The 114,481-nt window shown below is 67.8% G+C and carries 101 protein-coding genes, 2 tRNA genes, 1 pseudogene and 2 riboswitches (1 of these 106 cut by a window edge); of the genes and pseudogenes, 53 read left to right on the forward strand and 51 right to left on the reverse strand.

The window, feature by feature from the left end; translation table 11 throughout:
- Positions 1-706: 706 nt before the first annotated feature.
- The 9 genes from rpsI to IT41_RS05810 form a co-directional block, all read right to left on the reverse strand.
- Positions 707-1,198, reverse strand: coding sequence for a 30S ribosomal protein S9 (gene rpsI, locus IT41_RS05770; protein WP_036739397.1), 492 nt, complete (start codon positions 1,196-1,198; stop codon positions 707-709).
- Between the two features lie 3 nt (positions 1,199-1,201).
- The gene (rplM, locus tag IT41_RS05775) at positions 1,202-1,666 is read right to left on the reverse strand and encodes a 50S ribosomal protein L13 (RefSeq protein ID WP_036739399.1); all 465 of its coding nucleotides are present in this window, start codon (positions 1,664-1,666) and stop codon (positions 1,202-1,204) included.
- 146 nt (positions 1,667-1,812) lie between these two features.
- Complete coding sequence (locus tag IT41_RS05780) at positions 1,813-2,238, reverse strand: PaaI family thioesterase (protein WP_036739627.1); 426 nt, start codon at positions 2,236-2,238, stop codon at positions 1,813-1,815.
- A gap of 87 nt (positions 2,239-2,325) precedes the next feature.
- Positions 2,326-3,069 carry a cytochrome c biogenesis CcdA family protein gene (locus IT41_RS05785; RefSeq protein WP_036739400.1) on the reverse strand — a complete coding sequence of 248 codons (744 nt, stop codon included), beginning with the start codon at positions 3,067-3,069 and terminating at the stop codon, positions 2,326-2,328.
- A 75-nt stretch (positions 3,070-3,144) separates the two neighbouring features.
- The gene (locus IT41_RS05790) at positions 3,145-5,841 is read right to left on the reverse strand and encodes an Rne/Rng family ribonuclease (RefSeq protein WP_036739402.1); all 2,697 of its coding nucleotides are present in this window, start codon (positions 5,839-5,841) and stop codon (positions 3,145-3,147) included.
- A gap of 484 nt (positions 5,842-6,325) precedes the next feature.
- Complete coding sequence (locus IT41_RS05795; protein WP_036739403.1) at positions 6,326-7,651, reverse strand: sigma-54-dependent transcriptional regulator; 1,326 nt, start codon at positions 7,649-7,651, stop codon at positions 6,326-6,328.
- A 17-nt stretch (positions 7,652-7,668) separates the two neighbouring features.
- Positions 7,669-9,462, reverse strand: a complete 1,794-nt coding sequence (locus IT41_RS05800; RefSeq protein ID WP_036739404.1) for a sensor histidine kinase — start codon at positions 9,460-9,462, stop codon at positions 7,669-7,671.
- Positions 9,463-9,528: 66 nt separating this feature from the next.
- Entirely contained in the window at positions 9,529-10,197 is a 669-nt protein-coding gene (gene purQ, locus IT41_RS05805; RefSeq protein WP_036739405.1) for a phosphoribosylformylglycinamidine synthase subunit PurQ, read from the reverse strand.
- Between the two features lie 158 nt (positions 10,198-10,355).
- Positions 10,356-11,570 (reverse strand): NADP-dependent isocitrate dehydrogenase, encoded by a 1,215-nt coding sequence (locus tag IT41_RS05810; RefSeq protein ID WP_036739408.1) that lies wholly within the window; start codon positions 11,568-11,570, stop codon positions 10,356-10,358.
- Positions 11,571-11,837: 267 nt separating this feature from the next.
- Here IT41_RS05810 and IT41_RS05815 point away from each other — a divergent pair, with 267 nt between their 5' ends.
- Positions 11,838-12,941, forward strand: a complete 1,104-nt coding sequence (locus IT41_RS05815) for a Hint domain-containing protein (protein WP_139221628.1) — start codon at positions 11,838-11,840, stop codon at positions 12,939-12,941.
- Between the two features lie 54 nt (positions 12,942-12,995).
- Here the strand turns inward: IT41_RS05815 and IT41_RS05820 are convergent, their stop codons facing one another.
- Together IT41_RS05820 and IT41_RS05825 are read right to left on the reverse strand one after the other, a co-directional pair.
- Positions 12,996-14,123, reverse strand: a complete 1,128-nt coding sequence (locus IT41_RS05820) for an HD domain-containing protein (protein WP_036739410.1) — start codon at positions 14,121-14,123, stop codon at positions 12,996-12,998.
- A gap of 37 nt (positions 14,124-14,160) precedes the next feature.
- Complete coding sequence (locus IT41_RS05825; RefSeq protein WP_036739411.1) at positions 14,161-14,820, reverse strand: alpha/beta hydrolase; 660 nt, start codon at positions 14,818-14,820, stop codon at positions 14,161-14,163.
- A 164-nt stretch (positions 14,821-14,984) separates the two neighbouring features.
- Between IT41_RS05825 and iscR the strand changes: the two genes are divergently transcribed.
- The 11 genes from iscR (at position 14,985) to IT41_RS05880 (ending at position 25,283) form a co-directional block, all read left to right on the forward strand.
- Positions 14,985-15,443 carry a Fe-S cluster assembly transcriptional regulator IscR gene (iscR, locus tag IT41_RS05830; protein ID WP_036739412.1) on the forward strand — a complete coding sequence of 153 codons (459 nt, stop codon included), beginning with the start codon at positions 14,985-14,987 and terminating at the stop codon, positions 15,441-15,443.
- A 131-nt stretch (positions 15,444-15,574) separates the two neighbouring features.
- Complete coding sequence (gene nspC, locus IT41_RS05835) at positions 15,575-16,681, forward strand: carboxynorspermidine decarboxylase (RefSeq protein WP_036739414.1); 1,107 nt, start codon at positions 15,575-15,577, stop codon at positions 16,679-16,681.
- A 59-nt stretch (positions 16,682-16,740) separates the two neighbouring features.
- A complete protein-coding gene (locus IT41_RS05840) occupies positions 16,741-17,964 on the forward strand; it encodes a saccharopine dehydrogenase family protein (RefSeq protein WP_036739416.1) in 1,224 nt (407 codons plus the stop codon).
- A gap of 97 nt (positions 17,965-18,061) precedes the next feature.
- Positions 18,062-19,336 carry an AI-2E family transporter gene (locus IT41_RS05845; protein ID WP_052081294.1) on the forward strand — a complete coding sequence of 425 codons (1,275 nt, stop codon included), beginning with the start codon at positions 18,062-18,064 and terminating at the stop codon, positions 19,334-19,336.
- Between the two features lie 70 nt (positions 19,337-19,406).
- Positions 19,407-20,423, forward strand: coding sequence for a GlxA family transcriptional regulator (locus tag IT41_RS05850; protein ID WP_036739418.1), 1,017 nt, complete (start codon positions 19,407-19,409; stop codon positions 20,421-20,423).
- Positions 20,424-20,653: 230 nt separating this feature from the next.
- Positions 20,654-21,022 (forward strand): hypothetical protein, encoded by a 369-nt coding sequence (locus IT41_RS05855; RefSeq protein ID WP_036739420.1) that lies wholly within the window; start codon positions 20,654-20,656, stop codon positions 21,020-21,022.
- A complete protein-coding gene (locus IT41_RS05860) occupies positions 21,019-21,216 on the forward strand; it encodes a helix-turn-helix transcriptional regulator (protein ID WP_036739422.1) in 198 nt (65 codons plus the stop codon). The genes IT41_RS05855 and IT41_RS05860 overlap by 4 nt, the downstream gene beginning before the upstream one ends.
- A 106-nt stretch (positions 21,217-21,322) precedes the next feature.
- Positions 21,323-21,622 (forward strand): hypothetical protein, encoded by a 300-nt coding sequence (locus IT41_RS21955; protein WP_197055979.1) that lies wholly within the window; start codon positions 21,323-21,325, stop codon positions 21,620-21,622.
- Positions 21,623-21,788: 166 nt separating this feature from the next.
- On the forward strand, positions 21,789-23,948 hold the full coding sequence (locus tag IT41_RS05870; protein ID WP_036739427.1) for an FUSC family protein: 2,160 nt from the start codon (positions 21,789-21,791) through the stop codon (positions 23,946-23,948).
- A gap of 1 nt (position 23,949) precedes the next feature.
- Entirely contained in the window at positions 23,950-24,156 is a 207-nt protein-coding gene (locus IT41_RS05875) for a DUF1656 domain-containing protein (RefSeq protein WP_036739430.1), read from the forward strand.
- 5 nt (positions 24,157-24,161) lie between these two features.
- Positions 24,162-25,283 carry an HlyD family secretion protein gene (locus IT41_RS05880; protein ID WP_036739431.1) on the forward strand — a complete coding sequence of 374 codons (1,122 nt, stop codon included), beginning with the start codon at positions 24,162-24,164 and terminating at the stop codon, positions 25,281-25,283.
- Positions 25,284-25,335: 52 nt separating this feature from the next.
- Here the strand turns inward: IT41_RS05880 and IT41_RS05885 are convergent, their stop codons facing one another.
- The 4 genes from IT41_RS05885 to IT41_RS05900 all read right to left on the reverse strand — a co-directional run bounded on the left by IT41_RS05885 (position 25,336) and on the right by IT41_RS05900 (position 28,510).
- Positions 25,336-25,755, reverse strand: a complete 420-nt coding sequence (locus IT41_RS05885) for a hypothetical protein (protein WP_036739433.1) — start codon at positions 25,753-25,755, stop codon at positions 25,336-25,338.
- 9 nt (positions 25,756-25,764) lie between these two features.
- Positions 25,765-27,057, reverse strand: a complete 1,293-nt coding sequence (locus IT41_RS05890; RefSeq protein ID WP_036739640.1) for a sulfite oxidase — start codon at positions 27,055-27,057, stop codon at positions 25,765-25,767.
- A gap of 134 nt (positions 27,058-27,191) precedes the next feature.
- Positions 27,192-28,211 carry a YeiH family protein gene (locus IT41_RS05895; protein WP_036739435.1) on the reverse strand — a complete coding sequence of 340 codons (1,020 nt, stop codon included), beginning with the start codon at positions 28,209-28,211 and terminating at the stop codon, positions 27,192-27,194.
- Between the two features lie 89 nt (positions 28,212-28,300).
- A complete protein-coding gene (locus tag IT41_RS05900) occupies positions 28,301-28,510 on the reverse strand; it encodes a hypothetical protein (RefSeq protein WP_036739437.1) in 210 nt (69 codons plus the stop codon).
- A 475-nt stretch (positions 28,511-28,985) separates the two neighbouring features.
- Here IT41_RS05900 and IT41_RS05905 point away from each other — a divergent pair, with 475 nt between their 5' ends.
- From IT41_RS05905 to IT41_RS05915, 3 genes are read left to right on the forward strand one after another with little or no spacing between them, the layout of a single operon-like run.
- Positions 28,986-30,830, forward strand: coding sequence for an ATP-binding cassette domain-containing protein (locus tag IT41_RS05905; RefSeq protein WP_081967474.1), 1,845 nt, complete (start codon positions 28,986-28,988; stop codon positions 30,828-30,830).
- Positions 30,831-30,854: 24 nt separating this feature from the next.
- Positions 30,855-33,098, forward strand: coding sequence for a glycoside hydrolase family 3 N-terminal domain-containing protein (locus IT41_RS05910; protein WP_036739643.1), 2,244 nt, complete (start codon positions 30,855-30,857; stop codon positions 33,096-33,098).
- Positions 33,086-34,342: a glucoamylase family protein gene (locus IT41_RS05915; protein WP_036739439.1), complete on the forward strand. Its 1,257-nt coding sequence runs from the start codon at positions 33,086-33,088 to the stop codon at positions 34,340-34,342. The genes IT41_RS05910 and IT41_RS05915 overlap by 13 nt, the downstream gene beginning before the upstream one ends.
- On the opposite strand, the gene IT41_RS05920 is transcribed toward IT41_RS05915, so the two are convergent.
- The 8 genes from IT41_RS05920 to IT41_RS05955 form a co-directional block, all read right to left on the reverse strand.
- Positions 34,318-35,619: a glycoside hydrolase family 15 protein gene (locus tag IT41_RS05920; protein WP_036739442.1), complete on the reverse strand. Its 1,302-nt coding sequence runs from the start codon at positions 35,617-35,619 to the stop codon at positions 34,318-34,320. The genes IT41_RS05915 and IT41_RS05920 overlap by 25 nt on opposite strands.
- Positions 35,620-35,621: 2 nt before the next feature.
- Positions 35,622-36,371, reverse strand: coding sequence for an alpha/beta hydrolase (locus IT41_RS05925; RefSeq protein WP_036739445.1), 750 nt, complete (start codon positions 36,369-36,371; stop codon positions 35,622-35,624).
- A gap of 77 nt (positions 36,372-36,448) precedes the next feature.
- On the reverse strand, positions 36,449-36,757 hold the full coding sequence (locus IT41_RS05930) for a putative quinol monooxygenase (protein ID WP_036739447.1): 309 nt from the start codon (positions 36,755-36,757) through the stop codon (positions 36,449-36,451).
- 90 nt (positions 36,758-36,847) lie between these two features.
- Positions 36,848-37,183 carry a DUF779 domain-containing protein gene (locus IT41_RS05935; protein WP_036739450.1) on the reverse strand — a complete coding sequence of 112 codons (336 nt, stop codon included), beginning with the start codon at positions 37,181-37,183 and terminating at the stop codon, positions 36,848-36,850.
- A gap of 2 nt (positions 37,184-37,185) precedes the next feature.
- A complete protein-coding gene (gene adhP / locus IT41_RS05940) occupies positions 37,186-38,220 on the reverse strand; it encodes an alcohol dehydrogenase AdhP (protein ID WP_036739452.1) in 1,035 nt (344 codons plus the stop codon).
- 82 nt (positions 38,221-38,302) lie between these two features.
- Positions 38,303-39,829: an aldehyde dehydrogenase gene (adh, locus tag IT41_RS05945; protein WP_036739454.1), complete on the reverse strand. Its 1,527-nt coding sequence runs from the start codon at positions 39,827-39,829 to the stop codon at positions 38,303-38,305.
- A 108-nt stretch (positions 39,830-39,937) separates the two neighbouring features.
- Positions 39,938-40,924, reverse strand: a complete 987-nt coding sequence (locus IT41_RS05950) for a helix-turn-helix domain-containing protein (protein ID WP_036739456.1) — start codon at positions 40,922-40,924, stop codon at positions 39,938-39,940.
- Between the two features lie 134 nt (positions 40,925-41,058).
- Positions 41,059-46,569: an alpha-2-macroglobulin family protein gene (locus IT41_RS05955; RefSeq protein ID WP_036739645.1), complete on the reverse strand. Its 5,511-nt coding sequence runs from the start codon at positions 46,567-46,569 to the stop codon at positions 41,059-41,061.
- A 291-nt stretch (positions 46,570-46,860) separates the two neighbouring features.
- Between IT41_RS05955 and IT41_RS05960 the strand changes: the two genes are divergently transcribed.
- From IT41_RS05960 to IT41_RS21270, 8 genes are all read left to right on the forward strand, one after another.
- Positions 46,861-47,571, forward strand: a complete 711-nt coding sequence (locus IT41_RS05960) for a response regulator transcription factor (protein WP_036739458.1) — start codon at positions 46,861-46,863, stop codon at positions 47,569-47,571.
- Positions 47,568-48,758, forward strand: a complete 1,191-nt coding sequence (locus IT41_RS05965; protein ID WP_036739460.1) for an FIST N-terminal domain-containing protein — start codon at positions 47,568-47,570, stop codon at positions 48,756-48,758. The genes IT41_RS05960 and IT41_RS05965 overlap by 4 nt, the downstream gene beginning before the upstream one ends.
- A complete protein-coding gene (locus IT41_RS05970; RefSeq protein WP_081967475.1) occupies positions 48,755-50,083 on the forward strand; it encodes an ATP-binding response regulator in 1,329 nt (442 codons plus the stop codon). The genes IT41_RS05965 and IT41_RS05970 overlap by 4 nt, the downstream gene beginning before the upstream one ends.
- A 91-nt stretch (positions 50,084-50,174) precedes the next feature.
- On the forward strand, positions 50,175-50,957 hold the full coding sequence (locus IT41_RS05975) for an SDR family oxidoreductase (RefSeq protein WP_036739463.1): 783 nt from the start codon (positions 50,175-50,177) through the stop codon (positions 50,955-50,957).
- Positions 50,958-51,017: 60 nt separating this feature from the next.
- Positions 51,018-51,107: riboswitch (glycine riboswitch) on the forward strand.
- A 137-nt stretch (positions 51,108-51,244) separates the two neighbouring features.
- Positions 51,245-52,357: a glycine cleavage system aminomethyltransferase GcvT gene (gene gcvT, locus IT41_RS05980; protein WP_036739465.1), complete on the forward strand. Its 1,113-nt coding sequence runs from the start codon at positions 51,245-51,247 to the stop codon at positions 52,355-52,357.
- Between the two features lie 11 nt (positions 52,358-52,368).
- Positions 52,369-52,725, forward strand: coding sequence for a glycine cleavage system protein GcvH (gene gcvH, locus IT41_RS05985; RefSeq protein WP_036739468.1), 357 nt, complete (start codon positions 52,369-52,371; stop codon positions 52,723-52,725).
- 117 nt (positions 52,726-52,842) lie between these two features.
- Positions 52,843-55,677, forward strand: coding sequence for an aminomethyl-transferring glycine dehydrogenase (gcvP, locus tag IT41_RS05990; protein WP_036739649.1), 2,835 nt, complete (start codon positions 52,843-52,845; stop codon positions 55,675-55,677).
- A 174-nt stretch (positions 55,678-55,851) separates the two neighbouring features.
- Entirely contained in the window at positions 55,852-56,127 is a 276-nt protein-coding gene (locus IT41_RS21270; RefSeq protein WP_036739469.1) for a hypothetical protein, read from the forward strand.
- A 408-nt stretch (positions 56,128-56,535) separates the two neighbouring features.
- Here IT41_RS21270 and IT41_RS06000 read toward each other — a convergent pair whose 3' ends face one another.
- The 5 genes from IT41_RS06000 to IT41_RS06020 form a co-directional block, all read right to left on the reverse strand.
- Positions 56,536-56,775, reverse strand: a complete 240-nt coding sequence (locus IT41_RS06000; protein WP_036739471.1) for a Trm112 family protein — start codon at positions 56,773-56,775, stop codon at positions 56,536-56,538.
- Positions 56,772-57,410, reverse strand: coding sequence for an LON peptidase substrate-binding domain-containing protein (locus IT41_RS06005; protein ID WP_036739472.1), 639 nt, complete (start codon positions 57,408-57,410; stop codon positions 56,772-56,774). Before IT41_RS06005 ends, IT41_RS06000 begins: the two co-directional genes overlap by 4 nt.
- A gap of 1 nt (position 57,411) precedes the next feature.
- Complete coding sequence (gene trxA / locus IT41_RS06010) at positions 57,412-58,323, reverse strand: thioredoxin (RefSeq protein WP_036739474.1); 912 nt, start codon at positions 58,321-58,323, stop codon at positions 57,412-57,414.
- A gap of 99 nt (positions 58,324-58,422) precedes the next feature.
- The gene (locus tag IT41_RS06015) at positions 58,423-59,208 is read right to left on the reverse strand and encodes an exodeoxyribonuclease III (RefSeq protein ID WP_036739475.1); all 786 of its coding nucleotides are present in this window, start codon (positions 59,206-59,208) and stop codon (positions 58,423-58,425) included.
- An 85-nt stretch (positions 59,209-59,293) separates the two neighbouring features.
- On the reverse strand, positions 59,294-60,043 hold the full coding sequence (locus IT41_RS06020) for a hypothetical protein (RefSeq protein WP_036739477.1): 750 nt from the start codon (positions 60,041-60,043) through the stop codon (positions 59,294-59,296).
- A gap of 89 nt (positions 60,044-60,132) precedes the next feature.
- On the opposite strand from IT41_RS06020, the gene IT41_RS06025 reads away from it, so the two are divergent.
- Positions 60,133-60,678: a MarR family winged helix-turn-helix transcriptional regulator gene (locus IT41_RS06025; protein WP_036739478.1), complete on the forward strand. Its 546-nt coding sequence runs from the start codon at positions 60,133-60,135 to the stop codon at positions 60,676-60,678.
- Positions 60,679-60,829: 151 nt separating this feature from the next.
- On the opposite strand, the gene IT41_RS06030 is transcribed toward IT41_RS06025, so the two are convergent.
- Positions 60,830-61,516: a response regulator transcription factor gene (locus tag IT41_RS06030; protein WP_036739479.1), complete on the reverse strand. Its 687-nt coding sequence runs from the start codon at positions 61,514-61,516 to the stop codon at positions 60,830-60,832.
- A gap of 133 nt (positions 61,517-61,649) precedes the next feature.
- Between IT41_RS06030 and ribA the strand changes: the two genes are divergently transcribed.
- Together ribA and IT41_RS06040 are read left to right on the forward strand one after the other, a co-directional pair.
- Entirely contained in the window at positions 61,650-62,711 is a 1,062-nt protein-coding gene (ribA, locus tag IT41_RS06035; protein WP_036739481.1) for a GTP cyclohydrolase II, read from the forward strand.
- Between the two features lie 17 nt (positions 62,712-62,728).
- A complete protein-coding gene (locus IT41_RS06040; protein ID WP_175496398.1) occupies positions 62,729-63,244 on the forward strand; it encodes a L,D-transpeptidase family protein in 516 nt (171 codons plus the stop codon).
- On the opposite strand, the gene IT41_RS06045 is transcribed toward IT41_RS06040, so the two are convergent.
- The 3 genes from IT41_RS06045 to IT41_RS06055 form a co-directional block, all read right to left on the reverse strand.
- Positions 63,241-64,434 (reverse strand): THUMP domain-containing class I SAM-dependent RNA methyltransferase, encoded by a 1,194-nt coding sequence (locus IT41_RS06045; protein ID WP_081967476.1) that lies wholly within the window; start codon positions 64,432-64,434, stop codon positions 63,241-63,243. The two genes, IT41_RS06040 and IT41_RS06045, sit on opposite strands and share 4 nt — an antisense overlap.
- Positions 64,435-64,512: 78 nt before the next feature.
- Positions 64,513-65,301 (reverse strand): metallophosphoesterase family protein, encoded by a 789-nt coding sequence (locus IT41_RS06050; protein WP_036739482.1) that lies wholly within the window; start codon positions 65,299-65,301, stop codon positions 64,513-64,515.
- Positions 65,298-66,260, reverse strand: coding sequence for a diacylglycerol/lipid kinase family protein (locus IT41_RS06055; RefSeq protein WP_052081296.1), 963 nt, complete (start codon positions 66,258-66,260; stop codon positions 65,298-65,300). Before IT41_RS06055 ends, IT41_RS06050 begins: the two co-directional genes overlap by 4 nt.
- A 247-nt stretch (positions 66,261-66,507) precedes the next feature.
- On the opposite strand from IT41_RS06055, the gene IT41_RS06060 reads away from it, so the two are divergent.
- The 3 genes from IT41_RS06060 to IT41_RS06070 are packed head-to-tail and all read left to right on the forward strand — an operon-like array spanning position 66,508 to position 69,151.
- Complete coding sequence (locus tag IT41_RS06060) at positions 66,508-67,731, forward strand: isochorismate synthase (RefSeq protein WP_036739483.1); 1,224 nt, start codon at positions 66,508-66,510, stop codon at positions 67,729-67,731.
- A complete protein-coding gene (locus tag IT41_RS06065) occupies positions 67,731-68,378 on the forward strand; it encodes an isochorismatase family protein (protein ID WP_036739484.1) in 648 nt (215 codons plus the stop codon). The genes IT41_RS06060 and IT41_RS06065 overlap by 1 nt, the downstream gene beginning before the upstream one ends.
- Entirely contained in the window at positions 68,378-69,151 is a 774-nt protein-coding gene (locus IT41_RS06070; RefSeq protein ID WP_036739485.1) for a 2,3-dihydro-2,3-dihydroxybenzoate dehydrogenase, read from the forward strand. Before IT41_RS06065 ends, IT41_RS06070 begins: the two co-directional genes overlap by 1 nt.
- 2 nt (positions 69,152-69,153) lie before the next feature.
- On the opposite strand, the gene IT41_RS06075 is transcribed toward IT41_RS06070, so the two are convergent.
- The 4 genes from IT41_RS06075 to IT41_RS06090 all read right to left on the reverse strand — a co-directional run bounded on the left by IT41_RS06075 (position 69,154) and on the right by IT41_RS06090 (position 72,208).
- Entirely contained in the window at positions 69,154-69,396 is a 243-nt protein-coding gene (locus IT41_RS06075; protein ID WP_036739486.1) for a phosphopantetheine-binding protein, read from the reverse strand.
- 10 nt (positions 69,397-69,406) lie between these two features.
- Positions 69,407-71,026, reverse strand: a complete 1,620-nt coding sequence (locus IT41_RS06080) for a (2,3-dihydroxybenzoyl)adenylate synthase (RefSeq protein ID WP_036739489.1) — start codon at positions 71,024-71,026, stop codon at positions 69,407-69,409.
- Between the two features lie 143 nt (positions 71,027-71,169).
- Positions 71,170-71,604 (reverse strand): hypothetical protein, encoded by a 435-nt coding sequence (locus IT41_RS06085; RefSeq protein ID WP_052081297.1) that lies wholly within the window; start codon positions 71,602-71,604, stop codon positions 71,170-71,172.
- Entirely contained in the window at positions 71,597-72,208 is a 612-nt protein-coding gene (locus IT41_RS06090; RefSeq protein WP_036739656.1) for a DUF5671 domain-containing protein, read from the reverse strand. The genes IT41_RS06085 and IT41_RS06090 overlap by 8 nt, the downstream gene beginning before the upstream one ends.
- Positions 72,209-72,390: 182 nt before the next feature.
- Between IT41_RS06090 and IT41_RS06095 the strand changes: the two genes are divergently transcribed.
- Both IT41_RS06095 and IT41_RS20605 read left to right on the forward strand, forming a co-directional pair.
- Positions 72,391-72,465, forward strand: a tRNA-Gly gene (locus tag IT41_RS06095).
- Between the two features lie 212 nt (positions 72,466-72,677).
- Positions 72,678-73,106 carry a hypothetical protein gene (locus IT41_RS20605; RefSeq protein WP_052081317.1) on the forward strand — a complete coding sequence of 143 codons (429 nt, stop codon included), beginning with the start codon at positions 72,678-72,680 and terminating at the stop codon, positions 73,104-73,106.
- Between the two features lie 46 nt (positions 73,107-73,152).
- Here IT41_RS20605 and ychF read toward each other — a convergent pair whose 3' ends face one another.
- A complete protein-coding gene (gene ychF / locus IT41_RS06105) occupies positions 73,153-74,250 on the reverse strand; it encodes a redox-regulated ATPase YchF (protein WP_036739491.1) in 1,098 nt (365 codons plus the stop codon).
- A 218-nt stretch (positions 74,251-74,468) separates the two neighbouring features.
- On the opposite strand from ychF, the gene IT41_RS06110 reads away from it, so the two are divergent.
- The 6 genes from IT41_RS06110 to mprF all read left to right on the forward strand — a co-directional run bounded on the left by IT41_RS06110 (position 74,469) and on the right by mprF (position 81,100).
- Positions 74,469-74,963, forward strand: a complete 495-nt coding sequence (locus IT41_RS06110) for an acyloxyacyl hydrolase (RefSeq protein WP_139221630.1) — start codon at positions 74,469-74,471, stop codon at positions 74,961-74,963.
- A 64-nt stretch (positions 74,964-75,027) separates the two neighbouring features.
- Entirely contained in the window at positions 75,028-75,825 is a 798-nt protein-coding gene (gene trpA / locus IT41_RS06115; protein ID WP_036739493.1) for a tryptophan synthase subunit alpha, read from the forward strand.
- 104 nt (positions 75,826-75,929) lie between these two features.
- Positions 75,930-76,556, forward strand: coding sequence for a glutathione S-transferase family protein (locus IT41_RS06120; RefSeq protein ID WP_036739494.1), 627 nt, complete (start codon positions 75,930-75,932; stop codon positions 76,554-76,556).
- A 3-nt stretch (positions 76,557-76,559) separates the two neighbouring features.
- Positions 76,560-78,086, forward strand: a complete 1,527-nt coding sequence (locus IT41_RS06125) for a VOC family protein (protein WP_036739495.1) — start codon at positions 76,560-76,562, stop codon at positions 78,084-78,086.
- 123 nt (positions 78,087-78,209) lie between these two features.
- A tRNA-Cys gene (locus IT41_RS06130) sits at positions 78,210-78,283 on the forward strand.
- A gap of 168 nt (positions 78,284-78,451) precedes the next feature.
- A complete protein-coding gene (mprF, locus tag IT41_RS06135) occupies positions 78,452-81,100 on the forward strand; it encodes a bifunctional lysylphosphatidylglycerol flippase/synthetase MprF (protein WP_081967478.1) in 2,649 nt (882 codons plus the stop codon).
- On the opposite strand, the gene IT41_RS06140 is transcribed toward mprF, so the two are convergent.
- Genes IT41_RS06140 through IT41_RS06155 form a run of 4 tightly spaced genes read right to left on the reverse strand, consistent with a single transcriptional unit; the run spans position 81,097 to position 84,684 of the window.
- A complete protein-coding gene (locus IT41_RS06140; protein ID WP_036739496.1) occupies positions 81,097-82,218 on the reverse strand; it encodes an ABC transporter permease in 1,122 nt (373 codons plus the stop codon). The genes mprF and IT41_RS06140 overlap by 4 nt on opposite strands.
- Complete coding sequence (locus IT41_RS06145; protein WP_036739497.1) at positions 82,215-83,114, reverse strand: ABC transporter ATP-binding protein; 900 nt, start codon at positions 83,112-83,114, stop codon at positions 82,215-82,217. The genes IT41_RS06140 and IT41_RS06145 overlap by 4 nt, the downstream gene beginning before the upstream one ends.
- Positions 83,111-84,052, reverse strand: a complete 942-nt coding sequence (locus IT41_RS06150) for an HlyD family secretion protein (RefSeq protein ID WP_036739498.1) — start codon at positions 84,050-84,052, stop codon at positions 83,111-83,113. The genes IT41_RS06145 and IT41_RS06150 overlap by 4 nt, the downstream gene beginning before the upstream one ends.
- Positions 84,049-84,684 carry a CerR family C-terminal domain-containing protein gene (locus IT41_RS06155; RefSeq protein WP_036739499.1) on the reverse strand — a complete coding sequence of 212 codons (636 nt, stop codon included), beginning with the start codon at positions 84,682-84,684 and terminating at the stop codon, positions 84,049-84,051. Before IT41_RS06155 ends, IT41_RS06150 begins: the two co-directional genes overlap by 4 nt.
- Before the next feature lie 161 nt (positions 84,685-84,845).
- Here IT41_RS06155 and IT41_RS06160 point away from each other — a divergent pair, with 161 nt between their 5' ends.
- Positions 84,846-86,486: an FMN-binding glutamate synthase family protein gene (locus IT41_RS06160; RefSeq protein ID WP_036739664.1), complete on the forward strand. Its 1,641-nt coding sequence runs from the start codon at positions 84,846-84,848 to the stop codon at positions 86,484-86,486.
- Between the two features lie 10 nt (positions 86,487-86,496).
- Here the strand turns inward: IT41_RS06160 and IT41_RS06165 are convergent, their stop codons facing one another.
- The 6 genes from IT41_RS06165 to IT41_RS06190 all read right to left on the reverse strand — a co-directional run bounded on the left by IT41_RS06165 (position 86,497) and on the right by IT41_RS06190 (position 93,435).
- The gene (locus tag IT41_RS06165; protein WP_139221631.1) at positions 86,497-88,128 is read right to left on the reverse strand and encodes an ABC transporter permease; all 1,632 of its coding nucleotides are present in this window, start codon (positions 88,126-88,128) and stop codon (positions 86,497-86,499) included.
- 70 nt (positions 88,129-88,198) lie between these two features.
- Entirely contained in the window at positions 88,199-89,179 is a 981-nt protein-coding gene (locus tag IT41_RS06170; RefSeq protein WP_036739502.1) for an ABC transporter substrate-binding protein, read from the reverse strand.
- 34 nt (positions 89,180-89,213) lie between these two features.
- The gene (locus tag IT41_RS06175) at positions 89,214-89,762 is read right to left on the reverse strand and encodes a histidine phosphatase family protein (protein ID WP_052081299.1); all 549 of its coding nucleotides are present in this window, start codon (positions 89,760-89,762) and stop codon (positions 89,214-89,216) included.
- The gene (locus IT41_RS06180; protein WP_036739503.1) at positions 89,756-90,832 is read right to left on the reverse strand and encodes an MBL fold metallo-hydrolase; all 1,077 of its coding nucleotides are present in this window, start codon (positions 90,830-90,832) and stop codon (positions 89,756-89,758) included. The genes IT41_RS06175 and IT41_RS06180 overlap by 7 nt, the downstream gene beginning before the upstream one ends.
- On the reverse strand, positions 90,829-91,944 hold the full coding sequence (locus IT41_RS06185) for an ABC transporter ATP-binding protein (protein ID WP_074948054.1): 1,116 nt from the start codon (positions 91,942-91,944) through the stop codon (positions 90,829-90,831). Before IT41_RS06185 ends, IT41_RS06180 begins: the two co-directional genes overlap by 4 nt.
- A gap of 456 nt (positions 91,945-92,400) precedes the next feature.
- A complete protein-coding gene (locus tag IT41_RS06190) occupies positions 92,401-93,435 on the reverse strand; it encodes a LacI family DNA-binding transcriptional regulator (RefSeq protein WP_139221632.1) in 1,035 nt (344 codons plus the stop codon).
- Between the two features lie 141 nt (positions 93,436-93,576).
- Here IT41_RS06190 and IT41_RS06195 point away from each other — a divergent pair, with 141 nt between their 5' ends.
- The 3 genes from IT41_RS06195 to IT41_RS06205 all read left to right on the forward strand — a co-directional run bounded on the left by IT41_RS06195 (position 93,577) and on the right by IT41_RS06205 (position 97,573).
- The gene (locus IT41_RS06195; protein WP_036739504.1) at positions 93,577-94,524 is read left to right on the forward strand and encodes a dihydrodipicolinate synthase family protein; all 948 of its coding nucleotides are present in this window, start codon (positions 93,577-93,579) and stop codon (positions 94,522-94,524) included.
- Positions 94,525-94,584: 60 nt separating this feature from the next.
- On the forward strand, positions 94,585-95,583 hold the full coding sequence (locus tag IT41_RS06200) for a TAXI family TRAP transporter solute-binding subunit (protein WP_036739505.1): 999 nt from the start codon (positions 94,585-94,587) through the stop codon (positions 95,581-95,583).
- 88 nt (positions 95,584-95,671) lie between these two features.
- Complete coding sequence (locus IT41_RS06205) at positions 95,672-97,573, forward strand: TRAP transporter permease (protein ID WP_036739507.1); 1,902 nt, start codon at positions 95,672-95,674, stop codon at positions 97,571-97,573.
- A gap of 249 nt (positions 97,574-97,822) precedes the next feature.
- Here the strand turns inward: IT41_RS06205 and chrA are convergent, their stop codons facing one another.
- The gene (chrA, locus tag IT41_RS06210; RefSeq protein ID WP_036739509.1) at positions 97,823-99,028 is read right to left on the reverse strand and encodes a chromate efflux transporter; all 1,206 of its coding nucleotides are present in this window, start codon (positions 99,026-99,028) and stop codon (positions 97,823-97,825) included.
- Positions 99,029-99,150: 122 nt separating this feature from the next.
- A complete protein-coding gene (locus IT41_RS06215; RefSeq protein ID WP_036739511.1) occupies positions 99,151-101,073 on the reverse strand; it encodes an FAD-binding monooxygenase in 1,923 nt (640 codons plus the stop codon).
- Between the two features lie 163 nt (positions 101,074-101,236).
- Between IT41_RS06215 and IT41_RS06220 the strand changes: the two genes are divergently transcribed.
- The gene (locus tag IT41_RS06220) at positions 101,237-101,686 is read left to right on the forward strand and encodes a MarR family winged helix-turn-helix transcriptional regulator (protein ID WP_036739512.1); all 450 of its coding nucleotides are present in this window, start codon (positions 101,237-101,239) and stop codon (positions 101,684-101,686) included.
- Between the two features lie 15 nt (positions 101,687-101,701).
- Here the strand turns inward: IT41_RS06220 and cobO are convergent, their stop codons facing one another.
- On the reverse strand, positions 101,702-102,313 hold the full coding sequence (gene cobO / locus IT41_RS06225; protein ID WP_036739513.1) for a cob(I)yrinic acid a,c-diamide adenosyltransferase: 612 nt from the start codon (positions 102,311-102,313) through the stop codon (positions 101,702-101,704).
- A 37-nt stretch (positions 102,314-102,350) separates the two neighbouring features.
- Positions 102,351-102,563, forward strand: a riboswitch (cobalamin riboswitch).
- A 75-nt stretch (positions 102,564-102,638) separates the two neighbouring features.
- Between cobO and IT41_RS06230 the strand changes: the two genes are divergently transcribed.
- From IT41_RS06230 to cobJ, 7 genes and pseudogenes are all read left to right on the forward strand, one after another.
- A complete protein-coding gene (locus tag IT41_RS06230; protein WP_036739514.1) occupies positions 102,639-102,992 on the forward strand; it encodes a DUF1636 family protein in 354 nt (117 codons plus the stop codon).
- A 3-nt stretch (positions 102,993-102,995) separates the two neighbouring features.
- Entirely contained in the window at positions 102,996-104,042 is a 1,047-nt protein-coding gene (gene cobW, locus IT41_RS06235) for a cobalamin biosynthesis protein CobW (RefSeq protein WP_036739516.1), read from the forward strand.
- Positions 104,042-107,227 (forward strand): cobaltochelatase subunit CobN, encoded by a 3,186-nt coding sequence (gene cobN / locus IT41_RS06240; protein WP_036739518.1) that lies wholly within the window; start codon positions 104,042-104,044, stop codon positions 107,225-107,227. The genes cobW and cobN overlap by 1 nt, the downstream gene beginning before the upstream one ends.
- A gap of 44 nt (positions 107,228-107,271) precedes the next feature.
- Positions 107,272-107,421, forward strand: a pseudogene (locus tag IT41_RS21500) (precorrin-3B synthase); the annotation flags it as partial.
- 966 nt (positions 107,422-108,387) lie between these two features.
- A complete protein-coding gene (locus IT41_RS06250) occupies positions 108,388-109,014 on the forward strand; it encodes a precorrin-8X methylmutase (RefSeq protein ID WP_414811547.1) in 627 nt (208 codons plus the stop codon).
- A gap of 2 nt (positions 109,015-109,016) precedes the next feature.
- Entirely contained in the window at positions 109,017-109,754 is a 738-nt protein-coding gene (gene cobI / locus IT41_RS06255) for a precorrin-2 C(20)-methyltransferase (protein WP_036739521.1), read from the forward strand.
- Positions 109,751-110,482 carry a precorrin-3B C(17)-methyltransferase gene (cobJ, locus tag IT41_RS06260; protein ID WP_036739523.1) on the forward strand — a complete coding sequence of 244 codons (732 nt, stop codon included), beginning with the start codon at positions 109,751-109,753 and terminating at the stop codon, positions 110,480-110,482. The genes cobI and cobJ overlap by 4 nt, the downstream gene beginning before the upstream one ends.
- Here the strand turns inward: cobJ and IT41_RS06265 are convergent.
- A complete protein-coding gene (locus tag IT41_RS06265; RefSeq protein WP_052081300.1) occupies positions 110,458-111,195 on the reverse strand; it encodes a cobalt-precorrin-6A reductase in 738 nt (245 codons plus the stop codon). The genes cobJ and IT41_RS06265 overlap by 25 nt on opposite strands.
- Between IT41_RS06265 and cbiE the strand changes: the two genes are divergently transcribed.
- The 4 genes in view from cbiE to IT41_RS06285 are tightly spaced (each overlapping or abutting the next) and all read left to right on the forward strand, a layout consistent with a single transcriptional unit that may run on beyond the window.
- Positions 111,194-112,372 carry a precorrin-6y C5,15-methyltransferase (decarboxylating) subunit CbiE gene (cbiE, locus tag IT41_RS06270; RefSeq protein WP_036739681.1) on the forward strand — a complete coding sequence of 393 codons (1,179 nt, stop codon included), beginning with the start codon at positions 111,194-111,196 and terminating at the stop codon, positions 112,370-112,372. The two genes, IT41_RS06265 and cbiE, sit on opposite strands and share 2 nt — an antisense overlap.
- The gene (locus IT41_RS06275) at positions 112,369-112,719 is read left to right on the forward strand and encodes a cobalamin biosynthesis protein (RefSeq protein WP_036739525.1); all 351 of its coding nucleotides are present in this window, start codon (positions 112,369-112,371) and stop codon (positions 112,717-112,719) included. The genes cbiE and IT41_RS06275 overlap by 4 nt, the downstream gene beginning before the upstream one ends.
- On the forward strand, positions 112,716-113,489 hold the full coding sequence (gene cobM, locus IT41_RS06280) for a precorrin-4 C(11)-methyltransferase (protein WP_036739527.1): 774 nt from the start codon (positions 112,716-112,718) through the stop codon (positions 113,487-113,489). The genes IT41_RS06275 and cobM overlap by 4 nt, the downstream gene beginning before the upstream one ends.
- A protein-coding gene (locus IT41_RS06285) for a cobyrinate a,c-diamide synthase (RefSeq protein WP_036739528.1) crosses the window boundary here: on the forward strand, positions 113,486-114,481 show its 5' portion. 345 nt of this gene lie beyond the right edge of the window; 996 of the gene's 1,341 nt are visible here — the first part of the coding sequence; it begins with the start codon at positions 113,486-113,488; the stop codon falls past the right edge of the window. Before cobM ends, IT41_RS06285 begins: the two co-directional genes overlap by 4 nt.

Raw genomic sequence — 114,481 nt, forward strand, 5'->3', positions numbered from 1 at the left:
TATAACGACCAGACCGCCCGCATATCCCTTCAGATATCTCGCAATGTCAAAAAGCACAGAAACAAAAACAACCAAACCGCGCCAATAACAAAAGGCGCCGTCAAGCCATCCTGTCCCAGATTGTTACCCCGTTTCCGAGGCAGAAGCCCTATCTATGCCGTACCTCCGAGAGTGTCAAGAGCGTTTCTCGACTTTCCCGGCGACCCGGCTGGGCCCCGTCCGATCCGGCCTCGCCGTTTCGGTGAGGCGGTATCTAGGCGCAGCGCCCGGAAGGCGCAAGCGGAAAAAACACGAAAAACCCGGAAATCTTGCAAGCGCATGATATTCCAGAGAATTTCGAGGCCATGACAGCGAAGCAACCGCTGCGGGCGATGTCCGGGAAAGGGTTAGCACAGAATCACGACGGCCGGGTGACAGATTCTGGAAGACGTGATTGCCGGATGCCGCGCGGCTTTCCCCGATGTGCGGCGATGGCGCCCCCCTTCGCGCAGCGCCCGCGGAGGGGCGCGCGGGTCAGGGGAAATGACCCTGGATCCTTGGTGATTGCCGGGCCGGGCCGAATCGACGGGCGGGAAAGCCTGATCGCAAGCTGTTCCACCGGAGCCAATCCGGCGGTTCGTGGCGTGGGGGCAGATAAAAAGAAAGCGCGGCCCGAGGGCCGCGCTTTTTTCGCCGGGCATCCCTGCCCGGCATATCCTGCCGAAAATCAGCGCTTCGAGAACTGGAAGCTGCGGCGGGCCTTGGCCTTGCCGTATTTCTTGCGCTCGACCACGCGGCTGTCGCGGGTCAGGAAGCCCGCCGCCTTCAGCGCCGCGCGCAGGCCGGGCTCGTGCAGTTGCAGCGCCTTCGAGATGCCGTGCTTGACCGCGCCGGCCTGGCCCGAAAGGCCGCCGCCCGCGACGGTGGCATAGACGTCATACTGACCGGCCACGCCGGCCACGTCGAAGGGCTGGCGCAGGATCATCTGCAGCACGGGACGGGCGAAATATTCGGCCATTTCCTTGCCGTTGACGGTGATCTTGCCGGAACCGGGCTTGACCCAGACGCGGGCGACCGCGTCCTTGCGCTTGCCGGTAGCATAGGAACGGCCCAGATTGTCGCGCTGCGCCTCGCGCACGGGCGCCGAGGCGGTGGCGACGGCTTCGACGCCGGTGGTGACCGATTTCAGGTCGTCCAGGGTTTTGATGTCTTCGGCCATGTCTTACGCGCTCCGGGTGTTCTTGGCGTTCATGGACCTGACGTCCAGAACTTCGGGCTGCTGCGCCTCATGCGGGTGCTCGGCGCCGGCATAGACGCGCAGATTGGTCATCTGCTGCTTGCCCAGCTTGTTGCGCGAGATCATGCGCTCAACGGCCTTGATCACCACGCGCTCGGGATGCGCGCCTTCCAGGATCTGGCGCGCGGTGCGGTGCTTGATGCCGCCCGGATGGCCGGTATGCCAGTAGTATTTCTTGGCGTCGCGCTTGTCGCCGGTCATCTGCACCTTGTCGGCGTTGATGATGATGACATTGTCGCCCATGTCCATGTGCGGGGTGAAGGTCGGCTTGTGCTTGCCACGCAGGCGCATGGCAACGATCGAGGCAAGACGGCCCAGAACCACGCCCTCGGCGTCGATCAGGATCCACTTCTTCTCGATATCCGCCGGTTTCGCGGTATAGGTTTTCATCAGTCGTCCCTTTGGGGATGTGAATTCGAGATGCGGGTATATCGGCGAAAGCCGCGCATAAATCAAGCGCGCCGGGCGATGATTTTCGACGCGAAATCAAGCTGATACAAAATAGGTATTATAATACCCGTGCATAACAGGCGGTTTTAGCGGTCGCGCGGCGGAATCGAATATGTCATCGAACAGCGCGCCACCGGATCGCGCATCCCGTCCGAGCGGATCAGCGCATCGCCCACGGCCAGCACCCGGCCCAGCTTGAGGATGCGGCATTCCGCCAGCAGGTCGCGCCCGGCCTCGGGCTTGCGCATGAAATCGATCGAGGCATTGGTGGTCACCGCCAGCGGCACCTCGCCGATTCTGGACAGGATCGCCAGATAGATGCCGACATCGGCCAGCGCGAACATGGCCGGGCCGCTGACGGTGCCGCCGGGGCGCAGATGCTGGTCATCGACTGCCAGCCGCGCGACCAATTGCCCCTCATCCGCGGAATCGACCCGCACCTGATCCGCGATCTGCAAGAATGCCCGCCGCAGGAACGCATTCAGTTCCGCGCAACCCATTGCCAAAGCCATGCTTTCCCCCCGGTCCGTCCCGCGTCCAGACTGGTCCGCAAGCGTGACGGAAAGCAAGCCGTTCGTCGCGTCAGGCAAAGGCCGGAATCAGCCGACCAGCGCCAGCGCCGGGAATGTCTCCAGCAGCCAATAGGCGAAACGGGCGAACTGGCCAGTATAAAGCGCCACGCCGACGATCACCAGCAGCGCCCCCATCACCCGCTCGATCAGCTTCAGATGCGGCTTGATGCGGTTCATCACGCCCATGGCGCGGTTGATGAAGATCGCCGACAGCAGGAAGGGCACGCCCAGGCCCAGAGCATAGACGGCGAGCAGCGTCATGCCCCGCTCGACCGCCGCACCGCCGGCGGCAAGCGACAGGATCATGCCCAGCTGCGGGCCGATGCAGGGCGTCCAGCCAAAGGCGAAGGCCAGCCCCAGCACATAGGCGCCCATGGCGCTGCCGCCCCGGTCGCCGACATCCATCCGCGCCTCGGTATCCAGAAAGGGAATGCGGAAAAGACGCAGGAAGTGCAGGCCCATGATGACGATCACCACGCCCGAGGCCTTGACCAGATATTCCTGATATTGCAGGAAAACCCGCCCAAAGGCAGAGGCCGCCATGCCCATCAGCAGGAAGACCGTGGACAGGCCCATGACGAAGAACAGCGCCGGCACCACGGCGCTGCGTTCGCCGGTTTTCAGCCCGCCGACGCCGACCCCGGTCATATAGGCCAGATAGGGCGGCACGATCGGCAAGACGCAGGGGGACAGGAAAGACAGGATACCGGCCAGCAGCGCGACCATCGCGGCGGGCAGAAAGGCGGCATCCACAAGCTCGATTCCAAACATGCCCGCACCTTGCGCCAAGGAAAAGGCGCGGGGAAGCCCCGCGCCCGTCAATCTTTTGTCATTTCCGCCAGAGCGTTAACCCAGCGACCACCAGCCGCGACGCTTGGGGCGCGACGGCTCGGCCTCTGCCTGGGCCTCGACCTCGGCCGGTTGCGGCTGGGCTTCGGGCTCGGCGGCCGGCTCGGGTTCCGCCTGGGCCGCTGCCTCGGCGGCTTCGGCCGCAGGTTCTTCGGCAGGTTCGGCCGCGACAGGCTCATCGGCGGGGACATCCGCGGCGGCCGCAACCTCTTCCTCGGCGGCCTCCTCGGCGGGCGGAGCTTCCTCGGCCGCAACCTCGCCGGGCGCGGGCGTCGGCCCGGTCACCGGCTGGCCGGTCAGGTCCACCACCTCGGCGCTGGCCGGTTCGGCCACGGCCTCGGTCCCGGCTCCGGGGGCAACGGCAACCATGTCCCCGGCAGCACCGGCTGCCACGGCGGCGGCCTCATCGGGCTTGTCCTCATCCGCCTTGCGGCGACGCGAGCGGGTGCGGCGGCGCGGCTTGGCCTCGTCCTCATCGGCGGAAGCCTCCTCGGCAGGCTTGGCCTCGTCCTCGCCCGTCTCGGCGGGGGCGGCCGCCTCCACGACCCCGGCCGCGCTGTCGTCGCGCGCCTCATCGCCATTGCCGCCATCGGCATCACCATTGCCGCCATCGGCATCGCCGTTGCGGCCGCCGCGACGGCGGCGGCGGCGGCGGCGGCGCTTGCCATTGCCGTCGCCCTGATCGCCGTTTTCGCCGCGCGCCTCATCGGCATCGTCGTCGCGATCCTCGTCCTCGGCACTGTCCTCGTCATCGATCTGCGCCATCAGGCTGGCATCGACCGACACCACGGGCGAGGCCACCTCGGGCACGTTCCGGGTCGCGGTCTTGAACTTCTCGACCGCGAAATCGGGCGAGATCAGCGCCGGATCGGCCTCGACCCGCACGGACATGCCATAGCGCGCCTCGATATTGGCGATATGTTCGCGCTTGGCGTTCATCAGGAAATTCGCCACCGCGATCGGCGCCTTGACCAGCACCTCGCGACTGCGCTTGCGGGTGCCCTCTTCCTCGATGGCGCGCAGGATGGTCAGCGCCAGGCTGTCATCCGAGCGGATCAGCCCGGTGCCATGGCAATGGGCGCAGGGCTGGGTGGTCGATTCCAGCATGCCCGGACGCAGGCGCTGGCGCGACATCTCCATCAGGCCGAAGCCCGAGATGCGGCCGACCTGAATCCGCGCCCGGTCGGTTTTCAGCCGGTCCTTGAAGCGCTTTTCGACGGCGGCATTGTTCTTGCGCTCTTCCATGTCGATGAAGTCGATCACGATCAGCCCGGCCAGGTCGCGCAGACGCAGCTGGCGGGCGACCTCATCGGCGGCCTCGAGATTGGTTTTCAGCGCCGTGTCCTCGATCGAGCCTTCCTTGGTGGCGCGGCCCGAGTTCACGTCAATCGCGACCAGCGCCTCGGTCACGCCGATGACGATATAGCCGCCGGATTTCAGCTGCACGACCGGGTTGAACATGCCGGCCAGATAGCTTTCCACCTGATAGCGCGCATAAAGCGGCATCGCATCGGTGTAATGCTTCACGTTCTTGGCGTGGGACGGCATGATCATCTTCATGAAGTCCTTGGCGGTGCGATAGCCGCGCTCGCCCTCGACCAGCACCTCGTCGATTTCCTTGGAATAGATATCGCGGATGGTGCGCTTGATCAGGTCGCCCTCTTCATAGACCGGCGCCGGCGCGGTCGATTTGAAGGTCAGTTCGCGGATCTGTTCCCACAGCCGCATCAGATATTCGTAATCGCGGCGAATCTCGGTGCGGGTGCGCTGGCTGCCGGCGGTGCGGATGATCAGCCCGGCCCCTTCGGGCACCGAAAGCTCGCCGGCGATTTCCTTGAGCTTCTTGCGGTCGGCGGCATTGGTGATCTTGCGGCTGATGCCGCCGCCGCGTGCGGTATTGGGCATCAGCACGCAATAGCGACCGGCAAGCGACAGATAGGTGGTCAGCGCCGCGCCCTTGTTGCCGCGCTCTTCCTTGACCACCTGGACCAGCATGATCTGGCGGACCTTGATGACCTCCTGGATCTTGTAGCGCCGCGCGCGGTGCTTTTTCGGGCGCTGGATTTCCTCGGTGACATCCTCGTCGGCCACCGATTCGATCTCATCGTCGCCATTGCTGTCGTCGCCGTTGCCGTCATCATCGGCCGTCTCTTCGGCGGCAGCGTCGGCCTCCCCGGCCACGCCCTCCGCGACAGGCGCATCCGCAGAGGCGCTCGCGTCGGCCGGATCCGCGCCCGAGCCGTCGGATTCGTCCCCGGCATCGGCCTGGGGATCGACGATGGTCATGCCCGGGATCTCGTCCGAGACGGCCACCGCATCGCCATTATCGGCCGATGCGGCCTTGGCGGGCCTGCGGCGGCGGGAATTGCGCCTGGGCTTTTCGACCTCTTCGCCGTCATCCTGGGCGGCGGCGCGCTCTTCCTCGAGCAGGGCCTGACGGTCGGCTGCGGGGATCTGGTAGTAATCGGGATGGATCTCGGCAAAGGCCAGGAAACCGTGGCGATTGCCGCCATAATCCACGAATGCGGCCTGCAGCGAGGGTTCGACCCGCGTCACCTTGGCCAGATAGATATTGCCAGCAAGCTGCCGCTTGTTGACTGTCTCGAAATCAAATTCCTCGACTTTGGTTCCGTCGACCACGACCACCCGAGTCTCCTCGGCATGGGTGGCGTCGATCAGCATTTTCTTTGACATGTTTCCGTCTTTCGGGCAGCCGCACCGGCCCGCCCGAAGGCGTGGCAGGGATCCGGCTGTCATATGAGAGAACGACGACGGGCATGCAGCCAGCAGCAATCGCGGCGTTCAGGCTGTGCCCCCGAAGCCGTTCCCGATCAAGCTGCGCTGCGCGATCCATCGCGTCTGTTTACCTTTCTTGGCCCGTCACGCTGCAAGGCGGTCGGGGCTGCGATAACGTCTGCCCAGAGGCCCCGGGGGGCATGGGCGATATTTTCCGCGCATCTGGCCACCGGCCCCTGTCCGGGATGCGGCTGGCCTACGCGCTGCGAAACTGTTAAGGATGCGGCCGTCGATTGTGACAACGGCACCCTGCCGGGGCAAGATAGCGGGTAAGACCGCGCCGTTACAATCGCTTTTTCGACTGAACCCATTTTTTGGCCGCAAAAAACGACCACCGCCCGGCACCGGAATGCGCGGCCCGGCGGGCGGGCAGGCGCGGGCGCTAAAGATAGTCGCCCCGGCTCAGCCCGTATTTCGCCATCTTCTCGTTCAGCGTCCGACGCGGCAGGCACAGCTCGTCCATGACCGCGGCGATGCTGCCCTTGTGGCGCCGCATGGTGTTGTCGATCAGCATCTTTTCGAAGCTTTCGACATATTCCTTGAGCGGCTTGCCCTCGGTCGTGGTGGCCTGCTGGGTTTCCTCGCCATCCGCCATCAGGAGCGAGGCGATCGAGCCCGAGCCGCGGCGGTTCTGCAACACCGCGCGTTCGGCCACGTTGATCAGCTGGCGGACATTGCCCGGCCAGGGCGCCTGCAGAAGCTGCGCGGCCTCCTGCGCCGTGACCTGGGGCGGTTCGCAGCCATATTCCTCGGCGAATTGTTCGGTCATGCGGTTGAACAGCGACAGGATATCCTCGCCGCGCGAGCGCAGCGGCGGCAGGGTGATCTTCAGCGCGGTCAGGCGATAGAACAGGTCGGGGCGCAGCGAATCCTCGGCCTTGCGCCCTTCGCCGCGCGCGTTCGAGATCGCGATGATCCGCGTCTCGGCCGGCGTCCCCTGGTCCGAGATAAAGGCCAGAAGCCGCGCCTGCAACGGATCGGACAGCGCCTCGATATCCTCAAGGCACAGCGTGCCGCCGCGGGCTTCCTCGACCGCCGGCAGACCGTTCTCGACCGGGCCGAAAATCTTGCCGGCCAGAACCTCGTCATTATAGGCGGCGCAGGAGATCGGCACGAATTTCTTGCTTGCGCGCGGCCCCACCGCATGCAGCGCATGGGCGACCAGCGTCTTGCCGGTGCCGGTTTCGCCGTCGATCAGCACATGGCCGTCGGCCTGGCCAAGGTCCAGGATATCCTCGCGCAGCCGGTCCATGACCGGGCTGGCGCCGATCAGCTTGGACATGACCTGCTGGCCCTCGGAGAGGTCGCGGCGCAGGGCGCGGTTGTCCAGCGTCATGCGGCGCGCCTGGGTGGCCTTCTTGACCAGTTCGGTCAGACGCTCGGGGTTGAAGGGTTTTTCCATGAAATCCATGGCGCCGATGCGCATCGCCTCGACCGCCATGGGCACGTCGCCATGGCCGGTGATCATGATGACCGGCAGGCCGGAATCGATCCCCATCAAGCGCTTGAGGAACGCCATCCCGTCCATGCCGGGCATCCGCATGTCTGAAATGACCACGCCCGGCCAGTCATTGCCGATCACCTTCAGCGCGTCATCGGCGCTGGCATAGGTTTCGGCATCGAATCCCGACAGCGCCAGCCACTGGCTGATCGATTCGCGCATGTCCGGCTCATCATCGACAACGGCAATTTTCAACGTGCGGCTCATCGCCCTACCTCATCAAGTTATTCTGCGGCCATGCCGGACCCGGTCCTGCGTTCGGGGTCGTATAGCGGCAGTTCCAATTCGAACACGGCGCCCCTGCCGCCTTCGTCAGACGCATTATGCGCGGTCAGGCGACCACCGAAATCCGCCGCGATACCGGAGGAGATGGCCAGTCCGAGCCCGGTCCCCTCGCCCGGCTTCTTGGTGGTGAAAAAGGGTTCAAACAGATTTTCCAGATCGGATACACCCGGCCCGTTGTCGCGAACGGACAAGAAAGCGTGAGAGCCCGAGCCGACGGTGATCTCGATCGCCGGGTCGCGGCTTTGCTTGATCGCGTCGATGGCGTTGCGCAGCAGGTTGATGATGATCTGCTCCAGCCGGATCCGGTCGCACAGGACCATGACCGGATAGCGCGGGATATTGCGTTGCAGGCGGATGGTATTGGATCGCAGCTGCGGCTCCATCATCACCAGGGCGCTGGACAGCGCGGTTCGCAGATCGACCGGCTCGAAAGCCTCGCCGCCCTTGCGGGCATAGGATTTCAGCTGCCGGGTGATGGCGCCCATGCGCTCGACCAGATCGTCGATGCGCTGAAAGCTCGACAGCGCCTCTTCGTCGCGGCCGCGTTGCAGCAAAAGCCGCGCCCCGGCCAGATAGGTCTTCATTGCGGCCAGCGGCTGGTTCAGCTCGTGGCTGACCCCGGCCGACATCTCGCCCAGGGCGGCCAGCTTGCTGGATTGCTGCACGGTCTGTTCGGCCACGCGCAATTCCTTCTGCATCCGCTCGCGCTCGGCGATCTCGCGCGTCAGGCGCATGTTCAGCGCCCGCAGATCGGCGGATTCCCGCATATAGGCGGCCGATTCGACCCGCGCCCGGCGCGACAGCAGATAAAACACCGCCGCCAGCAGGATGGCGAAACCCATGATCACCAGCGCCAGCACCGCGTTCACCCGCTCGCGCACCGAATCGTAAGCGGTGAACGAGGTCATGGTCCAGCCGCGGAACGGGATGCGGGTCTCGGTCTGCATCACCGCCTTGCCCTCGACATAGGCATCGACCGGCGCCGAGGCCCAGTCGGCCGTCACCTGGAAGGCGCGCGAAATGGCCGAGGGCGCCGAGCGCACGGAAAGTGCCTCGGGCAGGGTGAGCCCGCGCCAGCGCGGTTCGGTGGACAGGATGATGTTTCCTTCGCTGTCGCTGACCGCGATCGCGTCGGAAATCCCCGCCCAGGACCGGACCAGCGGCGTCAGGTCGGCGGCCACGATCACCACGCCCAGCGTGCGCCCCTCGGCGACGATGGCGCGCGAATAGGTGAATTCGTAGGCGCCCTGCGGATTGCTTGACACACTGAACACCGTATCCTTCGAGCGCAGCGGCTCGACGAAGAACGGCTCCTGCACGTAATTCCGGCCCAGCAGGTTGCGGTCGGTCGAGCCGACCAGACGCCCCGAGGCGTCCAGAAGCCGGATCGAGGCGGCGCCGATTTCCTTCTGGGCGGAAATCAGCCGCGCCGAACTGTTCGAGAAATTGTTGCCCGACAGGGCCGCGATCAGCGTCGGATCGCGCGCCAGCAGCAGCGGCACCACCGAGGTGCGCTGCAATTCCGACAGCAGGTTGCCGGTATAGAGGACCGAGCGCAGTTCGGACCGCATCCGCGTGGATTCGGAAAACCGCGCCGTCAGCCAGGCATTGGTGAACCAGACCGTGCCCGCGGCAACGGCCAGCAGCGCCAGGATGGCACCGCGCAACCCCCAGCGGCCGGAAGGGCCGGTCCTGGCATCGGTATTCCCGGTTGCTTTGTCGTCGTTTCGCATGGGCCTCCGGCACCGTCCCTTGCGGGCGATCGATGCAGTCTAGTGCGCGACGGGCCCGCGCTCAAGTCAGGCCGGAACGAACCCGCTCATCAGCGAGGCGAACAGCCCGATCCCGTCGGTGCCGCCATGCGCCGCATCCACGGCGCGCTCGGGATGCGGCATCATGCCCAGAACCCGGCGGTTTTCCGACAGGATGCCGGCGATATCCTCGACCGAGCCGTTGATCGCCGGCGCATAGGTAAAGGCGATGCGGTCCTGATCGCGCAGCGCGGCCAGCCCTTCGGCATCGATCTGGTAATTGCCGTCGTGATGCGCGACCGGCACGCGGATCACTTCGCCCGCCGCATAGGCCGAGGTGAAGGGGCTGGCCGAGGTCGCCACCCGCAACCCCGTCTCGCGGCTGATGAAGGTCAGCCCGGCATTGCGCATCAGCGCGCCGGGCAGCAGGCCCAGCTCGGTCAGCACCTGAAACCCGTTGCAGACACCCAGCACATAGCCGCCCCGCATGGCATGGGCCCTGATCGACCGCGCGACGGGCGAATGCGCGGCGATGGCGCCGCAACGCAGGTAATCGCCAAAGGAAAAGCCGCCAGGCACGGCGACCAGATCGACGCCCTGCGGCAGGGCCTCGTCCTTGTGCCAGACGCGGGTCACATCCGCGCCGGCCTGCCGCAGCGCCACGGCAAGGTCGCGATCGCAATTCGACCCGGGAAAGGTGATGACGGCTGCTTTCATGGCGCGACTCCGATATTGGGGATACCGCCCCTTTAGCCCGGAACGGCGCCACTGTTAAGCGGCTTCGCGCCGTTCCATGAGCGATTTCCCCTGAACCGCGCATAAACGCGAAAAGGGCCGGGTTTGCCCGGCCCCTTGCAATCCTGCCCGGCGGTTCCTCAGCCGATCAGCGCGTTGTTCAGATATTCGTCGACCTTTTCCAGATAGGCCATGGTGGTCAGCCATTTCTGGTCCGGCCCGACCAGCAGCGCCAGGTCCTTGGTCATGAAACCATCCTCGACCGTCTGCACGGTGACCTTTTCCAGTGTCTCGACGAAATTCAGCAGCGCCGCGTTGTCGTCCAGCTTGGCGCGGTGCTTCAGCCCGCCGGTCCAGGCAAAGATCGAGGCGATCGAGTTGGTCGAGGTCGCGTTGCCCTTCTGGTGCTCGCGGTAATGGCGGGTCACGGTGCCGTGCGCGGCCTCGGATTCGACGATCTTTCCGTCCGGCGTCATCAGGACCGAGGTCATCAGCCCGAGGCTGCCGAAGCCCTGCGCCACGATATCCGACTGCACGTCGCCATCGTAGTTCTTGCAGGCCCAGACATAGCCGCCCGACCATTTCAGCGCGCTGGCCACCATGTCGTCGATCAGGCGATGCTCGTAATGGATGCCCTTGTTCTTGAACTGGCTCTCGAACTCTTCCTCATAGACCTTCTGGAACAGGTCCTTGAAGCGACCGTCATAGGCCTTGAGGATGGTGTTCTTGGTCGACAGATAGACCGGATAGCCGCGCATCAGCCCATAGTTGAACGAGGCGCGGGCGAAATCGATGATCGACTGGTCAAGGTTGTACATCGCCATGGCGACGCCCGCGCCCGGCGACTGGAACACCTCGTGCTCGATGGTCTCGCCATCCTCGCCGACGAATTTGATGGTCAGCGTGCCCTTGCCCGGGAACCGGAAATCGGTAGCGCGGTACTGGTCGCCAAAGGCGTGGCGGCCGACGACGATGGGCTGGGTCCAGCCCGGCACCAGACGCGGCACGTTCTTGCAGATGATCGGCTCGCGGAAGATGACGCCGCCCAGGATGTTGCGGATCGTGCCATTGGGGCTGCGCCACATCTTTTTCAGGCCGAATTCCTCGACGCGGGCTTCGTCGGGGGTGATGGTGGCGCATTTCACGCCGACGCCGTGCTTCTTGATCGCCTCGGCCGCGTCGACGGTGATCTGGTCGTCGGTGCGGTCGCGCTCCTCGATGCCCAGATCGTAATATTTCAGGTCGATATCCAGATAGGGCAAGATCAGCTTTTGCTTGATGAAATCCCAGATGATCCGGGTCATTTCATCGCCGTCTAGCTCGACGACCGGGTTGGCTACCTTGATCTTCGACATGAAGTTTCCCTTGGCGTTGAATTTCCGTTGGCCGGGCTATAGCGGGATTCGCCGCAGATTGAAAGTCGGCATGCAATTGTATGCGGAAAACGGCGCCATGGGCATATGGATATGTGCCGCGATCCCATGGGCAGATGTGCCCATACCCCGGAAAAACCGTCATTATTATGCCGCATATCGGCAAAATAACGGATTGCCAAAACCGCGATCCGTGATATCCACGCGAGCAAATTGGATTTATTCAGCGTTGCGTGACAGGAGGCTTCCATGCCTAACACCGTAAACCTGCTCTGGTTCGGCAATCTCGAACAGATCAACTCGACCCCTGGCTCGAACGCAACCGATGCCGAGGCGGACCAGCTTAACGGTCATCATGCGGTCGGCCCCGATCAGATCATCGCGACCAGCGTGACCGGCGACACCAACCGCGACAATTTCGGGACCACCTATCAACGGCAAACAACCGAGATGGAGTACGTGTCTCCTGGAACAGGCTCAACGGTCCAGGCGGAAATCACCGGTTTCTACTCGACACGGTTCTTGCTGACCTTTCCCGATGGCAGCACGGTCGAACAAACCGGGGTCGTGATTCAGATGGACACGGGCGACATCTTCTTCCGCCCGGCCGCGAGTACTCTCGATCAGTGGGATGGCATCGACTCGTTGCGGGCCGTAACGATCATCGACGCCAACCTCTACCCCGACGGCACCCGTGTGGCGGATGTCAGCTTCTCGCCCGATATTTTCGATCTCGAGATCGTCTGCTTCGCCGCGGGCACGATGATCCTGACCGAGACCGGCGAGCGCCGGGTCGAGGATCTTGCCCCCGGCGATATGATCTGGACCCGTGACAACGGCTTCCAGCCGCTGCGCTGGCACGGGCAACGCAGCCTCTCGGCCGATGAGTTGACGGCCAATCCCCGGCTGCGCCCCATCCGCATCACGGCCGGCGCCCTGGGCCCGAACCGCCCGGAACGTGACCTGACCGTCTCGCCCCAGCACCGCGTCCTTGTGCGCTCGCAGATCGCGCAGCGCATGTTCTGCGCCCCCGAACTGCTGGTTCCGGCACGCCAGCTGACCGAGATCCCCGGCATCGAGGAACTGGCCGACGCCCGGCAGGTGACCTATGTCCATCTGCTGTTCGACCGCCACGAGGTGGTGATGTCGGACGGGGCCGAGACGGAATCGCTTTACCCCGGCCCGCAGGCGATCAATGCCCTGGGTGCCGTGGCCGAGGAAATCTATACGCTGTTTCCGGAACTGCGCGGCGCGTCCGTGACGATCGCGGGCGCGCGGCCCTTTGTCACCGGCCGCCGCGCGCGGCAGATGGCGCGACGCCATGTCGCCAATCAGCGCGCGCTGGCAAGCTGATCGGGCAGAATCACGGCGGCCGGGCGGGATGACGTGCGAATCCCGCCCGGCCGTTCAGTTTCGCGGCAGGACAGCGGCGATCTCGTGGCGCAGCCAGTCCCATAGCGCCGGCGCGCCAAGGGCGACGTTGACCCCGACACGGCGCTCCATATCGGCGAATGTGACGCCATAGTCGCGCCAGGACTGCCCGCCCGAACGCAGGTTCTGCAAAACCGGCTGGCAGCGATCCAGCGCCTTGGCAAAGACCGCATCGGGCGTGCGCGCCTCCTCGAACTCGTGCCAGAGGGCGGTGAACGCGCCTGCCTGCGCGGCCGGCAGCAATCCGAAGATGCGCCGCGCCGCCGCCGCCTCGGCCGCCTTCACGCTAGCCGAGCCATGCGCCTGCCCGCTCTGGGAATGCAGCGGCACGTCGCCCACATCGATCTCGACCAGATCATGCAGGATCAGCATGCGGATGACGCGGTCGATATCGACCCCGGGCGCGGCAAAGGGCGCCAGGACCGCCGCATAAAGCGCCAGGTGCCAGCTGTGTTCGGCGCTGTTCTCGGGCCGCGAGCCATCGCAAAGCGGGTTGGCGCGCAGGACAGATTTCAGCATGTCGGCCTCGGCCAGAAAGGCCAGCCGACGGGCCAGATCTCCGGCGACGGCGCGCCCCTCGGCCAGCGCCTGCGCGGCCGCCATCGCCTCGGGCCATTCATGTAGCAGCCTTGCCGCGCGGCCCTGCGTCATATTGGCACGGACGATATCCATGTGATCGGGCAGCGGGCGCGGCGCGGCAAGGACCTGAAACAGCGGCTGGACGTGATCCATGCGCCGGGCCATGCGCGCGTCGGCGCTGTCGCCGGTCTCAAACTCGGACCACAGCGCCATCTGCGCCGCGCCATCGGGCAGCAGGCCGAACAGGCGCCGGGCGGCGGCCTGCTCGGCCCGGCGCACCGCCTCGGCATCATGGGCCAGGTGGATCGGGTGGTCGCCCACGTCGATCTCGACCAGATCATGCAGCAGGATCATCCGGATCGCCCGGTCCGAGGCCCCGAAGACCAGCCCGTAAAGCGCCACATGCCAGCTGTGCTCGGCGCTGTTTTCGGGCCGCGACAGATCCATCAGCACATTGGCGCGATCGACGGCCTTCAGCCGGTCGGCCTCGGCCAGGAACTCGAAATGCCGGCTCGGATCGGTCACGGGTGCCTCGCGGGAAACAAAGGGCCGGCCCCGCGCCTTATCGCGTGGTCTCGGTCAGCCGGCGGCGGACATAGGCCTGAACCGTTTCGATCATCGGCTTCATATGCGTCTCATCGTCGCGGAAAAAGTGGTCCGCCCCCTCGACCTCTTCGTGTGAGATGGTGATGCCCTTCTGCTCGCGCAGCTTGCCGACCAGCGAATGGGTATCCTTGGGCGGCGCCACGCGGTCGGCGGTGCCGTTGATGATCAGCCCCGAGGACGGGCAAGGCGCGAGAAAGCTGAAATCATACATGTTGGCGGGCGGCGACACGCTGATAAAGCCGGTGATCTCGGGCCGGCGCATCAGCAGTTGCATGCCGATCCAGGCGCCGAAGCTGAAGCCCGCGACCCAGCAATGCTTGGAGTTGGGGTTCATCGCCTGCAGGTAATCCAGCGCCGAGGCGGCGTCCGACAGCTCGCCGATGCCCTGGTCGAATTCGCCCTGGCTGCGGCCGACGCCGCGGAAATTGAACCGCATGACGGTGAAACCCATACGGTGGAACGCATAGTGCAGGTTGTAGACGACCCGGTTGTTCATCGTCCCGCCATATTGCGGATGCGGATGCAGGATGATGGCGATCGGCGCGTCCGGAATGGCTTGCGCGTGATAGCGCCCCTCAAGACGACCTTCGGGACCGGGGAAAATCAGTTCGGGCATGGGTTTCCTTTGAAACTCGGGTTTCTTGACCCTTTGGCGGCGCGGCTCTAGATCGTCAATCTGGGAAGCGCGACCGGCCGGGGCAAGACGCAGTCAAGGGCGGCGCAAGGGAATTAGCCTTAGGCAGGCGTTTCGTCAATGCGCTGCCAGCAAGGAGGGGCGATATGAAACTGTCTACCAAGGGGCGTTACGCCATGGTGGCGCTGGTCGATCTGGCCATCGCCAAGGGCGACGACCTGACCTCGCTGGCCGAGATATCGAAGCGGCAGGACATCTCGCTGCCCTATCTGGAACAGCTTTTCGTCCGCCTGCGCCGTGCCGGGCTGGTCGATTCGGTGCGCGGGCCCGGCGGCGGCTATCGCCTGGCCAAGCCGCCGGAAACCATCCGCGTGGCCGAGGTGCTGGAAGCGGTCGATGAAACCGTCAGCGCGCTGCATGTCGGCGCGGGCGCCTCGGGCGGGGTGTCGGGGTCGCGGGCGCAGACGCTGTCGAACCGGCTGTGGGAAAGCCTGTCGGCGCATGTCTATGTGTTCCTGCACAATCACACGCTGGCCGATGTGGCGCGCAACCAGCTTCTGCCCTGCCCCGCCCTGCCGCAGATCCTGTCGATCGTCGACGACTGAGCCCGAACCGCAAGCGGCCCGGAGGCCGCCGCGACGTCACACCGCCGTCACCTTTCCTTGCGAAACGGCTCGCATGGCCCTAAATCAGCCATTCCTTTGACCTTCGACGGGTTTTCGACCGGGGGACGCCGATGACCGACCTGCAGACGCCCTATTACCTGATCGACCTCGCCAAGCTGCGCGTGAACATGGAGCGTATCCAGCACCTGCGCGAGGCCTCGGGCGTGAAATGCCTGCTGGCGCTGAAATGCTTTGCCACCTGGTCGGCCTTTGACTTCATGCGGCCCTTCATGGACGGCACCACCTCGTCCTCGCTGTTCGAGCTGCGTCTGGGGCACGAGGAATTCGGCAAGGAAACCCACGCCTATTCCGTCGCCTGGGCCGATCACGAGATCGACGAGGCCCTGGGCTACGCCGACAAGATCATCTTCAACAGCCTGGGCCAGCTGGACCGTTTCGGCGCCCGCGCGGCGGATCGCGGCATCAATATCGGGCTGCGGCTGAACCCGCGTTTCTCGACCTCGGGCTTTGATCTGGCCGACCCGGCGCGGCCGTTCTCGCGGCTGGGCGAATGGGACCTGAACCGGCTGGAACAGGCGCTTGAGCGAATCTCCGGGGTGATGATCCATTACAATTGCGAAAACGGCGATTTCGACCTGTTCGACGCGCAATTGTCGCGGATCGAGGCCGAATTCGGCGGTTTCCTGAAGAAACTGGACTGGGTCAGCCTGGGCGGCGGCATCCATTTCACCGGCGACGGCTATCCGCTGGACCGTCTGGCCGAGCGGCTGAAGGCATTCCAGGAAAAATTCGGCGTCCAGCTTTTCCTTGAACCGGGCGAGGCCAGCATCACCAAGGCCGCCTCGCTCGAGGTCACGGTGCTGGACCTGATCCATAACGGCAAGGACGTGGCCATCGTGGACAGCAGCATCGAGGCGCATATGCTGGATCTGCTGATCTATCGCGAAACCGCCAAGCTGCCGCAGGACGGCGCGCATGAATACCAGATCGCGGGCAAGACCTGCCTTGCCGGCGATATTTTCGGCGAGGGACGCTTTGCCGCGCCCCTCAAGGTCGGCGACCGGATCAGCATCGCGGATGCCGCCGGCTATACCATGGTCAAGAAGAACTGGTTCAACGGCGTCGCCATGCCGGCCATCGTCATCCGCGACGAGGACGGCACGCTGCGCGAGCAGCGCCGGTTCTCATATGGCGATTACAAGGCTAGTCTGTCCTGAGCCCTCTGGCACGGGACGACCGCCCATCCCTGTCCTCTGACCCTGAAAAGGAGAACGAATTGGCCAAGAACGTGCTCATCATCGGCGCCGGTGGCGTCGCCCAGGTGGTCGCGCACAAGGTGGCGCAGAACGCCGGGGAATTCGGGACGCTGCATATCGCCAGCCGAACCGTCTCCAAGGCGGAAAGGATCATCGCGAGCGTTCGGGACAAGGGCCATGAGGTCGAATTCAGCGCCCATGCGCTGGACGCGATGGACAGCAAGGCGGTGGCCGATCTGATCCGCCGGATCGGCGCCGATATCGTGATCAACGTGGGCTCGGCCTTCATCAATATGACCGTGCTGCAGGGCTGCATCGACACCGGCGCCGCCTATCTGGACACCGCCATCCACGAAGAGCCCGACAAGGTCTGCGAAACCCCGCCCTGGTACGCCAACCACGAATGGAAGCGGCGCGAGGACGTCGAAAAGGCCGGCATGACCGCGATTCTGGGCGTCGGCTTCGACCCCGGCGTTGTCAATGCCTATGCCCGCCTGGCCGAGGACGAATATTTCGACAGGATCGAATCCATCGATATCGTGGACATCAACGCCGGCAGCCACGGCCGCTGGTTCGCGACGAATTTCGACCCGGAGATCAATTTCCGCGAATTCACCGGCACGGTCTATAGCTGGCAGGGCGGCGAATGGCGCTCGAACAAGATGTTCGAGGTCGGCCGCGAATGGGATCTGCCGGTCGTGGGCAAGCGCACCGCCTACCTGTCGGGACATGACGAGGTGCACAGCCTGTCGGCGCGCTACAAGGACGCCGATGTGCGGTTCTGGATGGGCTTTGGCGAACATTACATCAATGTCTTCACCGTATTGCAGAACCTGGGCCTGCTCAGCGAACAGCCGGTGAAAACCGCCGAGGGGCTGGAGGTCGTGCCCCTGAAAGTGGTCAAGGCGGTGCTGCCCGACCCCGCCAGCCTCGCCCCCGATTACGAGGGCAAGACCTGCATCGGCGATCTGGTCAAGGGCACGCTGGACGGCAAGCCGGGCGAGGTGTTCATCTATAACGTCGCCGATCACAAGGACGCCTATAACGAGGTCGGCAGCCAGGGCATCAGCTACACCGCCGGCGTGCCGCCGGTCGCGGCCGCCATTCTGGTCGCGCGCGGCGAATGGGACGTGAAGCGCATGGTCAATGTCGAGGACCTGCCCGCCCGCCCCTTCCTGGAACTGCTGGGCAAGCTGGGCCTGCCCACCCGCGTCATCGACGCGACCGGCGACCATCCGATCTGATCCGGCCGCCAAGCCGTGACAGGCGCGTGACAGGCCCGCGACGGGGAACCCCGGCGCGGGCTTTGCGTTTCGGTCCAGCCAGCCGGGAACACAAGACATGACGCCTGACGACCAAAGCCGCAATCACATGTTTCCGGCCCGCCATCGCGACGCCAAGCCCGGCGTCAATATCGTCGCCAACTGGGCGGTCATCGGCATCTTCCTGATCCTGCTGTTCAGCTTTTTCGCCCAGGCGCGCGATTTCCTGATGCCCGTCACGCTGGCGGTGCTGCTGTTCTTTGTCTTCAGCCCGTTTCGCCGCCTGATGCAGCGACTGGGCCTTGGCGCGTCGGCCGCGGCGGCCATCGTATCGCTGGCCCTGGTGGTGGCAGTGGCCGGGATCGGCGTCGTCGTCTCGGGCCCGGTGAACCGGCTGATCGAGGACGCGCCGCAGATCTCGACCCGGCTGGAGCAGCGGTTTACCGATCTGCGCAGCAATTTCCGCGGGCTTGAACGCGCCGCCGAAAAGCTGGACGAGATCACCGGCGCGGGCACCGACGACGGTGAGGATACCGCCACTGCCGTCGCGCCCGCCGCGACGCTGACCGGCACGCTCAGCAATCCCGCGGCGCAGGACCAGCCCGACCAGCAGATCAATGTCCAGGTGACGACCGCGCCCGAGACCTCGGCCCTTGTCAGCCTGATGAACCTGGGCCCGGCCCTGCTGAGCCAGATCGTCTTTACCCTGTTCCTGCTGTTCTTCCTGATCTCGTCGGGCGATCTGCTTTACCTCAAGATCGTGCAAAGCTTCGACACCATGCGCGACAAGCGCGCGGCCTATATGGCCCTGCGCGAAATCGAGGACCGGCTGGGCACCTATCTTGGCGCCATCACCCTGATCAACGCCTGCCTCGGCCTGTCGGTGGGGCTGACCATGTGGGCCTGGGGCATGCCCAGCCCGATACTGTTCGGACTGGCCGCGTTTCTGCTGAACTATATCCCCTATCTGGGCTCGGTCGGCGGCGTGGTGATCGCGACGCTGGTGGCGCTGTTCGTCTTTGACGATCTGGTCACGCCGCTGATGGTCGGCGGCAGCTACCTGTTCCTGACCGCGTTCGAAGGGCAGCTGATCACCCCCTATTTCGTCTCGCGCCGGTTGCAGCTGAACACGGTGGTGGTGTTCCTGACCGTGGCGCTCTGGGCCTGGCTGTGGTCGGCGCTCGGCATGATCATCGCGGTGCCTCTGCTGGTCGTGATCCGTGTGCTGGCCGAGCATATCCCCGGCCTGAACAAGTTCGGCAACCTGCTTGCCGGCGAGACGCCGCCCGCGCTGGAGGACGACGATGAAGAAACCGCGCCGGCGCCGGCCGCGCCGGCTGCGACCAAAGGCTGATGCGGCTGCACTGGATATATGACGCAAATATGGCATGATCGCGACATGAACCATCGACGGATCGCGACGCATGCCTGAGCCTGCCCCCGTTTCCCAGCCGGCCCCGCCACGGCTGCGGATCGGCATCCTGCTGACCCCGCGCTTCACCCTGTCGGCATTCGCGACCTTTGTCGATGTGCTGCGGCTGGCCGCCGATGACGGCGACGGCTCGCGGCCGATCCGCTGCCAGTGGAAGGTGCTGTCGGCCGATATGGCGCCGGTGCAATCCTCTTGCGGGATCAGGGTCGAGCCGGACGAGCGGCTGGGCGATCCGTCGCGCTTCGACTATATCTTTACCGTCGGCGGCCTGATCGAATCCGGGCGGCTGTCGCCCGAGCAGTCGGCCTTTCTGCGCCGCGCCGCCACCGCCCGCGTGGCCCTGGGGGGGCTCTGCACCGGCGTCTTCGCCATGGCGCGGATCGGGCTGATGGATGGCTATCGCTGCTGCGTCAGCTGGTTTCACCACCAGGATTTCCTGGCCGAATTCGAAAGGATGCGCCCCGTCTCGGACCAGATCTTCGTCGTGGACCGCGATCGGCTGTCCTGCTCGGGCGGGGTCAGCGCGGCACATCTGTCGGCCTTTCTGGTCGACCGCCACCTTGGCCGCGCCGCCGCCCGCAAGAGCCTGTCGATCCTGATGATCGACGAGCCGATGGAGGGTGACCGTCCGCAGCCCGGCCTGCCGCTGGAACTGAACGCACATGACCCGCTGGTGCGCCGCGCCCTTCTGGCCATGCAGCAGAACCTGCAGGCGCCGCTCTCGATTGCCCGCATCGCCCGCGATCTGGGCGTCGGCCGCCGCAAGCTCGAGCGGCATTTCAACGCCGATCTGGGCATTCCGCCGGCCGATGCCTCGATCCGCATCCGGCTGGCGCAGGCAAGGATGCTGCTGTCGCGCAGCGACCGCACGGTGACGCGGATCGCCGAGGAAACCGGCTTTTGCGACGCCTCGCACCTGATCCGCGTCTTTCGCGAGACCGAGGGCATCACCCCCGACCTGTGGCGTCAGCAAAGCCAGACGCCCGGCGAGGCCCGGACGCCGGAATGACAAGGAGCCTCTGGCACAGATCCGTGATGCAATAGCCATCGCCAGAACCATCGGCTCCTGGGGTTTTCGCAGCCGGCACATCAGGGAAAACCACGCCGGACGCCGTGCAATCCCGACCCGAAGCCGAGCTTCTGCGCTTGCCGCTGAAACTCGCCGTGTAAAGCAGACTTGACACCACCGGTTTGGCGCGCCATGTGTAAAGCAAACTTTACATATGCGCGGAGACGGCAATGCGGGGACTTCTTCTTATATTCGTCGGATTGGCCGCGTATGCGGCAATGCTGTTTGCTTCTCAACGCCTTCTCGCGGCCGGCATCGAGGCCCGGCCTGCCCGTATCCTGATTGCCCTCAGCCCGATGCTGCCCGCCGCGTTCATTTGCGGGGCGGTGGTCTGGAGCATCCGCCAGATGGACGAGTTGCAGCGCAAGCTGCAGTTCGAAGCGCTCGCCCTGTCGTTTTCAGGAACCGCGTTGATTACATTCGGTTACGGTTTTCTCGAAGGGGCAGGATTCCCGAAGATCTCGATGTTTGCCGTATGGCCGCTGATGGCTGCGATATGGTTCGTCGGGGTCGTGATCGGACGGTTACGTTTCAAATGAACAACCGCATTCGGGAGCTGCGTCAACAAAAGGGTTGGTCGCAAGCTGACCTGGCCACCCTTCTGAAGGTCTCGCGGCAGACCGTGAACGCCCTTGAACGGGGGCGCTATGACCCCAGCCTTCCGCTCGCGTTCAATGTGGCGCGGCTTTTCGATTTGACGATCGAAGACGTCTTTCAGCCGGATCAGGAGTGAGCACGAAGGTTGAAGGCGGCTACCGATTTTGCCGACGAATCAGGCCAATATCCGATCGCCCTTATGGGTGAACACTGGCCTCTGGCCCCGCGTGACTGGGCCTTTGGTGCTGCTGATCCTTTCAGCACTTCCGGCACCCACGCATTACGGCGGGAATGGCGAGGCCGATCTGAAGATCGGACTGGCGCGAAGCAGCAGCGAAAGCAATGAGCTGGCAACGCCTATCCCCGGCACCGCCGCCATCACCGCGCCGCCGGTGATCGTGCAGGGCGGCGCGGTGACCACGGCATCGGGTCTTGCCTTCATCGCGGCGGCGACGGATAATCCCATCCGTGCAATCGACATCCGCACCGGGGAAACGTCTGGAGCGACGTTCTGTCCGGCGGCGGCCAGGCCAACCCGATGATCTATGAGCAGAATGGCAGGGAATATCTGGTGATCATGGCCGGCGGGCACCATTTCATGAAGACGCCACCCTCCGACGCGCTGGTGGCCTGCGCCCTGCCCGGCGCGCCATGACCGCGATCCGGCGCCTGACGCGCACCTGTAGGGGGCGCTAGATGCCGGAGCGGATGCAGGGAGCATTCAAGGTTGCGCTGGCCATGGTGATCGCGGGCTGGGCCAGCATGGCCCTTGGCTGGAGCGATACCAAATGGGCGCTGTTCTCGGTCGCCTTCTGCTTTCTGAACACCGGCGGCGAAACCCTTGCCAAGGGGCTGATGCGGCTCGCGGGCACCGTCATCGGGGTGGTGCTGTCGCTGACATTCCTGGCCCTGTTCGCCCAGGATCGCTGGGCCTACGCGGCCGCCGTCTCGATCTGGCTGTTCATCTGCGGCTGGTTCCTGTCGGGAAATTCCCGCATCTGGTACACATGGTTCGTCGGCGCCTTTCTGGTCATCCTGATGACCGAATATTCACAGCTCGACTCGCGCGCGGCATTCGACATCGCGATGGTGCGGCTGCAGCAGACCATGCTGGGCATCGGCATCTATACGCTGGTGGAAATCCTGATCTTTCCGGCCTCGACCCGCGATCAGTTCAAGGCCGATCTCGCCGCCCGGATCGCACAGGTCGGCCGGATTTTCCCGTCGCTGGCCGATGCCTTCCTGTCGGCGCCCGAGGATGCCACGAAACCCGAGGATATCCGCGATTTGCGCCAGTCGGTCACGCAATTGCGGATCATGCTGGGCGCGCGCCTGGACGGGGCGGCGGTCGACAGTTTCGACATCCTCGAAAACTACGGCGCCTGGCGCGACGCGGTGCTGGAACTGGAGGCGCTGATCGAGGGGCTGCTGAACTGGCGCCTGGGCTTCGCCAATCTGCAACAGGACGAAATCCAGCCGCTCGCGGCCGGTCTGGCGGCCGTTCATGACGAAATATCGCGCCGTCTGCAGGTGGCCGGGGACCTGCTTGGCGGCGCGGCAAGTTTCGAGCCGGCGCGCGACATCCCGATCCCCTCGGCCCGGCCACGACGCGCGGGCGAGGATCCCTTTGCGCTGGCCGCGCTGGAGGTCAGCCTGGGCGCGCTGGCCGAGATCGAGCGCGCATCGCGGGCGCTGCTTTTCGCGGTGGCCGAGGGCCAGGGCATGGCGCCGGGCGAAAGGCCGCCCCGGCGGCCGCACCAGGAACCGCCGGCAAGCATCATCCCGGACCCCGAGCGCTTGGCCATTGCGCTGCGCGTGCCGGTGACCTTCCTCTGCGCCTTCGCGATTTTCATCTATTTTCCGAACCTTCCGGCGGTCTCCACGGTGCTGGTCCTGGCCGCCCAGATGCCGCTGTCGATCTGCCGGATGCCGACCGCGCCGGTAAAGGTCGTGGCGATCATGGGCATGGCCATGATGCTGCTGGGGGCGGGGCTGCACATCTTCGTGCTGCCGCATCTGACCAGCTATACCCAACTTGCCGCCGTGCTGTTTCTGGTCAGCTTCGCGATCACCTATCTGTTCTATGAACCGCATCTGGCCACGGCGCGGACCCTCGGCTTCGGCATGACGGTGATCCTGCTGCAACTGGACAACAACCAGACCTACAATTTTCTGTTCACCGCCAATATGGTGGTCGGATTCCTGGTGCCCTTTGCGCTGCTGTGGCTGACCGCGATGCTGCCCGTCTCGTTCCGGGCCGAGCACGCGTTCCGGCGGCTGTTCCGCCGCTATCTCGGCTCGTTTCTCTGGCTGCTGAACTGGATGACCCGCGACCGCGGGGTCCGGGAAAGCTGGTGGCAGCGGCAGCTCCGCAACTATCATCTGCGCAGCATCAACGCGATTCTGCCCTGGCTGAGCAACTGGCTGCAGGTCATCCCCGACAGCATGCTTCCCAAGGAGGGCCGCGGACGGATGCAGGACCTGCTGACGACCATGGCCGCGATGTCGCAGCGCATCACCCGCGTCGACATGATCTCGCGGTCCGCGGGCTTTCACGAAAGCCATGCCAACATGCTGCCCGAAATCGCGCAATGGCGCGACGAGCTGATCCGGATCTGCAGGACCCTGCGCGACAGCCCCGACACCCTGACGCCCGACCCGCAGGACGGGACCGGCGCGGAACTGGCGCGGATCACCGCCCTCGCGCATGAAATCCTGAGGCGCTTCGGCGCGCAGTTCAGCGACGATGACAGCCGCGACCTGTTGCGTGAACTGGCCGCGCTGCGGGGTCTGACCCGGGCCGTCACCAGCCTCGTGCCGCCGGCAAGCGGCATCGACTGGACCCGACTGAACGATGCGAGGCTGTGACATGATCCCCAGGGAAATCGACATCTCCGGCGTCTATGTCTCGCCCTTGCTGGTGGTCGTCGTGATCTCGCTGATCGCATCATGGCTGACCGCCTGGCTGCTCAATCGCCTGCGCCTGTCCCGCCATTTCGTCGCGCCCCGACTGGTCTTCATGTCGATCCTGGCGCTTTACATCATCGCCTTCGGCACGTTCGCAATCCGGATCTGAGCCCTATGCAACCACTTTATCGCTACGCCCTGTCCGCGCTGATCATTCTGGCCGCCATCGCGGCGGTCAGCTGGCATTTCATCGATTATTTCCGCAACCCCTGGACGCGCGACGGCCAGGTCAGGGCCGATGTGATCCAGGTCGCGCCGCGCGTCTCGGGGCCGATCGTGTCGCTGCCGATACGCGACAATCAGCGCGTCAGCGCCGGTGACATCCTGTTCCAGATCGACCCCCGGACCTATCAGGCCGCGCTGGACGAGGCGCAGGCGATGTATGACCAGACGGTGAACAATGTCGCGGTCCTGACCAAGCGCGTCACCGCCGCCGAGGCGGGCGTCGCCGAGGCGCGGTCAAGGATCGTGCAGGCGGAAAGCCAGGTCATGGCCGCCGATTCCACGCTGACAGAGCTTCAGGAGCAGATGCGGCGCAGCGCCGCGCTGTTGCAGACCGCCGATATCTCGCAGGCGCGCTTTGATCAGGTAAAGCGCGATTACGACGTCAATCTGGCCAACAAGCGTCAGGCCGAAGCCGCCGTTGCCGGCGCCCGCAGCGCCCATGCCCAGGCCGAGGCGAAGCTGGCCGAGGCCCAGGCCGATCTGGGCGGCGAGGGGGAAAGCAACGAGCGGATCCGCGGCGCCGCCGCGCAGCTGGAAAACGCACGTCTCGATCTGGAGTTCACGACCGTCCGGGCCTCGCGCGACGGCTATGTCACCAATCTGGGCCTGCGGGTCGGCAGCCAGGCGGTGGCCAATCAGCCGATCCTGGCGCTGATCGACGAGAGCAGCTTCTGGATCGACGCCTATTTCCGCGAGACCTTCATCCGCGACATCCAGCCCGGAGATCAGGCCGTGATCACGCTGATGGGCCATCCGGACGACCCGTTCACCGGCACCGTGGACAGCATCAGCTGGGGGATCGCGAAGCAGGACGGATCGACGGGTATCAACCTGCTGCCCAATGTCCAGCCAACATTCCAGTGGATCCGGCTGGCACAGCGCATCCCGGTCCGGATCGATCTGGGCGAGCTGCCCGAAGGCGTGACCATGCGGATCGGTCAGACGGCATCGGTGCTGGTCCATGCCATCCCGTCCGATTCCGTGGTGGCCGCGCCGGCGCTGCTGCAATAGCGCCGGCCAGCCCGATCGTGCACCCGGCCCGGCGCGGAGATTCCCGCCGCTGCTATCTCTCGGACGAGAAATGCGTCTTGAGATAGCCAAGGATCGCCGCCCGGATTTCGGGTTCGGGTTCGACCATGCCCTGCTGCTCGACCATCCAGCCCCACAGATCGTCCCAGCGGGCATCGGTGATCCGCTGCTGCTTGATGATCTCGGTCGAATGGCAGGCGACGCATTGGTAATAGGTCTCCTCGGCGCCGGGCGCGTCGGGCAGGCCGCCGAACTCGGCGCTGGCGGCCACGCCATCCGCCGGTTGTTCGGTCGGCGCACGCAGCGCCACCATCGGATCGCTCAGCGATGGCCGCGCGGCCTGGGTCGCCGCGGCGCGCATCGGGTCCGGCCGGGATTGCGCCGATGCCGGCCCCAGAGCCAGGGCGAAAGGCAGCAGGGCGCCAAGGGCGGTGAATGTCGTGATCGCACGCATGACAGCCCCCTAAGCCGCGATCAGGGCGATACGGTGCTGCATGTTGTTGCCATAGCCGCGCGGGTTCCAGCCCGGCGTCGTCGAGGGCTGGCTGACACCGTTCATATCCGTCGCGCGCGCCCAGACCTCGTAATAGCCCGCCACCGGCAGGTTCACCTCGGCCCGCCAGCGCTGCCAGGCAAAACGGTTCGCGGGCGGCTCCAGCCTGGCCTCCTGCCAGGTCTGGCCGAAATCGACCGAGACATGCATCGCCGCGACATCGCCATTGCCGGCCCAGGCATGGCCGCGCACCTCGGTCGCCTGCCCCGCCGCGACATCGGCGCCGGTCTGCGGGAATGTGATCAGCGATTTTACCGGCATCTCGGTCATCACGACCATGTCGGATTCCGGCACCTCGGTTCCCGGCGCCACGGGATAGGCCGGCAGCCGATAGGAATAGCCGGTCATCTTGGCGCCGTCATGGACCTGATCGCGGATCCGGATGCGGGTCAGGTATTTCTGGCTGACCGAGCCGGGATAGCCGGGAATGACCAGCCGCAGCGGAAAGCCGTGCAGGGCCGGGATCGGCGCGCCGTTCATCGCCCAGGCGATCAGCCCGTCATCCTGCATCGCCTTTTCGATCGGCACCCCGCGCGAGATGACCTCTTTCTCCGGATCGCCGGACAGATGCACGTCATTGCCGTAATGCGCGGTATAGACTGCGCCGTCGCGCACGCCCGCCTCGCGCAGCACATCGGCCAGCCGCACGCCGGTCCATTCCGGGCAGCCGACCGCGCCGGTGGTCCACTGGTTGCCCGAGGCGCCGGGGTTGAAGAAGGCGCGCCCATTGCCGCCGCATTCCAGCACCAGCCGGCGGGTCACATTCTCGAAACGGGATTTCAGCTCGTCTATGGTCAGCTCCAGCGGGTTCTCCACCTCGCCATCGACGGTCAGCGTCCAGCCCTCGGCACTGGCGTCCAGCGCGCTTTGCGGCACCAGCCCGTTCATGCGGATGAACAGGCGGTCATAGGGCGTCACGTCATCGTCCAGAAGATGGGCCGGCGTCTCGGCGTTCAGCGGCCTGTCGCCCAGCACGATCAGGCCGTTCTTGCCGGTCATCAGATCCAGCCCCGTATCCTGCGCCAGCGCGGCCGGGATCAGCCCGGCGGGCATGTTGGCGCCAAAGGGAACCGCCATGCCCAGCATCGCGCCAAAGGCCGAAAGGCCGGTGCCGCGCAGGAATTCGCGCCGCCCGGCCCAAGGCGGGCTTTGCCCCGGCCCGGTGTCGTCCCCGCGATGTCCGTTGGCTGCCTGATCCGTCATGTCTTCCTCCCCTTGCTGGCCGGTGTGTTGCTGCGAACACCTCTGCGGCTTGCTGTCATTTGTCGTCATGATGACATATTCGGGGATATCGCCCAAATGTTTCCGTGACGGGCGGATGACAGGCGGATGGCGGCCTAGCCCAGGAAATACAGCCCGGAGACGATGAAGGCAGCCAGAAAGACGGTCTCGGCCACGATCAGCGCGATGGCGCCGCCCCCGACCCCGAGCATCTTCCGAAGCGAGGTCTTGATCCCCACCGCCGCGATTGCGATCAGCAGCGCCCAGCGGCTGATCTGACCGGCCCATCCGGCCAGCACGGCCGGGATCAGGCCAAGGCTGTTCAGCGCCGCAAGCACCAGAAAGCCAAGGATGAAGCCGGGCAGCAGCGGCGGCGGCGACCCGCCGCCGGCATCATCGGCGAGGCCGCGCCAGCGGATGACCAGCGAAAAGCACAGCACCACCGGCGCCAGCATCGAGACGCGGATCAGCTTGACCAGCGTCGCGACCTCGCCCGCCTCGGGGCTGATCGAGAAACCGGCGCCGACGACCTGCGCGACATCGTGAATCGTGCCGCCCAGAAACAGGCCCGAATCGCGCGCGGTAAAGCCAAAGGCTTCCGACAGCATCGGGTAAAGCACCATGGCAAGGGTCGAGAGCACCGTCACCGACAGCACGGTAAAGACCAGATCGCGCTCGGATTTCTCGTGCCGGGGCAGGACGGCGGCGATGGCCATGGCGGCCGAGGCGCCGCAGATCGCGACCGATCCACCGGTCAGCAGCGCAAACCGCCAGCCGCGACCGACGAAACGCGTCGCCAGCAGCGCGAACAGGATGGTCAGCACCACACCGGCCACCACCAGCGCGATCGAGGCGCCGCCAAGCGCCGCCAGCATATCGACCGAGATGCGCGCGCCCAGCAGCGTCACCCCCAGCCGCAACACCGTGCGCGAGGTGAAGGCGATGCCCGGCGCGGTCCGGGTGCCGTCATCTGCCAGAAAGTTCAGCGCCAGCCCCAGAAGCAGCGCCAGCAGCATCGCCGGCGCGCCATAATGCCCCGAGAGGAACTGCGCCGTCGCCGCCACCAGAGCCGAGACGGCAAAGCCCGGAAACGCCTGTTCCAGCTGGCGGCGCGAGGGGATCAGGGTGTTGAGCATTTTCGTCTTCAACCTCGGCGCTCGCGATCTGCGCGATCCTGAAGGCGTTGCCGGTCACTTCTGCCGGGCGCTTCTGACCTTTTGGGCCTTCAGGTATATCTGATCACCAGCTTTTCCGCGCGGCATGACGAGCACATATCGCGCCGCCGGTCAAAACCTCGCATGGCGGCCAGTTCGCGGGTTTTGCGGTTAGCGTGCTGCCTGACCGAAAGGCGCAGTTTTTCTGTGATGCAATCGTCGCATAGCGGAAACGGCGACTGCCGTTTGATGAGATCGCTGACATTTTCGAGGACGGTCATATGCGCACCTGTATGTTTACCGCTCTGCTTACATGCGGGGATTGCCCGACGCACGGTCAAATTTCAAAGTGAAACACTACCAGCAGTTAATTTGCCAAAGCCCGGCGCCCGGCGCGGGGCCTGCCCAGAGCCGGGTTATGACAGTTGCCAACATGATACAGTCGCAAAAGCTATCCAAAACGACATGTCGATATATGCATAGGCAACTTATCGCCCATGCATATATTTGATATTGTGATTTTCATAGGCTGATTGCGAACACGCGGGGAATCGCTGTCGCAACCGGCACCAAACCTGAAACATGCCGGCAAAATCGGCCCGCAGGCGCTTGCGCGCCCATGCGGCAAGGCACGGATGTGCCACGGCATCAAGGAGGCAGAGCAAGCAAGAAAGAGGCAGGCAAGTGCAGCGGTTAAGCGGTTTTTGGGGTCTGTTATCGGCCTATTGGATATCTGAACGGTGGCGCGAGGCATGGGTGCTGACGGTGATCGTCTTTGCGATCACCACATTGCTCAGCAAGGCCAGTGTCTGGGTCGCCATCGCCAGCGCGGGTTTTCTGGCCTCGCTGGCGGGTTTCCATGGTGCCGAGGCGGGGACCGATCCGGTCCGGGTGGTGCTGCTGGCGGCAGCGGCCTATCTGGCGATTTTTCTGGCCCGGACGGCCGGGGTGGCGCTGAGGCATCTGGTCTCGGCGACGCTTCACCGGCGCGCGCGGGGCTGGCTGGTCGGCCGGTTCAATGACGCGATCCTGGCCGACGAACGGATCGCCCTCGACCTGATGAGCGACCGCTCGGAATCGAACGGCAGTTCGCGGATGCCCGATGCCATAGACCAGCGGATCGACGAATCCTCGGCCAGCCTTTACGGCGGCGTCATCGGGCTGGCGATGGGGCTGTGGGGGGCGCTGACCTCGATCTATTTCGTCTCGGTCGCGCTGATGGAGCGCAGCCAGAGCGTGGCTTTCCTCGACCGCTGGGGGGCGCAGGCGAACGCGGCGCTGGAACGCTGGCTGGGGCCGGGGCGCATCGATCTGGTTCCCGGCGACAGCGGCGCGGCGCTCTTGGCGCTGGCGCTGGTCGCGATCTATGTCCCAGCGATGACCTTGATCGCCTGGCGGCTGGGCCGCATCATCGAGCGGCTCAGCCTGCAGCGGCAGCGCCGCGACGGCGCCTGGCGGGGCGAATGGGTCGGCCTGCTGAACCGCGTCGGACAGCTGTCGGCGGCGCGCGGAGAACGCGCCCAGAGCCGGATCAACGGCCGGCTCTATGCCGATCTGGACCGGACCTGGGGCAAGCAGAACTGGCTGACCGCCGGCATGATGATGTTTACCAATCTCTATAATTTCCTGTCCGCCCGGCTGCTGGCCTATCTGCCGGCGCTGCCCGCCTATATGGCCGGCCGGATGAGCTTTCGCGATTTCGTGGCCAGCAGCGAACTGACGGCCGAGCTGATCAGCGACGTGTCCTGGTTCATCAACGTGATGCCCGCGATCGCCACGCTGCGCGCCAATGCCGCCCGCCTGACCGAGGTCGCCCACGCGATCGAGCGGGTGCGCGCGCGGCAGGATTTCTATGCCGAGACCGGCCTCAGCCGGTTCCGGCGCGACCGCCTGCCCTCGGGTCCGGTGCTGGCGCTCGAGGGGCTGCGTCTGCACCATCGCGGCCATGACACGCCGGCCTTCCTGACGGTGCCGAAGCTGCGGCTCTATCCGGGCGACCGGATCTACCTGTCGGGGCAGAACGGCTGCGGCAAGAGCAGCCTGCTCAAGGCGGTGGCCGGGCTCTGGCCCTATGGCGAGGGGCGGGTCTCGCTGCGCGAGGGCGCACGCCTGTTCTTTGCCGGGCAAGAGGCCGACATTCCCGACCGGATGACATTGAAGGCGCTGGTCACCTATCCCGACCACCCCGAGCAGCATTCCGATATCGCCGCCGCCGCCGCGCTGTCGCGGGTGGGGCTGGGATCCTTCATCAACTGCCTCGAAGAGGGCCTTTACCAGGGCCGGAACTGGCGGGACGTGCTGTCGGGCGGCCAGAAACAGCGGCTGGTGCTGGCCCGCATCCTGCTGGCGAAACCCGACATCCTGCTTCTGGACGAGGCCACCGCCGCGCTGGATACCGATGCCGCGATGGATTTTCACCTGATCCTGCGCGACAGCCTGCCCCGCACGGCGATCCTGTCGGTCTTGCACGGGGAATACCCGCCATGCGACCCTGACGGGGTGCCGTTCTATGCCGCCGCGCTGGAGATTCGCGACGGCATGGCGCGTCTGCGCCCGGGTCTGGCCGGCGATTACATCACCGTCCGGCACGCGGCGGAATAAGGGCTTCGCAGCAGGGGCGGGCGGATGCAGGAACAGGGCGCTGTCGCGCAACTCATGGCGGCGATGACGCTGGCCGAAAAGATCGGCCAGCTGAACCTGCTGGCCGCCGGCGAAGGGCTGGTGACCGGCGCCGGGCAATCCACATCCCTGTCGGGCCGACTGGATGCCGGGCAGGTCGGCGCGATCTTCGGCACCAAGTCGCTGGCCAGCGCGCGGGCCATGCAGGAACGCGCCTTGGCCGGGTCGCGGCTGAAAATCCCGCTTTTCTTTGCCGAGGACGTGATCCACGGGCATCGCACGGTCTTTCCGCTGAATATCGCGCTGGCCTGCAGCTGGGACATGACCCTGATCGAGGACACCGCCGCTTTCGCCGCCGCCGAGGCCGCGGCCGAGGGGCTGCATCTGGCCTTTGCGCCGATGATCGACATCAGCCGCGATCCCCGCTGGGGCCGGGTCGCCGAAGGCCCGGGCGAGGACCCGCTGCTGGCCGCGCGCATCGCCGAAGCCGCGACGCGCGGCTTTCAGGGCCAGGACCCGGCCGGGCCGGGCCGGCTGGCCGCCTGCCTCAAGCATTTCGTCGCCTATGGCGCGCCCCAGAGCGGCCGGGATTACGACAATGTCAGCCTTGCATGGGAGGATCTGCTGTCGATCTATCTGCCGCCCTTCGAGGCCGGGATCGCGGCGGGCGCGGCCTGTGTCATGACCGCCTTCAACGCGGTCAACAAGCTGCCGATGCACGCCCATGAGCCGCTGGTCGAGGGCTGGCTGCGCGGGCGCGCCGGCTTTGCCGGGCTGGTGGTCTCGGACTATACCGGCGTGCGGGAACTGTCGGCGCATGGGCTTGGCCCGGCGCCGGTGGTGGTGGCGCGGGCGCTGCAGGCCGGCATCGACATGGACATGGTGGGCGAGGATTATCTGCGCGAACTGCCGGCGCTGGCCGAAGACGGGCTGGACGCGCCCGAGGCCGGGCTGTCGCTGCCCGCCAGCGGGATCGTCGCGCTGATCGACCGCGCCTGCCGCCGGGTGCTGCAATTCAAGGAACGGCTGGGGCTGCTGGACGATCCGTTTCGCGGGCTGGACGGCACCACCCCGGCGCCCGCGCGACAGGCGGGCCGCGATCTGGCGCGCCGGGCCGCCGCCCGGGCCGCCGTGCTGCTGAAGAATGACGGGACATTGCCCTTGTCGCGCTCGGCCAGGGTTGCCTTGATCGGCCCGATGGCGGCGGATCGGGCGAATATGCTGGGCACATGGTCGGTCTCGGGCAGCGCCCGGGATGTCGTGCCGCTGCACGAGGCCGTGGCCGCGCTGACCGGGCGCGCGCCTGCGCGCGCATGGGGCGCGAATATCGTCGATGAGCCATGGCTGGAACAGCGGCTGAATGTGCATGGCGTGACCGTGACCCGCGACCCGCGACCCGAGCCGGAATTGCTGGCCGAGGCGCTGGCCGCCGGCCGCGCGGCGGATGTGATCGTGGCGGCGGTGGGCGAGGCCAGGGAACATGCGGGCGAATCCTCCTCGGTCCTGTCGCCCTGCCTGCCCGCCCCGCAATGCCGGCTGATCGCGGCGCTGGCCGGGCTGGGCAAGCCGCTGGTGGTGGTGGTCTTTGCCGGCCGGCCGCTGGCCCTGGGCGAGGTCGCGACCCAGGCCGATGCGCTGCTTTACGCCTGGCATGGCGGCGTCGCGGGACCCGAGGGCGTGGCGGATCTGCTCTTTGGCGCGGCCAGCCCGGCGGGGCGGCTGGCGGCCACCCTGCCCGCCCATCCCGGCCAGATGCCGCTGTCGCATGCCGCCGAGCCGACCGGCCGGCCCGATCCCGGCCATTTCGCCAAGTTCCGCACCGGCTGGCTGGACCTGCCCGACGATACGCGGCCTTTTCCCTTTGGCTTCGGCCTCGGCTATGGCCGGATCGCGTATGACCCGCCGCGCCTGTCTGAAAACGCCGCCCCGTCCGATCAGGTCGTGGAGCTGCGCGTGACCATCCGCAATGCCGGCGCGGCGCGAATGACCGAGACGGCGCAGCTTTACGCCAGCGACCCGGTGGCCCGGGTCACGCGCCCCGAACGCTGGCTGATCGATTTCCGGCAGGTCGGGCTGGGTCCCGGCGAAAGCCGTGAGGTCGTCTTTCAGGTCCGCGCCGAACAGTTCCGCTATCCCGTCGCGCCCGCGCTGGACGCGGTGGAATGGCTGCGCGATCCGGGCCTGATCCGGCTGCATGTCGGCCCCAACAGCCGCGATACGCAAATGGTGGAACTGACATGGCTGGACTGATCCGGGGCCTTGACGACGCCGCGCTGCGCGACCGCGTGGCGCAGGCGACTGCGCTCTATTTCCTTGACTGGAGCCACCCTGTCAGCGGCATGGCGCGCGAACGCAGCGGCGGCGCCTTTGGCTATGATGTCGAGGAAACGGTCTGCACCGGCGGCACCGGCTTTGGCCTGCTGGCGCAGATCGTCGCCGCCGAACGCGGCTGGCGGCCAAGGCGCGAGATCCTCGACCGGGTCGTGCGGCTGCTGGGTTTTCTGGAAACCGCCGACCGTTTCGACGGGGTGTTTCCGCATTTCCTGCATGGCAGCACCGGGCGCGTCCTGCCCTTCATGCCCGGCGACGATGGCGGCGATCTGGTCGAGACGGCGTTTCTCATGCTGGGCCTTCTGGGCGCGGCGGCGTTCTTTGCCGAAGAACCCTCGGTCACCGCGCGGATCGAGGCATTGTTCGACGCCGTGAACTGGGCGGCGCATCTGCGCGAGGATGGGGCGGTGATGTGGCATCGCCACCCGGATCGCCCGTGGAAGCCCGAGGCGCTGCCGATCCGGGGCTGGAACGAGGCACTGCCGGTTTTCATCCTTGGCGCCGGGTCGCAAAGCCACCCGATCCCGGCTGCCTCCTATCACGACAGCTGGGCCCGGGCGCCGGCCTTTCGCAATGGCCGCAGCTATGGCGGCACGGTGCTGCCGCTGGGCCCGGACTGGGGCGGGCCGCTGTTTCTGTCGCAATACCCGTTTCTGGGGATCGACCCGCGCGGGTTGCGCGACACCTATGCCGATTACGGCGCGCAGGCGCGGGCGCATGCGCTGGTGAACCGACATCATTGCCTGACCAATCCGCAGGGCTGGGCGGGATACGGGCCGGATTGCTGGGGGCTGACCGCCAGCGACGACCCGGATGGCTATGTCGCCCATTCCCCGACCGAGGATACCGGCACCATCACGCCCACCGCCGCGCTGTCCTCGTTTCCCTTTGCGCCCGACGAGGCGATGCCGGTGCTGCGCCATCTGCATGACGATCTGGGCGGGCGGATCTGGGGCGAGGCGGGCTTTGTCGACGCCTTCAGCCTGACCCGTGACTGGGTGGCCGAAAGCCGGCTCGCGATCGATCAGGCGCCCATCGTGATCGGGCTGGAAAACCACCGCTCGGGGCTTTTGTGGCGGCTGGTCTCGGGCCGGCCCGAGATCCGGCGGGGCTTGCGCGCGCTTGGCTTTTCCGCGCCCTATCTGGACCCCGCCCGCGCCTGAAGCGCCATGTCCCGCGCCGCCGCCGCCGCCAGAAAGGCCGCCGCCGACCAGGCAAGGTCAAGGCACGAGACCGGCCTGCCGTCGCGGCGGTCGAACTGTTCCGGCAGCGGCCCGGCGGGTTGCGGCGCGACCTGCTGGATCAGATGCATCCAGGCCTCGGCCCTGGCGAATGCCCCGGGCTCGCCGGTGGCGGCGATGCGGTAATGCAGCTCGGCAAAGCCCAGCGTCGCCGGATACCAGGGATTGCCGTCGAAATAGGCATCCCCGAGCCAGCGGCCGATGGCCGCCACCGGCCGGTCGCGATTGATCGGATAGAGATCGGCAAAGCCCGCCTCCAGCGCGGCCATGGTGGCGCGCATGCGCGGATGGGTGATGGCAAACGGCCCCGAATGGCGCCCGGCATGCAGGATCGCAAGACAGGTGGCCGCATCCAGCCGCCCCGCAGGGGCCTCGACGCTTTCGCGCCAGCCGCCGGTCGCCGGGTCCTCGGCCGCCGCCAGCAGCGCCGCCACCCGGTCGGCAGCGGCGCGGAGCGGCGAATCGGGGGCACCCTCGCGCCCCTGCGCGCAACCCCGGTCGAGCGCGTCCCATTGCGCCAGCAGGGTAAAGGTCGTGCGGCGGGGCGGCGTTTCCTCCCACGGGCCGATGCAGGGCCGGCCCGCGATCCGCGCCGTATGGGTCAGGTCGCGGGCAATCAGCGCCTCGGCCCCGGGCCGGGCGGTGTCGGGCAGCAGGTCCAGCATTTCCATCACGGCCGAGGCGCGCAGCGCCGGGCCATCGTCCTGCGGCCGGCTCCATTGTTCGGGATCGGGCGTGCCATCGGCCGCGACGCGCGGCTCTTCCAGCCAGCCGGCGCCGCTTAATGCCGCCAGTTCCGCATCCGCGCGCAGATATTGCGCATGGCTGGCGCGGGTCGTCACGCGCAGCGGGTTCCGCGCCGGCCCGCGCCGCCCGGGATCCGAGATGGAGAGCGAAAAGCCGATGAAATCCGCCAGATGCTGCCGCCAGAAGGCCCGCGTCCCGGGCTCCGTCGCGATGGCCAGCGGCACGGCGCGCAGGACGATGGCGGAATCGCGGACCCAATGGTGAAAATAATCCGGCTCGGGGTCCCAGCCCGCCATGCGCGGCGAGGCCAGCATCGAGCCGGCCGCCGGGCGCAGCGTCCAGCCGAAGCCTGCGCGGTGACGGGTCAGATGCGTGGCCGAGCAGGCGCCGCGCATGGCGCGCGCCGATGCCAGCCGCTGCGCCTCGATCCAGCCGGGATCGGGTCGGCCCATGCTCAGGCGCCAAGCGCCATCAGGGCATCCGTAAGCACCCGGCCGCATTCCTCGCCCATCGGGCAATGGTGCTGACCCGGCAGCGCGGCAAAGAAACGCCCGTTCGGCGCCGCGCTGAAATAGGCGCGCGCGTCCTTGAGCGGCACGAGCCCGTCCTCGGCGCCGGTGACCACCGCCAGCGGCGCGGCGATGCGGGCCAGGGCGGGGGCGGCGTCGGCCGCCTCCATCTCGGCGAAATAGCCCGGCGCCTCGCGTTTGACCGCCTCGATCGCGGCGGGGCCCATTGCCTCGCGCGCCGCCAGCAGCACGCGGCCGGAAAGCGGCGGCGAGACGGCAAGGACGTGATGCGTCTCGGGCGATGCGGCGGCCAGATGCGCGATCGCATAGGCGCCGATGCTGTGGCCGGACAGGGCGCGCGGCGCGTCCGGCCATTGCCGGGCGAGCCAGGTCCAGACCCCGGCGGCGGCGCTGGTATGGCCCGAGAATGTCACCTGCTCGGGCGGGCCGGACAGCGGCAGGGCGATGGAATTGGGCAGTTCGGGCGCGGCGACGCGCCAGCCGCGGGCCAGATAGGCCTCGGCAATCTCGGCGATCTGCGGCTGGCCGGGCGCGCCATTGCGGCCATGGACCAGAAGCACCGTGCCGCGCGGGCTGCCCGATGGCGCGGCCACGACCACGGGTATGTCGCCGCGATCGGTCGCGACCACGAACCGCTTGCTGTCGTCTGCCCAGATCTGCGCCGAACCTGTCATGAAACCGATCCTAGCCGGAAGATTCGTCGGCTCCAATATGCTCTGTTGCAGCGGCCGCAAGATTCGTCAGAGGCGCCTTAGCCCCCGGTCGAGACCTGAATATCGCGCGCGATCGCGGCCGAGACCCGCGCCCATTCCGAATCCCGGGTGCGGGCCTGATGCGCCTTGAACGCGGCCGCGTCGGTGAATTCCTCGTCCAGCCGCCAGACCATCGGATCATCGGTTGCCCGCGCCTCGAAGGACAGGCAGCCCGGCTCGGCGCGGGTCAGGCGGACATGCTCGGGCAGGTGCGCGCGCAGGATTTCCGCCTCGGCCTCGGAGGCGCATTTCAGATAGCCGCTGACCCGGACGGTGCCGGTGTTCTGCCCCGTGTCGTCGTTTCGCATGACGTTTTCCCCTGGCTGTGCCCCGGCAGGCTTGCCGCTAGGCCGCGCCCTGTCAAGCGGGGGCAGAGGAATACCTGACAGGGCGCGGGTTCAGATCTCGCAGATCTCGGATCGGGTCAGGAAACGCCGCTCGCGGCCATTGTCCAGGCTGAACATGCCGCCGCGACCGGGCACCATGTCGATGATCAGCCGGGTATGTTTCCACGCCTCGTACTGGCTGGCCGAGATGTAGAAGGGCATGCCGCCGATCTCGCCCAGCTTCACGTCGCGTTCGCCGACGCGAAAGTCGCCCTGCGCATAGCACATGGGCGAGGACCCGTCGCAGCAACCTCCCGACTGGTGAAACAGCACCGGCCCGTGCTCGGCGACGATCTCGGCCAGCAGTTCCAGCGCGGCGGGGGTGGCGGTGACGCGGTCCTCGGCCATGGTCAGGCCGTCAGGTCCAGGACCACCCGGCCCTCGATCTGGCCCTTGTGCATGCGCGCGAAGATGTCGTTCACATCCTCCAGCCTGCCGCTGTGCACATTGGCCTTGACCTTGCCTTCGGCGGCGAAATCCAGCGATTCCTGCAGGTCCAGCCGCGTGCCCACGATCGAGCCGCGCACGGTGATCCCGTTCAGCACCATGCCAAAGATATCCAGCGGGAAATCGCCCGGCGGCAGGCCGTTCAGCGACACGGTGCCGCCGCGCGCGACCATGCCCACGGCCTGGGAGAACGCCTTGGGGCTGACCGCGGTGACCAGCGCCCCCTGCGCGCCACCGCCGGTTTCGCGCTTGATCGCGGCGGCGGGATCGGGGTCGGTCGCGGCATTGACGGTAACCGTCGCGCCCAGCTTGCGGGCAAAGTCCAGCTTGGCGTCGTCGATATCGACGGCGGCGACGTTCAGCCCCATGGCCCTGGCATATTGCACCGCCATATGGCCCAGACCGCCGATCCCCGAGATGACCACCCAGTCGCCGGGCTTGGTATCGGTGACCTTCAGCCCCTTGTAGACGGTGACACCGGCGCAAAGCACCGGGGCGATTTCCAGAAAATCGACCCCCTTCGGCAGATGGCCGACATAATTCGGATCGGCCACGACATAATCCGCGAAACCGCCATTCACCGAATAGCCGGTATTCTGCTGGCTTTCGCACAGGGTTTCCCAGCCGCCCAGACAATGCCGGCAATAGCCGCAGGCGGTGTAAAGCCAGGGCACGCCGACGCGGTCGCCCTCTTTCACATGCTTGACGCCGGCGCCCACGGCCGAGACAAAGCCCACGCCCTCATGCCCCGGAATGAAGGGCGGATTGGGCTTCACCGGCCAGTCGCCCTCGGCCGCGTGCAGATCGGTGTGGCACACGCCCGAGGCCTGGATCGCCACCTGGATCATGCCGGGGCCGGGTTCGGGGATGGGGACCTCGTCGATGCTGAGCGGTTTGCCGAATTCGCGCACGACGGCGGCCTTCATGGTCTTGGTCACGTAAAAATCTCCTGAATGGTTCGGTCATCAGACAAAGGGGTGGCAGGGGCGGGCCGGACCCGCCCCGCGGCCGGCTTGCGGATCAGAAGAAGCCCAGCTTCTTGGGCGAATAGCTGACCAGCATGTTCTTGGTCTGCTGATAATGATCCAGCATCATCTTGTGGGTTTCACGCCCGATGCCCGACTGCTTGTAGCCGCCGAATGCCGCATGGGCCGGATAGGCGTGATAGCAGTTGGTCCAGACGCGCCCGGCCTTGATGCCGCGGCCCATCTGGTAGCAGACATTCGCCTCGCGCGACCAGACACCGGCGCCAAGGCCGTAAAGCGTGTCATTGGCGATCTCAAGCGCCTCGGCCTGATCCTTGAAGGTGGTGACCGAGACCACCGGGCCAAAGATTTCCTCCTGGAAGATCCGCATCTTGTTGTTGCCACGGAAGATCGTCGGCTCGATGTAATGACCGCCCGACAGATCGCCGCCCAGATCGGCCGCCTTGCCGCCGGTCAGCACCTCGGCGCCCTCTTTCCGGCCGATATCCAGATAGCTCAGGATCTTTTCCTTCTGCTCGCTGGAGGCCTGGGCGCCGATCATCGTGGCGGCGTCGCGCGGGTCGCCCTGCTTGATCGCCTGCACGCGCTTGACGGCGCGTTCCATGAACTTGTCATAGATCGATTCCTGGATCAGCACGCGCGACGGGCAGGTGCAGACCTCGCCCTGGTTCAGCGCGAACATGGTGAAGCCTTCCAGCGCCTTGTCGAAGAAATCGTCATCCTCGCGCGCGACATCGGCGAAGAAGACATTGGGCGACTTGCCGCCCAGTTCCAGCGTGACCGGGATCAGGTTCTCCGCCGCGTATTGCATGATCAGCCGGCCGGTGGTGGTTTCCCCGGTAAAGGCGATCTTCGAGATGCGCGGATTGCTGGCCAGCGGCTTGCCGGCCTCGAGCCCGAAGCCGTTGACGATGTTCAGGACGCCCGGCGGCAGCAGATCGCCGATCACATTGGCCCAGACCATGATGCTGGCGGGGGTCTGCTCGGCCGGTTTCAGCACCACGCAATTGCCGGCGGCCAGCGCCGGGGCCAGCTTCCAGCAGGCCATCAGCAGCGGAAAGTTCCACGGGATGATCTGGCCGACGACGCCCAGCGGCTCATGGAAGTGATAGGCGACGGTGTCGTTGTCGATCTGCGAGATGCTGCCTTCCTGCGACCGCAGCACACCCGCGAAATAGCGGAAATGGTCGATGGCCAGCGGCACGTCGGCGGCCATGGTCTCGCGGATCGGCTTGCCGTTGTCCCAGGTCTCGGCGGTGGCCAGCAGCTCCAGATTCGCCTCCATCCGGTCGGCGATCTTCAGCAGGATGTTCGAGCGCTCGGCCGGCGAGGTCGCACCCCACTTGTCCTTGGCGGCATGGGCGGCATCCAGCGCGGCCTCGATATCCTCGGCGTTCGAGCGGGCGATCTCGCCGATCTCGGCGCCGGTGATCGGGGTGGTGTTGGTGAAATACTTGCCGGATTTCGGCGCGACCCAGTCGCCGCCGATAAAGTTGTCATAGCGCCGCGCAAAGGGCAGCGCATCGACACCCTTGAAGTCATGTGTCTGGTCGTTCGGCATGATATGTCCTCCTCTCGTGACCGGCTTATCAGGCCGGCTCATCTGGAAGGCTGCGCCCGGCGGGGCATCAAATCAACGCGGCTGTGGCCGCGCATCGCGCGAACTGTTTCAGGTTTGAGACAGTCGGCCGGGATTTCCGTCGATGCCCAGCCGCTGCATCCGCCGGTAGAGCGTCGCGCGGCCGATTCCCAGGGCGCGCGCGGCGGCCGAAACATTGCCCTCGGCCCGGGTCAGCGCGCGAATCACGGCGGCGCGCTCGGCCTTTTCAAAGCCGGTCGCGCTGTCCTCGCGGCCGAGCAGGTCGGAAGCCGGGCGCGGCCGCAGCGCGCCCTCTTTTTCCAGCCCGTAGGCGCGGCGCGCGGCGCGGTTGGCGCCGATCGCGATATCGTCGCGGTCCACCGCCACGAGCAGAAGCGCATCCTCGGCGCCCGGTGCCTGACCGGGGATCTGGGCGCTGATGATCCGCGCGCCGGGGAACGAGGCGCGAAAGAACGCCGCCTCGATCTGGCGGGCGCTTTGCGTGACCTGCGCGGCGATCAGCCCGTTCCAGCGTTCCGTGTGATCGGCGCGGGCAGAGCTGACATCCAGCGCCCCCAGAAGCCGCCCGTCCGGTCCCCAGATCGGCGCATCGATGCAGGACAGCGCGGTATTGCGGGCATAGAAATGCTCGTCGCGATGGATGGTGACCTGCCGCCCCTCGGCGAGGCAGGTGCCGATGCCGTTGGTTCCCTCGGCCGGCTCGGACCAGTCCACGCCCTGCCACAACCCCCAGTCGCGAAACACCGGGGCGTCGGCCTCGTTCACCCGCTGCTCCAGCACGATGCCATCGGCATCGGTCAGCAGGACGTTGCAGCCGGTGGCGCAGACCAGCTGGAAAAGCTGGTCGATCTGCGGCCGCGCGACGGCCAGGAAATCGCCCATGCGCTCAATCCGCAGCGCGGTTTCCTGTTCGGTCATCCGGCGCAACTGTTCGGGCCGGGCCGGGTCCAGCCCGTGCTTGACCATCGAGCGGCGCCAGCTTGCGGCCAGACGCGTGACGGCGGCCGGCGATTGCGACGCGCGGACCACGCGATCCACATGGCGGGTCTCGGGCAAGGCTTCCTCCCTTTCCTTACACGATCCGGCGATTATTCCCCACCGCGCCCTGCGGGGCAAGCACGGCTTTCCCGAAAGGCGCGGACCTGACGCCGCGGCGCCCCGCCATCGGCGGAAGCGGGCCGATGCCCGCCTCAGCGCGTCACGGCGACCGTGCCGCCATCGCTCCAGGCGCGGTAGCCGGGGCGATACATGTCCTCGACGCTGGCGGCGGGATGGCGGAAGCTGCCCGGCGTCACCGCGCGCACGATATAGGCCAGGCTGAACGGCTGGTCCGAGGTCCAGGTCAGCGCGGCGGCGAAACGGTCGGCGCGGAACTCGGTCATCTCGGCCGAGCTCTGCCCCTCGAGCCAGTCCAGCGCCGAGACATCGCCGGCGCGCAGCAGGTTCGGATTGTCGATCTCCCAGCCCGCCGGCAGCGGATCGGCGACGATCAGACGGCCGCCGCCGCCGGCTTCGGGATAGACGCGCAGCGCGACCACCATGCGCGTGCCCTGCGGCAGGCTCGAGGGGTCGATCGCCTCGCCCTCAAGGCTGTAATAGCCGCGCTCGATCCGGTAGCCGCGACCGCCCTGCGCCGGGCTTGTCGCGGGTTTGCCGGTGGCGGTCATGGTGACCTCGACCGGGGCATCGCCGGCATTCGAGATGCGGGCCGCGTCATCGGGCAGGCCGAAGACCGGCTGGCCAAGCGGGACATCGTTCAGCAGCACCGGCGGCGCCGCCACCGACAGCGCCCTTGCCGCCATCACCGTCCAGAGCGATTCCTGGGTGGAAAGCGGCTGCCCGCCCTCGGCCATCCGCGCGATCCGCTCGGCCAGATCCGAGGTCAGGCCGGTCAGATCGATGGCCTGCGTCCCGGCATCCGCCGCGACCGCCAGAAGCGCCGTCGCATCGCGCAGGCGGGTGCCGTAATCGGGGCGGTAATCCGGGGCCTCGTCCGTGGTCAGATCGACCAGATCGCGCGCCCGCGCGAACAGCCGGTCGGCGCGCAGCTGATCGCCATATGAGGCCAGCGCCGCCGCCAGATTCGCCGCCGCCATCGGCGTCGAGAAACTGTCGGCCGCGGTATCGGCGTAATAGCGCAGATCGCCCACCGTCGCGGCGCGTTCCCGCGCCAGCACCGCCAGCGCATAGGCCAGCGCCGCATTCTCCGAGGCCTGGGCATATTTCGGATCGCCCGCGTAATTGGCCTGGTTGCGCAGGTTGTCGATCGCCATGCGGAACGCCTTGTCCGGCACCTGATAGCCCATCGCCCGCGCCCGCGACAGGAAATCGGTGACATAGGCATCCAGCCACAGATCGCCCGAACCTGCCGACCAAAGCCCGAAACCGCCATTCGAGCCCTGCCGGGTCAGGATCTGGCCGATGGTCTTCTGCACCCGTTCGGACGTGTCGCCGTCCTCCGCGCCCTGAACCCCCTCAAGCTCGGCAAGCCCGGTCAGGTAGAGCAGCGGCATCGCGGCCGAGGCCATCTGTTCGGTGCAGCCATAGGGATAACGCGACAGCCGCGCCAGCGTCCCCGCCACATCCAGCCGCGCATAGGGGCCGACGGCGGCGGTCAGCACCGCGCCCGGAAGCATGTCCTGCGTCAGCGCGGCCGGCACGGCGACGCTTTCGCCCGGCGCGACGGTCAGGCGTTCCCGGCGCTGGATATCGGCCTCGTTCAGGGCAACCGGGATGGCGATATCCTTGGTCAGCTGGCTGCCATCGGGCGCGGTCAGCGTCAGGCGCAGATCGGCACGCCCCTCGGCATCGCCGGCGGTGACGGGCATCTGCAGCTGCGCCTCGGCCTGTTCCGCCAGCGTCACGCCGGCCTGCGGCAGGCTGGCCGTCAGCGCCGCGCCGCCGGTCTGGCTCACGGCCAGGCCGACCTCGCCCGCCGGGCCCGAGACATGGGTCAGCCGCAGGCCGACCTGTGCCCGGTCGCCGGGCGCGAGGAAGGCCGGCGCGGTCACCGTCAGCACCACCGGATCGCGCACCAGGACCGAGGCATCGGACTGGCCGACCCCCTTGTCCGACCAGACCACGGCCATGACGCGAAGCTCGCCGTTGAAATCGCCGACCGGCACCTCGACGCGGGCGGTACCATCGGCGCCCAGCGTCACCGGCCCGGAAAACCAGCTCATCAGTTTCTCGGTCGGCGGCGGCGCCTCGGCATTGGCCGAAAGGCTGGCATCGCCGCCTTCGCGCAGCGCGCCCTCCGGTGCGCCGCTGGGCAGGATCAGCCGCCCGTAAAGATCGCGCAGCCCGACGCCCAGACGCCGCTGGCCGAAGTAATGCCGGCCGGGATCGGGCGGGGCAAAGCGGGTCAGGTTCAGGATGCCCTGATCGACGGCGGCGATGGTGGCGTGAACGGTATCGCCGCCGGCGCCCGCCACCGTCAGCGTGACCGGGATCGTGCCGCGCGGACGGGTCTCCTGCGGTGCCTGGATGCTGGCGGTCAATTGCCGGTCGCCGGGATCGACGGCGGCATGGGCCAGACCCAGGGCGCGCACCGGGCGGCGATCCTCGGGGCCGGCATCCGCGACGCCGCGAATGGCGCTGACGGTGACGTAAACGCCCGCGCCCCAGTCATCGGTCACCGGCAGCTCGATCTCGTTCTCGCCCTCGGACAGGTCGACCATGCGCATGGCGACCAGCCGGTTCGACATGACCGAGACCAGCCCCAGCCCGTCCGAGGCCGCCTGCACCGTGACCCTGGCGGTTTCGCCGCTGCGATAGGCGGGCTTGTCCAGCACGACCTGCAGCCGGTCCGGCGTCTCGCTGCCCGCGCCGGCGATCGCGCCCCAGCCGGCGTAAAACCGCACCGAGCTTTGCCCGCCCTGCCCCGAGGCCGGCTCGGCCACCAGCTCGTACTGGCCCCAATCGACGCGGGCGGCGATCTCGGCCGGGACCTCGCCCGGCTCGGCCACACCTTCGTCGATGCGCCGCCGCGTGGTCGTCGCCTCCCAGTTCCACTGGCCGCCGATGGAATACCACTGATAATCGGTGTCGATGCGGTTCAGGACCCAGCGGACCGGTTCGCTGACCCGCCCCAGATCCGGGCCGACGGCCAGCAGGGCGAAACGCGCCTCGGCATTCTCGGGGACGGTATCGCCCTCGAACAGCGGGCGGATGCCGATGGCGGGCGCCGCGGGCATGACAAGACGGGCTTCGCTGCGCTCGACCGGCCGGCCGGCGCCTTCGCGGATGTTCACCACGATCTCGGCCCGGTAGGGCTGCGGGCCAAGCCGGTCCGCGTCGGGCAATTCGGCCCGCGCGCTGTAATTGCCCTGCGCGTCGGTCTGGCCGGGGGGCAGGGTTTCGGTCACCGACTGGGTGTCATCGTCGTGACGCCCGAAGGAATAGCCCTGATAGGCGTCCAGATCGCGCGCCGGGGCCAGGCGCAGCAGCCCCTCGACCGGCAGGTCGGCGGCCGGCGCGCCGAACAGCCAGCGCGCGGTCAGCGACAGGTCCAGCGTGCCGCCGGCCATGGCCGGGCCTTCGGGCAGTCGCGGGGTGAAGTCGATCCTTTCGGGCAGGAAATCCTCGACCAGCAGCGGCGCGGTGGCCAGCGCCGGGCCATCCGCCTCGGTGCGCAGTTCCAGCCGCCAGGTGCCGCGCGGCGCATTGCCGGGGATCTGCCAGCTGACGATGCTGCCGCCGGCCCCTGCCGGCGTGGCGGCAAGGCGCAGCTGCTCGACCCCGTCGGGGCGCAGGATCACGGCGGTCAGCGGCAATCCGTCCAGCGCGCGGGCGCCGGCATCGCGGGCCAGAACCGTCGCGTTCACGGTTTCGCCCACGCGATAGGCGCCGCGATCGGTGGTCACGAACAGGTCGATCGGCGGCGCCGGCGGCGCGCCTTCGACGCCGCGATCGGACAGGTCGAATTCCGGCTCGGTCAGCGACAGAAAGGCCATGTCGCGGGGCGCGCGATCGCCCCCCTCGCCCTGCCATTCGGTGACCGTGACCATGGCCGGCTCGGCACCGCCGCGTCCCATGGCCAGACCGGGCGCGAAATGCGCGACGCCCCGGTCGTCGGTCAGCGCCCGCGCCAGCACCTCGTTCGAGCGGCTGACCAGCGCGACCTCGGCCCCGGGCTTGGCCGTGGTGTCGTTCAGGCTGCGCACCACGACGGTCAGCCCGTCGGTCCCCGCAAGCGTCGAAATCCCGAAATCCGAGATCACGAACCATTGCGTCGCCAGCCCGGTTTCCGAGGCCGGCCGGTCGGCCAGACTGGCCTCGGCGATATAGATGCCGGGCTGCAGCGGCCCCGCCTCGGCGGGGATCGCCAGGCTGGTGGTCAGTTCGCGATTGACCGCATCCTGCCCCATGGGCCTGGCGATCTGCGCCCGGCCCCGCCAGATCTCGCGCGCCATCCCGGCCGAGAAGTAATCCGCCTGCCAGCTGTCCAGCGGCGTGGCGAACATGTCCTCGGCCATGGCGCGGATCAGGTTGCGGTCCGAGATGCGCAGCAGGCGCAGGCCGATCTCGTCGGCATTGACGGTGACCACCGAAAGCCGCTGATCGCCCGAGGCCGGCAGCACATAGGCCCGGCCGGGGAAACGCACCTCGGGGTCGCGGTCGCGGATATAGCCCTGCAGCGGCACATCGCGCGCCAGCACCTCGCCATCGGCGGCGGGCAGCCCGGCGCGCAGGGTGATCTGCACCTGCCGGCCATGGCCCATGCCGCTGACGCACAGCTGGTTGCCATCCGGCTCGACCGTCAGATCGCCCTCGGGCAGACGCAGAAAGGGGGCGTAATCGGTCCCCGGCGCCAGATCGCGCGACAGAACGGCGCAGAAGCGCGGCACCTTGCCCTGCGCGTCGATCTGCGTGTCGGTGACGCGCAGGCCGTTGCGCTCCTCCGAGGCCTGCAGCGCCCCGGCGATCTCGCCGTCATCGGGGGCAAGCCGGTTCGCCAGCCGCAGCGCCGACAGCCCGTCGCGGCCACGGTTCAGCCGCTCATCGGCCCGCGCCAGATGGAACAGCGCCCGCGCGGCGGTGGTGTCGTCCTCGGCCCGCAGATAGCCGTTGATCGCCATATGCGCGGCCGAAGCGGCGGCCTCGCGGTCGCCTTCGCCGCGCGTCTGAAGGGTCAGGCGCGCCAGATCCGCCCAATCCCCGGCATTGTCGTCGCGCGCCACGAAACCGGCCAGCAGCCGCGCCGCCGCCTCGGTCTGGCCGTCGCGCTCAAGCGGCCCGACATGGGTGGCGGGCGTGCCCTCGGTGCCCATCGCGGGATGCATGGCGGCAAAGGTGCGGGCCTGTTTCAGGGCGGCGGCAAGATCGTCGGCGCCGATGAAGGGCGCCGCCCCGGCGCGATCCGTGGCGCGCCGGATGCGCTCGGGCGCGGCGCTCACCACATAGCCCGACACCGCCCCCTGAAAGGCCGCGGGCGCACCGGCATCGCCCTTGGGGAAACAGGCGCGCGAGCGCTGGTTATAGGTCACCGCCTGACAATCGGCATTGCCCAGACAGGCCTGGATGCAGGCCTGCAGCGTGGTGTCGAAGATGCGGGCCAGATCGCCCCCCGGCATGTCGGTATCCGCGCGCAGCGTCACCCGACGCTCGGGGATCGGGCTTTCCTGGGCGCCGGCCGGGCCTGCGATCACAATGCCGGCAAGAACTGCCGCGAGGAACCGGTGCCGGACGGGATGCGCCATGAGCCAATCTCCATTTTTCGCCTGCCCATCTTGTGCCATTGCCCGGCCCCGCTGGCAATCCGCCGGCGGCTGGCCGGGTGGTGATTCTGCGCCCGCCGCGCACCGGCTTTGCCGTGCTGGCGCGCCCGGCGGCTTGTGTCGGCGGAAAGTTCAATACATCCTTGGTGGTAGCAGAATTGCGCCACAGGAAATATGAACCTTGCGCCATATCGGCAGCGGCCTAGAATGGAGAGGCGCCAGCAGTGCCGCCAGGCCCTCCTGACATGCAAGCGTTTCTTTGGGAGGAGAACGATGGCCTTAGCCAAACAGCCAGAATCCGATCGCGCCGGCCCGCCAAGACCAGGCGCCGAGCGGGTCCGCGAAATCCTGATCGTGGACGATCACCCGCTGATGTGCGACGCGCTGGCGCTGACCCTCAAGATCAGCTTCGGGCTGAAAAGCGTGCGCACGGCGCGCAGCCTTGCCGCCGCGCAGGAGCAGATCCGCCGTCAGGGCGCGCCCGATGCGGTGATCCTCGACCTGAACCTGCCCGATGCGCGCGGCGCCGAAGGGCTGGTCACGCTGCGCCGCCAGATCCCCGGCGTGCCGATCACCATGATCTCGGCCGATCTGGAAAACGCCATGATCTCGGTCGCGATGGCGGCGGGGGCGCAGGGCTATATCTCGAAATCCCTGGGCCGCGAGGCGCTGGTCGACAGCCTGCGCCGGATGTGGAACGGCGAACGCGTCACCCCCGACAGCTACGAGCCCGAACAGGCCAGCGAAGAGGATGCCGCGCGCGCCGAACTGGCGCGGCGCTTCGCCAGCCTGACGCCGCAGCAGATGAAGATCCTGCGCCTGATCTGCCAGGGCAAGGCGAACAAGGAAATCAGCTATGAGCTGTCCATCGCCGAGGCCACCGTCAAGACCCATATCACCGCCATCATGTCCAAGATCAACGCCCGCCGCCGCACGCAGGCGGTGCTGCTGGCCAATAGCATCCGGCTGTTCGAGCCGGCATGATCCCGGCCGATCCGCAGCAGGAGGCGGCGGCCGCTTCGCCGGGTGAAAGCCCCCCATTCGCGCCCGTCGCCGCCGCCTTTCCGGCCGGCGCCGCTGATCTGGCGGCGCGGATTCATGCCGCCATGGCGCCGCACCGGCCGGCGCTGCTGCTGCTGTTCGGCATGCCGGCGGGCGGCCTGGGCGCGCTTGGCCGCGAATTGCGCGCGGGGCTGGGGCAGGGCTGCCTTGTGGTCGGCTGTTCCTCGGCCGGGCAGATCGGGCCGCAGGGCTACTGTCAGGACATGGTGGCGGCGCTTGGCTTTCCGGCGGCCAGCTTCCGGGCGGCGGCCTGCCTGCTGCGCGATCAGGCGCGGGTGCCGGCCTCGGCCTGGATGGCGACGCTGCGCCGGGCCTATTCCGAATTCCGCCCCGATCCGGGCCGCGCCGGTTTCGGCATCCTGCTGGCCGATGCCCATGCCCGGCAAGAGGATGTGCTGGCGGCCACGCTGGACGCGGCGATTCCGGGCCTGCCGGTGATCGGTGCCTCGACCGCGTCGGGGCTGGAATTCGACCGGGGTTGCCAGATGATCGACGGCCAGGAATGTCCCGGCGCGGCGATATTCGTGCTGATCGAGACCGATCTGGCGGTGGCCGAGCTGTCGTTCTCGCATTTCAGCCCGACCGACCGGCGCGCGGTGGTGACCGCCGCCGATCCGCAGAACCGGATCATCGTGGAACTGAACGCCGAGCCCGCGGCGCGGGAATATGCCCGGCTGGCGGGCATCCCGCCCTCGGCCATGACGCCCACGGAATTCGCCCGCCACCCGCTGCTGCTGCGCGCCGGCGGCCGGCATCATGTCCGCGCCATCCGCGCCGTCACGGCCGAGGGCGGCCTGCAGCTTCTGTCGGGGATCGAGCCGGGCAATATCCTGACCATCGGCCGCGCCATGGATATGATGCGCGGCTTTGCCGAGGCGCTGGAGGCCCTGCCCCGCCCGCCGCTGATGGTGCTGGGCTTCGACTGCATCCTGCGGCGGCTGGCGCTGGAGCGCGAGGGCATGGCCGGCCGGATGTCGCGGCTGCTGGCGCGCCATCGCGTCGCCGGTTTCAACACCTATGGCGAACAGCATCGCGGCATGCATGTGAACCAGACCTTTGTCGGCATGGCGCTCATGCCGCCCGATCGCGACGGGGCCGCGCTGCCGTGAGCTTTCTGCGCAAGGACGAATCCGAGGCCCGCCGGGTCGAGAAACTGACCCGCATCACCGATGTGCTGGTCGAGCGGATCGACCGGCTGGAAGCGGGGCGCGGCTCGGCCTGGTCGATGTTTCAGGCCGCCGTCGCGCTGGAGCAGGAGGTCGAGGCCCGCACCCGCGAACTGGAACAGGCGCTGGCCGACCTGTCGGAACGCAACCGCGAACTGGCCGTGGCGCGCGCCGCCGCCGAAGAGGCGAACCGCTCCAAGACCCGGTTCCTGCGCGCCGCCAGCCACGACCTTCTGCAGCCGCTTTCCGCCGCCAAGCTGTTCCTGTCGGCGCTGACCGATTCGCCCCTGGACGATTTCCAGTCCGAGCTTGCGCAACGCCTGTCCGGCGCCTTTGATTCGGTCGAGGAACTGATGCATGCGGTTCTGGACATCTCGCGGCTCGACAGCCAGCGGATCGAGTTCCAGCGCAAGCCGGTCGATCTGGCCGCGCTGTTTCGGCGGCTGGCCATCGAATATGCGCCGATGGCCGAGAGCAAGGGGCTGCGCCTGTCCTTTGTGCCCAGTTCCGCCGTGGTCGAAAGCGATCCGGTCTTTCTGCGGCGGATCGCGCAGAACCTGATCTCGAACGCGATCAAATATACCGATTCCGGCGGCGTGCTGGTGGGGGTGCGCCGGCGCGCCGGGCAGGCTTGGATCGAGGTTCGCGATACCGGCATCGGCATCGCCGCCGAGGACAGGACGCGCGTGTTCGACGAATTCCAGCGCATCGCGCGCGACGGGGGCGCGCCGGGCATGGGGCTGGGCCTGTCCATCGTGCGCCGCGCCTGCGCCAAGCTGGGCCATCCCATCGCCATGGACAGCACGCCGGGGCGCGGAACGGTGTTCCGCATCGGCCTGCCGCTGGTCGAACCGGGCGTCAGCGCCGGCGCGCCCGGCGCCGGGCGCGCCGGCCCTTCGCTGCGCGGGCGGGTGGCGCTGGTGGTGGAAAATGACGACGCCATGCGCCGCGCCTATGAGTTGCTGCTGGGCGACCGGCTGGGCATGGTCGCGCGGGTGGCCGGCGCCACGACCGAGGCGCTGGCGATGATGGGCGACGAGCCGCCAGATGTGGTGATCGCGGATTACAATCTGAACAATGACGATACCGGCCTGCGCAGCATCGAATCGCTGCGCCGGGCGGCGGGGCTGCCGGTGCCGGCCATTCTGGTGACCGCCCGGCGCGACCCGGATATCGGCCGCGCCTGCATGGCGATGGCGGTGCCGATGCTGGAAAAACCCCTGCGCCCCGAAGAGTTGCAGGCCGTGCTGCAAAGGCTGCTGGGTTAGCGCCGGCGCCCCGCATCCCCGACATCCGAACTGGACAAATGCCGCGCAGCGCGCTTCCCTTGGGCCAGTTCAAAGCGAAACGGGGGCCGGGATGGATCTGGGCATCAGGGAAAAGAAGGGGCTGGTCTGCGCCGCCTCGAGGGGCTTGGGCCGGGGCTGCGCCGAGGCGCTGGCCGCCGCCGGCGTCGATCTGGTCATCAATGCGCGCGGCGCCGACGCGCTGCGGGCCACGGCCGATGAGATCGCGGCGAAATACGGCGTCAAGGTCACGCCGGTCGCCGCCGATATCGCCACCGAACGCGGCCGTGGCGCCGTTCTGGACGCGCTCGAGGGGCAGGCGGATATCCTGGTCAACAATGCCGGCGGCCCGCCGCCCGGCAAATGGACCGACTGGGACCGCGACGATTTCATCGCCGCGATCGACGCGAATATGCTGGCCGCGATCGCGCTGATGCAGGCGCTGGTGCCCGGCATGATGGAACGCGGCTGGGGCCGGGTGGTCAATATCACCTCGCAATCGGTACGCATGCCGATTGCCATTCTGGGCCTGTCCAATGCCGCCCGCGCCGGGCTGACCGGCTTTGTCGCCGGCATGTCGCGCCAGGTCGCGCCGCATGGCGTGGTGGTGAACAACCTGCTGCCCGGCATCCATGCGACGGCGCGCGCCGACAGCCTGGATTCCGGGGTCGCCAAGGCCGAGGGGATCACCGTGGACGAGGCCCGCCGCCGTCGCGAACAGACCATCCCCACCCACAGCTATGGCCGGCCCGAGGATTTCGGCGCCACCTGCGCATTCCTGTGCAGCCAGCATGCGCGGTTCATCGTCGGCCAGAACATCCTGCTGGATGGCGGTGCCTCGAATATCTCGATCTGATGCGCCGTCCGGGCCGGCACGAAACCCCTTGCCAGAATCCGGCGGCCCGGATACGACAAAGGTCGGAAATCGGGAGACACTGGCGCATGCCAGGGCCGAAGGAGCAACCGCCCCGGTAAACTCTCAGGCAAAACGAACCGTTTCCGCTGAACGCTCTGGAGAGAGGCGGCCCCCAACATGGCCGCCCGCCGAAGGGATAACGATCTCAGGCGCCCCTCGCGGGGTAGGGACAGAGGGGGCATCGAAGCAGGCCGGACAGGTCCGTCCGCAAGACTAGGGGGATGCTCATGGCCGATCTTCGGCGCACGAAACTATACGATCTGCACGTCGCGCATGGCGCGAAGATGGTGCCCTTTGCCGGCTGGGAAATGCCGGTGCAATATCCGATGGGCGTGATGGGCGAACACCAGCACACGCGCGCCCATGCGGGGCTGTTCGACGTCAGCCATATGGGGCAGGTGATCCTGCGCGGCGAGGGTGTGGCCGAGGCGCTGGAGACGCTGGTCCCGGCCGATATCCTCGGGCTGAAACAGGGCCGCCAGCGTTACGGGCTGTTCACCAATGACACCGGCGGCATACTCGACGACCTGATGATCGCCAACAAGGGCGACCATCTGTTTCTGGTGGTGAACGCCGCCTGCGCCGAGCAGGACATCGCCCATCTGCGCCAGCTCGAGGCGCGCGGCATCACCGTCACGCCGGTCACCGACCGCGCCCTGCTGGCGCTGCAAGGGCCGCAGGCCGAGGCGGTTCTGGAACGGCTGGTCCCCGGTGTCGCGGCGATGAAATTCATGGATGTGGCGGAATTCGACTGGCAGGGCGCAACGCTTTGGGTCAGCCGCTCGGGCTATACCGGCGAGGACGGCTATGAGGTCTCGGTCCCCGAGGCGCAGGCGGTTGCCTTTGCCGGGGCGCTGCTGGACCAGCCCGGGGTCGCCTGGATCGGCCTGGGCGCGCGCGACAGCCTGCGGCTTGAGGCCGGGATGCCGCTTTACGGCCATGACATGGATGCCGGGACCACCCCGGCCGCGGCGGGGCTTGGCTGGTCGATCCAGAAGGTCCGCCGTCAGGGCGGCGCGCGCGAGGGCGGCTTTCCCGGCGCGGAAACCGTGCTGGGCGAACTTGCCGAAGGTCCCGCGCGGACCCGTTTCGGGTTGCGCCCGGACGGCCGCGCGCCGATCCGCGAAGGGGTGACGCTCTTCGACGCATCCGAGGGCGGGGCCGAGATCGGCAAGGTCTGCTCGGGCGGCTTCGGCCCCTCGGTCGGCGGACCGATCGCCATGGCGATCCTGCCCGCCGCGCTGGCCGAGGGCGATACCGTCTGGGCCGAGCTGCGCGGCAAGCGCGTGGCCGTGACCGTCACCGCACTTCCCTTCCACCAACCTAGCTACAAGCGCTGAGAGGCCGAGGCATGCTGAAATATACCGAAGACCACGAATGGCTGAAACAGGATGGCGACGAGATCACCGTCGGCATCACCGCCCATGCCAGCGAACAGCTGGGCGATGTCGTCTTCATCGAACTGCCCGAGGTCGGCCGCGAGGTCGAGGCCGGCGAGGAAATCGTGGTGATCGAATCGGTCAAGGCGGCGTCGGACATCACCGCCCCCGTGGCGGGCGTGATTACCGCCGTGAACGAGGACCTGCCCGATGCGCCCGGCGCGGTGAACGACGACCCCCTTGCGGCCTGGTTCTTCCGCATCAGGCCCACGGATGCCGATCTGTCCGGCTTCATGGACGAGGCGGCCTATAACGAACTGATCGGCTGATCCGTTGCCCTGCCGGGTCCCGTGGCCCGGCAGCGGCGGGGGCTGCCGGCCCCTCCCCCCCAAGGATGTTTCTGCAGGAAAGAGGCCGCTCGGCGGTTTCTGTGAAGGATGGCGAAGATGGCGCGCTGGACCCGCTCTGACTACAACCCCGACGATTTCGCGAACCGCCGGCATATCGGCCCCACGCCGGCCGAGATGGCCGAGATGCTCAAGGCGGTCGGCGCCGAAAGCCTGGAGGCGCTGATCGGCCAGACCGTGCCCGCCGCCATTCGCCAGACCGAGCCTCTGGACTGGCCGGCCCTGTCCGAGGCGGCGCTGCTGCAACGCATGCGCGAGGTGGCCGGCCGCAACCGGGTGATGACCAGCCTGATCGGACAGGGGTATTACGGCACCGTCACGCCGCCCGCGATCCAGCGCAATATCCTGGAGAACCCGGCCTGGTACACGGCCTATACCCCCTATCAGCCCGAGATCGCGCAGGGCCGGCTCGAGGCTTTGCTGAACTTCCAGACCATGGTGGCCGATCTGACCGGCCTGCCGGTGGCCAATGCGTCCCTGCTGGACGAGGCGACGGCCGCGGCCGAGGCCATGGTCATGGCGCAGCGTGTCGCCAAATCCAAGGCGCAGGCGTTTTTCGTCAGCGAGAACCTGCATCCGCAGACCATCGCGGTGATCGAGACCCGCGCCGCGCCGCTGGGGATCGAAATCCTGCGCGGCGCGCCCGAGGACTGCGATCCCGCCTCGGTCTTCGGGGCGATCTTTCAGTATCCCGGCACCTTCGGCCATCTGCGCGATCTGAGCGCGGAATGCGACGCCCTGCACGCGGCCGGGGCCGTTGCCGTGGTCGCGACCGATCTGCTGGCGCTGTGCGTCTTGCGCGAGCCGGGTGCGATGGGCGCCGATATCGCCGTGGGTTCGGCGCAGCGCTTTGGCGTGCCGATGGGCTATGGCGGCCCGCATGCCGGTTTCATGGCCTGCCGCGACGAGATGAAGCGCGCGATGCCCGGCCGCATCGTCGGCGTTTCCATCGACGCCAAGGGCAATCAGGCCTATCGGCTGTCCCTGCAAACGCGCGAACAGCATATCCGCCGCGAAAAGGCGACCAGCAATGTCTGCACCGCGCAGGCGCTGCTGGCGGTGATGGCGGGCTTCTATGCCGTCTTCCACGGCCCGGTCGGGCTGCGCGCCATTGCCCAGCGGGTGCATCTGCACGCGGCCACCCTGGCCAATGCCCTGCGCGGCGCCGGCTTCGAGGTCGCGCCCGAGACGTTTTTCGACACCATCACCCTGCGCGTCGGCGTCGGCCAGGCGGGCATTCTGGCCGCGGCCGAACAGCGCGGCATCAACCTGCGCCAGGTCGGCGATGATCGCGTGGGCATCAGTGTCGATGAAACCACCGATGCCGGGGTGATCGCGCGCGTTCTGGATGCCTTTGGCGTCCACGACGCGCCCGTGCCCGCGACCGAGCCCGCGATTCCCGACGGGCTGCTGCGCGAAAGCGATTTCCTGACCCATCCGGTCTTCCACATGAACCGCGCGGAATCCGAAATGATGCGCTACATGCGCCGGCTCTCGGACCGCGATCTGGCGCTGGACCGGGCGATGATCCCGCTGGGCTCCTGCACGATGAAGCTGAACGCGGCGGCCGAGATGATGCCGATCACCTGGCCGGAATTCAGCGCGCTGCATCCCTTTGCGCCCGAAGCTCAGGCCGCCGGCTATCACGAGGTTTTCGCGGATCTCACCGAAAAGCTCTGCGCGATCACCGGCTATGACGCCTTTTCGCTGCAACCCAACAGCGGCGCGCAGGGGGAATATGCGGGGCTTCTGACCATTGCCGCCTATCACCGCTCGCGCGGCGAGGATCGCGATATCTGCCTGATCCCGGTTTCGGCCCATGGCACCAACCCGGCCAGCGCGCAGATGTGCGGCATGAAGGTCGTGGTGGTGAAATCCGCGCCGAACGGCGATATCGACCTTGAGGATTTCGCCGACAAGGCGGCCAGGGCCGGCGACAAGCTGGCGGCGGTGATGATCACCTATCCCTCGACCCATGGCGTGTTCGAGGACACCGTGCGCGAGGTCTGCCGCATCACCCACGATCACGGCGGGCAGGTCTATATCGACGGCGCGAACATGAACGCGCTGGTCGGGCTGGTGAAACCCGGTGAGATTGGCGGCGATGTCAGCCACCTGAACCTGCACAAGACTTTCGCCATTCCGCATGGCGGCGGTGGTCCGGGCATGGGGCCGATCGGGGTCAAGGCGCATCTGGCGCCCTTCCTGCCCGGCGATCCGCGCGGCGGCGATGGCGCGGTTTCGGCCGCGCCCTGGGGTTCGGCCTCGATCCTGCTGATCTCATGGGCCTATATCCTGATGATGGGGGGCGAGGGGCTGACCCAGGCCACCCGCGTCGCGATCCTGAACGCCAACTATATCGCCAGCCGCCTGGCCGGGGCCTATCCGGTCCTGTTCATGGGCAATCGCGGCCGCGTCGCGCATGAATGCATTCTGGACACGCGGACCTTCCAGGCCCATGGCGTGACCGTGGACGACATCGCCAAGCGGCTGATCGACAACGGTTTTCACGCCCCCACCATGAGCTGGCCGGTCGCCGGCACGCTGATGGTCGAGCCGACGGAATCGGAGACCAAGGCCGAGATCGACCGCCTGATCACCGCCTTCCTCGCCATCCGCGACGAGATCACCGAAGTGGCCGAGGGCCGCATCAGCGCCGAGGCCAGCCCCCTGCGCCATGCCCCCCACACGGTCGAGGATCTGGTAGTCGACTGGGACCGCGCATATTCGCGCGAGCAGGGCTGTTTCCCGCCCGGCGCGTTCCGGGTGGACAAGTACTGGCCGCCGGTCGGCCGGGTGGACAATGCCTATGGCGACCGCAACCTGATCTGCACCTGCCCGCCGCTGGAAAGCTATGCCGAGGCGGCCGAGTGACACGCGGCCAGGGCGTTTCGGGCCGAGGTTGATCCGTTCCTTCGCAGCGGCGAGCGTCTGCCTTGCATGTCATGGGACCATGACGGGCGGGCGGACGCCTGCCTGCCGCTGGCGCGACAGGCGGGCTGAGCGACGGCATTGCGTTGAAAGCCCCGGAAACCGCCGTCACGGCGCATGCTCCTGCGTCGCGATAATGTCGAGCGGCTGAAACAGAAGCCCGCCATCCGCCTCGGCCGCCTCGGTGCATTCGCGGATGGTGGCAAGAAGATTCGCGAAAATGATCGATTCGTTGCCGTCAATGTCGCGGAATATCCCATCCACGACGCCGCCGCCGTTCCGGATGCCGAAAAAACGCCGGCCGCCGCCGCCAGCAGCGACTGCACCTTGTCGCTGGCGTTCCTGACCGAAACGAATCCGGAAATCCGGCTGCTGCGCGCGCGGCCCATATAGCCGCGTATGCCCTTGCCGTCATCGGGCATCATCACCGGCAACCGGCCCGCCGGAGTGTTCGCCGCCGAGGGATAGATCGTGGACCGGCGTCATGGACATCGGCATTGGACTGGCCGAAACCCATCAGCAGGATGCTGTAGGGTCGTGCCGCCGGCGCCGCTGGGTCGCCCGGTTTCTGGTCGGACGCATTGCCGTTCACGAGTAGCTCTCCTGGCCCGTGTTGCTCGCCGTCGTTCCAGCGAGGCCGGCCGCCAATCGACGAGGTTGCGCATGTCTCCGGATGCCCCGCGAGAAGTCGCGCGCCGGGTGGCCGAAGATGTGCTGCGCTTCGGCGCGGGCAACGGTCCGGGCGGGCGAGGTCGCCGGCAAGTGCTTATTCCCGACGTCCAACCGGCGACATTTTGCGCCCTATCCCGCCTTGATCTGCCGCGCCTCGTTCAGCAGCATGATCGGGATGCCGTCGCGGATCGGAAAGGCCAGGCCGGCGGCCTTCGAGATCAGTTCCTGCGCCGCAGCGTCATAGCTGAGCGTCGCATGGGTAACCGGACAGACCAGTGCCTCCAGCATGTGGCGGTCGAAACCGCGTTCTGGATTCGCGCGGGCGCGCGCGGCCCCTGTCCCGGGGCTGGTTTCGGGGGTGTCGCTCACTGGATCGTCTCCTCACTGTCGCCGGCACGCAGCGCGTATTCCAGGAGCCCCTCCAGCAATTCGCGCCGCGCCGACAGCGTCGCGCATTCCAGGAGCGCCTGTTTTTCCTCGACGGCGAAGGGCAGCATCATCGACAGCGAATTGATCAGCGTCTCTTCGTCCGAGGCCTCGGCCTGATCCCAGTCGGCCGAAAGCTCATGCAGTTTCAGAAAGCGCAGCAGGCGCGCCATGAAGGGCTGGCGGGCGAATCCCGGATCGCGCTCGGCGTCCGAGGACAGGTCGCCCTCATAGCCCGACCAGCCGACCCGGGCGCGGATATAGGGCGTGAAGCCGGGCTGTATCTCGCGCAGGTGAAAGCGCGAGATCGCCCTGAGCGAGATCATCAGACGCCCGTCATCCAGTTCCGAGAACGCGCCGATCCGGCCCGCGCAGCCGACCTGGGCCAGCGCGTCCAGCCCGCCCTCGGCCGGCTGGATCATCCCGATCAGCCGCGCCGGGGTTTTCAGCACATCCTCGACCATCTGCAGATAGCGCGGCTCGAAGATCTGCAGGGGCAGCCGCGCGCGCGGCATCAGCACCGCACCGGGCAGGGGAAACAGCGGGATCGTCTCGGGCAGGTCGAATCCGCGCCGCATGTCACGCAAAGATCAGCGACGACAGGCGCCGGCGCCCCTTTTGCGCGATGGGATCGGTGGGTTTCAGCGAATCGAAGATGGTGATCAGCTGCGCCTTGGCGGCGCCGTCATTCCAGTCGCGGTCGCGGCGGAACCCCTCCAGCAGCTGATCGATCGCCGCCTCGACCTCGCCGGCGGCATGCAGCGCAGTGGCATAGTCGAAACGCGCCTGCTGATCGCCGGGATCGGCCTCGACCCGGGCGCGCAGATCGTCCAGCGGGCCGGCATTCGCCGCCTGTTTCGCCAGTTGCAGCCGGGCGCGCGCGGCCTCGACCGGGGCGGCGCCGGCAATGGCCGCCGGGATCTGCGACAAGGCCGCCTCGGCCCGGTCCAGGCTGCCGGCGGCCAGATGGGCGCGGATCAGCCCGCCCCAGGCCTGCGGGTTTTCCGGCTCTTCGCCCAGGATCGCGGCGAATGTCTCGGCCGCGTCCTCGGCCGCGCCTTCGGTCAGCATCGCCTCGGCGGCATCCAGCGCCTCGGCCAGGCCGCCATCATCGCCGCCCATCGCCACCAGCTTTTCGACGAATTGCCGGATCTGGCTTTGCGGCACCGCGCCCTGAAAGGCATCGACCGGCTGGCCCTGAAAGAAGGCATAGACCGTCGGGATCGACTGCACGCGCAGCTGCCCGGCGATCATCTGGTTCTCGTCGACATTGATCTTGGCCATGCGGACGCGGCCCTTGTGGCGCGTCACCTCGGCTTCCAGCAGCGGGCCCAGCGTCTTGCACGGGCCGCACCAGGGCGCCCAGAAATCGACGATCACCGGGACCTGCATCGAAGCCTCGACGACATCGGCCATGAAGCTGGCCTCGGTCACATCCTTGATGATATCGGCGGGGGTCTGGTCGGCGGGGGCAGAGCCAAGCTCAAGCATCGGGATTCCTCTTGCGGACGGGTCATCCCCTAGATGGAGCAGCACCGGCCGCGATGCAAGGCCGCACCGGACAGCCGCCCGCCGCGCCGGCCCGGCCGGCTAGAGGTCGAAACTGGCAAGGACGGGCACATGGTCGCTGGGCTGTTCCCAGCCCCGGACCGGCCGCAGGATGCGGCTGCCATGCCCGGCGCCGGCGATATCGGGCGTGGCCCAGATGTGATCCAGCCGCCGGCCCTTGTCGGCGGCGTCCCAGTCGCGCGCGCGATAGCTCCACCAGCTGTAAAGCAGCCCCTCGGGGATGTCCTTGCGGGTGATGTCCACCCATTTGCCGGCATCCTGCGCGGCGCCCAGATGCTCGACCTCGACCGGCGTGTGGCTGACGATCTTGAGAAGCTGCTTGTGCGACCAGACGTCGTCTTCGCGCGGCGCGATGTTCAGATCGCCGACAAGGATCGACCGCGCCGGCCTGTCGGCGTGAAAGACATCGCGCATCTCGGTCAGGAAATCCAGCTTCTGGCCGAACTTCTCGTTCTGTTCGCGGTCGGGAATGTCGCCGCCGGCGGGAACATAGAAATTATGGATGGTGATGCCGCTTTCCAGCCGCGCCGCCACATGGCGGGCATGGCCAAGGCCGGCATAGTCGCGATCGCCGGCATCCTCGATCGGCAGTTTCGACAGGATGGCGACGCCGTTATATCCCTTTTGCCCGCGCGCCACGACATGGCGGTAGCCAAGCGCGTGAAAGGCCGCCAGCGGGATCTTCTCGACCGGGCTCTTGGTTTCCTGCAGGCACAGGATATCGGGCGCCTCCTCGGTCAGGAAGCGGGCGACCAGCGTCTCGCGCAGGCGGACCGAGTTGATGTTCCAGGTGGCGATGGTGAACATGGGGCGCTCCTTTCGTCGGGGCGGACCCTAGGGGTGCGCCCGGCGCTTGTCCACCACCGCGTCAGGATGCGCGAAACCCGGCCCGTCATTCCACCCTGCCCGGCAGGCTGAGATCGCCCGAGGCGATGTCGAAGACATCGGTGACGCAAAGCAGCGGCGCATGGATATTCGCATGCACCCGCAGGGCCGAGGTCACGCCGTCATAGGAGATGCCGGCGGTTTCGACCGGCGCGGCAAAGGGCACCGTGACCGCGATTTCGGGGCCGTCGAAGACCGGCGTATAGCCGGGGCTGTCGATAAAGATCGGCAGGCCGGGCCAGGTCGGCGGCAGGGCGGGCGTTTCGCCCTCGGGGATGTCGCGCACGCCCAGCGCGCCCTCGCCGCAGGCCTCGGTCGGGGTCAGCACCACCCAATGGCTGTGCCATTTTGTGCCGTCATTGGCGGGATCGCCGTCGGCATCCTCGTCGAACAGGGGGGTGTCGTCGAAATCCGGGTGGCTGGTGGCGGCAAAGGCCAGGATGCCGGTCTTGCCCTCGAACCCGACCGCCGAGGGATCGAGCGAGGTCGGCCAGACATAGGACAGCACCGGCGCGCCGCCCAGCTGCCCCGCCGGCTCGGGCGTGTCGGCGCCCGCGACCCCGTTGGTGGTCATGCGAAAGGTGACGGTCTGGCCATTGCGCGTGGCATGGGCGGCCAGAATGTCAAACGACGCGGTGATCGCCTGATCGGCGGCCGATTTCACCGCATTTTCCTGGTCGATGGCGTGATTTTCGTCCGCCAGCGCGGCGCCGGCGCCAAGGGCAAGCGCCGCAAGTGAAACTGTGAGCCTGATCATCCTTCGGTCCTCCGTTGCTTTGGCCAGACCCTTTATAGTAGCGAGTCGATACTATTGCAAGGTGATTTCGACTCGAATATATATGGCGGATGAACCACCGCGACCGGATCCGCCTGCTGATCAACCGCCACGCCCGGCTTGACGCCGCGCTGATGCGCTCCGCGCAGCTGAATGCGGTGCAGGTGGTGGCGCTGGAATATCTGGCCAATGCCAACCGCTTTTCACGCTCGCCCTCGCATGTCGCCGACTATCTGGGCACCACGCGCGGGACCATGTCGCAGACGCTGAAATCGCTTGAGGCCAAGGGGCTGGTCAGCGAAGAGCGCCTGGCCGATGACCGGCGGTCGATCCGCTATCGGCTGACAGAGGCGGGGCGGGCGGCGCTGCGGGCGGCCAATGCCGACCGATGCGCCGACACCGGCATGAACGACGCCGATCAGGCGATGCTGGAGCGCCTTCTGGCGCGCAGCCTGGCCGATCGCGTGGCGCGGACGGGAACGAAAATGTTCGGCATCTGCCGCGAATGCCGGCATCACGAGTTGCGGCAGAACGGTCAGCGCTACTGCCACCTGCTGAATGTCGTGCTGGCCGAGGAGGAGGCGGAACAGCTTTGTCACGAACAGGTGCCCGCCTGACCCGCAAGACCACCCCGCCCCCGCCCGGATGACGAAAGGCCCGGCCGCCGGATCGCACCGGGGCCGGGCCGTTCCGGTGGCCGCATCCGCCGGCCACTGGGCTTCTTGGTGGCAACCCGCGACGGCGGTCGCGGGTTCCGGCCGGTCCCGGTCAGGCGACCAGACGGTAGCCGCCCGATTCCGTGACCAGCAGCCGCGCGTTCGAGGGATCGGGCTCGATCTTCTGGCGCAGGCGATAGATATGGGTCTCCAGCGTATGCGTCGTGACGCCGGCATTATAGCCCCAGACCTCGTGCAGCAGCACATCGCGCGCCACCACCCCGTCCTGCGCCCGGTACAGGAATTTCAGGATATTGGTTTCCTTTTCGGTCAGGCGGATCTTGCGGTCCTTGGCGTCGATCAGCATCTTCATCGACGGCTTGAAGGTATAGGGTCCAAGCTGGAAGATCGCGTCCTCGGACTGCTCATGCGTGCGCAGCTGCGCCCGCAGGCGCGCCAGCAGCACGGGAAACTTGAACGGCTTGGTGATATAGTCGTTGGCGCCGCTGTCCAGCCCCAGGATCGTGTCGGCATCGGTGTCATGCCCGGTCAACATCACCACCGGGCATTTGATGCCCTGCTTGCGCAGCCGCTTGCACAATTCGCGCCCGTCCGTATCGGGCAGGCCGACATCCAGCACCACGAGGTCGAAAATCGCGCCCTTGCTGGCCTCGACGGCCTCGGCGCCGGTGCCGGCCTCGAACACTTCGAAGTCTTCGGTGGCGGTCAGCTGCTCGGCCAGCGCCTCGCGCAGATCCTCTTCGTCGTCCACCAGCAGGATCTTTTTCAGTCCGGCCATTCTTGCCTCCTTTGACGTTATGGCGGAAACCTGTGGCCGAGCCGGGGCCGCGTCCAGCGCATTGCAGCAATTCTCACATGGAGTTGTCGGAAAAACGCCCTATGTTTCAGTTTGTTTCAATTCCGCAGGTGCCATGAGCCTGATCCCGACCCTGACCGAGACCCTCTCGCGCGCCCGCGCCGATCTGCGCATGGGCCTGCCGGTGCTGATCGGCGACCATCTGGCGGCGGCGGCCGAGACGGTGTCGCCCGGGCGGGTGCGCGCCATGCTGGACCTCGGCCCCGCGGTTCTGGCGATCACCGGCCGGCGGGCCGAGACGCTCAAGGCGCGCGTCTATGACGGCGACATCGCCCGGGTCGAGGTGGCGCGCGACGCCAGCCCCGACTGGCTGCGCGCGCTGGCCGATCCGGCGGGCGACCTGATGACGCCGATGAAGGGGCCGTTCCGCTGCGCCCGCGGCGGCGACACCCTGCCCCATCGCGCCGCCATCGCGCTGGCGAAATCGGCGCAGCTTCTGCCTGCCGTGCTGCTGGTGCCCTCGGACGCCCCGCCCGAGGGGCTGACCCGGCTGCCGCCCGGCCCGGCGCTGGCGCAGCTGGCGACCGAGGCCGCCCTGGCCCCGGTCGCCGCCGCGCGCCTGCCGCTCCTCGCGGCCGAGAACGCCAGGCTGCATATCTTTCGCCCCGATGACGGCGCGACCGAACATTACGCGGTCGAGATCGGCGCCCCGCCCCGCGACGCCCCGGTTCTGGCGCGGCTGCATTCGGCCTGTTTCACCGGCGATGTTCTGGGCAGCCTGAAATGCGATTGCGGCCCGCAGCTGCATGCCGCGCTGGCCGCCATGGGACAGGCGGGCGCAGGCGTGCTTCTGTATCTGAACCAGGAGGGGCGCGGCATCGGTCTGGCCAACAAGATGCGCGCCTATGCCCTGCAGAATCAGGGCTTCGACACGGTCGAGGCCAATCACCGCCTGGGTTTCGAGGATGACGAGCGCGATTTCCGCATTGGCGCCGGCATCCTGAAAAGACTGGGCTTCGCTTCGGTGCGGCTGATGACCAACAACCCGCGCAAGGTCGCCATGCTGCAGGATCAGGGCATCGAGGTCACCGAGCGCGTGCCGCTGATCACCCCGCGCAACCGGCACAATACCGGCTATCTGGACATCAAGGCGCAGAAATCGGGCCATCTGCTGTGAGGCTGCTCCTGACGCCCATGGGGCTGCGCGCCGGCCGCCGCGTGATCCCGTGCTCGGTCGGGCGCGGCGGCCTTACCACGACCAAGCACGAGGGCGACGGCGCGACCCCGGTCGGCCGGCATCGTCTGGTCGGGCTGCTTTACCGCCCCGACCGGCTGGCGCGGCCCGCCGACTGGGCGCGGCCGATCCTGCCGCGCGATCTGTGGTGCGACGACGCGGCGCATTCGGAATATAACCAGCTGGTGCGCGCGCCCTTTGCCCCCGGGCACGAGGCGCTGCGGCGGGCCGATCCGCTCTATGACATCGTGCTGGTGACGGATTGGAACTGGCCGGACGCGCGACCGGGCAGGGGATCGGCGATATTCCTGCATCAATGGCGCCGGCCGGGCTTTGCCACCGCGGGCTGCATCGCCATGGCGCGGCGCGACCTGATCCGCCTGGCCGGGCTGGTCCGGCCCGGCGACCTGCTCGAGGTGCCCCTCCTGCCCCGCTGGCCGGCCCGCCGGCCCGCCAGCCGTCACGGCAAGGATTAAAGCGGTCCGGTCCGGTAGAGCCGGATCTTCAGCCCGCCATGGGCGACATAGGGGCCGGGCTCGCGAAACGGCAGGCCGGTGGCGCGCGCCAGCTGCCCGTCACTGGTGACCAGGCCGACGCGCCAGCCCCCGAACCGTTCGCGCAGCACCGCGCCCAGGGCTGCGTGCAGGCCGAAAAGCGGCCCCTTGTTGCCGATCCTGGCGCCATAGGGCGGGTTGACGATGACCAGACCCGGCGGGCCTTCGGGGCGGATCAGATCGCCGATCGCCCGGTTCTGGAAATCGGACCAGCCGCCGACCCCGGCGCGGGCGGCGTTCTCATGGCTCATGCGGATCGCGCCGGCATCGCGGTCGCTGCCGTGAAAGGTGATCGCGGGCGGGGTCGCGACATGCTTGCGCTGGTCGGCCCAGGCCTCGGGATCGAAGCCCGGCAGATGCTCGAAGGCGAAGCCGCGCATCCGCCCGGGATGCAGCCCCGCGGCGATCTCGGCCGCCTCGATGACAAAGGTGCCCGAGCCGCACATCGGGTCCAGCACCGGCTCGTGCCCGTCAAAGCCGCATTGGCGCAGGAACATCGCCGCCATGGTTTCGCGCATCGGCGCCTTGCCGACCGCCTGCTTGTGGCCGCGCTTGTGCAGCGACTCGCCCGATGTATCGACGCTGATCGTGCACAGATCGTCCTCGATCCGGACCTTCAGCGTGACCGGCGCATCATCGGCGACCGGCGCGCCCAGGCTGTCGCGAATGGCGGCCTCGATCCGCTGGCTGATGGCGCCGGCGTGATAGATGCGCGACTTGCGGCTGCTGGCCTCGACCCGGACCGGGATATCGGCGCGCAGCCAGTCGCCCCAGGGAAAGCGCCGCGCCCGCTTGTCCAGTTGCGCCGGGTGCATGGCCCGAAACGATCCGATCCGCGCCAGCACGCGCGTCGCGCCGCGAATTTCCAGATTGGCGCGCCGGACATCTGCCCAGCCGCCGGTGAAGCTCACGCCCCCCGGCTGGACATGGGCATCAAGGCCAAGGGCGCGGGCCTCGTCGGCCAGCGGCTCCTCAAGCCCCGGCGTGGCGACGAGGAATATCTCCATCGCCGCCGGATCGGCGGCAAGCGCGACGGTTTGCGGAGCGGGCGGCGACAGGGGCTGCGTCACCGGGCGCGGCGCGCGGGGCGGGGTGGTTTTTCTGGGCTTCATCACGATCCGGCGACAAGGGCCTTGCATCATGCGACGAGCGGCCGGCAAAGGCAATCATGCCCGCCGTCCCCGGCAGGCTCAGAGGCTTTTCCAGCCCCCGTCGCGGCGGCTGAAGCGCATCTGCTCGGGCGGCAGAAAGCCCGGTTCCGACATCGGCGCGACATGGCGGGTGATGCACAGCTCGGGGCCGTCGAAATCGAGCACCGCGAATTCGTTCTGGCGATCCCCCGGACGGTTGCAAAGCGCGGTGCCGGCCTGAACCTGCAGGACGCCGCCCTGCCCGTCCCGCAGAAAGGCGCCCGCTGACCAGACATGCAGATGCCCGCTCAGCACCACATGCAGCCCGGCGGATTGCAGGTCCCGCAGGGCCTCGGGCGCGCCCTTCATCAGCATCTTGTCCACCTCGGGGCGCTGCTGCATCGGATGGTGCAGGGCGAGGATATTGGTGCAGCCGGGATCCAGATTGCCGATCACCCGCCTGACCTGCGCGCCGGTGATGACACCGCGCTGCCAGGCCGTCGGATCGACGCTGTTCACCCCCTGCACGCGGACATGCCCGACATGCGCCACCGGTTCGAGGTCATTCGCGATGGCCCGGCAATAGCGACGATAGGGCCGCGCGAGCCGGGCGGTCAGCTTGAACAGCGGGATATCGTGATTGCCCGGCACGGCGATCAGCGGCGCCTCGATCCGGCGCAGGAAGGACCCCGCCGCCGCGAACTGGCCCGAGCGGCCGCGATGCGTCAGATCGCCCGTCACGACCACCAGATCGGGCCGCGCCGCGTTCACCCTGTCCAGAAGTGGCGCGACCAGCGCCTGGCGTTCATATCCGAAATGCAGGTCCGAAAGATGCAGGATGCGGGTCATGCCCCATCCTGTACCGCATCCTGCGCCGGGACCAGCACCTTGAGCGCGTCATGCCGGACCCGGACCTCGAAGGGCGAATCCATCCATGTCTTTTCGCCGTCATGGGCGACATATTCATGGGCGGGGACCGCCTCGATCCGCATACTGTCGGCGCAAACCAGATCGAAATCGGCGTAGCGCGCGCTTTTGCCAAAGGCCAGCCGCAGCGCCGCGCGCACCAGCGGCGCGGGCCTGCGCGCCCGCGCGACCAGCAGCGCCAGATGCCCGTCGCGGATGCAGTCGGCGCCCTCCAGCCCGAAGATCTCCAGCTGATAGGCGCTTTTCGCCACGAAGGCGAGCGCGGTGGTGAATTCGTGGCGCTGGCCCTCGGCCTCGACGGTCAGGCGCAGCGGGTGGCGCAGGCTCCACAGCGCGACGATCGCCGACCAATAGGCGGCAATGCGGGAACGCCCCCAGCGGCGATAGATGCTTTCGCGCCGCTTGAGCACTTCGGGATAGGCGCCCAGGCTGATATTGTTCAGAAATATCAGCCCGTTCACCTCGCCCACATGAACATGGCGCAGGCGCGGCGCGTCGAACAGGCGCAGCGCCTCGTCAACGGTTTCCCAGCCCAGATCACGGGCGAAATAGTTGAAGGTTCCGCCGGGGATCACCGCCATCGCCACATCGGTGCCGGCAATGGCGCTGGCAATCGCCGCCTGGGTGCCATCGCCGCCGGCGCTGACGATCACATCGGCGCCGTCCTCGACCGCCTGCCGCGCCAGATCGACAAGATCGCTGCCCTTTTCGACCCGCCGGATGTCCAGTTGCGCGACCTGATCCCGAAGCCGCTCGCGCAGCCGCTCGGCGATGTCGTCGCCGGCCTTGCGCCCCGAGCCCATGTTGACGATCACGCATAGTTTCGCGCGGGACAGATCGAAAACCTGCTCATCGGGATGATTCACGGCATGGCTGTTCATTCGGACCCTCGTGTCGCGGCTACGTGCTGCAACACAGCAACCCTTGTCCGGGTTCCCGCGCGCCTGTTCACCGATAGGGCATAATTTCCGATGTTTTTACTTGCCTTTTCGGGGGCGCTTTGACAGATTGCGCCGCATCGACTCGAAACGGGCGTTTTTGTGATTTTTTTTCAACGCCTTGCTTCGGAACGATGCATTTTTCGGGCCGCGCCGCACCGCCACGGCATCCGGCATTCATGAGACTGAAATGACGCATTCTCCGCCAGCGCCGTCCCAGGCAGATGCAACAGTCGCAACCGGCCGCATCCCGTTCCGCTTTGACGGGGCGGGCGGCTGCGTCCAGGGGCTCGGCCCGGCAAGGCCGCTGCCGCGCGGCGATGCCGGCACGCTGGCCGCGCGCATCGCCGGGGCGATGGCCGGGGCCGGCCCGGACGAGATCATCGGCGGCGCGCTGCCCTTTCACCGCGAGGCGGATGATTGTCTCTGGCAGTGCCGCGCCCGGAAATCCGCCCATATCGCCGTGACGCCCCGACCGCTGGATCTGCGCGGCAGCAGCCTGCGCCCCGAACCCGAGGCCCCCGACTATGCCCTTGCCGTCGCCCGGGCGCTGCAGATCATGGCGCAGGAGGCCGGCGCCGATCATGCGCTGGAAAAGATCGTGCTGGCGCGTACCCTGCTGGTCGAATCCGCCGCGCCGATCGCCATCGACGCCTTGATGTCGCGGCTGGGGGCCGACAGCAGCGTCACCGCCTTTCAGGTGGCATTGCCGCAACTGCCGGGCGCGGATCATCCGCGAACGCTGTGCGGCGCCACGCCGGAACTGCTGGTCGAAAAAACGGGCGCGCGCGTCGCCTCGCACCCGCTGGCCGGCTCGGCCCGGCGCAGCGGCGATCCGCGGATCGACCGGCAGGCCGCCGATGGGCTGGAACATTCCGCCAAGGATCAGCGCGAACATGCGCTTGTGGTCGAGGCGATCCTGGACACGCTCGCCCCCTATTGCCGGCAGCTGGGCTGTCCGCAGGGCACCCGGCTGACCTCGACCAGCAGCATGTGGCATCTGGGCACCCGGATCGAGGGCGAGCTCAGGGATCCCGCGACGCCCTCGGTGCTGCTGGCCTCGGCCCTGCATCCGACGCCGGCGGTCTGCGGCGTGCCGAGCCACCGGGCGGCGGGGTTCATCAAGGTGCTGGAACCCGTGCCGCGCGATTTCTATGCCGGGGCCGTCGGCTGGTGCGACAATCGCGGCGACGGAGCCTGGTATGTCGCGATCCGCTGCGCCGAGATCAGCGGCGGGCAGGCGCGGCTTTACGCCGGGGCGGGGATCGTGCCCGGTTCCGACCCGATGGCCGAAGCGGCGGAAACCGGCGCGAAATTCGGCGCCCTTCTGGCCGCGCTTGGTCTGCCGGCGGATGCCGGACTGGCCAAGGTCGCGCGCCCCGACAGCCGGCGCGAATGCAAGGAGAGCCATTGATGGCCCTGCCCGGAATTGCCCCCTATGACCTGCCCGGCCCGGCCGATCTGCCCGCCCCGCGCGGTCCCTGGCAGCCGCAGCGCGACCGGCTGGCCCTGCTGATCCACGACATGCAGCGCTATTTCTGCCGCCCCTTTGCCGCCGGCGCGCCGCTGGCCCCGGCAGTGGCGAATATGGCGCGGCTGATCGCGGCGGCGCGGGCGGCGGGCGTGCCGGTCTTCTACACCGCGCAAAAGGGCAACCAGTTCCGCCCCGATCGCGGATTGCAGGCCGATCTGTGGGGTCCGGGCATGCAGGCCATTCCCGAGCACGAGGAGATCCTGCCCGAACTGGCCCCGGAGGAAGGGGATATCGTGCTGGTCAAGCATCGCTACAGCGCCTTTCAGCGCGCGAATCTGGAAACCCTGATGCGGGCGCGGGGCCGCGACCAGCTGATGATCTGCGGCATCTATGCGCATATCGGCTGCCTCGCCACCGCGGCCGAGGCCTTTCAGCGCGACATCGAAGCCTTCGCCGTCGCCGACGCCCAGGCCGATTTCAGCCGCGAGAAACAGGATATGGCCATGGGCTGGATCGCCGCGACCTGCGGCGTGCCGCTGGCCACGGATCGGGCGCTGGCGGCGCTGGACGGCAAGGGGGCCGCGTGATGCAACTGACGGGATTCGACGGAAAGCTGGCCATCGTGACCGGCGCGGCCGGGGGCATCGGACAGGCCGTGACCCACGCCCTGCTGGATGCCGGCGCGCGTGTCATCGCCAGCGATACGGAAACCGCGCTGGCCGCCGCCACCCTGCCCGAAGGCGCAATCCCGCGCCCGCTGGATGTGCGCGACGCCGAGGCGGCCGAGGCGCTGGTCCGCGCGGTGCAGGCCGAACACGGCCCGCTTGGCCTTGGCGTCCATGCCGCCGGCATCCTGGCCATGGCCCCTCTGCTGGAAATGGCGCCGCAGGACTGGCAGCGCGTCATCGACACCAATACCAACGGCACATTCAACGCCACCCGCGTCATGGGCCGCGCCATGGTCGGGAATGGCGGCGGGGCGATCGTCGCGGTCAGCTCGAACGCCGCGAATGTGCCGCGCGTGAACATGGGCGCCTATGCCGCGTCAAAGGCCGCGGTGACCATGCTGATCCGCTGTCTGGGGCTGGAACTGGCCGGCCATGGCGTGCGCTGCAATATCGTCGCGCCCGGCTCGACCCTGACGCCGATGCAGACCGGCATGTGGAGCGATGACGGCGGCGCCGGCGAACGCGCGGTGATCGAGGGCAGCCTGGAATATTACCGCACCGGCATCCCGATGAAGAAGCTGGCGAAACCGCAGGATGTCGCGGATGCGGTGATGTATCTGCTGTCGGATCAGGCGGGCCATGTCACCATGGCCGACCTCTTTGTGGATGGCGGCGCGACGCTGCGCGCCTGAGCCTAAAGCCGCGACGAGATCAGCGCCCACCAGCTGTCCAGCGTGGGCTCGCGGGCCAGTTCCTCGAAACTCGCCTCGACGCCCATCTGCTTCAACTCCGAGGCAAAGGTCATCACGGCGATGGAATCCAGCCCGTAAAGGACAAGGTTTTCGGCCGGCTCGATCTCGCAATCGTCCTCGATCAGGTTGCGGATATGGGCGGTCAGCCATTCGCGGCTGATCTGGCTTTTCGTGGCGATGTCCATCCTCGTCCTTTCAGGCATTCTCCGCCGCCAGGCTGTCGCGCAGGCGGCGCTTGTCGATCTTGCCCACCGCCGTCAGCGGCAGTTCGGGCAGAAAGCGGAAACGGTCGGGCAGCTTGTATTCGGCCACGCCCAGTTCCAGCAGGTGACGGCGCAGCACCGGCGGGCCGAGCCGGTCGAGCCCGTCGCGCAGGACCAGAAAGGCGCAGCTTTTCTCGCCCAGATGGGCATCCGGCGCGGCGACCAGCGCGGCATGGGTGATGTCGGGATGGCGGACCAGCAGGTTCTCGATTTCCTCGGCCGCGATCTTTTCGCCGCCGCGGTTGATCTGGTCCTTGATCCGGCCCACCACGCGCAGATAGCCGTTTTCACGTACCACCACATCGCCCGAGTGATAGAACCCGTCCCGGTCGAATGCCTGGGCGTTATGCTCCGGGCTGCGATAATAGCCGCGAAACGTATAGGGGCCGCGCGTGGCCAGCGCGCCGGGCGTGCCGTCGGGCACGGGTTCGCCGTCCTCGTCCAGCACGCGAACCTCGTCATCGGGGCTGATCGGCCGGCCCTGGGTGGTAAAGACGATCTCGTCGGGGTCGTCCAGCCGGGTATAGTTCACCAGCCCCTCGGCCATGCCGAAGACCTGCTGCAAGCGGCAGCCCAGCAATTCAGGCACGCGCCGGGCGGTCGCCTCGGCAAAGCTGGCGCCGCCGACCAGCATCAGCTCCAGCGAGGCGAGGCTGTCGCGGCGGCTGGCGTCATCCTCGACCGCGCGCTGCCACAGGGCGACGGCGGGGGGGACCAGCGGGACCATGGTGATCCGCTCGGCCGCGATCAGGTCGAAACAGGACAGAGGCTCGGGGTTCGGGGCCATGACCACGGTGCCGCCGGCGTGAAAGACGCCCAGCACGCCCGGTGAACTCATGGTGAAATTATGCCCCGCCGGCAGCGCGCAGAGAAACCGCGTCCGCGCGGTCACACCGCAGATATCGACGCTGGCGCGGATGCTGTAATCGTAATCGTTATGGGTGCGCGGGATCAGCTTGGGCGTGCCGGTGCTGCCGCCGGACAGCTGGAAAAACGCCACCTCACCGGCCGGGGTCGGACCAGCCTGCGCCGGCAGTTCGGCGCCGTCGCGCAGCCAAAAGCCAAGGCCGCGTTCCGGCGCATCCTCGCCCAGCAGCAGAACATGCTCGACCCCGCCGGCGCGCAGTTCATCGGCAAAGGCGTCGTCGCGAAACAGCTCGTGCTGGCGCGAGGCGATGACGACGCGCGGCGCGATCTGCTGCGCATAGGCGGTCAGTTCCAGCCGGCGATGGCTGAACAGCGCATTGACTGGCGCGACACCGATGCGCAAGAGCGCGAAAAAGGCCACGAACAGCTCGGCCACATTGGGCAATTGCACGATGGCCGTATCGCCATGGCCCAGCCCCGCCTGCGCCAGCCGTGCGGCCAGATTGCGCGACATCCGGTCCAGATCGGCATAGCTGAGGCGACGGGCGCCGCAGACCAGCGCCGCGGCCTGCGGCTCGGCCGCCATGCGCGCGTCCAGGATGCCCGTCAGCGGCCGGTCGATCCAGTAGCCCGCCTCGCGGTAACGCTGGGCCAGATCCTGCGGCCAAGGGGTGAATTCGATCATCGGACAACCTGCTCCAACAGCATGCCCGGCGCCGGCGGGGTGCCGGCAAGTAACCAAGGCAATTCGTCGGATATTCCTATCCAGCTTTCGCAGCCAAGGCAAGTTCGGCCCCGATCCGCCGCCATGCGCCCCGGCGGGACCCTTCAGCCGCGATAGCCGGCTGGGTGGCGCGGCACCCACCGCCCGGCCGGGGCGGAATGGAGTTCGCGGTGAATGCAGCCTTCTTCGTCCCAGCCCCAGCGGGCGCGATCCGGGGGGACCGGCAGCTCGAATCCCGCGCAAAGCCGGTAGCTGCGCGGCCCCGTGACCTCGTAGCGATAGGGCGCGCCGGTATAGGGGTCGGTCAGCGGCACCGGCCAGTTGCATTGCGGAATCGGGTCCAGCCTCCGCGGCAGGCGGTCGTCATCGCGATGCGCCAGGCAGACGACCTGTCGGTCCAGCGCCTCAAGGTCGCGCATGCGGGCATCGTCGTGACGCTCCATCCTCGCGCGGCCGGGGCCTCCGGTGACGACCAGCCCGAGGATCACGGCCAGCGCCGCCAGCAGCGCAATGGCGATCATGCTCCAGCCCCTAGTCATCCAGAGCGTCCCGGCAATAGCCAAAGACCAGCGCCGCGACGGCCGCGACCAGCACCGCCTTAGCGGCGAAGCGGGCCGTCAGCTCGCCATTGAGCAGGGTAAAGATGACCGTCACGCCGTCGCCCAGCAGCACCAGCAAAGCCAGCAGCAGCGTGACCGAGGCGAACCATTTGCGCACCAGTGACCGCCGCTGCCCGGCATCGTCGCGCATCTGCCCCTGCGCCTTGCGGCTGAGCCAGACGAAAAGCGGCGTGAACACGATCAGCGACGCCACCGGCCAGCGGATCGAGCCATCCGCCCGATAGGTCCTGATATCCGCGGGATCGGGGATCAGCCGGTCGATCAGCTCCATGCCCAGATCGCAGATCCGCCAGGCGATGATCGCGAGCGACAGAAACAGCAGACCGTAAAGAACCGCCTCGCGGAACGAGGCATAGGCGCGCGGCCGCGGCACGGGCGGCAGGCCCGGCACGGTTTCCCAGCCGTGCAGCGCCTCGTCTATCTCGTGCCCGGACCAGCCGGCATCCGCCAGCGCGCGGGCGATCTGATCGCGGTCCGCGCCCCGCACCAGCGCGTCACGGACAAATTCGGACAGCAGTTCCATCGGCACCTCGTTTCCGGCAGCCTTGGCGCAGCCGGATCCGAAGTCAAGCGGCCGGGCGGCCAGAAGGCGGCGGCCGGGCGGGGCGAAATATTTTCGCCGGGCCCGGCATTTTCCCCTTGCGCCCCCCGGCATCGTCCCATAAATGACCCGTCACCGGCGGGCGCGAGCCACCGGGACGGGGCGCGGGCGTAGCTCAGGGGTAGAGCATAACCTTGCCAAGGTTAGGGTCGTGAGTTCGAATCTCATCGCCCGCTCCAGATTCCTCCCATGGGGAGCAGACGAAAAGCGGCCCAAGGGCCGCTTTCGGCGTTTCAGGCCCTGCGCGATGATGCCACCCGCCGTGGGCAAAGCCGCCCCGAGCCTTGCCGGCGCAGTTTCGGCGAAATGCCGCCACCGGGCGAAACGGGCCGCTACCCTGGCGGCCGGCGCGGCGTTAATAGCCCAGCCAGTCCGAGCGATGAGGGAATTGATGAAACGCGCCATCCGCCTTGCCGTGCTCCTTGCGATGACGACCAGCCTTACCATGCCCGCCGCTGCGGATGAGGGGCGCGGCAAGGGCCATAGGAAAGATCGCGGCGACCGGCATGAACAGCGCGAGCGACGCGAGCATCGCGACCAGCGCGCCTGGCGCGCGGGATGCCCGCCGGGGCTGGTCCGGCAGAACCGCGCCTGCCTGCCGCCCGGACAGGTCCGCAGATACGACCGCGACCACCGGCCCCACCGGGGCGAGGTGCTGCGCATCGGCGATTACCGGCCCGTCGATGATCTGGCCCGCTACAATCTTGAGCGGCGGCGGGGCTGGAACTATTACCGCGACAATGACCGCATCTATCGCGTGGACAGCGATACGCGCAAAGTGCTTGCGGTGCTGGAACTGATCCAGGCCTTTTCCGACTGAAGCCGCCGCGCATCACGGGCGCCACCCCGCCAATCGCAGGTCCGGTTCAGGCGTTGAACAGGAAATGCAGCACGTCGCCGTCCCGCACCTGATAGGTTTTACCCTCGACGCGGAACTTGCCGGCCTCGCGCGCGCCGGCCTCGCCCTTGTAGGTGACGTAATCGTCATAGGCGACCGTCTCGGCACGGATGAAACCGCGTTCGAAATCGCCATGGATGACGCCGGCCGCCTGCGGCGCCAGCGTGCCCCGGTGAATGGTCCAGGCGCGGGCTTCCTTGGGGCCGACGGTGAAATAGGTCTCCAGCCCCAGCAGCTGGTAGCCCTCGCGGATCAGGCGGTCCAGACCGGCCTCTGCAAGGCCCATTTCCGCAAGAAACATCGCTGCCTCGTCGGCGGGTAGCTGGCTGATTTCCTCCTCGATCCGGGCCGAGATGACGACATGCCCGGCGCCCTGTTCGGCCGCCATCCGGGCCACGCGTTCGGACTGGCTGTTGCCAGTGGCGGCGCTGTCCTCTTCGACATTGCAGACATAAAGGACCGGCTTGGCGGTCAGCAGTTGCAGCATGTTCCAGGCCTTGCGGTCGTCCTCGGCCACCTCGACGGTGCGGGCGGGGCGGCCGGCCTCAAGCGCGGATTTCGCGGCCTGCATCAGCCGCGCATCCTCTTTCGCCTGCTTGTCGCCGGCATTGATCTTGCGACTGAGGTTCGCCAGCCGCTTTTCCAGGCTTTCCAGATCGGCGATCATCAGCTCGGTCTCGATCGTCTCGGCATCGGCGATCGGGTCCACGCGACCCTCGACATGGGTCACGTCGCCATCCTCGAAACAGCGCAGCACATGGGCGATGGCGTCCACCTCGCGGATATTGGCCAGAAACTGGTTGCCCAGCCCCTCGCCCTTGCTGGCGCCCTTCACGAGGCCGGCGATATCGACGAATGTGATCCGGGTCGGGATGATCTGCTTGCTGCCTGCAATCGCCGCCAGCCGGTCCAGCCGCGGATCGGGGACGGCGACCTCACCGACATTGGGCTCGATCGTGCAAAAGGGGAAATTCGCGGCCTGCGCGGCAGCGGTTTTCGTCAGCGCGTTGAACAGTGTCGACTTGCCGACATTCGGCAGACCGACGATTCCCATGCGAAAGCCCATGATCCGTTCCTCGCGTAGCGGATGGTTGATGAATTGCGCAGCTTCTAAGCGCCACCCGCCCCCGGCGCAAGCGGCCAGCGCGGGCGCGGCCCCATGCCTGGCCGGGATTGCGACGTCGCGGCCATTCCCGGTCGGGCCGGGTTGCCCCTTGGTCGTTTTCGCGCGAAACGATTTCCAGAAGAGGTTTGATCCAAGAAGCAAAAAAATCGGAGAGCGGCGTGAGACATGCACTGAAAATCCTGGCCGTCATGGCACTGGCTGTGCCCGGAATCGCCAGCGCCAACGAACTGATCATCGGCCTGGCAGGCTCGGATTACAGCCGCAACGGCACGGATGACCGGGTTTTCGGATCGCTGGAATACAAGGCGCGCAGCTTTGCCACACGCTGGGGACTGGATTTCAGCCTGGGCGCCGCCGGGCTTTGGGACAATGGCGACGATTTCTTTCTGGGCGCCGGGCTGATCGTTCGGCGCGATTTCGGCGGCGAGCGCTGGTTTCTCGAATTCAGCGAAATGCCCGGCTATTATCACCATGGCGACAGCGACCGCGATCTGGGCAACGACCTGGAATTCCGCAGCCAGCTTGCCATCGGCTACCGGGTGACGCCGGACTGGGCCGGCTCGCTGGCAATCGCGCATATGTCGAATGCCGATACCGGCGATGACAACCCCGGGGTGAACTTCCTGTCGTTGCGCCTGCATCGCAGCTTCTGACCCCGCCATTGCACTGACCCGCGCTTTCCGGCTAGAGGATCAGCGATCTGCCCGGAGGTGAAGCATGACCAGGATCGAAACCACTTTCGCCGCGCTTGGCGAGGCCCGGCGCAAGGCCTTCGTCGCCTATATGATGGGCTGCGACCCGGATTTCGACCGCTCGCTTGAAATCATGCGGGGCCTGCCCGCGGCCGGCGTCGACATCATCGAGCTGGGTATGCCCTTCACCGATCCGATGGCCGACGGCCCGACGATCCAGGCCGCCGGCCAGCGCGCATTGGCCGCCGGCGGCAGCGTCGGCCGGGTGCTGGACATGGTGCGCGCCTTTCGCCGGGACGACGACCGCACGCCGATCGTGCTGATGGGCTATTACAACCCGATCTATGCCCGCGAGGGCGGCGTCGCGCGCTTTCTGGCCGAGGCGTCCGAGGCCGGCGTGGACGGTCTGATCGTCGTCGATCTGCCGCCCGAAGAGGATGCCGAACTGTGCCTGCCCGCCCAGGCGGCCGGGCTGAACTTCATCCGGCTGGCCACCCCCACCACCGACGACCGCCGCCTGCCGGCCGTGGTCCGCAACACCAGCGGGTTCGTCTATTATGTCAGCGTGACCGGCATCACCGGCGGCCCCGCCGCCAATGCCGCCGAGGTCGCCCCCGAGGTCGCCCGCATCCGCGCCAGCGCCGGCCTGCCGGTGGTCGTGGGCTTCGGCATCTCGACCCCCGAGGCCGCGCGGGCCGTCGCCGGCGTGGCCGATGGCTGCGTCGTCGGCAGCGCCATCGTCAAGCTGATCGGCGAGGGCCGCCCGACCGCCGAGATTCTGGCCTTTGTCAGGGAACTCGCCGCGGGCGCGCACAGCGCCTGATCGCGCCGCCCCGTCCGGCTGCGGAATACGCGGCATTTTGCGCCTTTACTCCGGGCGCCCGACAGCGTTGCCTTGGGTGTGCCCGACAACCGACCGAGGATGCCATGCCCAAGCTGCTTTACCATACCGGCGCCTGCTCGCTGGCGCCCCATATCGTGCTGGAATGGATCGGCGCGCCCTACGAGGCGCAGCCGGTCGAATTCGGATCGCAGGAGCTTCTGGCGATCAACCCCTCGGGCGCGGTGCCGGCCCTGATCGAGGATGACGGCTGGGTTCTGACCCAGGCCGGCGCCATCCTGCGCTATCTGGCCGACAAGCACCCCGAGGCCGATCTGGCGGGCGACACCGGGCCGCGCGGCGCGGCGGAACTGGATCGCTGGTCCAGTTTCCTGACCGGCGACCTGCATCCCGGCTTTTTCCCGATCTTCACCCCGCAGCGCTATACCACCAGCCGCGAAAAAGCCGATCTGGACGCGGTGCAAGAGGCGGGCCGCAGGCTGGTCCGCCGATATCTGGGCCTGCTCGCGCGTCATCTCGACGGTCGCGACTGGATTCTGGGGCGGCGCTCGGTCATCGACGCCTATGCCTTTCCGATGCTCCGCTGGGCCGCGAAAATGCTGCCCGAGGGGACCGGCGGCTGGCCCGATCTGCAAGCGCTGCACGACCGGCTGGCCTCGGACGGCGCGGTCATGCGCGTTCTGGCCCGCGAAGCGGGGAAAGCCGGAGGCTGACAGATGACCAGCGGCATCCATCACGTCACCGGCATCACCCGCAGGGTACAGGCCAATGTCGATTTCTACGTGGGCTTTCTGGGCCTGCGACTGGTAAAGCGCACGGGCGGCTATGAGGATGGCGAGCAATTGCACCTGTTCTACGGCGATGCGCTTGGCTCGCCGGGTTCGCTCGTCACCTTTCTCGTCTGGGAGGACGGTGCGCCGGGGCGCGTCGGCCATGGCCAGGTGGCCGAAATCGCGCTGGCCGTGCCGCCGGACAGCATCGGCACATGGCTGACCCGCGCCATGACCGCGCGGGTGCCGATCGAGGGGCCGATGCGCGAGCTGGGCGAGACCGTCCTGCGGCTCAGGGATCCCGATGGCGTGATCGTCAAGCTGGTCGGCGCGGATCTGCCCGCGACGGCGCCGCTGCCCGATCCGATCGCGCCGACACGGCTGCGGGCGGTCACGCTCTTGACCGAAAAACCGGCGGAAACACGGGATTTCATCCGGCGTTTCGGTTATCATGCCGATCGGGCCGAGGGGGCGGTGCAGCGCATGACCTCGGACCGGGATGCGATCGACATCCGGGATGCGACCGGGTTCTTTCCCGGCATCCCCGGCACCGGCATCCTGGACCATGTCGCGTTTCGCGCGCCCGATGCGGATGCCGTACGTGGCATGCGACTGGCGCTGAAGGACGCCAGCGACGTGACCAACGTGCATGACCGGAAGTATTTCCTGTCGCTTTATGTGCGCGATAGTGCCGGAATCCTGCTGGAATATGCCACGGACGCCCCCGGCCTCACCTTGGACGAGGAGCCCCGGCATCTTGGTGAAACCCTGTTCGTCCCGCCCCATGACAGGGCACGCGCAGAGGCCCTGCGCGTGATCCTGCCACAATTCGCCCTGCCGGGCGAGGAAAGGACGCCGATGCGCGATCTGCATTTCATCCACCGCTTCCACCGGCCGGCAAACCCCGATGGCAGCACCATCGTCCTGCTGCATGGCACCGGCGGAAACGAGACCGACCTGATGCCACTGGCCCATGGTCTGGCGCCTGACGCGACCCTGCTTGGCGTGCGCGGCCGCTCGACCGAGGAAGGGATCAACCGCTGGTTTCGCCGTTTCGACACGGTGACCTATGATCAGGCCGATATCCGCGCCGAGGCCACGGCCTTCGCCGCCTTTGTCAGGGATGCCGTCGCCGCCTATGATCTGGACCCGCAACGGATGGTGTTCCTGGGCTATTCCAACGGCGCCAACCTGATCGGCGCGATCCTGCAGCTTGAGCCGCAGGCGATCCGCCACGCGCTGCTGCTGCGTGCCGTCCAGGTGCTACAGGACGCGCCGCGGCTGGCGCCGGATGCGCTGTCCGGGCATCGCGTGCTGATGCTTGGCGGCGCGCGCGATCCCTATGGCCTTATGGCCCCGGCGCTGGAACAGGCGCTGCGCGGGGCCGGCGCCGATCTGGACAGCCAGACGGTTCCCGCCGGGCACGAGCTTTCGGCCGAGGATCTGGACAGGGCCCGCGCCTGGCTGGCCTGAGCCGCGACGCGCGCGGTCCGATCGGCCCGCCTTCTTCGGAGGCCGGTTTTGCGCCCCAGGGCGGAAACGCGATCTTGCGCCGCAGGCAAGAACAGGCTAAATCCCGGCCACTGCTACGGCAACGGTGGGTTGGCGGAGAGGTTACGCACCGGATTGCAAATCCGTGAAGACCGGTTCGATTCCGGTACCCACCTCCAAATCCTTCATGAATCGCGCGTCTTGCTGCCCCGGAAATGCGACGTCGGGTATTTCATCCGGGCATGGCAGATAGGCTGTTCGCCGCCCTGCTGCGGGTGTATCTGACCAGCGCAAGCGGCTGAGCCCGGAAACGGGCGGCCAGGCCACAGAGGAAAGAGCAGGCAGAATTGACCACGCCCGACGGCAGCGCCACACTGACCGAGCGTCCCGGCAGGGACAGCCCCGATCCGCGCCGGCGCGATCCGCGCGGCTCCGGCCGGGGCAGGCTGCGCGCCATGCTGCCCTATCTGCTGGCGCTGGCGCTGTTCGGCGCCGGGATCCTGGCGCTGTACCGGCTGCTTGGCCCGGTCGATATCCTTGCCGTCGCGGATCAGATCGCCAGCACGCCCTGGCATGTGATCGGCGCAGCCACGGCCGCCACCCTGGCCGGCTATGCCTGTCTGGCCTGTTACGACTGGTCGGCGCTGCGCCATATCGGCAAGCGCCTGCCGCCGCCGGTGGCGCTGATGGGCGGCTTTCTGGCCTATGCCTTCGGCAATACCATCGGGCTGACGGCGGTCTCGGGCGGGGCGGTGCGCTGGCGGCTTTATTCCGGGCTGGGGCTTGACGGCTATGACATCGCCGCCGTCTCGACCTTTACCTCGGTCGCTTTCGGGATCGCGGCGACGCTGGTCGGGCTGACGGCGCTGGCGGTGCATCCGACGGCGCTGGCCTCGCTTTTGCCGCTGGGCGCGCCCCTGGTGCGGCTGCTGGCGATCCTTGCGATCGCGGCGATCCTCGGGCCGCTGATCTGGGCCTCGGTCACCCGGCGGCAGCAAAGGATCGGCCGCTTCACGATCAGCGCGCCCTCGCCCGTCAGCATTCTCGCGCAGCTGCTGATCAGCATCGGCGATATCGGCTTTTCCGCCCTGACGCTGTATCTGCTGCTGCCCGGCGGAGCACCGGATTTCCTGAATTTCCTGGCGATATTCGCCGCCGCCACCATGGCCGGCATCGTCAGCCACGTGCCCGGCGGCGTCGGCGTGTTCGAGACGGTGATCATCGCCGCGCTCCCCTCCTCGGCCGGGATCGACAAGATCGCGGCGGCGCTGCTTTTGTTCCGGCTGATCTATTACCTCGTGCCCTTTGCCGTGGCGCTGGTCCTGCTGGCGCTGTTCGAGGCCTGGCGCGCCGTCGCCGCCGACCCGCGCCTGACCCGCATCGGGCGGCTGTTCACCGCCACCGAGCCGGCCTTTCGCGCGGTCGAGCCGCTGGCGCCGCTTTTGCTGGCGGTCATGGTCTTCGGCTCGGGCCTGTGGATGTCGCTGTCTTCGCTGCTGCCGCCCTTTACCGAGGCGGCCGAGACCGCCGAGGCGCTGTTTCCGCTGGCCTTCGTCGAGGGCTCGGCGCTCTTGGGCAGCGCGCTTGGCGCCCTGCTGATCGTGCTGTCGCTGGGGCTGGTGCGGCGCAGCCTGGGGGCGCTGTGGCTGACCGTGCTGGCGATGCTGGCCGGGGCCGCCGTCTCGCTGGCGCAGAATATCGAGACAGAGCAGGTCCTGTCGCTGATCCTGGGCGTTGCGATCCTGATGCCGTTCCGCGGCGCCTTTCACCGCCGCTCGCTGCTGACCCATTCGGCGCTGACGCCGGGCTGGGTGGTGCTGTTGCTGGCGGCGATCCTGGGCGTCGGATTCGTGCTGTTCTTTGCCCATAAGAGCACGCCCTATGCGCATGAATTATGGTGGCAGTTCGCCGCCGACGCGAATGCGCCACGGGCCCTGCGCTCGGGGCTGCTGGCCAGCCTGCTGGTCGGCGCGGGGTCGCTGTTCCTGCTGCTGCGGACGCCGCGTTTCCGCCCCCAGCCCCCCGGCGAGGACGATCTGGCCACCGCCCGCGACATCGCCATGGCCAGCGACACGCCCGCCGCCTGCTTCGCGCTGACCGGCGACAAGACGATCATGATTTCCGACGACCGCAAGGCCTTTGTGATGTTCGGCGTCTCGGGCAATTCATGGCTGGCCTATGGCGCGCCCGTGGGCCCGGCCGAGTCCGCCGAGGAGGTCGCCTACAGCTTTGTCGATACCGCGCGGCGCGACGGTGCGCGCGCGGTGTTTTACCAGATCGGCCCGAAAAGCGTGCCGCTGATGCTGGATCTGGGCATGACGCTGCACAAGATGGGCGAAGAGGCGGTGATCGATCTGAGCCGCTTTTCGCTGGACGGGCCCAGGCGCAAGAAACTGCGCGCGGCCCATAACCGCGCCCTCCGCGACGGGCTGACGCTGGAACTGCTGGCGCCGCCCCATGACCACGGGCTGATGCTGCGGCTGCGGGCGATCTCGGACGAATGGCTGGCGGCCAAGAAATCGCAGGAGAAAAGCTTTTCCGTCGGCCGCTTTCACCGCCGCTGGCTGGACCGCTGGCCGCTGGTCGTGGTCCATCACGAAGGCACCCCGGTCGCCTTTGCCAATCTGCTGATGACCGACAGCCGGACCACCTGCAGCGTCGATCTGATGCGCCATGCCGCGCGCGCACCGGCCGGCACGATGGAGTTCCTGTTCACCGAACTGATGCTGCGGATGAAGGCGCGGGGATTCGGCCGCTTCTCGCTGGGCATGGCGCCGCTGTCGGGCCTGTCGCCGCAACGCAGCGGCCGGCTCTGGGACCGTTTCGGCGACATCGCCTATCGCCATGGCGGCGCCTTCTACAATTTCGAGGGGCTGCGCGCCTTCAAGGCCAAGTTCGATCCCGAATGGGTGCCGCATTACGTCGCGACCCCTTCGGGCATGCCGCCGCTGCTGCCGCTGGCCGATGCCGCAAGGCTGATCGCCCGGGGCGGCTAATCCAGCGTCCGCCGAAAGCGCAGCAGCGCCAGCGCGCCAAAGATCAGCACGAACAGGCTCAGCGCGGCCAGCGGCCGGGCGACATCCGCGTAGCCCGCGCCCTTCAGCATCACGCCCCGGATCAGACGCAGGAAATGGGTCAGCGGCAGGACCTCGCCCAGCATCCGCGCCCAAAGCGGCATGCCGCGAAACGGAAACATGAACCCGGACAGCATGATCGAGGGCAGAAAGACAAAGAAAGTCAGCTGCATCGCCTGCATCTGCGTCCGCGCGGCGGTCGAGATCAGATATCCCAGGATCACCAGTGCCAGCACAAAGACGAAGATCCCCGCCCCGAGCAGCCAGAAGCTGCCGACAAAGGGCACCCCGAACAGCCCGCGCGCGGCGACCAGCACGACCGCCACCTGCACCGCGCCCACCGCCATATAGGGCATCACCTTGCCCAGCATGATCTCGGCCGGCGTCGCGGGCATGGCCAGCAGGTTCTCCATCGTGCCGCGCTCGATTTCCCGGGTCAGCGCCATCGAGGTCATCATCACCAGGATCATCTGCAGGATCACCCCCATCAGGCCGGGCACGATATTGTACTGGGTGAGCCCTTCGGGATTATAGCGGCGATGCACCACGATATCGACCGGCGGCGCGGCGCCCGAGGTCGCGCCCAGCTCGCGGCTCAGCGCATCCGCCGCCACCGTGCCCAGGGTCGAGATCGCCCCCGAGGCGACCGAGGGATCGGTGGCATCCGCCTCGATCAGGATCTGCGGATCCTCGCCGCGCTGCACCCGCCGCCCGAAATCCGAAGGCACGGTGACGACAAAGGACACATCCCCGCGCGCGATCAGCGCCTCGGCCTCGGCGGCCGTGGCGGCGGGATGGCGGAACTGGTAATAGCCGGTCAGTTCCAGCGCCGAGACCATGGCGCGGGTGAACCGGTCCTGCGTCGGCGCGACCAATGCGGCGGACAGATGCTTGGGGTCGTTGTTGATCGCATAGCCGAACAGCAAAAGCTGCATCAGCGGCACCGCCAGCATCATCGCGAAGGTGACGCGGTCGCGGCGCATCTGGATCATCTCCTTGACCAGCAGCGCGCGCAGGCGGGACAGGGACAGCAGGGTCATGCCATGTTGTCCTCGCTCTGCTCCATCAGGCGGATAAAGACATCCTCGAGGCTGGTCTGCGTGGGCCGGAACTCCACGCCCGCCGCGCGCAGCGTGCCCTCAAGCGCCGCGCGGTCGGTGCCGGTGACATGCAGCGTGGCGCCGAAGGGCGCGATCTGCTCGACGCCGGGCGCGCCAGAGAGGCGGCTGGCGATCAGACCGGGGCGCGCGCTGGTCACGGTATAGGTGACCAGCCCCGCATCCTCGATCACCTGTGCGACCGAGCCCCGCGCGGCCAGCCGGCCATAGGCGATATAGTTGATCCGGTGGCAGCGCTCGGCCTCGTCCATGTAATGGGTGCTGACCAGCACGGTCAGGCCGCGGGCGGACAGGGCGTGAATCTCGTCCCAGAATTCGCGCCGCGCCTTGGGATCGACGCCGGCGGTCGGCTCGTCCAGCAGCAGCAGTTGCGGCTGGTGCATGATGCAGGCGGCCAGCGCAAGGCGCTGCTTCCAGCCGCCCGACAGGCTGCCCGCCAGTTGCCCCCTGCGCGAGGTCAGGCCCAGATCCGCCAGCGTGTCGCGCACCGCACCGGGCGGCAGCCCGTATAGCCCGGCCACGAAATTCAGGTTTTCCGCGATCGAGAGATCCTCGTAAAAGGAAAACCGCTGCGTCATGTAGCCGATCTGCCGCCGGATCGCGCCCTGCTGGCTGCAGATGTCATGGCCCAGCACCCGGCCGCTGCCCGCATCCGGCGTCAGAAGCCCGCAGAGCATGCGGATACAGGTCGTCTTGCCCGACCCGTTTGGGCCCAGGAAACCCGCGATCTCGCCCTTTTCGACGACCAGCGAGACGCCGTCGACCACCTTGCGGGCGCCAAAGCTTCGGGTCAGGCCCTGCACGTCGATGACATTCATGGCGACAGCGCCACATCGACGATCTGGCCGGGCTTCAGCGCCTCGCCGTCATCGGGGCGCGCCTCGATCAGATAGACCAGTTTCTGGCGGTTCTGCAGCGAATAGATGACCGGCGGCGTGAACTCCGCCTTGTCCGAGACATAGGTGACGGTGGCCGCGCCGTCCCGGCAGCCGTCGCAATTCACCCGCAGCCGGTCGCCGACCTTGACGCGCGCGATTTCGGCCTGCGGAACGTAAAGCCGCAGCCTGACCGCACCGTCGGGCAGATAGGACAGGACCGGGGCCGATGGGCCGGCCAGTTCGCCGGGGCGGCGGATCAGGTCGAACACCACGCCCGGCGCGGGCACGGTCAGGCTGCGCCGATCCAGCTGCCAGCTTGCCGCCTCCAGCGCGGCCATGGATTGCTCGACCCCGGCGCGGGCCGCCCTGATCTCCTGCGGGCGGGCGGGCAGGCGTGCCACGGCCAGTTCGGCCTCGGCCTGGGCGACGCGGGCGCGCGCGACCTCGACCGAGGTGCGCGCCTCGTCCAGCTGCGCCTGCGAGGTGACGTTGCGGCTGCGCAGGCTTTCCTGGCGGGCGACCTCTTTCTCGGCCTCGGCCGCCTGCGCCCGGGCCGAGGCCAGCGCCGCCTCGAGCACGCGGATTTCCTCGGGGCGGCTGCCCTCCTGCAGGTTGGCCAGCTGGTTCTCGGCCTGCGCCAGCGCGCCGCGCGCCTGCGCCACGGCGATCTCGGCGTCGCGGGTCTCCATCACCGCGACCACCTGCCCGGCGGCAACCCGATCCCCGCGCGCCACCGGCAGGTCCATGAGCTGCGCCGAGACCAGCGGCGAAATCAGCACATATTCGCCCTCGACATAGCCGGTGGCGAAAGGGGGCGGCGCGCCGCAAGCGCCGAACAGGGCCGAGATCAGCGGCATGGCGCAGATGAAACCGATCATGCCGCCGCCTGCAGAATCGCATGCAGATTGGCCACCATCCGGTCGGCGATGGCCCGCGCCTGCGCCTCGTCATAGCCCGTCCAGCCCATGCGGCGGCAGATCAGCGGCTGGCCAAGGCGAAAATAGATCGCCTGCCCCAGGATCGAGAACACCAGAAGCCTGGTGTCCTCATCCTCGGGATCGCGGCCGGTCGCCATGGCGGTCAGCGCGCAAAGCTCGCGGTGCTTGTGGACGAAGAAACGGTCATAGAGCAGGTCCAGCGCCGGCCCCTCTTCGGCCATTTCGCGCAGCACGAAGCTGACGATATCGGCCGCCCCGGGCGCGCGCGTGAGAAACATCGCCAGCGCGCGCATCATCGCGGCAAGCCGCGCCGTTGCCTGCCCGGCCGGCATCGGCGCGGGCTCTTGCGGCGGGCCGGCGACTGCCGCGATCCGGTCAAGCACCTCTTCGGCGCAGGCCAGTCGCAACGCCTCCTTGCCGCCGAAATGATAGGCGATCGAGGCGACATTGGTGCCCGCCCGCGCCGCCAGCGCCCGGGTCGAACTGGCGGCGAATCCGTCGCGGCCGAACTGGTGCAGGCCGGCGGCGATCAGCGCGGCACGGGTATCGCGGGGGGTGGAATCATCGCTCATGCCCGCATTTAATCAAACGATTGATTAAATTTCAAGCCACCAGATGCCCGGCGCGGTACCGGCATGTCATGGAACCGAAGTTTGACAAATGCATTCTTAACCAAGACATCATAGGGTTATGCGAACAGGCTCCCGGCCGGACAGCGAGGCAGTTGGTCATCATGAAAAACCTTCCCCAGCTCAAGCATTACACGATCTTTGGCCTCTGCATCGTGCTGACCGTGGTCTTGTTCGGACTTTACGCCTGGGGCTGGGGCTGGACGCTGATTCCCGCCATCGTCGCGCTGGCGCTGGTGCTTCTGGGCGTCCGCGACATCGTGCAAAAGCGCCACGCCGTGCTGCGCAACTACCCGATCATCGGCCATATGCGCTTCATGCTCGAGGATATCCGCCCCGAGATCCGCCAGTACCTGATCGAAAGCGACAGCGAGGAACTGCCCTTCTCGCGCGAGGCGCGCAGCCTCGTCTATCAGCGCGCCAAGGGGGTCGAGGACAAGAAACCCTTCGGCACCTCGGAAAGGATCTATGAGGCGGGCTATGCCTGGGTGACGCATTCGGTCGCGCCCAAGGTCATCACCAACAGCGATTTCCGGGTCACCGTCGGCGGGCCGGATTGCCGCCAGCCCTATTCCGCCTCGCTTTACAACATTTCGGCCATGAGCTTCGGCGCGCTGTCGCCGAACGCGATCATGGCGCTGAATCACGGCGCGAAAATGGGGAATTTCGCCCATGATACCGGCGAGGGCGGGATCAGCCGCTATCATCGCGAACATGGCGGCGACCTGATCTATCAGGTGGCCTCGGGCTATTTCGGCTGCCGGACGCCGGACGGCAAGTTCGACCCCGAGAAGTTCCGCCAGCAGGCGCTGGACCCGCAGATCAAGATGATCGAGATCAAGCTGAGCCAGGGCGCCAAGCCCGGCCATGGCGGCATGCTGCCGGCAGGCAAGATCAGCCCCGAAATCGCCGAGGCGCGCGGCATTCCGATGGGGGTGGATTGCATCTCTCCGCCGTCGCACAGCACGTTTTCGACGCCGGTCGGGCTGATGGAGTTCATCGCGCAGCTGCGCGACCTGTCCGACGGCAAGCCGATCGGGTTCAAGCTGTGCATCGGCCACAGGCGGGAATTCATGTGCATCGTCAAGGCGATGCTCAAGACCGGAATCACCCCGGACTTCATCGTCGTGGACGGCAAGGAGGGCGGCACCGGCTCGGCGCCGCTGGAATTCGCCAACCGGGTCGGCATGCCGATGCTCGAGGGGCTGAACTTCGTCCATAACACGCTGCGCGGCGCGAACCTGCGCCAGCACATCAAGCTGGGCGCGGCGGGCAAGATCGTCAGCGCCTTTGACATCGCGCGCACGCTGGCGCTTGGCGGCGACTGGTGCAATTCGGCGCGCGGCTTCATGTTCGCGATCGGCTGCATCCAGTCGCAATCCTGCCATACCAACGAATGCCCGGTCGGCATCGCGACGCAGGACCCCCTGCGCCAGCGCGGGCTCGAGGTCGGGACCAAGGCGCTGCGGGTGGCGCGGTTCCACAACAACACGCTGCACGCCCTGGCCGAGATCGCCGGCGCGGCGGGGCTGACCGATCCGCTGGACTTCCTGCCCTATCACTTCATGTTCCGGCCCCGCGACGGCTCGTTCAAGGACGGCAACGAGGTCTTTCCCTATCTGCCGCACGGCTTCCTGCTGGCCGAGGAACCGAATCCCGAATTGCGCGATTGGCACAAGCGTTGGGGCCGCGCCTCGGCCGATACCTTCGCCCCCGCCGAAATCCCCGAGGGGCGTTTCGCCTGACCCCGCGGGGCTATTGCGCCTGCCAGGGCAATGTGCCGGGCGGCAGCCCGCGACCGAACCGGCCAAGCAGCAGCACCAGAACGCCGACCAGCGCCAGCGCCATGACCGACAGCGCCGCGGCGCCGGTCGAGTTCCCCTCGTATTGCATCGAGAATATCTGCACGCCGATCGTCTCATGCCCCGCCGACCAGAGCAGCGCCGACAGGGTCAGCTCGTTGATCGCGGTCATGAAGACCAGCATCGCCCCGGCCATGGCCGCCGGCAGCAGCGCCGGCGCCGCGATCAGCAGCATGCGGCGCATCGCCCCCGCCCCGGCGATCCGCGCCGCCTCGTCCAGCGCCGGATCGGCGGCGATGATCGCGGCCTCGACCGGGCGCAGCACCATGGGCAGGAAACGGCCCAGATAGGCGATCAGCAGAATCGCCGCCGTGCCGTAAAGCGAAATCCCGATCAGCGGCAGCGGCGGCAGATAGGTCAGGATCATCGCCAGCGCCAGCACCGTGCCCGGCACCACGAAACCCGCCTCCGCCACGCCGCTGACGCCCCGGGCCAGGCGGCTTTTCGCGGTGACCGACAGCCAGGCCAGCGCGATGCTGACCAGCGCCGAGATCGCCGCCGCCAGCCCCGCCAGCAGGAACGAATTGGCGAAGGCGCGGCGAATGGCGGGATTGGCCAGCGCCGCCTGAAAGTTCTGCAGGCTGGCAGTATCGGGGCCGAACGCCACGCCAAGCGCCGGCACCAGCGCGGTGGTCAGCAGCGCCATGATCGGCAGCACCGCCAGCCACAGCAGCACCAGCCAGACCAGAACCACCGGCAGCCATGACCAGCGGCCCGGCGCAAAGCCCTGAAACCGGGCGCCGGCGGCCAGCGGCACGGCCAGCGCGCGCAGGATGATCTGGCGCAGCGCCAGCGCGGCGGCGGCCATCAGCACCAGAACCAGCGCCATGGCGGCGACGCGGCCGATCACGCCCGGCCCGAAGCCGTTCAGCCGCTGATAGATCAGCGTGGTCAGCACCGGGAACCGCCCCGGAATGCCCAGCAGCGCCGGCACGCCGAAATTGCCGACCGCAGCGGCAAAGGCCAGCACCGCCCCCGCCGCCGCGGCTGGCAAGGTCAGCGGCAACACGATGCGCCGCGTGATCCGCCCCGCCGAGGCACCCGCGATCCGCGCCGCCTCGACCAGATCGGCGGGGATGGCCGACAGGCTGGCGCGCACGGCGATAAAGACCAGCGGCATATGCTCCAGCCCCATCAGCCAGGCGACGCCGGCGCCGGAATAAAGCGGGTTGGGCCTGCCCGGCGGCGGCGCCAGACCCAGGGGCGACAGCACCGCCGAGCTGCTGCCCATCAGCTCGATCCAGGCCAGCGCCATGATCTGCGACGGGATCAGCAGCGGCGACAGCGCCAGAAAGCCGATCACCGCACGGCCCGGCATGCGCAAAAGCCCGGTGGCCAGCGCCAGCGCCATGCCCAGCACCGTCGAGACCACGACGGACCCGGCCGAGGCCGAAAGCGTGTTCCAGAAGGCGCGCTGAAAGGCGCGGCCGCCCAGCGTCTCGGCCAGCAGACCAAGCGCCTGCCCCTCCTCGCCCGGGGCCAGCGCCAGCGCGAACAGCCTGAGCAGCGGCCAGAGCCCGGTCACCGCGACATAAAGGGCCAGAAGGGCGGCGATCCACAGAACGCCGCCCGGCAGGCCCCGCCGGTCAGCCCGATCAGCCGCCGAAGAGGTCAGCGAATTGTTCCTTGTTGGCCTGATCGTCGGCCATCAGTCGGGCGGCATCCAGCGGCAGGATCTTCAGGCTGTCCAGCGCCGGATAGCCCTCGGGCGGGGAAACGCCCTCGATGATCGGGAAATAGCCCTGCGCCACCGATTGCTCCTGCGCGGTTTTCGACAGCTGCCAGTCGACGAATGCGCGGGCGGCCTCTTCGTTATCGGTGCCCTTGACGATGGCGACCGGCTGGGTGATCGCACTGACGCCCTGATCGGGCCAGACGAAATCGACCGGAGAGCCGTCGGCCTTGGCATTCATCGCCATGTATTCGATGATGATGCCATAGGCCTTTTCGCCGCGCGCGACCGCCTCGATCACGGTGCCGTTGCCCTGCCCGGCGACCGCGCCATTCGCGGCCAGTTCCTCGTAGAAGCCCCAGCCGAATTCCGGCTGCTGCGCCATGGTGCCGACATGGATCACGGCGGCGCCGGAATAAAGCGGGCTGGGCATGATCAGCGAGCCGGCCACCTCGGGCGCGCGCAGATCGTCCCAGGATGCCGGCGCATCCTGCACCATGCCGGTATTGTAGACGATGCCGGTGGTGATCAGCTTGGTGCCGAAAAAGGTCTTGTCGGGGTCGACCACATCGGCCGGGATGCCGTCCAGCGGCGCATCCGCATAGGCCAGCAGCCGGTCGTCATTCTTGAGCTGGGTCATCGCGACCGCATCGGCGATCAGCAGCACATCGGCCGGGGTCGCGCCGGCGGTGAACTCGGCCTGCAGCTTCGACATCAGTTCCGTCGTGCCGGTGCGGAAGATCTCCACCTGCACATCGGGATAGTCCTTGTTGAAGGCCTGGACCACGGTGGCCATCTGCTCCTGCGGCTGAGAGGTATAGACCGTGATCGCGCCCGAGGGCTGGGCAAGGGCGGGCGTGGCCCCGGCCAGCAGGGCAAGGGCGGCATTGCGCAGATGTTTCATCCTGAGGATCCTTTCCTGAGCGTTCCGCTGTTCCCTAAAGCGTCGGTTTGAAACATTCGTGACATTGCCAGCCGCCTGCGACCGGCCGCCACATCACGATCTGCGCATTCACGAGGCGCGGCGGCGGCGTCCCGGCCAGCAGGCTGTGCAATTCGCGCGCGGTGCCGGAATGGGCGACGATCAGCAGCGGCCGCGACAGGTCGATCCCGGCAAAGCCCGCGCGGATGCGGGCCGCGAAGTCTGCCGGCGATTCGCCGTCCGGGGGCGTCTCGTCGCGGCGCAGCATGGCGCGCGGCAACCCCTCCCAGGCGCCCCAGTCGCGTTCGGCCAGCGCCGGCAGGACGCAGGGCGTCAGGCCCAGCATCGCGGCTACGGGCTGCGCGGTCTGGCGCGCGCGCAGCATGGGCGAGACGACGATCCCCGCCAGTTCCGTGCCAGCCAGATATTGCGCCGCCTGCCGCGCCTGGTTGATGCCGGTCGGGTTCAGCGGCAGGTCGGTCCGGCCGCAGATCACATCCTCGGCATTGGCCCGCGTCTCGCCGTGGCGCAGAAACAGAAAGGCACCGGCGGGAAGCGTCACCATGCCAGCACGGGCCCCGTCGCCCAGCCGGTCGCGGGAAAGGCCGACGCCAGCGCGGAACGCTGCGCGGAGGATGCAAAGGCGGGCATGACATGGCGCGCGCCGCATTGCGCCAGCATCCGCGCCAGTGTCGCGCGGTCGGGATGGACGTTCCAGCGCCGCCAGGTGACACGGCCCTGCTCCAGCCATGCGGCGGCGGGCGAGCCGCGCGAGACATGGCCGGTGAGCACCACGGGAACGCCGGTCGCCAGCGCGCGCGGTCCCAGATGCTGCGACAGCCCGCTGCCGCAATTCGCGCCCGCCGCAACCATCACGCCGCGCAAGGCGCTGTCCCGCTGGAGCCGCGCCGCGCGCGCCAGCAGCCGCGCCAGATCCCCGGCCCCGCCCGGCCGCAGCCAGCCGTCATGGCCGGTCAGGATTTCGGCGGTTGCGCGGATGTGATCACAGATCTCGACCTCGTGCCCGGCATCCAGAAAGGCCAGCGCCATGTCCAGGCCGCGCCCCGCCGGGGGCGCCGGCAGCAGGCAGGGCCGCGCCCCGGTCTCGGCCAGCAGTTCCGCCCGCTGCCCGACCAGATCGGCCGTATCCGCACCATATGAGGCATCCAGCACCGCCGCCGCCGCTCGAGGCAGGGGGCTGGCGGGAAACAGCCCGCCCTCGGCGCTGTAATCGCCGCTGTAAAGCAGCCCTCCGGCGCCGCCGATCCGTATCCAGACCGCGCCCGGCGCATGGCCCGCAGGCCCGGTCAGGATCGCCAGACCGTCGATATTGCGCAGCGCCGACAGATCGCCCGCATCGCGCAGCGCGGCCTCTTGGGCCAGCGCGCGCACGGGCGCGGTGGCATAGACCGGCGGATTGCCGACCCTGTCCAGCCAGTCGAGCGAGCCGACATGATCCGCATGCCCGTGCGAGATCAGCACGGCATCGACCGGCCCCACCCCCGCCAGATCGGGCCGCGCACCGTCATCTGGCCCCCGCCCCAGATCCAGAAGCAGCCGCGTGCCGTCCATTTCCAGCAGGAAACAGGCCGGTCCCTTGGCGTCGAAGCCGGCCAGCGCGGTCAACTGGCTCATGCCGGCAGGCCGTCGCGCGCCCGGGGCGCGTGCGATGCGTTTCGCGAACCGGGTGCGACGCCCTCGTCATCCTCGCGCGGCAGGAGCCAGCCGCCCCGGATCGCCAGCCGGATCGCATCGCCCTGTCGCGCGGGCGCATCCAGCCGCACCGAGACGGGAACCGCCTCGGGCAGCGCATCCAGAATGACGTCGGCCACGTGATAGCCGTCCTCGAACCGGGTCGAGGCGACACGCGCCGGCACCCCCTCGGCGGCAAGCGACAGGTCGCGGGCATGCAGGCACAGCCATGCTGGGCCCTGCGCCACCTTGCCGGGCACCGCGATACGATGCCCGCCGATGCGGATGCCGGCGCGGCCATCGGCATCAAGCCCCTCGGCCGTCACCGGCAGCGTCCGGCCCTGTCCGACAAAGCGCGCCACCATCGGGCTGGCCGGGCGGTCGAACAGATGCTGCGGCGCGGCAAGCTGCTGCAGGCGGCCCCGGTCCATGACGCCGACCGTATCGGCCACCGCCATCGCCTCGTTCTGGTCATGGGTGACAAAGACCATGGTGCAGCCGGTCGCGGCATGGATGCGGCGGAACTCGGCCAGCATCGACTGGCGCAGATGCGCGTCCAGATTGGCCAGCGGCTCGTCCAGCAGCAGGATGCGCGGCCGCGCGGACAGGCTACGGGCCAGCGCGACGCGCTGGCGCTGGCCGCCGGACAGCTCGTGCGGCTTGCGCCCGGCCATCTGCGTCAGCCCGGTCATGCGCAGGGATTCGGTCACACGGGAGTCGCGCTCGGCCCGGCTCAGACGGTTCAGGCCAAAGGCGATATTGCCCGCCACCGTCATATGTGGCCACAGCGCATAGGACTGGAACACCATGCCCAGCCCGCGCGCCTCGGGCGGCACGAAGCGGCCCGGCGCCGCCACCGTCCGGTCGTCCAGCCGGATGGCGCCGCTGTCCAGACGCTCAAGCCCCGCGATCAGGCGCAGAAGCGTGGTCTTGCCGCAGCCCGAGGGGCCAAGCAGCGCGACGAAACGGCCGGATTCGAACGTGGCGGTCACATCATCGACCGCGCGGGTCTGGCCGAAGCTGCGCGAGACATTGTCAAAGGAGATGCTGGTCATGCCACGCCCCTAAGGCGGAATTGTGACGGCAGGATGACAGATGCCGCGCCACGGGCGGGGGCCGCGACAGGTGCATCAGGGTCACCTGAGAATGCATCACGACCGATCCTGGCATGCGCAGGGTCCATGTTCGAGAACAGATTGAGAGGCTTTGCCGGGATCTGGCAAATCACCTGCGAAAGCTCGAGCCTGCCCGTCCCCTTGCGTCCTGTCTGCCGATCGAGAAGACCCCGATCGTCAGCCCCGGGGCCCCGACATTGAAGCCTGAAAGTCAGAACGTCGCGATATCCGACGCCGTACGCACCGATGTCGCGCGGCGGCTTCGTCCAGTGCCGTTTTTTGCCGCGGGAGCGCCAAAATGACACCAGCATCAGCGATGCGACGCTTCGATCCGGGCCGCCAAAGCCGCCGTTCGAGATTGGGGCAGCTATTCGGCATCTGGAGAAATCGCATGGTTTACCTGTCGTGCCTTGCGGTCGATTGCCTTGGAATGAGGGTGGGCGCCACGACACGCATGCGCTCGCGTGCCGGCGGTTCGTCGGCAAGGAATAGTTCCAGCGCCGCGGTGGCGATCTGGTCGAACGGCACGCGCACCGTCGTGAGCGGGATGGGCAGCCGGCTCACAATCGGGATGTCGTTGTACCCCACCAGTGAAACATCGCCCGGTACGGCAATGCCGCGCTTTGCCAAGGCCGAAAGCGCGCCGATGGCCGTGTTGTCATTGATGGCGAAGATCGCGCTTGGTGGGTGTTGCAGTTCCATCAGATAAGCCGCCGCCTCGGCACCGGATTCGATGCTGAAGGTTGACGGCGCGAGCAATTCCGGGCGGATCGGCAGGCTGGCTTCTGTCATGGCGCGGCGAAAGCCCTCGGCCCGCCCGCGGGCGCTGCTGGCATATTCCGGGCCGGTCAGCAGGGCGATATCACGATGCCCGAGGTCGATCAGGTGGCGCGTCGCCAGATAGCCGCCCAACCGGTCGTCGCCGACCGCCGCGAGGCTGTCGCCGTCGTGACGCAGGGCGAGGACATGGCGCACGCCGCGCTCGGTCAGGTCCCGGGTGAAGTCGCTGCCCTCGCGGGCTGTCGACAGGATCAGCCCGTCGACCCCGCGCTGCAGCAGCGCCTCGGCGGCGCGGCGGTCGGCCTCGGGGTCGTCATCGGTGGTGGCGACGATGGCGAACTGGCCGGCCCGGGCGGCGGCCCGGGCAAGCGCCTCGTAGAGCATCGCCATCACCGTGTCGGTCAACCGCGGCACGATCACCCCGATCATGCCGGTGCTGCCGCGCCGCAGGCTGGCGGCGGCCACGTCGCGGACATAGCCCATCTCGCGGGCGATTCGCCGCACGCGCGCGGCGGTCTCGCTGTCGGACTTAGGAAGGCGTTCGTCCAGCATCCGCGAGACGGTCGATTTCGACACCCCGGCTTCGCGGGCGACATCGTGCAGCGTCACGCGCGCCTTTGAACTCAATGACTTGTCGTCGTCCTGCGCCAAACCCGGCCTCCTGACATTCCCTGCCCATGTCTTACCACTTGACCGAAATCCCTTTCAATGTATATTTGGGAACGTTCCCGCAATCGTTCCCAAAAAGCTCGCGGGTTCCAAATGTAACGGTTCGCATTGGAGGAGACTGATATGCAACCCATGGATCTTCGCGGCCTCAGCCCGGCCCCCGTCACCGCCTTCACCCGCGATGGCGAAGTCGATCACGAGGCGAATGCAAAGCTGGCGAAATGGCTGATTTCGATCCCCGGCGTCAAATCGCTGGTCATTCTGGGCCATGCCGGTGAAGGCACGTTCCTGACCGAGAATGAGCGCCTGGCCCTGATCAACACCTATGCCGAGGCCGTTGACGGCGCCGTGCCGATCATTGCCGGCATCACCGGCGAGGGCACCAAAGTCGCAGCCGAGGAGGCCAAGAAATGCGCCGCCGCCGGTGCGACCGGCGCGCTGGTCTATCCCAACCACGGCTGGCTGCGCTTCGGCTTCCAGAAGGGCGCGCCGCAAAGCCGCTACAAGGCGATCTGGGAAGAATCGGGCCTGCAATGCATCCTGTTCCAGTACCCGGCCACGACCAAGGCGAATTACGACCTGGACACCCAGCTTGATCTGGCCACCCAGGAAGGCGTCGTCGCCACCAAGAACGGTGTGCGCGACATGAAGCGCTGGTACACCGAGATCCCGGAACTGAAGAAGGCCAATCCCGATCTGCAGATCCTGTCCTGCCATGACGAATGGCTGCTGCCCACGGCCTTCGATGTGGACGGTTTCCTGGTCGGCTATGGCAATATCGCGCCGGAACTGCTGCTGGATCTTCTGGCTGCCGGCAAGGCGCAGAACTACACCGAGGCCCGCAAGGTATTCGAACGCCTGCTGCCGGTGACCAAAGCGGTTTATCATCGCGGCTCGCACATGGAGGGCACGGTGGCGCTGAAGCTGGGGCTGGTCAAACGCGGCGTCCTTGACCATGCGACGATCCGCGAGCCGCTCAAGAACCTGGGCGAAAAGGCCGAGCAGGAAATCTTTGCCGCCTTCGACGCTGCTGGTATCGGTCAGGCACAACTGCTTGAAGCCGCCGAGTAAGCCGGTCTGGTCTCTGCGGGCGACCCGCAGGGACCACCACCAAACAGGGGAGGAGAAGAGATGTTCGACACGATCGGCAAGACGTTTCGAAAGACCCTGCTGACCGGAACCATCCTGGCTTTGGGCACCATGTCGCTGTCAGCGGATCCGGTGCGGGTGGGCGCGATGCGCGAAGGCTCGTCCTGGTATGTGTTCGCGGCGGCGCTGGAGCAGTTGATCGAGCCCGTTCTGGGTTCGAACAGTGTCGAGATCATCGCCCGCGGCGGCGGTGTCGCCAATCCGATGGTGGTTCAGATTGGCAAGGCGGATATCGCGCTGTCCAATACAGCCACCGCTGTCTGGGCTTATGAGGGTAGCGATCTTTACGAGGGCATGTCCGCGCCGGATATCCGGGCGCTCGTCGGTGGGCTGAACGATGTCTATATCGGCGTCATCGCGCGCGAAGCCTTTCTGCAAAAGGCAGGCAGCCGGGATCTGAAGGACATCCTGCAAGCCGAGATTCCGGTTCGCGTGGTGATCAAGCCGGTCGGATCGTCCGCAGTGCCGGCGGCTGAACTGATCTTCCGGTCATTGGGGACAAGCACCCGGCAGATCAGGGAGAAGGGCGGCGATGTCGTGCAGCTTGGCACCAGCCAGATCGCGGATCAGCTGCGCAATGGCGGGGCCGATCTTTATATCGACACGATGATCAAGGGCCACCCCACCATCACCGAGGTTGCCCTGACCACGGATGTGGCGTTTCTTGACCTGCCCGACGAGGCGCAAAAGCTGATGGCCGAAAACGGCATGACCATCGGCACCTATGGTCCCTGGTTCGATGGCCAGCCCGAGGCCACCATCGGCGCCAATCTGGGCACGGTCCTGATCGCCAGCGACAAACTGGACGAGGAAACCGCCTACCGGATCACCAAAACGATCATCGAAAATGCGGATGCGCTGAAAGCCTCGCACGGCGCATGGTCGCGCTTTGATCCGGCCAAGGCGATGCTGCCCGAAAAAACCGGCATTCCGCTGCATCCGGGCGCCGCCCGCTATTACAGCGAAGCCGGCCTTATGTGACTCGCGCGGCCGGCGCGCATCCGTGCCGGTTCTCCTGCGTGCCGCAACCGTGCGGCGCCTCACTCTGCGCATTTCCGAGGAGGAGATCATGTCCGCAGAACCCCAACGCTCCCCCGCTCGATCTCTGGCCTTCATCGCCGGCGTGGCACTGATCCTGTTCCAGGGCTGGCTCCTGTTTTCGCCCCAGCAGCCGCTGTTCGAGCGCCCCATCCATCTGGGCCTGGCAATGGTCCTGCTGTTTCTCTACCGGCCGCTTGAGGCGCCGCATTTGCCGCGCGGGTTGCGAATTGCGGTCGATGCGATCCTGATTGCCGCATCCGTCGCCGTCACCGCCTATTACCTGATCGGGTTCGAGCGGCTGACCACAAGGATGGAAAATGTCGCACCGGTCCTGCCGGTCGATATCGTCGCGGGGATCGCGCTGGTCCTGTTGCTGCTTGAGGGGGCGCGCCGGGCGGTGGGCATGATCCTTGTCTGGGTGCTGCTTGCATTCATTCTTTACGGCTTCTGGGGGAACCTGTTGCCGGGCTGGTTGAGCTTCAGTGGCTTCAGCCTTGATGCCGCGGTTGAGATCACCACCATGACGACCGCGGGCGTGCTTGGCGTCACCACCTCGACCTCGGTCAGCTTCATCTTCTATTTCATCCTGTTCGGCGCGTTCTACGCCGCGGTCGGCGGCGGGCAATTGTTCATTGACCTCGCGATCCGGGCCGCCGGGCGGGCCACGGGCGGAACCGCCAAGGCCGCGATCATCGGCTCCAGCCTGATGGGCTCGATCTCCGGCAGTGCGGTTGCCAATGTCGTCTCGACCGGCGTCTTCACCATTCCGCTGATGAAGCGCACGGGTATCGTGGATCACCGCGCGGCCGGGATCGAGGCCATCGCCTCGACCGGCGGGCAACTCATGCCGCCGGTGATGGGTGTCGCCGCCTTCGTCATGGCAGAGATGCTGGGCATACCTTATGTCGAACTGGCGATCGCGGGGCTGATCCCGGCCATTGCGTTCTATCTGGCGCTGCTTCTGGTGGTCGATCTGTCTGCCCGGCGGGACGGCGTGCGGGCAATGACCGCCGACGAGGTCGCCGCGACCGATCCCGTGCTGCCGCGTCTGCACCTGATCCTGCCGCCGCTGGTGCTGATCGCGCTGCTGGTCTCGGGCTATTCCGCCGCCTATGCAGCGGTAATCGCCTCGGGATCCTGCCTTGTCGTTCCCTTCCTGCGCAAGGGCACCTGGATCGGCCGCAAGGAACTGGCCGAAGCCCTGCGCGAAGCCCCGCGCCAGGCCGCCGAGGTCGCGGTGCCGATCGCCGCCATCGGTCTGGTTATCGCCGTCGCGATCCAGTCGAATCTGGCGCTGAAATTCGCGGGCTCGCTTCTGGCGCTGTCCGACGGATCGGTCTATGCCTCGCTGGGCCTGGCGATGGTGGGCTGTATCGTGATGGGCATGGGCCTGCCGACGGTCGCGGCCTATATCATCGGCGCGGTGCTGTTCGTGCCCGCATTGCAGGACCTGGGGATTGCGCCGCTGGCCGCGCATTTCTTCATCTTCTACTATTGCGTGCTGTCGATGGTGACGCCGCCCGTTGCGCTTGCCTCGTTCGCGGCGGCCGCGGTGGGCAAGGCCTCGACCGTCAGGACCAGCATTTCCGCCTTTGGTCTTAGCCTGGTGGCGTTCTTCGTGCCTTTCGCCTTCGTCTTTGACATGGGCGTTCTGGCTCAGGGCGATGCGGGGCAGATCACGCTCAGCGCCATCGGGCTGCTGGCATCGACCTCGCTTTGGGCGGTGGCGTTCGGCGGCTGGTGCGGGCGTCCGCTTAGCTGGGTGTCGCGTGCGCCGATCGGACTGGCCGGGCTCATCGCCGTCATCGCACCCTCGGGCAGCGTCACATGGCTGGCCGCCCTGGCCCTGGGCTGGGGAATGGCAATGGCCATGGCGATGCTGTCGCGGTCAAGGACAGTGCCGATGCTGTTCGTCAAACCGGCGGAATAGTCCCTCCTGCACCGCCGATGCGGTGGCCCTGCATCGTCCAAAATCCAGCAATGCCGGCGGCCGGATGGGCTGCCGGCACTCTATTATGTTGATGCAGCGCAAATGACAGTGCCCTCGCCAAACGAACGGTTTCGTCAAACCTTGCCTTGAGGCGATATGAATGTCCGCTTCATGAATCGCCTCAAGGCTGAGATGGCCGCATTGCGCAAGCGATTGCGTAATATAGCGAATGTCAGCATTCCCTCGGATCTAGACCATGGCAAGGCCCGCGCCGCCGGCGGCCGCCAGCGCCACCACGGCCCATGACGGCGCGCGCCAGACGGTCAGCGCGACAAAGCAGATCAGCGCCAGCGCGAAATCCGGCATGCCGCGCACGGCGCCGGTAAAGACCGGACTGTAAAGCGCGGCGCCCAGAATGCCGACCACCGCCGCATTGGCACCCCGCATCATCGCCTGCGCCGATGGCCGCGCGCGCAGCAGATGCCAGAATGGAAGGGCCGCGATCAGGACCAGAAAGCCCGGCAGGAACAGCGCCACCAGCGCGATCGCCGCGCCGGTGACGCCGCCGGGCGCGGGCGCGCTGACCGCTCCCAGCCATACCGCGACGGTGAACAGCGGCCCCGGCACCGCCTGCGCGGCACCGTAGCCGGCCAGAAAGGCGTCCTCGCCGACCCATCCCGGCGCGACGACCTCGGACTGCAGCAAGGGCAGCACGACATGGCCGCCACCAAAGACCAGCGCGCCGGCGCGGTAAAAGGCATCGACCAGCGCAAACCCCTGCCCCAGCCCGGCCAGAAGCGGCAACGCCGCCAGCAGCAGCGCGAATAGCGCCAGCGCGGCCAGCCCCGCGCCGCGCGTGACGGGCACGGGCAGATGCAGGCCGGCACGCGCCGCGCCGCCGCCAAGGGCCAGTCCGGCCGCGCCGCCCAGCAGAATGGCGGCGATCATGCCCGGCGCGCCGGGCAGCGCTGCCAGCAGGACCACCGCGCCCACGGCGATCGCCGCCCGCCCGCGATCCGGGCACAGGTTGCGCGCCATGCCCCAGACCGCCTGCGCGACGATCGCCACCGCCACCAGCTTGAGCCCGTGCAGCACGCCCTGCGCCAGCACGCCCTCAAGCCGCGCGGCGGTCAGGGCGAGGACCAGCAGGAGCAGCGCCGATGGCAGGGTGAAGCCGGCAAAGGCCGCCAGCGCCCCCCGCCAGCCCGCCCGCATCAGCCCGAGCGCAAAGCCCACCTGGCTTGAGGCCGGGCCGGGCAGGAACTGGCACAGCGCCACCAGATCGGCATAAGCGGCATCGTCCAGCCATCCGCGCCGGGTCACGAATTCGTCGCGGAAATAGCCCAGATGCGCGATCGGCCCGCCGAAGGAGGTCAGGCCCAGCTTCAGAAAGGCGGCAAAGACCTCGGCCGCGCCGCCCTGCCCCTGCCCCTGCCTTACCGCCTGTTGCGCCATTGCGCCCCCTTCCCATCGTCCCGCCGGGGGCCAGCATGACCCCCGGGCCGTTACGCGAGCGTGACAGTTTCCGGCGCGGATTGGCAGTCGCATCGGGCGAGCGATCCGGCGTCCTGTCGGGTTCAGACGGCCCGGGCCGGCAGCATGAAGCCGTCAAAGAACGCGGCCAGCGCGGCGTGATCCTCCAGCGGCAGGACATGCGCCACATATTGATCGGGGCGGACGATCACCATGCAGCCCCGCTTGCGGTCGATGCCGCGCAGATCAAAGATATCCTGCCCCTCGCGCCGGTCGGCACAGAACATCTTTTCGTAATCGACCAGCCCGAACCGGCCCTTGCACGGCAGCAGACAGGCCGGCATCCTCTCCAGCGCCAGATCGCGCGCGCCCTGCTGAAAGACCGCGCGCAGGTCGATCACCGCATCCGGGTCCGCCCCCTCGGGCGTGTATCTGCGCATCGGCGACGCGGGCGAGGTCGCCAGAAAATCGCAAAGCCCGCGGATCGCCGAACCCTCGGTCGCCGGATCCTCGTCGGGGCTGAACGCGAACAGCCGCCAGCGCGTATCGGCCTGGATGCAATGGCCCAGCTCCATCCGCCTGACATCGCCCAGCCGCACGACCGGGGCAGAGTGAAACCGGGTGCCGATCCGGAACCCCCAGGCCAGATCCTGCGAGCCGGCACCCCCGGTCAGGGCAGAGGGCTGATAGGTCACGGACATCCCCGCCGTATAGCGGCCCTGCTCGATGAAATAGCGCTGGAATTTCGGCGCGTCGCCGTCGTCCTGAACCCCTTCGGGGCGTTCGCTGATGATCCGCGACCATTCGCGGTCGAAATCGATCAGATCCTGCGCCACCGCCCGCCGTTCGGCGGAATAGCTGTGCAGGATTTCCGGCGGGCAGCGCCCCTGCAGGACCGAGACCAGCTTCCAGCCCAGATTGAACGCATCCCCCATCGAGACATTCATCCCCTGCCCCGCCTTGGGGCTGTGGGTGTGACAGGCATCGCCGGCGATGAAGACATGCGGCAGACGGCTGTCCACCTGATCCTGCGGCACATCGTCGAACTTGTCGGTCAGGCGCTGGCCGATCTCATAGACGGACCACCAGGCGACATCCCTGACCTCGATCGAATAGGGGCGAAAGATGCGCTGCGCCGCCGCGATCAACTGGTCGATGGTGATATTGCGGCTTGCCACGCGCTCATCCGCGCCCAGCTTGTCCATCTCGATATAAAGGCGGGTCAGGTAGCCGCCTTCGCGCGGGATGATCAGGCATGTGCCCTGATCGGCGGACTGGATCAGCGTCTTGCAGCGGATATCGGGGAAATCGGTGACGCAAAGCACATCCATCACGCCCCAGGCCTTGTTGGCGGAATCGCCGACCAGTTCGCGCCCGATGGCCTTGCGCACGGCGCTGCGTGCCCCGTCGCAGCCGACGACATAGCGGGCGCGCAGGGTCACGGTCTGCCCTTCGCCTTCGGGATCGACGCGTTCCAGCGTCACGGTCACGGGATGGTCGCCGCCCTTGGGGTCAACCCGCAGATCGGCCAGTTGCAGCGCATAATCCGGCTCCAGCCGCGAGGGCGATTTGCGCATGATATCCAGATACATGTCATGCACGCGGGCCTGATTCAGGATGATATGCGGCATCTCGGACAGGCCGTCCTCGACATCCTGCACGCGGCCGTTGCGGATCAGATGCGCGGGGTTTTCCGGGTCGGGCTTCCAGAAGGTCGTCTCATTGACCCAATAGCCCTGTTTCAGCACCGTCTCGGCAAAGCCGAAGGCGTTGAACATCTCCATCGAGCGGCACGAGATCCCGTCCGCCTGCCCCTTGTCCATCGGGCCGGGTTTGCGCTCCACGATGCGGGTCGTGATATCGGGAAAGGCGGCCAGTTGTGCCGCCAGCGTCAGCCCGGCCGGGCCGCAGCCCACGATCAGCACATCCACCGTATCGGGCAGACCTGCCGCCGGATCGGGGCGGCCGGGCGCCGCGTCGAAAAGCTCCGGATCGCCGGGACGAAAACCGTTCAGGTGATATTGCATGGCAGCGCCTCCCCCAAGGAATGAATTGATAAGTTGACTTACTATTTACAACCCGAGTCGGTCAAGAGAAAAGTAAGTAGACATATCAATTCTGCTGCTGTTAACTTGCCATGGCCCCCGCAGGGCGGCGGGAGAGGGGCAAAACCGGAAAGGAAAAGGCGCCATGTCGGTCAAGCTTCGGATGGCCGGGCATCTGATCAGGCGGCTGCATCAGGTCTCGACCCATATCTTCACGCAGCGCATGCGCGAGGCGGGATTCGACCTGACCCCGGTGCAGTTCGCGGCGCTGGAATCCTTGCGCCACAATCCGGGCACCGATCAGGCCGGGCTGGCGCAGGCGGTGGCCAAGGACCGCGCGACCATCGGCGCGGTGGTCGACCGGCTTGAGCAAAAGGGGCTGATCGCCCGCAGCGTCAGCCAGCGCGACAAGCGCGCGCGTGTGCTGGCCCTGACGGAGCAAGGGCAGAACACCATCGCCGCCGTGCTGCCGGTGGTCGAGGCGCTGCAAAGGGACATGCTGCCGGGCCTGAGCGATGCCGAATATGCCCAGTTCATCGCCCTTGCCAGCAAGGCCGCCGAGGCGGCCGAGACGCTGGACACCGGAGCCGGCTGACGCGCCCGGCGCGGGCTAGAACTCGACCCCCGGCTGCGCCTTGATGCCGTCGCGGAACGGGTGCTTGACCGCCTCCATCTCGGTCACAAGATCGGCCAGTTCGATCAGTTCGGGCCGGGCATTGCGGCCGGTCAGCACGACATGGGTCATGGGCGGCTTTTCGTCGCGCAGGAAATCCACCACCTCGGCGATATCCAGATAGTCATAGCGCAGCGCGATGTTGATTTCGTCCAGCAGCACCATGCGGATATCGGGGTTGCGGATCAACTCTTGCGCCTTGTGCCAGCCGGCGCGGGCGGCGGCGATGTCGCGCGCCTTGTCCTGGGTTTCCCAGGTGAACCCCTCGCCCATGGCATGAAACTGGCACAGATCGCCGAAATGCGTGGTCAGCAGGCGACGCTCGCCCGTGTCCCAGGCGCCCTTGATGAACTGCACCACCGCGCAGGGCATCCCATGCGCGATGCAGCGCAGGATCATGCCGAAGCCCGAGGACGACTTGCCCTTGCCCTTGCCGGTATGGACGATGACCAGCCCCTTTTCACCCTGTTTGCCCTGCATCATGCGGTCGCGCGCGGCCTTGATTTTCGCCATCTTGGCGGCGTGGCGGGCATTGTCGTCGGCTTCCATCGGGGACTCCTGTGCTTGACAAGTCGGGGCCGGGCGCGCACAGATCTGCTGCGCTGGTTCCTGTCCTATGACAGGCCAAGAGGGAATGCGAAAGGTTTGCGCCGCAAGGCCGGACCCGAATGCAGCCGCCCCCGCGACCGTGACCGGAGAGGTCGCCCGATACCACTGGCAACAGCCGGGAAGGTGGGCCGGCCGTTGGCGAAAGCCTGAATCCGCAAGCCGGGAGACCTGCCAGCAGCGAATATTGACCGGCGGACGGGGTGTTCCTGCCAGGGCTCGCGGATGATCTTCGCGCCCTCGTGCCGCCATGATGGATGAAGGGTGCATGGACGTTTCCTTGCTTGTCTGCACGACGTGCCGCGCCGGCCAGCCGGTGATTGAGGGTGAACCTGTCCCCGGCGCGCGGCTTCACGCGGCGCTGGAGCGGATCGGCGCGCCCGAGGGCGTGCGCATCCTGCCGGTCGAATGCCTCTCGGCCTGTTCGAACGGCTCGGCCATCGCATTGGCCGGCCCCGACCGCTGGACCTATGTTTACGGCCAGATGTCGGATGCCGACGCACCCGAAATCATGCAGGGCGCCGCCGCCTATGCCGAAACCCCCGACGGGATCGTGCCCTGGCGCGAACGCATCGCCATTTTCCGCAAGCGCAGCATCGCGCGCATTCCTCCGATTGGATAGACCATGACCGACCTGACCAAGACCCCCGTCACCGTGATCACCGGCTTTCTGGGGGCCGGCAAGACCACGCTGATCCGGCACCTGATGCTGAACCCGCAGGGCAAACGGCTGGCGGTGCTGGTCAATGAATTCGGCACCATGGGTGTCGATGGCGATATCCTGAAAAGCTGCGCCGACGAAAACTGCCCGGCCGAGAATATCATGGAACTGTCGAACGGCTGCATCTGCTGCACCGTCGCCGATGATTTCATTCCCACGCTGGAACGGCTGATGGCCATGCCGCAGAAACCCGATCACATCCTGATCGAGACCTCGGGGCTGGCCCTGCCCAAGCCGCTGCTCAAGGCCTTTGACTGGCCGGCGATCCGGTCGCGCATCACCGTCGATGGCGTGATCGCCCTGGCCGATGCCGAGGCGGTGGCGGCGGGCCGTTTCGCCCCCGACGAGGCCGCCGTTCAGGCGCAGCGCGAAGCCGATGACAGTCTGGACCATGAAACGCCGCTGTCCGAGGTGTTCGAGGATCAGATCGCCTGCGCCGATATCGTGCTGCTCAGTAAGGCCGATCTGGCCGGCGATGCCGGCCTTGCCGCCGCCCGCGCCGTGATCGAGGCCGAGGCCCCGCGCAAGCTGCCGATCCTGCCCCTGACCGATGGCGTCATCGACCCGCGCGTGATCCTGGGCCTGAATGCCGCGGCCGAGGACGATCTGGACGCCCGCCCCAGCCACCATGACGGCGCCGACGATCACGAACATGACGATTTCGAATCGGTGGTGATCGACCTGCCCGAAATCGACGACCCCGAGGATCTGGCCGCCCGCGTGGCGCGCCTTGCGCGTGATCAGAACATCCTGCGGGTCAAGGGCCATGTCGCTGTCGCCGGCAAGCCCATGCGCCTGCTTGTGCAGGCCGTGGGCGAACGGGTACGCCACCAATATGACCGGCCATGGGGCGATCAGCCCCGCGCCTCGCGTCTGGTGGTCATCGCCGAACATGACGATATCGACGCAGCCGCGATCCGCGCGGCCCTTGCGCAGGCCGTGCCCGCCTGATGCATGTCGTCTTTCGCGAAAGCAAAGGGCTTGAGGAAACCGAGGTCCCGACCGATCCCGGCCAAAGCCCCGCCGATCTGGTCGTCCTGTCCTATTCCGACAGCGATCTGGGCGCTTTCGCGGCGGGCTGGCACCGGGCGAATGGCGGGCTGCCTGCGCTGCGACTGTGCAATATCTCGGCGCTGCGGCATCCGGTTTCGGTCGATAATTACATCGAGACCACGCTATCCGGCGCCCGCGCCGTGCTGGTCCGCCTGATCGGGGGCGAGGCCTACTGGCCCTATGGCGTGGCCAGCCTTCAGGACCATGCCCGCCGCCACGGCATTGCGCTGGCGCTGCTGCCGGCGGACGGGCGGCCCGATCCGACGCTTGAACGCCTGTCCACCCTGCCCGCGCCGCTGCTCAGCGAACTGTCGGCCCTGTGCGACCAGGGCGGGGCGGTCGCCGCGCAGATGGCGCTGGCCCGGCTGGCCGGGGCCGCCGGCCTGCCCGCCGCCCCGGTCACGGGTCAGCCCGCCATCCCGCAATGGGGGTTTTACGATCCCGATGCCGGGGTGATAGCCGCGCCCTTGCCCGGCGAGAACCCGGTGCTGGTCAGCTTTTACCGCAGCTACCTGACCTCGGCCGATCTGGGCCCCGTGGATGCCATGATCCGGGCGCTGCGCGGGGCGGGCTTTGCCGCGACCGGCGTTTTCGCGCCCTCGCTGAAACTGCCCGGGCTGTCGGACTGGCTGCGCCCGCATCTGCCCGGGCTGGCGGCGGTGGTGAACATGACCGCCTTTTCCGCCCGCGACGGCAACGGCGCGACACCCTTTGACGGTGCCGATTGCCCGGTCTTTCAGGTTTCGCTGTCCACCGCCCCGCGTGCCCTGTGGCAGGCCGAGGAACGCGGGCTTTCCGCCGCCGATCTGGCCATGCATGTTGTCCTGCCCGAGGTGGACGGGCGCATCTTTCTGGGCGTCGTCAGCTTCAAGGCGGCCGAGCCGCGCGACCCCGATCTGCAATTCTCGCGCCAAGTCCATGCGCCCGACCCGGGGCGTATCGCGGCGGCGGTGACCCGGATCAAGGCATGGCACCGGCTGCGCCAGCCTGCGCGCCGGGCGCTGGTGCTTTCCACCTATCCCGGCAAGCCGCATCAGCTTGCCCATGCGGTCGGGCTGGACGCGCTGGCCTCCTGCGGCGCGATCCTTGGCATCGCGCATGACACTCTGGGCCGGCGGCTGCTGGCCGAGCGCCTGACCTGGCCCTTGTCTGAATACCGCCGCGCGCTGGCCCGCCTGCCCCAAAGCCTGAGGGACGATCTGCATGCCGCCTGGGGCGACCCGGCCCTTGACGCGCCCGAAGGCACGTTCCATTTCGCCGCCATCCGCGCGGGCGACGCGCTGATTGCCCTGCAACCCGAGCGGGGCGAGGTCGCGGCCCGCGCCGACGATTATCACGACCTGTCCCGCACCCCGCGCCATGGCTATGTCGCCTTTTACCTGTGGCTGCGCGATCAGACCGATGCGCTGATCCATATCGGCGCGCATGGCACGCTGGAATGGCTGCCGGGCAAATCCGTCGCGCTTTCGGACAGCTGCTGGCCGCAGGCACTGCTGGACGATCTGCCGATCATTTACCCCTTTATCATCAACGACCCGGGCGAGGCCGCACAGGCCAAGCGCCGGCTGGGCGCGGTCACGCTGGGCCATCTGCCGCCGCCGCTGGCCACGGCCGATCTGCCCGAAAACCTGAGCCATCTGGAACGCCTGCTGGACGAATATTCCACCGCCGACGGGCTGGACCCGCGCCGCCGCGACCGCCTGATCCTTGACATCCGCGACGAGGCACGCGCTGCCGGGGTGGAGGCCGATCTTGGCCTGCCGCCCGACGCCGCCCCGGCGCAGGCGATCCCGCTGATCGACCGCTTTGTCTGCGACCTCAAGGAAAGCCGCTTTGGCGAGGGGCTGCATATCTATGGCACCGGCGAATGCGGCGCGCAGGAACGGGAGGGGCTCGACCGCGCGCTGAAGGGGCTGCGGGTGGCGCCCGGCCCCTCGGGCTCGCCGGCGCGGGGACGGCGGGACGTGCTGCCCACCGGGCGCAACCTTTTCGCGGTGGACCCGCGCGCCGTGCCCTCACGCGCGGCGCATGCACAGGGCGTCAAGCTGGCCGAGGAACTGCTGCGCCGGCATTTGCAGGATCATGGCGACTGGCCGCGCGGCATCGTCGTCGATCTATGGGGCAGCGCGACCATGCGCACCGCGGGCGAGGAATTCGCCATGGCGCTGCATCTGGCGGGCCTCGCCCCCCGCTGGGATGCGGGGTCGGGGCGGGTCGGCGGCGTCGATGTGCTGACCCTGGCGGAACTGGGGCGGCCACGGATCGACGTGACGCTGCGCGTCTCGGGCCTGTTCCGCGATGTGTTCCCCGGCCTTGCCCAACTCTTTGAAACCGGGGCCGAGGCATTGGCCGCCCGCGATGAGTCCCCCGCCGACAACCCCTATCGCCAGCGCAGCCCGCGCGTATTCGGCCCCAAACCGGGGCTTTACGGGCTGGGCATGGCCGATCTGGCCGAGACCTTTACCGATCAGGCCCGCGCGGCGGCGGGCGAGGCATGGCTTGCCGCCTCGTCCCATGCGATCGGGGCGGATGGCGCGATCACGCATCGGCCGCAGGCGATCCGCGACCGGCTGGCGCGCGCGGATACGTTCGTCCACGCGCAGGATCTGCCCGAATCCGACCTGCTGCTGGCCAGCGATTACGCCGCGCATGAGGCGGGCTTTGCCGCCGCCATGGCCCGGATCGGCGCACCCGCGCCCGCGCTTTACCATCTGGACGCGACCCGGCCCGACCGGCCACAGGCCCGCAGCCTGACGCAGGAGATTGCCCGCGTCACCCGCGCCCGCGCCGCCAATCCGGCCTGGGCCGACGGGATGATGGGCCACGGCTTTCGCGGCGCGGCGGAAATCGCGGCGACGCTGGATCACATGGCGGCATTCGCCAATCTGGCCGGCGTCGTGCCCGGCCATCTGTTCGACCTCTACCATCAGGCCACGCTGGAACGCCCCGACCTTGTCGCCTTCATGGAGCGTGAAAACCCCGCCGCGCTGGCCGCCATGCGCGCCATGTTCGCGCGGCTGCGCGAGGCAGGGCTGTGGGTCACCCGCCGCAATGCCGTCCTGGCCGGCGAAGGCCTGGCATGAGCGGCTTTCAGATCAAGGGCTGGTGCCCCGGCGCGCTGCGGCCCATGGCCTCGGGCGACGGGCTGGTGTTGCGCATCAGGGCGCGCAACGGGCGGCTAAGCGTCAGGCAGGCGCAGGTCATCGCCCGACTTTCGCGCAGCCTTGGCAATGGGCTGATCGACCTGACCAGCCGCGCGAACCTGCAATTGCGCGGGCTGGATGCGCGCGGCCATGCGCGCGCCCTGACCGCGCTGCGCGGGCTGTGCCTGCTGGACGACAGCCCGGAGGCCGAGGCCCGGCGCAATGTCATCCTGACCCCCTTTGCACCCAAGGACGGGCCGGCATGGCGCGTGGCCTCGGCCCTGTCGGCACTGCTGACCGGAACCGGGGCACCCGATCTGCCCGGCAAGTTCGGCTTTGCCGTGGATCAGGCGCAGCCCCTCCTGTCGGGCGCGCCCGCCGATATCCGGCTGATCCCGGCGGGTAACGGCTGGCAGATCTGGCCCGAGGGCGCGGATTGGTTCCTGCCCGCCACGACCGAGACCGCCGCCGCGACGGCCATATCGCTGGCGCATTGGTTCATCGCGCAGGGCGGCGTCAGCGTCGCCCGCGGCCGCATGCGGGACCTGATCGCCCACAGCCCGCCCGCCCCCGGCGCGCGGCAGGGCATCCGGCCCCCGTCCGGCGCGGCCCCACAGCCGGGCCACCACCCGCAGGGCTGGCTGCTGGGTTTCGCCTTTGGCCTGATCACGCCGGGGCAGCTTGCCGCGCTGAAAGCCCCGGTCCGGCTGACACCATGGCGCATGCTGCTGGTCGAGGATCAGGTCAGCCCCGGCATTCGCGGGGCGATCCGCGCGGCGGGCGATCCGCTGCTGCGCATCCATGCCTGCGCCGGCGAACGCTGCGAACAGGGCCGCGCGCCCGTGCGCCGGATCGCCCGCGATCTGGCCCCGCATCTGGGACCGGATCGCAGCCTGCATGTCAGCGGCTGCGCCAAGGGCTGCGCGCATCGGGGCCGGGCCGACCTGACCCTGATCGCCACCGCGCCCGACCGTTTCGACCTGATCCGGGGCGGCAGCATCCGCGACGGAATCGCGCAGCGCGGGCTGGGCCTTGCCGACCTGACGCGCTTGCTTGACGGGAACGGGCATGAGATAGGCCCGAAAACACAAGGCATGCCCATGCACGAATACGAAACCGACGGCGCCCGCATCTATGCCCAGTCCTTTGCCACCATCCGGGCCGAGGCCGATCTGGCGCGCTTCGATGCCGATGAGGAACCCGTCGTCGTGCGCATGATCCACGCCGCCGGGCTGGTGGGGCTGGAACGCGATATCGCATTCTCGCCCGGCATGGCCTCAACCGCACGCCGCGCGCTTGAGGCCGGCGCGCCGATCCTGTGCGACGCGCGCATGGTCAGCGAAGGCATCACCCGCGCCCGCCTGCCCGCGAATAACCGCATCCTGTGCACGCTGAACGCGCCGGGCGTGCCGGAGCTGGCCGCCGGCATGGGCACCACGCGATCCGCCGCCGCGGTCGAGCTGTGGCGGCAATATCTGGGCGGTGCCGTGGTCGCCATCGGCAATGCCCCCACCGCGCTGTTTCACCTGCTGAACATGCTGCGCGACCCCGATTGCCCGCGTCCCGCCGCGATCATCGGCTGCCCGGTGGGCTTTGTCGGCGCCGCCGAATCCAAGGATGCGCTGATGGCGGACCTGCCCGCGCCTTCGCTGATCGTGCGCGGCCGGCTGGGCGGTTCGGCCATCACCGTGGCGGCGGTGAACGCGCTGGCCAGCAGAAAGGAATAGGCATGGGCAAGATCATCTGCGCGGGCCTTGGCCCCGGCGACCCCGACCTGATGTCCGTCCGCGCCGACCGCGCCATCCGCGGCGCGCGCCAGATCGCCTATTTCCGCAAGAAGGGGCGCGAGGGGCAGGCCCGCCGCATCGTCGCCCATATGCTGCGCCCCGATGTCGCCGAACATGCGATGGAATATCCGGTCACGACCGAGATCCCCTTTGACAGCCCGGAATATAACCGCCTGCTGTCGGCATTCTATGACGACTGGACCGCGCGGCTGGCCGCTTTGGCCGAGGCCGGCGATATCGTCGTGCTGTGCGAGGGTGACCCCTTGTTTTACGGCTCCTTCATGCATCTGCATGCCCGGCTGCAGGGGCTGGCTGTGGTTGAAATCATCCCCGGCATCCCCGGCATGACCGGCTGCTGGAACGTCGTCGGCCAGCCGATGACATGGGGCGACGATGCCATGTGCGTGCTGATGGGCACCCTGCCCGAGGGCGACCTGACCCGCCATATCCGCGCCTCGGACGCGGTGGTGGTGATGAAGACCGGCCGCAACCTGCCCAAGATCGCCCGCGCCATCGCCGCCGCCGGCCGCATGAGCGACGCCTGGCTGGTCGAGCGCGGCACCATGCCCAACCAGCGCATCATGCCGCTGGCCCAGGCCGATCTGGCCGCCTGCCCCTATTTCGCGACCGTGCTGGTCCATGGCAACGGCCGCCGCCCGCTGGCGGATGCGGCGGAATGACCGGCTGGCTGACCGTCGCGGGCATCGGGCCGGGGGCCGACGATCTGGTGACGCCGCAGGTCCGGGCGGCATTGGATCAGGCGACCGATGTGCTGGGCTATATCCCCTATGTCGCGCGCATCCCGCCACGCGAGGGGCTTGAACTGCACCGCTCGGACAACCGGCAGGAACTCTATCGCGCGCGCGGCGCACTGAACCTTGCGGCACAGGGGCGGCGGGTGGTCGTGGTCTCATCCGGCGATCCGGGGGTCTTCGCCATGGCCTCGGCCCTGTTCGAGGCGCTGGAGGGGCAGCCCGATCCCGCATTCGAGATCCGCATCCTGCCCGGCATCACCGCCATGCTGGCCGCCGCCGCCCGGCTGGGCGCGCCTCTGGGCCATGATTTCTGCGCCATCAACCTGTCGGATAACCTGAAGCCATGGGCGCTGATCGAGCGCCGGTTGCGGCTGGCCGCGCAGGCCGATTTCGCCATGGCCTTTTATAACCCACGCTCGAAATCCCGGCCCGGGGGATTCGGCCGTGCGCTGGAGATCCTGCGCGAGGAATGCGGCCCCGACCGGCTGATTTCCTTCGCCCGCGCGATCAGCACCCCGGACGAATGCCTGCGCACCCTGACCCTGGCCGAGGCCACGCCCGAGATGGCCGACATGCGCAGCATGGTCATTCTGGGCAGCAGCACCACCCGGCGGGTCGGACGCTGGGTCTATACGCCCCGATCCGCGCCATGAAGCCAGCCCATCACCTCGGCCACGGTTCCCACGATGCGGCGCGCGGGCAGCGCGGGGCGGTCGATGACGATGATCGGCAGGCCCAGTTCGCGCGCGGCGGTCAGCTTGGCCGCGGCGCCGCGACCGCCGGAATTCTTGGTCACCAGCCAGCCGATATCGTGGCGCTGCATCAGCGCCTTGTCGCCGGCCACGGTGAACGGGCCGCGCGACACGATCAGCGTGGCATCGCGCAGCGGATGGCTCGCGATCTCGGCAAAGCGCAGCAGCCAGCGGTGATGACGGGACAGGAACGGGGCCAGATGCTGGCGCCCGATGGCCAGGAACACGCCGGAGCCGTCGCCGGGCAGGGCCTCGGCCGCGGCGGCGAAATCCGGCACATGGGTCCAGCGGTCCTCGGGGCGGGCGGCCCATGGCGGGCGCTCCAGCACGATCAGCGGCACCCGCGCCCGCTGGGCCGCGACAAGGGCGTTGCGGCTGATCAGCGCGGCAAAGGGATGGGTCGCGTCGATCAGATGGGTGATCCGCTCGGCCCGCAGATATGCGGCCAGACCGTCCACGCCGCCGAAACCGCCGACCCGCATCGGCAGCGGCTGGCGGGCCAGCGCCTGCACCCGCCCGGCATAGGAATAGATCGCATCCATCCCCGCCCCGGCCAGCGCCTGCGCCATGGCCCGCGCCTCGGACGTGCCGCCAAGCAAGAGGATGCGCGTCATGTCTGATCCCTGGCTGACCATCATCGGTTTGGGCGAAGATGGACTGGCGGGCCTGCCCGCTGCAAGCCGTCAGGCGCTGGCGCGGGCGGAAATCGTGTTCGGCGCGCCCCGGCATCTGGAACTGGCGGAACTGACCGGACAGACCAGCGCGCGCGCATGGCCGGTCCCCTTCGATATCGCGCCGCTGCTGGCCCTGCGCGGGCGGCGCGTCGCGGCGCTGGTTTCGGGCGATCCGTTCTGGTTCGGGGCGGGCGGCACGCTGGCCGCAGCACTTGCGCCCGGAGAATGGCGCGCCCTGCCCGCGCCGGGCCTGTTCACGCTGGCCGCCGCAAGGCTGGGCTGGCGGCTTGAGGAAACCGCCTGTATCGGGCTGCATGCCGCGCCCCTGGCCCGGCTGCGCCCGCATCTGGCGCGCGGCTGCCGGGTGCTGGCCACCCTGCGCGACGGCGCGGCGCTGCCCGCGCTGGCCGAATGGCTGGCGGCGCAGGGCATGGGCGCAATGCGCCTGACGGTGCTGGAACGGCTGGGCGGCCCGCACGAGCGTATCCGCGTTACCACGGCCCTTGGCTTTGGCCTGACCGATATTCAGGCGCCGGTCGCCGTGGCGCTGGACGGGGATCACCTGCCCCCGGGCAGCGGCTTGCCGCGCGGCTTCGGCCTGCCCGATGACAGCTTTGCCCATGACGGCCAGATCACCAAGCGTGCCATCCGCGCGGTGACACTGGCCGCGCTCGCCCCCCGTCCGGGCGAAATGCTTTGGGATATCGGCGGCGGCTCGGGTTCGGTCAGCGTCGAGTGGTGCCTGAATGGCGGCCGCGCCATCTGCATCGAGCCGCGCGCCGACCGCATCGCCAATATCCGCGCCAATATCGCCGGTTTCGGGCTGGAGGGGCGGATGCAGGCGCTGCACGGCACGGCCCCCGATGCGCTGGCCGGCCTGCCCGTACCCGATGCGATCTTTATCGGCGGCGGTGCGGATGCGGCCCCGATCGCGGCGCTGCCCGCGGCCCGACTGGTCGTCAATGCCGTCACGCTGGAAACCGAAACGCTGCTGACCCGCCTGCATGCCGAACGCGGCGGCCGGCTGATCCGCCTGTCGGTCGAGGAGGCCGCGCCCCTGGGCCGGTCGCGCGGCTGGACCCCTGCCCGCCCGGTCACGCAATGGAGCTGGCCATGAGGGTTGCGGGCATCGGCTTCCGGCGGGCAGCGCGACTTGCATCCCTGCGCGATGCGCTAAGCCGCGCGGGCACGGCGGATGCGCTGGCGACGCGCAGCGACAAGGCACAAAGCCCCGCCATCCGCGATCTGGCCCGCGAAACCGGCCTGCCGCTGATCGCGGTCGAGGTCGCGGGCATCGCCACACCCAGCCAATCGCCGCGCATCCGCGCCCTCTGCGGTACCGGCTCGCTGGCCGAGGCCGCCGCCTTGGCCGCCCTTGCCCCCGGCGCGCGCATTGTGACCGCCCGGGTCACGTCCCAGGACGGCATGGCCACCGCCGCCATCGCCGAAGGAGAGCCCCCATGACCGTCCATTTCATCGGCGCCGGCCCCGGCGCGGCCGATCTGATCACCCTGCGCGGCCGCGACCTGATCGCCGCCTGCCCGGTCTGCCTTTACGCCGGCAGCCTTGTGCCGCAGGCGGTGCTGGAACATTGCCCGCCCGGCGCGCATATCGTGAATACCGCGCCGATGGATCTGGACCAGATCATCGCCGAGATCGCCCGCGCCCATGCCGCCGGCCAGGATGTCGCGCGGCTGCATTCGGGCGATCTGTCGGTCTGGTCGGCCATGGGCGAACAGTTGCGCCGCCTGCGCGCGCTGGACATCCCCTATGACGTGACGCCGGGCGTGCCGTCCTTCGCCGCCGCCGCCGCCGTTCTGGGGGCGGAACTGACCCTGCCGGGCGTGGCGCAATCGGTGGTGCTGACGCGGACCTCGGGCCGGGCCTCGGCCATGCCCGAGGGCGAGACGCTGGCCGCATTCGGCGCCACCGGCGCGACGCTGGCCATCCATCTGTCGGTGCATGTGCTGGACCGCGTTCAGGCCGAACTGATCCCCCATTACGGCGCCGATTGCCCCGTCGCGCTGGTCTTCCGCGCCAGCTGGCCCGACCAGCGGGTGATCCGCACGACGCTGGGCGCGCTGGATCCCGCAATCGGCGCGGGCCAGAGGACCGCCCTGATTCTGGTGGGCCGGGCATTGGCGGCAGACGATTTCGACGAAAGCCGCCTTTATGCCGGCGATTACGACCGCCGCTTTCGTCCGGTCGGCACCGATCCCCGGTTTCCGGAATGAAGGGGCTTGTGATCAGCGCCCCGGCCTCGGGCAGCGGTAAGACCACCGTCACGCTGGGCCTGATCGCGGCCCTGCGCGCGCGCGGGCTGGCGGTGCAGCCCTATAAAAGCGGGCCGGATTATATCGACCCCGCCTTTCACCGCGCGGCCGCCGGGCGCGAATCCTTCAATCTGGACAGCTGGGCCATGACCGGCGCGCAGATCGCGCATCTTCTGGCGGCGGGTCGGGACGCGGATATCGCGCTGGCCGAGGGCTCGATGGGGCTGTTCGACGGGGTGGCGCATCAGGGCGGCTGCGGCAATGGTGCCAGCGCCGATATCGCCGCGCTGACCGGCTGGCCCGTGCTGCTGGTCATGGACTGCAAGGGACAGGCGCAATCCGCCGCCGCCGTCGCACTGGGGTTTCGCCAGATGCGCGCGGATGTGCATCTGGCGGGGGTGGTCCTGAACCGCGTGGCCTCGGCCCGGCACGAGGCATTGATGCGCCACGCGCTGGACCCTTTGGGGATCAGGGTGCTGGGCGTCCTGCCGCGCGAGGCCGCGATCGAACTGCCCGAGCGGCATCTGGGCCTTGTCCAGGCGCGCGAACATGCCACGCTTGCCGCGCTGCTGGCGCAGGCGGGGCAGGCCGCGACGCGCTATCTGGATCTGGATGCGATCGTCGCGGCGGCCGCAGGGCAAGGCGTCGAGGCCGGGCCGTTCCGACCGTTGCCGCCCCCCGCCGAACGGATCGCGCTGGCGCAGGACGACGCGTTTTCCTTTATCTATCCACATCTGATCGCCGGCTGGCGCGCAGCCGGGGCGACGATCGTGCCGTTTTCGCCCCTGGCCGATCAGGCGCCCGATGACAGCGCCGGCGCCTGCTGGCTGCCCGGCGGCTACCCCGAGCTTCACGCCGGACGATTGGCCGCCGCCACGCATTTCCGCGACGGGCTGTCGCGCTTTGCCGAAACCCGGCCCGTCCATGGCGAATGCGGCGGCTATATGGCGCTT

The sequence above is a fragment of the Paracoccus halophilus genome (assembly GCF_000763905.1).
GTDB lineage: Bacteria > Pseudomonadota > Alphaproteobacteria > Rhodobacterales > Rhodobacteraceae > Paracoccus > Paracoccus halophilus.

Coding starts and splice junctions, on each gene's coding strand:
- IT41_RS06265 (WP_052081300.1), bottom strand. CDS start 111,195: ATGACGCGCATCCTCTTGCTTGGCGGCACGTCCGAGGCGCGGGCCATG.
- cobN (WP_036739518.1), top strand. CDS start 104,042: ATGCATGTCGTCTTTCGCGAAAGCAAAGGGCTTGAGGAAACCGAGGTC.
- IT41_RS05915 (WP_036739439.1), top strand. CDS start 33,086: ATGGCTGGACTGATCCGGGGCCTTGACGACGCCGCGCTGCGCGACCGC.
- IT41_RS06075 (WP_036739486.1), bottom strand. CDS start 69,396: ATGGACATCGCCACGAAAAGCCAGATCAGCCGCGAATGGCTGACCGCC.
- rplM (WP_036739399.1), bottom strand. CDS start 1,666: ATGAAAACCTATACCGCGAAACCGGCGGATATCGAGAAGAAGTGGATC.
- IT41_RS06155 (WP_036739499.1), bottom strand. CDS start 84,684: ATGAGCGATGATTCCACCCCCCGCGATACCCGTGCCGCGCTGATCGCC.
- IT41_RS06145 (WP_036739497.1), bottom strand. CDS start 83,114: ATGAATGTCATCGACGTGCAGGGCCTGACCCGAAGCTTTGGCGCCCGC.
- IT41_RS05815 (WP_139221628.1), top strand. CDS start 11,838: ATGCCTAACACCGTAAACCTGCTCTGGTTCGGCAATCTCGAACAGATC.
- IT41_RS06200 (WP_036739505.1), top strand. CDS start 94,585: ATGTTCGACACGATCGGCAAGACGTTTCGAAAGACCCTGCTGACCGGA.
- IT41_RS05925 (WP_036739445.1), bottom strand. CDS start 36,371: ATGACAGGTTCGGCGCAGATCTGGGCAGACGACAGCAAGCGGTTCGTG.
- IT41_RS05790 (WP_036739402.1), bottom strand. CDS start 5,841: ATGTCAAAGAAAATGCTGATCGACGCCACCCATGCCGAGGAGACTCGG.
- IT41_RS05795 (WP_036739403.1), bottom strand. CDS start 7,651: ATGAGCCGCACGTTGAAAATTGCCGTTGTCGATGATGAGCCGGACATG.
- rpsI (WP_036739397.1), bottom strand. CDS start 1,198: ATGGCCGAAGACATCAAAACCCTGGACGACCTGAAATCGGTCACCACC.
- IT41_RS05965 (WP_036739460.1), top strand. CDS start 47,568: ATGATCCCGGCCGATCCGCAGCAGGAGGCGGCGGCCGCTTCGCCGGGT.
- gcvH (WP_036739468.1), top strand. CDS start 52,369: ATGCTGAAATATACCGAAGACCACGAATGGCTGAAACAGGATGGCGAC.
- cobO (WP_036739513.1), bottom strand. CDS start 102,313: ATGGAAGCCGACGACAATGCCCGCCACGCCGCCAAGATGGCGAAAATC.
- IT41_RS06090 (WP_036739656.1), bottom strand. CDS start 72,208: ATGGAACTGCTGTCCGAATTTGTCCGTGACGCGCTGGTGCGGGGCGCG.
- IT41_RS05935 (WP_036739450.1), bottom strand. CDS start 37,183: ATGGCCGAGGACCGCGTCACCGCCACCCCCGCCGCGCTGGAACTGCTG.
- IT41_RS05785 (WP_036739400.1), bottom strand. CDS start 3,069: ATGTTTGGAATCGAGCTTGTGGATGCCGCCTTTCTGCCCGCCGCGATG.
- IT41_RS05800 (WP_036739404.1), bottom strand. CDS start 9,462: ATGCGAAACGACGACAAAGCAACCGGGAATACCGATGCCAGGACCGGC.
- cobW (WP_036739516.1), top strand. CDS start 102,996: ATGACCGACCTGACCAAGACCCCCGTCACCGTGATCACCGGCTTTCTG.
- IT41_RS06020 (WP_036739477.1), bottom strand. CDS start 60,043: ATGATCAGGCTCACAGTTTCACTTGCGGCGCTTGCCCTTGGCGCCGGC.
- cobI (WP_036739521.1), top strand. CDS start 109,017: ATGGGCAAGATCATCTGCGCGGGCCTTGGCCCCGGCGACCCCGACCTG.
- chrA (WP_036739509.1), bottom strand. CDS start 99,028: ATGGCGCAACAGGCGGTAAGGCAGGGGCAGGGGCAGGGCGGCGCGGCC.
- IT41_RS06060 (WP_036739483.1), top strand. CDS start 66,508: ATGACGCATTCTCCGCCAGCGCCGTCCCAGGCAGATGCAACAGTCGCA.
- IT41_RS06030 (WP_036739479.1), bottom strand. CDS start 61,516: ATGGCCGGACTGAAAAAGATCCTGCTGGTGGACGACGAAGAGGATCTG.
- trxA (WP_036739474.1), bottom strand. CDS start 58,323: ATGCTTGAGCTTGGCTCTGCCCCCGCCGACCAGACCCCCGCCGATATC.
- IT41_RS06160 (WP_036739664.1), top strand. CDS start 84,846: ATGAAAAACCTTCCCCAGCTCAAGCATTACACGATCTTTGGCCTCTGC.
- IT41_RS06080 (WP_036739489.1), bottom strand. CDS start 71,026: ATGATCGAATTCACCCCTTGGCCGCAGGATCTGGCCCAGCGTTACCGC.
- IT41_RS05875 (WP_036739430.1), top strand. CDS start 23,950: ATGATCCCCAGGGAAATCGACATCTCCGGCGTCTATGTCTCGCCCTTG.
- IT41_RS06195 (WP_036739504.1), top strand. CDS start 93,577: ATGCAACCCATGGATCTTCGCGGCCTCAGCCCGGCCCCCGTCACCGCC.
- IT41_RS05885 (WP_036739433.1), bottom strand. CDS start 25,755: ATGCGTGCGATCACGACATTCACCGCCCTTGGCGCCCTGCTGCCTTTC.
- IT41_RS06025 (WP_036739478.1), top strand. CDS start 60,133: ATGAACCACCGCGACCGGATCCGCCTGCTGATCAACCGCCACGCCCGG.
- IT41_RS06185 (WP_074948054.1), bottom strand. CDS start 91,944: ATGACCAGCATCTCCTTTGACAATGTCTCGCGCAGCTTCGGCCAGACC.
- IT41_RS06055 (WP_052081296.1), bottom strand. CDS start 66,260: ATGAACAGCCATGCCGTGAATCATCCCGATGAGCAGGTTTTCGATCTG.
- IT41_RS05890 (WP_036739640.1), bottom strand. CDS start 27,057: ATGACGGATCAGGCAGCCAACGGACATCGCGGGGACGACACCGGGCCG.
- IT41_RS06205 (WP_036739507.1), top strand. CDS start 95,672: ATGTCCGCAGAACCCCAACGCTCCCCCGCTCGATCTCTGGCCTTCATC.
- IT41_RS21270 (WP_036739469.1), top strand. CDS start 55,852: ATGCTCCTGCGTCGCGATAATGTCGAGCGGCTGAAACAGAAGCCCGCC.
- IT41_RS05960 (WP_036739458.1), top strand. CDS start 46,861: ATGGCCTTAGCCAAACAGCCAGAATCCGATCGCGCCGGCCCGCCAAGA.
- ribA (WP_036739481.1), top strand. CDS start 61,650: ATGAGCCTGATCCCGACCCTGACCGAGACCCTCTCGCGCGCCCGCGCC.
- IT41_RS05900 (WP_036739437.1), bottom strand. CDS start 28,510: ATGACCGTCCTCGAAAATGTCAGCGATCTCATCAAACGGCAGTCGCCG.
- trpA (WP_036739493.1), top strand. CDS start 75,028: ATGACCAGGATCGAAACCACTTTCGCCGCGCTTGGCGAGGCCCGGCGC.
- IT41_RS06170 (WP_036739502.1), bottom strand. CDS start 89,179: ATGAAACATCTGCGCAATGCCGCCCTTGCCCTGCTGGCCGGGGCCACG.
- IT41_RS06005 (WP_036739472.1), bottom strand. CDS start 57,410: ATGCGGCGCGGATTCGACCTGCCCGAGACGATCCCGCTGTTTCCCCTG.
- IT41_RS05880 (WP_036739431.1), top strand. CDS start 24,162: ATGCAACCACTTTATCGCTACGCCCTGTCCGCGCTGATCATTCTGGCC.
- nspC (WP_036739414.1), top strand. CDS start 15,575: ATGACCGACCTGCAGACGCCCTATTACCTGATCGACCTCGCCAAGCTG.
- IT41_RS06085 (WP_052081297.1), bottom strand. CDS start 71,604: ATGACTAGGGGCTGGAGCATGATCGCCATTGCGCTGCTGGCGGCGCTG.
- IT41_RS06015 (WP_036739475.1), bottom strand. CDS start 59,208: ATGTTCACCATCGCCACCTGGAACATCAACTCGGTCCGCCTGCGCGAG.
- IT41_RS05870 (WP_036739427.1), top strand. CDS start 21,789: ATGCAGGGAGCATTCAAGGTTGCGCTGGCCATGGTGATCGCGGGCTGG.
- IT41_RS05845 (WP_052081294.1), top strand. CDS start 18,062: ATGACGCCTGACGACCAAAGCCGCAATCACATGTTTCCGGCCCGCCAT.
- gcvT (WP_036739465.1), top strand. CDS start 51,245: ATGGCCGATCTTCGGCGCACGAAACTATACGATCTGCACGTCGCGCAT.
- IT41_RS06120 (WP_036739494.1), top strand. CDS start 75,930: ATGCCCAAGCTGCTTTACCATACCGGCGCCTGCTCGCTGGCGCCCCAT.
- IT41_RS05920 (WP_036739442.1), bottom strand. CDS start 35,619: ATGGGCCGACCCGATCCCGGCTGGATCGAGGCGCAGCGGCTGGCATCG.
- purQ (WP_036739405.1), bottom strand. CDS start 10,197: ATGAAAGCAGCCGTCATCACCTTTCCCGGGTCGAATTGCGATCGCGAC.
- IT41_RS05780 (WP_036739627.1), bottom strand. CDS start 2,238: ATGGCTTTGGCAATGGGTTGCGCGGAACTGAATGCGTTCCTGCGGCGG.
- cbiE (WP_036739681.1), top strand. CDS start 111,194: ATGTCTGATCCCTGGCTGACCATCATCGGTTTGGGCGAAGATGGACTG.
- IT41_RS06230 (WP_036739514.1), top strand. CDS start 102,639: ATGGACGTTTCCTTGCTTGTCTGCACGACGTGCCGCGCCGGCCAGCCG.
- IT41_RS06150 (WP_036739498.1), bottom strand. CDS start 84,052: ATGATCGGTTTCATCTGCGCCATGCCGCTGATCTCGGCCCTGTTCGGC.
- IT41_RS05825 (WP_036739411.1), bottom strand. CDS start 14,820: ATGCCCGAACTGATTTTCCCCGGTCCCGAAGGTCGTCTTGAGGGGCGC.
- IT41_RS06175 (WP_052081299.1), bottom strand. CDS start 89,762: ATGGTGACGCTTCCCGCCGGTGCCTTTCTGTTTCTGCGCCACGGCGAG.
- ychF (WP_036739491.1), bottom strand. CDS start 74,250: ATGGGCTTTCGCATGGGAATCGTCGGTCTGCCGAATGTCGGCAAGTCG.
- IT41_RS06215 (WP_036739511.1), bottom strand. CDS start 101,073: ATGCAATATCACCTGAACGGTTTTCGTCCCGGCGATCCGGAGCTTTTC.
- IT41_RS06045 (WP_081967476.1), bottom strand. CDS start 64,434: ATGAAGCCCAGAAAAACCACCCCGCCCCGCGCGCCGCGCCCGGTGACG.
- cobJ (WP_036739523.1), top strand. CDS start 109,751: ATGACCGGCTGGCTGACCGTCGCGGGCATCGGGCCGGGGGCCGACGAT.
- IT41_RS06070 (WP_036739485.1), top strand. CDS start 68,378: ATGCAACTGACGGGATTCGACGGAAAGCTGGCCATCGTGACCGGCGCG.
- IT41_RS06065 (WP_036739484.1), top strand. CDS start 67,731: ATGGCCCTGCCCGGAATTGCCCCCTATGACCTGCCCGGCCCGGCCGAT.
- IT41_RS05860 (WP_036739422.1), top strand. CDS start 21,019: ATGAACAACCGCATTCGGGAGCTGCGTCAACAAAAGGGTTGGTCGCAA.
- IT41_RS05850 (WP_036739418.1), top strand. CDS start 19,407: ATGCCTGAGCCTGCCCCCGTTTCCCAGCCGGCCCCGCCACGGCTGCGG.
- IT41_RS06250 (WP_414811547.1), top strand. CDS start 108,388: ATGCACGAATACGAAACCGACGGCGCCCGCATCTATGCCCAGTCCTTT.
- iscR (WP_036739412.1), top strand. CDS start 14,985: ATGAAACTGTCTACCAAGGGGCGTTACGCCATGGTGGCGCTGGTCGAT.
- IT41_RS06180 (WP_036739503.1), bottom strand. CDS start 90,832: ATGAGCCAGTTGACCGCGCTGGCCGGCTTCGACGCCAAGGGACCGGCC.
- IT41_RS05895 (WP_036739435.1), bottom strand. CDS start 28,211: ATGCTCAACACCCTGATCCCCTCGCGCCGCCAGCTGGAACAGGCGTTT.
- IT41_RS06140 (WP_036739496.1), bottom strand. CDS start 82,218: ATGACCCTGCTGTCCCTGTCCCGCCTGCGCGCGCTGCTGGTCAAGGAG.
- IT41_RS20605 (WP_052081317.1), top strand. CDS start 72,678: ATGAAACGCGCCATCCGCCTTGCCGTGCTCCTTGCGATGACGACCAGC.
- gcvP (WP_036739649.1), top strand. CDS start 52,843: ATGGCGCGCTGGACCCGCTCTGACTACAACCCCGACGATTTCGCGAAC.
- IT41_RS05910 (WP_036739643.1), top strand. CDS start 30,855: ATGCAGGAACAGGGCGCTGTCGCGCAACTCATGGCGGCGATGACGCTG.
- IT41_RS06125 (WP_036739495.1), top strand. CDS start 76,560: ATGACCAGCGGCATCCATCACGTCACCGGCATCACCCGCAGGGTACAG.
- IT41_RS06050 (WP_036739482.1), bottom strand. CDS start 65,301: ATGACCCGCATCCTGCATCTTTCGGACCTGCATTTCGGATATGAACGC.
- cobM (WP_036739527.1), top strand. CDS start 112,716: ATGACCGTCCATTTCATCGGCGCCGGCCCCGGCGCGGCCGATCTGATC.
- IT41_RS06220 (WP_036739512.1), top strand. CDS start 101,237: ATGTCGGTCAAGCTTCGGATGGCCGGGCATCTGATCAGGCGGCTGCAT.
- adh (WP_036739454.1), bottom strand. CDS start 39,829: ATGCCGAACGACCAGACACATGACTTCAAGGGTGTCGATGCGCTGCCC.
- IT41_RS05810 (WP_036739408.1), bottom strand. CDS start 11,570: ATGTCGAAGATCAAGGTAGCCAACCCGGTCGTCGAGCTAGACGGCGAT.
- IT41_RS05855 (WP_036739420.1), top strand. CDS start 20,654: ATGCGGGGACTTCTTCTTATATTCGTCGGATTGGCCGCGTATGCGGCA.
- IT41_RS05955 (WP_036739645.1), bottom strand. CDS start 46,569: ATGGCGCATCCCGTCCGGCACCGGTTCCTCGCGGCAGTTCTTGCCGGC.
- IT41_RS05975 (WP_036739463.1), top strand. CDS start 50,175: ATGGATCTGGGCATCAGGGAAAAGAAGGGGCTGGTCTGCGCCGCCTCG.
- IT41_RS06275 (WP_036739525.1), top strand. CDS start 112,369: ATGAGGGTTGCGGGCATCGGCTTCCGGCGGGCAGCGCGACTTGCATCC.
- IT41_RS05930 (WP_036739447.1), bottom strand. CDS start 36,757: ATGCGAAACGACGACACGGGGCAGAACACCGGCACCGTCCGGGTCAGC.
- IT41_RS06040 (WP_175496398.1), top strand. CDS start 62,729: ATGGGGCTGCGCGCCGGCCGCCGCGTGATCCCGTGCTCGGTCGGGCGC.